This window comes from Mesoplasma lactucae ATCC 49193 (genome assembly GCF_002441935.1).
In the GTDB taxonomy this organism is placed as follows: Bacteria; Bacillota_I; Bacilli_A; order Mycoplasmatales; family Mycoplasmataceae; genus Edwardiiplasma; species Edwardiiplasma lactucae.
On the sequence record NZ_CP023668.1, the window covers coordinates 57672 to 173014 of the forward strand.

Annotated in this window: 93 protein-coding genes, 1 tRNA gene, 2 pseudogenes, 1 riboswitch and 1 other annotated feature (2 of these 98 cut by a window edge); of the genes and pseudogenes, 85 read left to right on the forward strand and 11 right to left on the reverse strand. The window is 29.6% G+C overall.

What is annotated here, in order from left to right; all coding sequences use genetic code 4:
- The 15 genes from CP520_RS00315 to CP520_RS00385 form a co-directional block, all read left to right on the forward strand.
- A protein-coding gene (locus CP520_RS00315) for a PTS fructose transporter subunit IIABC (protein ID WP_096862497.1) crosses the window boundary here: on the forward strand, positions 1-1835 show its 3' portion. Its footprint begins 262 nt before the window's first position; only the last 1835 of its 2097 coding nucleotides appear in the window; its start codon lies off the left edge, out of view; it ends in the stop codon at positions 1833-1835.
- A gap of 172 nt (positions 1836-2007) precedes the next feature.
- On the forward strand, positions 2008-4815 hold the full coding sequence (locus tag CP520_RS00320) for an MOLPALP family lipoprotein (RefSeq protein ID WP_096862498.1): 2808 nt from the start codon (positions 2008-2010) through the stop codon (positions 4813-4815).
- A 44-nt stretch (positions 4816-4859) separates the two neighbouring features.
- Positions 4860-7433, forward strand: a complete 2574-nt coding sequence (locus tag CP520_RS00325; RefSeq protein ID WP_096862499.1) for a lipoprotein — start codon at positions 4860-4862, stop codon at positions 7431-7433.
- A gap of 35 nt (positions 7434-7468) precedes the next feature.
- Complete coding sequence (locus tag CP520_RS00330) at positions 7469-10147, forward strand: MOLPALP family lipoprotein (protein ID WP_096862500.1); 2679 nt, start codon at positions 7469-7471, stop codon at positions 10145-10147.
- Between the two features lie 154 nt (positions 10148-10301).
- On the forward strand, positions 10302-13097 hold the full coding sequence (locus CP520_RS00335; RefSeq protein WP_096862501.1) for an MOLPALP family lipoprotein: 2796 nt from the start codon (positions 10302-10304) through the stop codon (positions 13095-13097).
- Positions 13098-13206: 109 nt separating this feature from the next.
- The gene (locus CP520_RS00340) at positions 13207-15978 is read left to right on the forward strand and encodes an MOLPALP family lipoprotein (protein ID WP_096862502.1); all 2772 of its coding nucleotides are present in this window, start codon (positions 13207-13209) and stop codon (positions 15976-15978) included.
- 87 nt (positions 15979-16065) lie between these two features.
- Positions 16066-16803 (forward strand): SDR family oxidoreductase, encoded by a 738-nt coding sequence (locus tag CP520_RS00345; RefSeq protein WP_096862503.1) that lies wholly within the window; start codon positions 16066-16068, stop codon positions 16801-16803.
- A 110-nt stretch (positions 16804-16913) separates the two neighbouring features.
- Complete coding sequence (locus CP520_RS00350; RefSeq protein WP_096862504.1) at positions 16914-18245, forward strand: phosphatase PAP2 family protein; 1332 nt, start codon at positions 16914-16916, stop codon at positions 18243-18245.
- A gap of 984 nt (positions 18246-19229) precedes the next feature.
- Entirely contained in the window at positions 19230-20618 is a 1389-nt protein-coding gene (locus CP520_RS00355) for a TSUP family transporter (protein WP_096862505.1), read from the forward strand.
- Between the two features lie 165 nt (positions 20619-20783).
- Positions 20784-22730, forward strand: a complete 1947-nt coding sequence (locus tag CP520_RS00360) for a TSUP family transporter (protein WP_096862506.1) — start codon at positions 20784-20786, stop codon at positions 22728-22730.
- Between the two features lie 58 nt (positions 22731-22788).
- Positions 22789-24003 carry a sulfite exporter TauE/SafE family protein gene (locus tag CP520_RS00365; protein ID WP_096862507.1) on the forward strand — a complete coding sequence of 405 codons (1215 nt, stop codon included), beginning with the start codon at positions 22789-22791 and terminating at the stop codon, positions 24001-24003.
- Between the two features lie 120 nt (positions 24004-24123).
- Positions 24124-24200: transfer RNA gene (locus CP520_RS00370), tRNA-Ile, on the forward strand.
- A 107-nt stretch (positions 24201-24307) separates the two neighbouring features.
- Positions 24308-26725, forward strand: coding sequence for a leucine--tRNA ligase (gene leuS, locus CP520_RS00375; protein ID WP_096862508.1), 2418 nt, complete (start codon positions 24308-24310; stop codon positions 26723-26725).
- A 155-nt stretch (positions 26726-26880) separates the two neighbouring features.
- Complete coding sequence (locus CP520_RS00380) at positions 26881-28581, forward strand: hypothetical protein (protein WP_096862509.1); 1701 nt, start codon at positions 26881-26883, stop codon at positions 28579-28581.
- Positions 28582-28657: 76 nt separating this feature from the next.
- Positions 28658-29317 carry a Fic family protein gene (locus tag CP520_RS00385; protein ID WP_096862510.1) on the forward strand — a complete coding sequence of 220 codons (660 nt, stop codon included), beginning with the start codon at positions 28658-28660 and terminating at the stop codon, positions 29315-29317.
- A 50-nt stretch (positions 29318-29367) separates the two neighbouring features.
- On the opposite strand, the gene CP520_RS00390 is transcribed toward CP520_RS00385, so the two are convergent.
- Entirely contained in the window at positions 29368-31053 is a 1686-nt protein-coding gene (locus CP520_RS00390) for a phospho-sugar mutase (protein WP_096862511.1), read from the reverse strand.
- 160 nt (positions 31054-31213) lie between these two features.
- Here CP520_RS00390 and deoD point away from each other — a divergent pair, with 160 nt between their 5' ends.
- The 7 genes from deoD (at position 31214) to pyk (ending at position 38669) form a co-directional block, all read left to right on the forward strand.
- Positions 31214-31936 carry a purine-nucleoside phosphorylase gene (gene deoD, locus CP520_RS00395; protein WP_096862512.1) on the forward strand — a complete coding sequence of 241 codons (723 nt, stop codon included), beginning with the start codon at positions 31214-31216 and terminating at the stop codon, positions 31934-31936.
- Between the two features lie 127 nt (positions 31937-32063).
- Positions 32064-33041: a nicotinamide riboside transporter PnuC gene (gene pnuC, locus CP520_RS00400; RefSeq protein ID WP_096862513.1), complete on the forward strand. Its 978-nt coding sequence runs from the start codon at positions 32064-32066 to the stop codon at positions 33039-33041.
- Positions 33041-33955, forward strand: coding sequence for a nicotinamide riboside transporter PnuC (gene pnuC / locus CP520_RS00405; RefSeq protein WP_096862514.1), 915 nt, complete (start codon positions 33041-33043; stop codon positions 33953-33955). Before pnuC (CP520_RS00400) ends, pnuC (CP520_RS00405) begins: the two co-directional genes overlap by 1 nt.
- Before the next feature lie 135 nt (positions 33956-34090).
- Positions 34091-35071: a nicotinamide riboside transporter PnuC gene (pnuC, locus tag CP520_RS00410; protein WP_096862515.1), complete on the forward strand. Its 981-nt coding sequence runs from the start codon at positions 34091-34093 to the stop codon at positions 35069-35071.
- Between the two features lie 85 nt (positions 35072-35156).
- Entirely contained in the window at positions 35157-36059 is a 903-nt protein-coding gene (pnuC, locus tag CP520_RS00415) for a nicotinamide riboside transporter PnuC (protein ID WP_096862516.1), read from the forward strand.
- A gap of 122 nt (positions 36060-36181) precedes the next feature.
- Complete coding sequence (gene pfkA, locus CP520_RS00420) at positions 36182-37156, forward strand: 6-phosphofructokinase (protein ID WP_096862517.1); 975 nt, start codon at positions 36182-36184, stop codon at positions 37154-37156.
- Positions 37157-37238: 82 nt separating this feature from the next.
- Positions 37239-38669, forward strand: coding sequence for a pyruvate kinase (pyk, locus tag CP520_RS00425; protein WP_096863116.1), 1431 nt, complete (start codon positions 37239-37241; stop codon positions 38667-38669).
- 100 nt (positions 38670-38769) lie between these two features.
- Here the strand turns inward: pyk and CP520_RS00430 are convergent, their stop codons facing one another.
- A complete protein-coding gene (locus CP520_RS00430) occupies positions 38770-39585 on the reverse strand; it encodes an SDR family oxidoreductase (RefSeq protein WP_096862518.1) in 816 nt (271 codons plus the stop codon).
- Between the two features lie 376 nt (positions 39586-39961).
- On the opposite strand from CP520_RS00430, the gene thrS reads away from it, so the two are divergent.
- Entirely contained in the window at positions 39962-41890 is a 1929-nt protein-coding gene (thrS, locus tag CP520_RS00435) for a threonine--tRNA ligase (protein ID WP_096862519.1), read from the forward strand.
- Positions 41891-41926: 36 nt separating this feature from the next.
- Here the strand turns inward: thrS and CP520_RS00440 are convergent, their stop codons facing one another.
- Positions 41927-42865 carry a hypothetical protein gene (locus CP520_RS00440; RefSeq protein WP_096862520.1) on the reverse strand — a complete coding sequence of 313 codons (939 nt, stop codon included), beginning with the start codon at positions 42863-42865 and terminating at the stop codon, positions 41927-41929.
- Positions 42866-42996: 131 nt separating this feature from the next.
- Here CP520_RS00440 and ptsP point away from each other — a divergent pair, with 131 nt between their 5' ends.
- The 5 genes from ptsP to CP520_RS00465 all read left to right on the forward strand — a co-directional run bounded on the left by ptsP (position 42997) and on the right by CP520_RS00465 (position 46584).
- Positions 42997-44724: a phosphoenolpyruvate--protein phosphotransferase gene (gene ptsP, locus CP520_RS00445; protein WP_096862521.1), complete on the forward strand. Its 1728-nt coding sequence runs from the start codon at positions 42997-42999 to the stop codon at positions 44722-44724.
- A gap of 173 nt (positions 44725-44897) precedes the next feature.
- Positions 44898-45443: a translation initiation factor IF-3 gene (gene infC, locus CP520_RS00450; RefSeq protein WP_096862522.1), complete on the forward strand. Its 546-nt coding sequence runs from the start codon at positions 44898-44900 to the stop codon at positions 45441-45443.
- A 33-nt stretch (positions 45444-45476) separates the two neighbouring features.
- On the forward strand, positions 45477-45671 hold the full coding sequence (rpmI, locus tag CP520_RS00455; protein WP_096862523.1) for a 50S ribosomal protein L35: 195 nt from the start codon (positions 45477-45479) through the stop codon (positions 45669-45671).
- Positions 45672-45704: 33 nt separating this feature from the next.
- On the forward strand, positions 45705-46064 hold the full coding sequence (gene rplT, locus CP520_RS00460; RefSeq protein ID WP_096862524.1) for a 50S ribosomal protein L20: 360 nt from the start codon (positions 45705-45707) through the stop codon (positions 46062-46064).
- 157 nt (positions 46065-46221) lie between these two features.
- Positions 46222-46584 (forward strand): hypothetical protein, encoded by a 363-nt coding sequence (locus CP520_RS00465; protein WP_096862525.1) that lies wholly within the window; start codon positions 46222-46224, stop codon positions 46582-46584.
- Between the two features lie 54 nt (positions 46585-46638).
- Here CP520_RS00465 and CP520_RS03690 read toward each other — a convergent pair whose 3' ends face one another.
- From CP520_RS03690 to trpS, 3 genes are all read right to left on the reverse strand, one after another.
- The gene (locus tag CP520_RS03690; RefSeq protein ID WP_157755761.1) at positions 46639-46803 is read right to left on the reverse strand and encodes a hypothetical protein; all 165 of its coding nucleotides are present in this window, start codon (positions 46801-46803) and stop codon (positions 46639-46641) included.
- A 57-nt stretch (positions 46804-46860) separates the two neighbouring features.
- Positions 46861-47061, reverse strand: coding sequence for a hypothetical protein (locus CP520_RS00470; protein ID WP_096862526.1), 201 nt, complete (start codon positions 47059-47061; stop codon positions 46861-46863).
- Between the two features lie 78 nt (positions 47062-47139).
- Positions 47140-48159: a tryptophan--tRNA ligase gene (gene trpS / locus CP520_RS00475; protein ID WP_211276337.1), complete on the reverse strand. Its 1020-nt coding sequence runs from the start codon at positions 48157-48159 to the stop codon at positions 47140-47142.
- A gap of 124 nt (positions 48160-48283) precedes the next feature.
- Here trpS and CP520_RS00480 point away from each other — a divergent pair, with 124 nt between their 5' ends.
- From CP520_RS00480 to CP520_RS00500, 5 genes are all read left to right on the forward strand, one after another.
- A complete protein-coding gene (locus tag CP520_RS00480) occupies positions 48284-49144 on the forward strand; it encodes a diacylglycerol kinase catalytic domain-containing protein (RefSeq protein WP_211276338.1) in 861 nt (286 codons plus the stop codon).
- Between the two features lie 73 nt (positions 49145-49217).
- Positions 49218-49439, forward strand: a complete 222-nt coding sequence (locus CP520_RS00485) for a hypothetical protein (RefSeq protein ID WP_096862528.1) — start codon at positions 49218-49220, stop codon at positions 49437-49439.
- A 94-nt stretch (positions 49440-49533) separates the two neighbouring features.
- Entirely contained in the window at positions 49534-49812 is a 279-nt protein-coding gene (locus CP520_RS00490) for a metal-sensitive transcriptional regulator (RefSeq protein WP_096862529.1), read from the forward strand.
- Positions 49813-49828: 16 nt separating this feature from the next.
- Positions 49829-50053 (forward strand): heavy-metal-associated domain-containing protein, encoded by a 225-nt coding sequence (locus CP520_RS00495; protein WP_096862530.1) that lies wholly within the window; start codon positions 49829-49831, stop codon positions 50051-50053.
- Between the two features lie 5 nt (positions 50054-50058).
- Positions 50059-52461, forward strand: coding sequence for a heavy metal translocating P-type ATPase (locus tag CP520_RS00500; protein ID WP_096862531.1), 2403 nt, complete (start codon positions 50059-50061; stop codon positions 52459-52461).
- Between the two features lie 75 nt (positions 52462-52536).
- On the opposite strand, the gene CP520_RS00505 is transcribed toward CP520_RS00500, so the two are convergent.
- Positions 52537-53685, reverse strand: coding sequence for a hypothetical protein (locus CP520_RS00505; RefSeq protein WP_096862532.1), 1149 nt, complete (start codon positions 53683-53685; stop codon positions 52537-52539).
- A 452-nt stretch (positions 53686-54137) separates the two neighbouring features.
- On the opposite strand from CP520_RS00505, the gene CP520_RS00510 reads away from it, so the two are divergent.
- Complete coding sequence (locus tag CP520_RS00510) at positions 54138-56009, forward strand: ribonuclease J (RefSeq protein WP_169835695.1); 1872 nt, start codon at positions 54138-54140, stop codon at positions 56007-56009.
- 13 nt (positions 56010-56022) lie between these two features.
- On the opposite strand, the gene CP520_RS00515 is transcribed toward CP520_RS00510, so the two are convergent.
- Positions 56023-56547 (reverse strand): hypothetical protein, encoded by a 525-nt coding sequence (locus CP520_RS00515; protein ID WP_096862533.1) that lies wholly within the window; start codon positions 56545-56547, stop codon positions 56023-56025.
- Positions 56548-56730: 183 nt separating this feature from the next.
- Between CP520_RS00515 and CP520_RS00520 the strand changes: the two genes are divergently transcribed.
- From CP520_RS00520 to rpmA, 16 genes and pseudogenes are all read left to right on the forward strand, one after another.
- Positions 56731-59055 carry an ABC transporter substrate-binding protein gene (locus CP520_RS00520; protein WP_096862534.1) on the forward strand — a complete coding sequence of 775 codons (2325 nt, stop codon included), beginning with the start codon at positions 56731-56733 and terminating at the stop codon, positions 59053-59055.
- A 395-nt stretch (positions 59056-59450) separates the two neighbouring features.
- Positions 59451-60716, forward strand: coding sequence for an oligopeptide ABC transporter permease OppB (gene oppB, locus CP520_RS00525; protein ID WP_096862535.1), 1266 nt, complete (start codon positions 59451-59453; stop codon positions 60714-60716).
- A gap of 37 nt (positions 60717-60753) precedes the next feature.
- Complete coding sequence (gene oppC, locus CP520_RS00530) at positions 60754-61746, forward strand: oligopeptide ABC transporter permease OppC (RefSeq protein WP_096862536.1); 993 nt, start codon at positions 60754-60756, stop codon at positions 61744-61746.
- Between the two features lie 18 nt (positions 61747-61764).
- Positions 61765-63492: an oligopeptide ABC transporter ATP-binding protein OppD gene (gene oppD, locus CP520_RS00535; RefSeq protein WP_096862537.1), complete on the forward strand. Its 1728-nt coding sequence runs from the start codon at positions 61765-61767 to the stop codon at positions 63490-63492.
- A 100-nt stretch (positions 63493-63592) separates the two neighbouring features.
- Positions 63593-65476 (forward strand): ATP-binding cassette domain-containing protein, encoded by a 1884-nt coding sequence (locus CP520_RS03750; RefSeq protein ID WP_096863118.1) that lies wholly within the window; start codon positions 63593-63595, stop codon positions 65474-65476.
- A gap of 28 nt (positions 65477-65504) precedes the next feature.
- On the forward strand, positions 65505-67865 hold the full coding sequence (gene oppA, locus CP520_RS00545; RefSeq protein WP_096862538.1) for an oligopeptide ABC transporter substrate-binding protein OppA: 2361 nt from the start codon (positions 65505-65507) through the stop codon (positions 67863-67865).
- Positions 67866-68275: 410 nt separating this feature from the next.
- On the forward strand, positions 68276-70984 hold the full coding sequence (locus CP520_RS00550; protein ID WP_096862539.1) for a DNA translocase FtsK: 2709 nt from the start codon (positions 68276-68278) through the stop codon (positions 70982-70984).
- A 111-nt stretch (positions 70985-71095) separates the two neighbouring features.
- Positions 71096-71689, forward strand: coding sequence for a hypothetical protein (locus CP520_RS00555; RefSeq protein ID WP_096862540.1), 594 nt, complete (start codon positions 71096-71098; stop codon positions 71687-71689).
- Positions 71690-71727: 38 nt separating this feature from the next.
- Positions 71728-73125, forward strand: a complete 1398-nt coding sequence (locus CP520_RS00560) for a hypothetical protein (protein WP_096862541.1) — start codon at positions 71728-71730, stop codon at positions 73123-73125.
- Positions 73126-73145: 20 nt separating this feature from the next.
- Positions 73146-74954 carry an excinuclease ABC subunit UvrC gene (gene uvrC, locus CP520_RS00565; RefSeq protein WP_245832622.1) on the forward strand — a complete coding sequence of 603 codons (1809 nt, stop codon included), beginning with the start codon at positions 73146-73148 and terminating at the stop codon, positions 74952-74954.
- Positions 74955-75024: 70 nt separating this feature from the next.
- Positions 75025-75495, forward strand: a complete 471-nt coding sequence (gene greA, locus CP520_RS00570; RefSeq protein ID WP_096862542.1) for a transcription elongation factor GreA — start codon at positions 75025-75027, stop codon at positions 75493-75495.
- A gap of 65 nt (positions 75496-75560) precedes the next feature.
- Positions 75561-76439, forward strand: coding sequence for a 16S rRNA (cytidine(1402)-2'-O)-methyltransferase (gene rsmI, locus CP520_RS00575; RefSeq protein WP_096862543.1), 879 nt, complete (start codon positions 75561-75563; stop codon positions 76437-76439).
- Positions 76440-76488: 49 nt separating this feature from the next.
- A complete protein-coding gene (locus tag CP520_RS00580; RefSeq protein WP_096862544.1) occupies positions 76489-76944 on the forward strand; it encodes a hypothetical protein in 456 nt (151 codons plus the stop codon).
- Positions 76945-77041: 97 nt separating this feature from the next.
- Positions 77042-77153, forward strand: a sequence feature (ribosomal protein L21 leader region).
- Positions 77154-77163: 10 nt separating this feature from the next.
- Positions 77164-77457: pseudogene (rplU, locus tag CP520_RS03735) on the forward strand (50S ribosomal protein L21); the annotation flags it as partial.
- A gap of 255 nt (positions 77458-77712) precedes the next feature.
- Complete coding sequence (locus tag CP520_RS00590; protein WP_096862546.1) at positions 77713-78027, forward strand: ribosomal-processing cysteine protease Prp; 315 nt, start codon at positions 77713-77715, stop codon at positions 78025-78027.
- A 1-nt stretch (position 78028) separates the two neighbouring features.
- Positions 78029-78319 carry a 50S ribosomal protein L27 gene (gene rpmA / locus CP520_RS00595; RefSeq protein WP_096862547.1) on the forward strand — a complete coding sequence of 97 codons (291 nt, stop codon included), beginning with the start codon at positions 78029-78031 and terminating at the stop codon, positions 78317-78319.
- 82 nt (positions 78320-78401) lie between these two features.
- Here the strand turns inward: rpmA and CP520_RS00600 are convergent, their stop codons facing one another.
- Positions 78402-79109 carry an HAD family hydrolase gene (locus tag CP520_RS00600; RefSeq protein ID WP_096862548.1) on the reverse strand — a complete coding sequence of 236 codons (708 nt, stop codon included), beginning with the start codon at positions 79107-79109 and terminating at the stop codon, positions 78402-78404.
- A gap of 974 nt (positions 79110-80083) precedes the next feature.
- Between CP520_RS00600 and CP520_RS03765 the strand changes: the two are divergent.
- From CP520_RS03765 to CP520_RS00725, 25 genes and pseudogenes are all read left to right on the forward strand, one after another.
- A pseudogene (locus CP520_RS03765) lies at positions 80084-80263 on the forward strand (DnaJ domain-containing protein); the annotation flags it as partial.
- 21 nt (positions 80264-80284) lie between these two features.
- Complete coding sequence (locus tag CP520_RS00610) at positions 80285-81127, forward strand: aldo/keto reductase (RefSeq protein ID WP_096862549.1); 843 nt, start codon at positions 80285-80287, stop codon at positions 81125-81127.
- Between the two features lie 19 nt (positions 81128-81146).
- Positions 81147-82508, forward strand: a complete 1362-nt coding sequence (locus CP520_RS00615) for a Sapep family Mn(2+)-dependent dipeptidase (protein WP_096862550.1) — start codon at positions 81147-81149, stop codon at positions 82506-82508.
- A 235-nt stretch (positions 82509-82743) separates the two neighbouring features.
- Positions 82744-83661, forward strand: coding sequence for a 30S ribosomal protein S2 (gene rpsB / locus CP520_RS00620; RefSeq protein ID WP_096862551.1), 918 nt, complete (start codon positions 82744-82746; stop codon positions 83659-83661).
- Positions 83662-83705: 44 nt separating this feature from the next.
- The gene (tsf, locus tag CP520_RS00625) at positions 83706-84593 is read left to right on the forward strand and encodes a translation elongation factor Ts (protein WP_096862552.1); all 888 of its coding nucleotides are present in this window, start codon (positions 83706-83708) and stop codon (positions 84591-84593) included.
- Between the two features lie 21 nt (positions 84594-84614).
- A complete protein-coding gene (locus tag CP520_RS00630) occupies positions 84615-85349 on the forward strand; it encodes a hypothetical protein (RefSeq protein ID WP_169835696.1) in 735 nt (244 codons plus the stop codon).
- A gap of 55 nt (positions 85350-85404) precedes the next feature.
- Positions 85405-85995 (forward strand): exonuclease domain-containing protein, encoded by a 591-nt coding sequence (locus tag CP520_RS00635; RefSeq protein WP_096862554.1) that lies wholly within the window; start codon positions 85405-85407, stop codon positions 85993-85995.
- Between the two features lie 27 nt (positions 85996-86022).
- Positions 86023-86128, forward strand: a riboswitch (TPP riboswitch).
- A gap of 75 nt (positions 86129-86203) precedes the next feature.
- Positions 86204-87151 carry an energy-coupled thiamine transporter ThiT gene (locus CP520_RS00640; RefSeq protein WP_096862555.1) on the forward strand — a complete coding sequence of 316 codons (948 nt, stop codon included), beginning with the start codon at positions 86204-86206 and terminating at the stop codon, positions 87149-87151.
- Between the two features lie 74 nt (positions 87152-87225).
- On the forward strand, positions 87226-87942 hold the full coding sequence (gene pyrH, locus CP520_RS00645) for a UMP kinase (RefSeq protein ID WP_096862556.1): 717 nt from the start codon (positions 87226-87228) through the stop codon (positions 87940-87942).
- A gap of 14 nt (positions 87943-87956) precedes the next feature.
- Positions 87957-88508, forward strand: a complete 552-nt coding sequence (gene frr / locus CP520_RS00650) for a ribosome recycling factor (protein WP_096862557.1) — start codon at positions 87957-87959, stop codon at positions 88506-88508.
- Between the two features lie 78 nt (positions 88509-88586).
- Positions 88587-91541: a hypothetical protein gene (locus tag CP520_RS03695; RefSeq protein WP_157755762.1), complete on the forward strand. Its 2955-nt coding sequence runs from the start codon at positions 88587-88589 to the stop codon at positions 91539-91541.
- A 108-nt stretch (positions 91542-91649) separates the two neighbouring features.
- Positions 91650-93320 carry an arginine--tRNA ligase gene (gene argS / locus CP520_RS00660; protein ID WP_096862558.1) on the forward strand — a complete coding sequence of 557 codons (1671 nt, stop codon included), beginning with the start codon at positions 91650-91652 and terminating at the stop codon, positions 93318-93320.
- A 75-nt stretch (positions 93321-93395) separates the two neighbouring features.
- The gene (locus CP520_RS00665) at positions 93396-94907 is read left to right on the forward strand and encodes an MFS cation transporter (protein ID WP_096862559.1); all 1512 of its coding nucleotides are present in this window, start codon (positions 93396-93398) and stop codon (positions 94905-94907) included.
- Between the two features lie 2 nt (positions 94908-94909).
- The gene (locus CP520_RS00670; protein WP_096862560.1) at positions 94910-95569 is read left to right on the forward strand and encodes a hypothetical protein; all 660 of its coding nucleotides are present in this window, start codon (positions 94910-94912) and stop codon (positions 95567-95569) included.
- Between the two features lie 113 nt (positions 95570-95682).
- Positions 95683-96129, forward strand: coding sequence for a hypothetical protein (locus CP520_RS00675; RefSeq protein ID WP_096862561.1), 447 nt, complete (start codon positions 95683-95685; stop codon positions 96127-96129).
- A 219-nt stretch (positions 96130-96348) separates the two neighbouring features.
- Positions 96349-97890, forward strand: coding sequence for a glutamine-hydrolyzing GMP synthase (guaA, locus tag CP520_RS00680; protein ID WP_096862562.1), 1542 nt, complete (start codon positions 96349-96351; stop codon positions 97888-97890).
- Positions 97891-97896: 6 nt separating this feature from the next.
- Positions 97897-99030 (forward strand): IMP dehydrogenase, encoded by a 1134-nt coding sequence (gene guaB, locus CP520_RS00685; RefSeq protein ID WP_096862563.1) that lies wholly within the window; start codon positions 97897-97899, stop codon positions 99028-99030.
- A gap of 189 nt (positions 99031-99219) precedes the next feature.
- Positions 99220-100059 (forward strand): segregation and condensation protein A, encoded by an 840-nt coding sequence (locus CP520_RS00690; RefSeq protein WP_096862564.1) that lies wholly within the window; start codon positions 99220-99222, stop codon positions 100057-100059.
- On the forward strand, positions 100052-100651 hold the full coding sequence (gene scpB / locus CP520_RS00695) for an SMC-Scp complex subunit ScpB (RefSeq protein WP_096862565.1): 600 nt from the start codon (positions 100052-100054) through the stop codon (positions 100649-100651). Before CP520_RS00690 ends, scpB begins: the two co-directional genes overlap by 8 nt.
- Complete coding sequence (locus tag CP520_RS00700) at positions 100641-101408, forward strand: pseudouridine synthase (protein ID WP_096862566.1); 768 nt, start codon at positions 100641-100643, stop codon at positions 101406-101408. The genes scpB and CP520_RS00700 overlap by 11 nt, the downstream gene beginning before the upstream one ends.
- 56 nt (positions 101409-101464) lie before the next feature.
- Positions 101465-102094 carry a deoxynucleoside kinase gene (locus CP520_RS00705; RefSeq protein WP_096862567.1) on the forward strand — a complete coding sequence of 210 codons (630 nt, stop codon included), beginning with the start codon at positions 101465-101467 and terminating at the stop codon, positions 102092-102094.
- A 107-nt stretch (positions 102095-102201) separates the two neighbouring features.
- Entirely contained in the window at positions 102202-102918 is a 717-nt protein-coding gene (locus CP520_RS00710) for a YebC/PmpR family DNA-binding transcriptional regulator (RefSeq protein WP_096862568.1), read from the forward strand.
- 80 nt (positions 102919-102998) lie between these two features.
- Positions 102999-103790 carry a hypothetical protein gene (locus CP520_RS00715; protein WP_096862569.1) on the forward strand — a complete coding sequence of 264 codons (792 nt, stop codon included), beginning with the start codon at positions 102999-103001 and terminating at the stop codon, positions 103788-103790.
- A 70-nt stretch (positions 103791-103860) separates the two neighbouring features.
- Positions 103861-104310, forward strand: a complete 450-nt coding sequence (locus CP520_RS00720) for a MarR family winged helix-turn-helix transcriptional regulator (RefSeq protein ID WP_096862570.1) — start codon at positions 103861-103863, stop codon at positions 104308-104310.
- A gap of 7 nt (positions 104311-104317) precedes the next feature.
- The gene (locus CP520_RS00725) at positions 104318-106783 is read left to right on the forward strand and encodes an ABC transporter permease (RefSeq protein ID WP_096862571.1); all 2466 of its coding nucleotides are present in this window, start codon (positions 104318-104320) and stop codon (positions 106781-106783) included.
- A gap of 65 nt (positions 106784-106848) precedes the next feature.
- Here the strand turns inward: CP520_RS00725 and CP520_RS00730 are convergent, their stop codons facing one another.
- Positions 106849-107415: an inorganic diphosphatase gene (locus CP520_RS00730; protein ID WP_096862572.1), complete on the reverse strand. Its 567-nt coding sequence runs from the start codon at positions 107413-107415 to the stop codon at positions 106849-106851.
- 93 nt (positions 107416-107508) lie between these two features.
- Here CP520_RS00730 and CP520_RS00735 point away from each other — a divergent pair, with 93 nt between their 5' ends.
- From CP520_RS00735 to CP520_RS00770, 8 genes are all read left to right on the forward strand, one after another.
- A complete protein-coding gene (locus CP520_RS00735) occupies positions 107509-108234 on the forward strand; it encodes a hypothetical protein (protein WP_096862573.1) in 726 nt (241 codons plus the stop codon).
- Positions 108235-108305: 71 nt separating this feature from the next.
- A complete protein-coding gene (locus tag CP520_RS00740; protein WP_096862574.1) occupies positions 108306-109220 on the forward strand; it encodes an ECF transporter S component in 915 nt (304 codons plus the stop codon).
- A 129-nt stretch (positions 109221-109349) separates the two neighbouring features.
- Entirely contained in the window at positions 109350-110027 is a 678-nt protein-coding gene (locus CP520_RS00745; protein ID WP_096862575.1) for a hypothetical protein, read from the forward strand.
- A gap of 22 nt (positions 110028-110049) precedes the next feature.
- Positions 110050-110721: a (d)CMP kinase gene (gene cmk / locus CP520_RS00750; RefSeq protein ID WP_096862576.1), complete on the forward strand. Its 672-nt coding sequence runs from the start codon at positions 110050-110052 to the stop codon at positions 110719-110721.
- A 3-nt stretch (positions 110722-110724) separates the two neighbouring features.
- Positions 110725-112038, forward strand: a complete 1314-nt coding sequence (der, locus tag CP520_RS00755) for a ribosome biogenesis GTPase Der (RefSeq protein WP_096862577.1) — start codon at positions 110725-110727, stop codon at positions 112036-112038.
- A gap of 14 nt (positions 112039-112052) precedes the next feature.
- A complete protein-coding gene (locus tag CP520_RS00760) occupies positions 112053-113042 on the forward strand; it encodes an NAD(P)H-dependent glycerol-3-phosphate dehydrogenase (RefSeq protein WP_096862578.1) in 990 nt (329 codons plus the stop codon).
- Between the two features lie 68 nt (positions 113043-113110).
- Positions 113111-113386 carry an HU family DNA-binding protein gene (locus CP520_RS00765; protein ID WP_096862579.1) on the forward strand — a complete coding sequence of 92 codons (276 nt, stop codon included), beginning with the start codon at positions 113111-113113 and terminating at the stop codon, positions 113384-113386.
- A 108-nt stretch (positions 113387-113494) separates the two neighbouring features.
- Positions 113495-114037 (forward strand): DnaD family protein, encoded by a 543-nt coding sequence (locus CP520_RS00770; protein WP_157755763.1) that lies wholly within the window; start codon positions 113495-113497, stop codon positions 114035-114037.
- Here CP520_RS00770 and CP520_RS00775 read toward each other — a convergent pair.
- The gene (locus CP520_RS00775) at positions 114012-114518 is read right to left on the reverse strand and encodes a Holliday junction resolvase RecU (RefSeq protein WP_096862581.1); all 507 of its coding nucleotides are present in this window, start codon (positions 114516-114518) and stop codon (positions 114012-114014) included. The genes CP520_RS00770 and CP520_RS00775 overlap by 26 nt on opposite strands.
- 96 nt (positions 114519-114614) lie before the next feature.
- Between CP520_RS00775 and CP520_RS00780 the strand changes: the two genes are divergently transcribed.
- The gene (locus CP520_RS00780) at positions 114615-115007 is read left to right on the forward strand and encodes a DivIVA domain-containing protein (protein ID WP_157755764.1); all 393 of its coding nucleotides are present in this window, start codon (positions 114615-114617) and stop codon (positions 115005-115007) included.
- Positions 115008-115207: 200 nt separating this feature from the next.
- Positions 115208-115343, forward strand: partial view of a hypothetical protein gene (locus CP520_RS00785; protein WP_096862583.1) — the 5' portion only. Its footprint extends 248 nt past the window's final position; only the first 136 of its 384 coding nucleotides appear in the window; the start codon lies at positions 115208-115210; its stop codon lies off the right edge, out of view.

The window sequence follows — 115343 nt, forward strand, 5'->3', positions numbered from 1 at the left end:
ACTGACAAAGTTTAGATGGTTCATTAGTTGATTTAGTGTTTTTAATCGCTACTAATGGTAGTGATGGAAATGAACACTTAACTGCTTTAAGCGGACTTTCTCAAGTCTTAGTTAAACCAGAAAACCAAGAAAAACTAAGACAAGTTAATTCTTTTGAAGAATTACAAGAAATCTTTTCTGAAAAACCAGAAGAAGAAAAACCAAGACAAGAAGCTAAACCTGAACATTATGAATTGGTCGGGGTTACTGCTTGTCCAACTGGGATTGCACATACCTATTTAGCACAAGAAAAGCTTTTAGAAATTGCAAAACAACTTGGAGTTAGTGCTAAAATTGAAACCCAAGGTCGTAGGGGAGTTGAAGACAGATTAACTCCTGATGATATTAATAATGCAAAATACATTATTTTAGCACATGATAAAGATTTAGAAGGAATGGATCGTTTTAACGGCAAAGAAGTTATTGATACTTCAACTCAAAATGCGATTTATCATACTAAAGATTTAATTGCAGATTATGATAAACAACCTAAAAAGAAAATTAAAGCTAAAAAAACAGATGACAGTGTTGGAGAATTAGATTTAAAGAAATTCAAAGACTTTAAAGGAGTTTTATTAGCTGGAGTTTCTAAAATGTTACCTTTTGTTGTTGCTGGGGGAATTTTATTAGGATTAGCTTTCTTAATTGATTTCATTGCTTTAAAAGGTGACGTTCCAGTCAACGATGTAAACGCTTTTGGAACCGTTAATAAAGGAGCTGGCTGATTTGCTGGTTTAGGGAAAGTTTCTATGTCAATGATGGTACCAATCCTAGCAGCTTATGTTGCTTATGCATTGGTTGGAACTCAAGGTTTAATGCCAGGATTAGTAGCTGGAATCATTGCCAATCAAGACACTTTACTTTATGTAAAGAATGGTCCGACTCCTGACGCTCCTTGAACTAACCTTTGAGGAAGATTGCTACCAAGTAATCTAGAAACAAATTCTGGATTCTTAGGTGGAATTGCTGGAGCATATCTAGCTGGAATTCTAGTCTTTGGTTTAACAATGGCTTTTAGAAACTTTTCAAAAAGCTGAACTGGTGTGAGGGATATTGTTTTAATCCCTGTTCTTTCATTACTTGGAGTTGGAGTTGGAATGTTTGCTTTAAACATTCCACTTGGATATGCAATGTATGGAATTGAATGATTATTAAAACAATTAGCCTTACACAACTTACTAATCTTAGCTGCCTTAATACTTGGTATTATGGTCTGTGTTGATATGGGAGGTCCAATTAATAAGATTGCTTATGTAATTGGGGTTCTATCTGTAACAACTGGTGATGGTGGAATTGGTGTTATAACTGATGGTGCTAACCAAACAAACGTTTTAATGGCTGCTGTAATGTTAGCTGGAATGATGCCACCATTAGCCATTGCTTTCTCAACTCAAGTCTTTAGAAAGGCTTGAACTAACAAACAACGTGATGCTGCAAAAGCTAACTGAGTTATGGGATTATCATTTGTAACTGAAGGAGCAATTCCATTTATGATTGATGACTACAAACGTGTAGCTGTTTCATCAATGGTTGGTGGAGCTTGTGTTGGTTTATTAGCTGGTGGATTAAAAATCGGAATGCCAGCTCCACACGGAGGAATCTTTGTTTCTCCTTTAGCAAAATCATATCTATTTTCAGAAAATGGAATTGCTGGAAATGGTGGAGCTGCTGTTGGATTTGGAATTGCTATGTATATCTTAATTCCGTTTATTGGAATGGTGATTGCTGGAAGTATGATGGGTGCTTGAAGAAGTCATGATATTAAAAAAGGTAAATTACAATTAACAGAAGCTTAATTACTAAACTAAGTTATTCTTAATAATTAAAATAGTTACTAAAACTAGTAACTATTTTTTGTTTTTAAGAGAAGATAAAAACACTTATTATAAACTTATAAATGTATAGGGCTATGGTATAATGCTATTATAAAAACACGTTATAAATTATAAAAAAATGAGAGGTTAACAAATGAGAAAGCTATTAGCAATCTTGGGTTCTGTGTCACTTATAGCTTCATCTAGTTCTGCAGTTGTTGCTTGTACATCAACTAAAGAAACTAACAAAGTTAATGATGAGACATATTTTAATAATAATCTTGCTAACATGATGGGAGCTGGTTTTGATAAAGCCAAAGCTCTAATCTTAGATGATCAATTTGGGATTTCACAAACACAAACTTTAAAAGGGTTAAGCAATATTAAAGCTAGCAAAACTAATCCTGATTTTAATCCTAATGATGGTAATTTAAACAACCATTCAATGAGTGGTGATGTGATTTCAAAATACTTTGGTAACCAAGTGATTGGTGATAAAGCTATAACTGGTAAAAATATCTCTTATGGAAATCAAAATGGAGAAATGGATGGAATTTCAGCATTAATTCCAGATCAAATTCGTCCAATTTATGAACGTGTAATTTCTGTTTTTAAAGGTTCTGAAACCTTTATTGAACCTTTTATGAATGCTAACTCATTAAACCAAAACTTAGATGGAATTTATAATTTAGCTTCTGGATTTGGAACAACTGTAAATGATTTAATCAATAAATTATTACAAGCCTTAAAAGTTGATGTTTCTGGTTTTAATAAATCAATTAGTGGTGCTATTACTAGTGTTAATGGGGTATTTGGATCTGAAGTTGTTAACCAAATCAGAAATGTTTTAACCCACGTTGGAAATGATTATGATACCTTAGTTAATAATGCTCATAAAGATATTACAGATAATGTCCATAAATTTAGTGACATTAGAGGATATGTTGATACTCAAATTGAATCAATTCTTGATCACATTGTTGATTTTGATAGTGATGATGGCTTAGAAATTCCTTTTATGATTTCTAGTTTACAAACAACAGGAACATTAACTAGTTTAGAAGCTAAGATTATTACTTTAGTTGATACTTTAATTAAAAAACAAAATGTACCAATTAATCCAGCTTTAAAAGGAATTGATGCTAAAAGTGCTGAAACAGCACTTATGCCTTTACTTCAACCAATTGTTTCTTTAATTATGGTTTCAAATGTTGCTTTTCAAAAATTAGATCAATATAAAGATTACGAACCAATTGATAAAGAACATTTATTTGACGCCAAAATTAAGAATTATGATTGATTAAACACATTTAGTGATACTGCTATTAATGACCAAACTTCACCAGTTTTAGCTGATAAAGCTTTAAATATTAACTACTTTGTATCTAATTTAAATTACTATTTTGGAAAAATCCAAGATGCTGATGATCAAGCAACTTATCGTTTACAACAACTTTTATTCTTATTATTTAATGATAAAAGTGATAAACAAGAAAACAAAAACATTAATTATGGAGTTCAAAATTCTACTTTATTAAGCCACATTTACAATATTGGTTTTGGAATTGGATATCTTGAAACTTTACCACCAGATGATGCTGGAGAAGATTATGATTCAACTTTGAACCTAGCTCTTATGACTTGTTTAAGTTCACCACAAATTAAAACTCAAATTATGGATGGTTTAGTAAAACCTATAATTCTTGGATTAATTAATGGTGATGATTGAAACTATGTTGTTGTGATTGTAAATGATATATTAAATACCATTTTAAAAGGTAATTTAATTCCAGCTTTAAATAATTATCCAACAAGTGAAATTATTAAAGCAGTTCAAAGAATCTTACAAAACTCAGTTAATAACCCTGATTTCTTAGCTTTCCCATTTAGAAGTTTGATGATGGGAGATTTAAGTAAATTAATTAAAGGAGTTAATATTCCTGACAATATTAAAAGTACAATTGATATTATTTTTGGACAAGGAAATAAGAATCTTTTTGGTTTATTAAATAAACCATTATGACAAATTCTATCTTTATTTGGAATGAGTGTTGGTTTACCTGGGATTAAAGGAACTATTATTCCTAATTTCGGAGATCAATTCACTTTATTATCAATTCCAGAATTAATTTCATTATTAAACTCATACATGAATAATGTTTTTCCAAATGAAAAGAACTTGTCTAAATATGTAACTTATAAAAAAGATAAAGATGGAAAAGACACAACTGAAATTGATTTAACTCATTCATTAGAAATCTTTAATTTAAAACCCAAACTAGTTATTGATTTAATTATGCAAGTGATTGGTACAAAAACCGATGGAACAGATAACTTAATTTCTAAATTCTTAAGTGCTTTATTTGGAATTACAGCTGATGGAGGTCAAACTCCACCAAGCCCAACTTCAAAAACAATCACAGTTCAATTAGCTGATGATAGTGGAGACAAACCAAGTGATGGAGGAGATACACCAACTCCACCAACTGTCAAAATTACAATTGATGTTCAAGGAGCTTTAAATGTCTTAGGTTTTGAAGGGTCAGATACTTATAAAAATCCTTCATTATTAGGAGATATCATGCAACTATCTTTACCTTTATTAAAGGTAACTGGTGATACATTTACTTTAGCTGATGAAAGTGTTTTCAAAATCGACTTAATGAATAGAGAATATAAAAACTTTATTTCCTTATTTGATATGTTTACATCACCAGCTGACTATCAAGACATGATTAGAACTTTTGTCACAGATGATAGTATTTATAACTATCAATATGACCCAAGTAGTGTGAAATACTTTGCTGATACTAATAAGAAATTAGTAAAAAGTTATGATTTCACAATTACTTTTAAAAATCCAATTGATGGGACAAACACTAAATATTGATTTAGTGTCAAAAGAAATTCGAATGCAGAAGTCTTTGAATTCTATAACGTTGTAAATAATACAATTATTTAAAAATTAGAAAAATCTAAATTAAAACAGAAAGGAGCAATTAAATAATGAAAAAATTCTTATCACTTCTAGGTGCGATTACAATTACAGCTTCAAGCGTATCAACAGTTGTTGCTTGTGGTTCAAAAGACAACACAACAAAAGTTGAAGATAATAAAATACCTGAAACTCAACAAGTAAAAGATATTCGTCAACAATCAGTTGAAGAAGCTAAAGGCTATATTTTAGCTGATGCTTATGGATTAAACCTAAAGAAAACCGTTGAACAAGCTTTTGCAGCATCAAGTAGTGACTCACCATTAGTTAATGGAGATACTTTAAGCAGTGCTAATCTAAAAGGCTTAAATATTAACGGAACTAAAGGAACTGACTCACAAGCTTTAGTTGATTTAATTAATAACTCAAATATTAATATCCCAATTATTAACAAGCAATTTAAAGACATTATTATTCCTGGAGTTAATGAAACTCTTGGTGATTTAATTGCTCAAAACGGTAGTGCAGTTGCAAATATTACTAAACTATTACAAAAAATGCCAATTACCCAATTACTTTCTGCTTTTGGAGCCGCTTCTGGTCCTCTACTTGGAGTGATTGCACCAAAAATTGCTGATGCGATTAAAGGATTAAATCTACCTGGAGTGATTGGAGATAACTTAGATATCTTCTTAAACGGAGTTGCTAGTGGATTATTAACAACTGCAAATGGTTTTTATAGTAAATATTCAGTTGATGCTTCTTTAGAAGAAATTGATAGTTACTTAACTTTAGATCCAGCAATCATGAACCAAACAGTTAATGAACTACAAAAAAGTTTATATGCATCAATCTTTGCTTTAGTTGGTTATGCTAAATTCCCAGATACTTACCAAACATATGGACTTAATACCTTATTATCTAATAAAACAGTTGACTTATGATGAAATTTGACAGGCGCTGGTACATTCACTATGCCTGATATTACAATTCAAAACACATTATCATTGTTAATGAATAAACCTGAAAATGCAGCTTGAAATAATTCAAAAGCTAAACCAGGATTAGTGAAAGAAAAAAATGGGGTTTTAAAATATGCTTTACAAACCTTAAAAATTCTTGAAGTTTTAATAGCAACTTATGATTCTACTTTAAATGATAATTTTGTTATCAATGATGCAAATCATTTGTTTGATGCAAATCAAGATAACAATTCTTATTTAAAAAACTTTACAAACAAAAAAATTCCTTATGAAGTAAAAGCCATGGGCTCTAATGGTATTCATCTAGATTATTTACTGAATAAAATTGGATACTTCTTTTCTAATAATGAAGAAAACGGATTTCGAATTTTAAAACTTATGAATATTATTTTCTGAAGTATATCTTCAAACGGTAATACTAATCTTGAAAATATTTATGAGTTAATTAGAAGTGCTTATTATTCATCACAAGGATTTGGAGCAGGAGCAAAATTAGGATGAGGAGGTGCTTCACTTGTTCTTGGAGGAGCTTTAACTAATGTGTTGTTACCAATTCTAAACGACACAAAAATTGAAGCTAGTTCTATTTCTGCATTACTTTCTTTAGTAGGGACTTTTATATCAGACGAAAAAGCCAAAAAAATAATTTCTAACATTGGCAACTTCATTAATAGTGATTTTGCTAAAAATGAATTCTTCCCACATCCATTCTCATATCTATACTATGGAGATATTAATAAGATAACTGTTCCTTGTGGTGATTATGATATTAGTTGATTAGCAAAAGCTTTGAATATTGATGAAGTAAACTTACACAATATGCTAAATCAAGCAAAAATTAATGACTTTATCAAAACTTTTGCTAAGAAAGACATCAACTTAGGGCTATTAAATAATATGACTATTGATGGAGCAATTACTGATATTACTAGTCAATTAAACAATGACAATCCATTAACAAAAGAAGCACAAAGAGTAATTACAATTACTCCAATCAGAAATATGATTAAACTTTTAATCGTTGATAATACTCCTTTTGCTAATGAACCAGATGCTACAAGTAATGGTGCTTATTCAAAATCATTATTATATCAATTAATAACTGGAGCTTTAGATGTTACTGGCTATCCAAAATTATTAGGATATCTAAATATGAAAAGTGATAGTGACAAAGCTTTGATTCCAGCTGATGCTGATAGAGGACATACCTTTGTTTTTGCTAACTCATTTATTGGGCAATTAACAACTTGATTAGTTCCTAACTTAGCAAAAGTCAATGACCCAACTGCTAATAATGGAAGAGGAAGTTTGATTGATCTTAATAGTGCAGCAAACGATCCTTCTTCATCACAAGACTTATTTGGGGCTGTTTGACAAGTTGGTTGAGATTTATTAAAAGGAGCAAACTACCAAGCAATGGTAAATGAGTTTGTTTCTAACAATTCTATTTGAACTGTTTCAAATGTGATTTCAAATTATGATCCAAACAATAAAAATGTTTTATTAAGTCAAACATATGATTTAAATCTAAAAACAGATAGTTATTCTGATTCTACTAATGGGATTTATGAACCAGGAGTTGACTTAAACTATCGAATTACAATCGCTAGAGTTAATGTTAATGAAACATTTAGTTTCAAGGCCTTAACTAGATTGAAATAAACTATAATAAATTAAAAGAAAATAGGTGAATTAAAATGCGTAAAATTTTATCTTTACTAGCAGCAATTACTTTGACAGCAACATCAGCTACAACTGTTGTTGCTTGTGGAGCTTCTGCTTATAATGGTCTTGGTAAAAACGATACATATAAAGATATCGTTTTCCCATCAAGACAAGTTTCTGAAAAAGAAATTACTGGTGCTGCTATGGCTAGATTACGCACTGTAATTCTTGATAATGAATATGGTTTAAGTGATGCTAAAAACAAAACTTTTTCAATGAAACAAAGTGCTGATGCTTTAACAACTCTTGATAATAGTGAACCAATTAGTAATGTTTATAATCGTTATTTTAATGAAGGTTCACTTCATACTGCCACATATTCAGACAATATTAAATTACAAGGAACTTTGGGAGAAGATGGAGAAATCTTCAAACAAATCTTTGATAAGTTAACAGACTTTATTCCAGCTCCTTTGAAAACTATTATTTTCCAATTATTTAATATTGATGTTAATAAAATTGCTGATAAATCAGTTGAATCAGCAAGAACTTTAATCTCAATCTTAACAACTATTAATGCTCAAGTTGTTGGGACTGGAATTCCAATTGGAATTGATAAATTATACAGCTTAAACAAGGTTGGAAAATTCACTCCAGTTGATGTCTTAAATAATCTACTTAATGATTTAGTAAAAAAACTAACTCAAGAAAAGGTTAATAGTTTTTTTGATAGTTTAACTTTTGGAGTTAACTTTGATTTATCTGATTATAAAGTTGAAGACTTAAACTCCATCTTTATGATTGAAGTTGCTAATGCAGCTAAACTGTTTGGCAGTGAAAAAGTTGATGGTCCTTTATTTGGATATGATAATGACAACAAAGTTTTAACTAGTGATTCCACTGAATTAAATAAAGCCTTAATCGCTAGTGGACAATTTTTAGGAACAACTTTTTTAACACCACCAAAACAATCATCAAATAACATTATGATGGGTGTGATGCATATCTTTAGAGCACTTTCTGCCTTATCAATTAAGATGCAAATCTTTAATGATGATAATAAGAGAATTGATAATACTGATTTTAATAATAAAGATCACATCTTTGATAAAGACAAAACTAACGTTCAATTTATTAGTGAACGTTTAACTGGTAAGAAATTAAGTGAAGTTGCTAGTGAACATTCAACTTGAGTAAATCAAGAAGATTTAAAATATTTAAACTTTGGAGAATTAATTTCTAACTTAGTTTATTTCTTAGCACCAAATGATGAAGGAATTCAACAAGGACGTTTATTTAAATTATTAAACATTATGTTTGCAGATAAAGTTGTTGATAATAAAATTAGTTCTAATGTTTCAAGTTTATTAGCTGGAGTCTTTAGTTCAACTAATAAAGATGTTGTTACAAGTGATAATCTTTCAACCGTTGCTAAAACATTAGATGATACCTTTACTAATGCTTTTTTAACTAATACACAAATTCCTGACCCAGGAACAGGTAATAAATTTGCTTCTAATTTAAAAGATTGATTAGATACAAATGAAGAATTTAAGAAAAATCCTTTCACAGTTGCTTATCATGGAGATTTAACTAACATGGTTACAGCTAACTCTTTAGATGGTGTAATTGGAGCTCCTTTCAAAGCTCAAGTTCAAAAAGTTTTAATGTCTATGTTTACTTTCTATGAAACTGCTGAAAGACCATCAGCTGATAAAAGCCAAATTAACTTATTAAACTTATTTAATTTAAAACTAAGAACTATCTTTTCTGCTAGTGGAGTTAAGGACTTTTCAGTAGAAGATTTAACTAAGAATAACGCCTTATTTCCAAATGTAGCTGACTTCTTTGTTAATAAATCAATTATTAGCTTAGCTAAAGATTTAAGTGAAATCTTTGCTTTAAGTGGAATGGAAACAAGCAAAGTTCAAGGAGTTGGTGTTGATAAAATCCCTGGTTTGAAATATCGTTATGCAATTATTCCTGAATTTAAAGAAGTAATTAATGAAATTCTTTATGGAACAGAATTAACAGCTGACAATAAAAGTATCTTATGAACAATTATTAATAATCTAAATGATCCAAGTAAGAACTTAAGCTTTATTGGATATGATGATCAAATGAATTATAAAGTTGATTCACCAATCGGAAGATTATTAATCTTCTTTGTCCCAGAATTTGCAAACAAAGAAAAACAAACTCCTATTGATAAAGATATTAATGGAAAAGATGTAACTCCATATCAAGTAATCTCAAGAGATACTTTAAAAAATAGTGCTGGTTATACTGATAACTTCGGATGAATATTATCTGGAATTGCTAACTTCTTAAAAGACATTATTCCAGGAACTAATTATGAATATTGATTAAAACCCGTTTTAGGTGGAAGAAGAAATATTAATGGTAATTATGGTGATAATAGTCCAGCCTTTACTATCATTGAAGGAAACGATGTTAGAAAACCAAAATTTACTTACTTTAAAGGTAAATATAGAAAATTAGATTTCTCTCAAGTGATTAAATCTGGAGATATGTATATCCAATTTGATCCAACTGGACTTGAAATCCTAAATGATAATGGTCAACCAATCCAATTGGGTTCAGGACATAAAGCAGTTTATCATATAACATTTGAAAGACTTGGTGTAAATGGAGCAGCAGGTACACCAACTGATACTTTAAAATTCACTAAAATAGAAAAACTTAAATAAGATTGAAAAGTAATTAATTTATAAAAATTAATTACTTTTTCTTTTCTTTGTTAAAAAGGCTTTAATTTGTTTTTTAAAGCATTATAGTATAATAAGTATATGAAAAAGTAAACTTATAAGGTTTAAGATTTTAGGGAAATAAGGGAAGATTATTATGAAGAAATTACTAGCATTACTAGCCTCAATTACGATTGTTGGTTCTAGTGCTTCAACTGTTGTTGCATGCGGAATTAATGCATATGCTGATCTTAACGACAATGGTGATGATAGACCAAGTGGAAACAATAAAGACAACGGTGGAAACAATGAAAAACCAGAATCAGGTTGAAGTGGTGATCCAGGAAAACGTAATCCTGATAATAATAATCCTGATAATGGAAATAGTGGAAACGACAATAATGGTGGAAACGATAATGGAAATAATCCTGATGACCCAAACAAAAACCCTGATAACAAACCAGAAACCCCAACAGTAATGACAAATAGAAACAATATCTTAGCTTCATTTGAACAAATGATTCAAAAAACAATTTATCAAGACCAATATGGTTTTGATGGAAACTACTTAAACCAACAATTATTCAGTGATTCAATGAGTAATTGAATTAATGTGAATCAAAATAACAATATTAAAAGTAATTTAATGGGTGATGAAGGTGATGCTAAATTTAAGGAAGGTAGTTCATCTGACTTTATTAATCATTATTTAAATTCTCCAACAGAAAATGTTAATTTGAATGGTGATAAAGGAAATATGAATGCTAAACCATTCAATGATTTCTTGCCAGAAAAAGCTAATAAAGTAATTAATGGAATCAACACATATGACGAAAAATTTGGGGTTTATTCTCCAACTGCAATTTTAAATGCAATAGCATTTGTATTGAATGGTTTAGGGATTCAAAAAGCGGCTGATAAAGTACTTTCTTTTAAAGAACAAGTTCTTGGAATAACTAATCCTATTTTGAATGATCCTGAAACTAGAAAAATCATAAAAGACATTGAGCCTACAACAGAATTAAATAACTTATTTGGAGAAATGACTATAGGCGATAGTCAAAAAAGCATTATAAATGGTGTGGCGTGACTTTTAGCTATTGGAGTAGGAGACACTGCTCAAATTAATCAATTCTTACATATAAATGACTTATCACTATATACTTCTAACGCCTCATTGGAATATTTAGTTAACTTAATTGGAGATTTAAATAAAACAGATGATAAAGGAAATCCTGTTAAAAAAATTGATGCTAACAATTACAAAGAATACATTCTTCCAAAAGGGATAATCAATAAGGATAATTTAAAAAATTTAGTACAAAATTCTTATTCTATTTTTGCTTTATTCACAGGGTATCTACAAGCTTTTAGTGACTATAAAGTCGCTGCTCCAAAAGATGCAAATCACATTTTTTCAGATAATAAAACGAACTGAGATGTTTTAAGTGAAGTCCGTAATACAAAGATTAAGAACGCAACAGTTGGAACAGGAATTAATGTATATTCTCTTGTTGCTGATTTAGATTATTATTTAAGTGATTTTAAAACTGATATCGGTATGTATAGAATCCAAGCTATTTTTGCTATTTTTTGTCAAGATAAAGATTACAATGGAAGTTGAAAAAATGTTCAAGGTGGAAAAACATTACTTCTTGATTGAGATGACAAAAAGAACAATCAATTGAACACTAGCGTAAATACTCCAATTATAAGTCTTGCTACAAAAGTCTTATCTCAATTGATAAATGTTGAAAAAGTCTTAAAAGACGCAAAAGTAGATTGATTAGTTACCTTATTAGGTTATCCAATTACTAATGCAACATTACAACAAGTTTTCTATCAATTATTTATGAACTTTAGTACACAAACTCAAGTGCAATTATCTAAAGGAATGTACCATCAAATTTGTGAAAAAGGTGGATTTTTCTCACTTCTTCCATATATTGATGAAAATTGAGTTAATACCCTTTTAAACAATCCATTAAAATTCCTTTACAAGGGAGATTTAATTTCTTGGTTATCTAATTTTACAGATAATGTTAAAGGTACAGGACCCAAAAGCTGACTTGCAGCAGCGGGCGTATCCGCGGCAGCGAAACCCGGTATCGAAAAAGTAGTTAATTCATTAAAACCAATGGCTAATTCCAATGGTCAATTTAATCTTCAAGAGCTATTAATTCGCCCATTAGGGGAATTGCTAAATATGTTTAATGCTGGACTTTTTGACAAAAATAAATATCGTTTCAATCCAGCATTTGCAAGTTTTTACACAAATAAGGACATTTCAGAATTAGCTGATTATTTAGCTATAGAGATGTTCAATGTTAACAAAATGGCTAAACGGGCTGTATATAAAAACAAGGCTTTCGATATTGAAAAAATTAAACCCGTTTTAGAGTGTCTATGAGACAAAAACGGAAATAATATTATTGATGAATTTTTCAATATTCTTGAAAAATATACTGGTGTTAATCGAATTAATAAATTAAATAATTTGTTTGGATATGTTGGTATTAATAAATTTGATACAGATAAATTATTTGGTCAATTATTACTATTATTCTTGCCACAATTAAGAGATAAAATTCGTGTTGAAAAAGGCAAAAATGTTGTTGCAGGAGATGACAAACAAACTTCACCAATCATTGATACAGTTGTGAAAATTTATAAACAATTTATGGAAGAAATTAACATTCCTACAAATTACAATTCAGCATTAAAACTAGCTTATGATAATAGAAGAAATGAAATTGTTTATACAAAAAACATAGAATTAAATGAAAATAATTTAAAAGGAAGTGCTAAAGTAACTTATACTTGAACAAATCCAAATGGAACTAAATTTGCAACAATCTATACATTTGAATTTTCTAGAGAAAAAGATACAGAAAAATTTAAAACAGCCGTTACCAAAGAACCCGTTAAATCAGATGATACTGATAAGAAATAATAATTATTTACAATTTATTTAAAAGAACTTACATATGTAAGTTCTTTTTTGTTACAATCATTTTAACTTAAAAACTTAACTTATAAGTTTACAAGGGAGATGAAAAGAAATGAAAAAAATGTTATCAATTTTAGCAGCTATTGGGATAGTTGGTTCTAGTGCATCAACTGTTGTTGCTTGTGGGATGAAGGCAAATTATAAAGTTGAAAGTACTAAACCAGAAACTCCAAATTCTGATAAAGATAATAGTTCAACTAAACCATCACAACAACCAAGTGGAGTTGATTTTGGTGATAGTACAAGAGGTGAACTTCCAAAACCAACAAATCCAGATGAACCAGATAAAACTATTCCTCCAGTTAAACCAGTAACTCCAAACAAAGAAGAATTTGATTATCAAAACCAAGATAATATCATGGTTGCTTTACAACAAGTCGTGCAAAAAACTATTTATCAAGATCAATATGGTTTTGATGGTTCTTATTTAAATAAATTAATCTATAATGATTCAACTCTTGATTGAACTAAAGATAATACAAATGCTGATCTTGATAAAGTAAAAAGTGAACATGATGCTTTAACAACTGATAGTATTAGTGCTTTTACTAGTCATTATCTTGGCAAAGTTGAAGGAAATATTAATTTAAATGGTGATAAAGGATTAGATAATGCTAAACCTTTTAATGATGCGTTACCAAAACAAGCAAGTGATGCTTTAAATACAGCTGATGATTATATTAATAAAGTTGGAATTTATTCACCATCAGGATTGTTTGGTTTACTATCAACAGGTTTAACTGCTGTTGGTTTAGATTCAGTTGCCACTCAATTATTAAGTTATCGTCAAACTATTGAAGAAAAAGTTGACCCAATCTTAAATAATCTTGATGTTAAAAACGTCATTGATTCATTTTCATCACCAGATTTAATTAAAAAACGTTTTGGTGAATTAAGCGTTTTTGACTCACAAAAATCAATGATGATTGGGATTGCTTGAATCTTAGCAGTTGGTGCTGGTGATGAAAAACAAATTGATGCTTTCTATAACATGGAAGACATTTCCATTTATCAAAAAGCTATGGATTATTTAGTTGATTTGGTTGGAAACGTTAATAAAAACGGACAAACTTCTTCAATTAAAAAAGAAAACTATACTAAATACCTTTTCAATGAAGACAAAACAATGAATAACGACCATTTACAAAAACTATTAAATAATGGTTATTCAACAGTTGATATCTTTGCTGGATATATTCAAGCTTTTAGCAATTATAAAGTAGCAGAACCAACAGATAGTGATCATATCTTTTCTGTTAAGGAAAGTAACTGAACTGTTATTAATCGAATTAGACAAACTAAAATTAAGGATTCTAATTTAGACTTAACTTTAAATATTCATTCCTTTGTAGCAGACTTAGATTATTATTTAGGAGATTTTGATAGTGATAAAGGAATGTATCGTATTCAAGCCTTACTTGCAATCTTTTGTCAAGATCGTGACTATAAGGGCAATTGAACAAATGCTCAAAAAGGTAAAGCTTTATTATTAGATTGAAATGATAATTTAAATCATCAAATTGATATTAATGTTAATACGCCAGCAGTAACCTTTGCTACAAAAGTTATTGCCAAACAAGTTGATGTTGAAAAGGTTTTAAAAGACGCTGGAGTTGATTGGTTAGTCTCTCTACTAGGTTATCCAATTACTAATGAAACTCTACAACAAATTACTTACCAACTATTTATGAGTTTATCAACTCAAGTTCAAGTTCAACTTTCAAATGGGATGTATAACAAGATTTGTAAAAAGGGTGGTTGATTATCAGTTCTTCCTTATATTGATGAAAGTTGATTCAATCAGTTGTTAAACAACCCTTTACAATTCTTATATAAAGGTGATTTAATTGCTTGATTAAATAACTTTACAAATGCAATTCATGGAACTAGTGTAGCCTCAAGAGCTGTTGCTAATAAAATTATTAATGAAGCTAAACCTGGAATAGATAAAGTTGTTCAAAGTTTAAAACCATTAGCAGATAAAACTGGTAGAATGAATCTTCAAATTCTATTTACACGTCCCTTAAGTGATTTACTTTCATCATTTAACCTTGGATTATTTAATGAAAATAAATATCGTTTTGCACCAGAATTTGCTAGTTTCTATACAGATAAGACATTATCTGAATTAGTTAACTATTTAGCAAGTGATATGTTAAAAGTTAATAAAATGGATAATCGTGATACCTTAAAAAAATATAGTCTTGATCCTTCAAGATTAAAACCGATCTTTGATGCTTGTTATTTAATAGATGAAAATGGAAATGAACATAACATTGTTGATTTATTCTTTGAAGCTTTAAAAGAACCTAATGGAGTTAAAAGAGTTAATAATCTTTCTAATCTCTTAGGAATTATTGGAATTAATAAATATGATGAAAATAAAATCTTAGGAAAATTTTTAATCTTCTTCTTACCAGAAGTTAAAACAAATAATCTTCTTCATGGTGTTGATAAAAAAACCGGAATTCATTATGTAAAAGGTGATGATAAATTACAATCAGAATTAATTACAACTGTTTTAGGTTTTTATCAACAATTTATTAAAGAAGTAAATATTAAAACTGACTATGATAAAGCTTTAAAAGCTGTTTATAGTGAAAGAAAAGAAGAATTTAAACAAGAAGAACCACTTAATTTAAGTGATGATTTATTAAGTGGTAGTCAAACTATTTCATATAGTTGAATAGCTCCTGATAAAACTATTTATCAAACAACCTATAGTTTTACTTTCCACAGAGATTCTTTAAAACAAAAATTTACAACTGAAGTTAACCGTAGTGAAACTACAATCACTCCAGCTAACTCTCCAGAACAAAAATAAATTAAAATTAAGAACCTATAGCAAGATTGCTAAAAGTTCTTAATTTTGTTTTATAATCTAAAACAATAAGAAAAGGGGATTTTTATTATGACAACAAAAACAAATAAACCATTAGTAGCGATTACTGGTGCTAGTGCTGGAATCGGAAAATGTTTAGCCTATACTTTTGCTGATGCAGGTTATCCAGTTTTATTAATGGCTAGAAGAAAAGAAATTTTAGATAGTTATACTGATATTGAAGAAAAGATAACAGCAAAAGTGGATGTACGTGAAATTGAAGAAATTAAACAAGCTATTAAATTAGCCGAAAGTAAATATGGTAAGGTTGATTTATTTATTAATAATGCAGGAATTATGCCATTAGGAAGTTATTTAACTCAACCATTAAGTGAAAAATATGACACTATTGATATTGATGTTAAAGGAGTAATTAATGGAATGGATAGTGTTCTTTCAGATATGGTTGAAAGAAAGCATGGAACTATTGTTAACATTTCTTCTATAGCTGGAAGATATACTTCTATTGATCATGCAATTTATAACGGAGCTAAAGCAGCTGTTAATTATATTACTGAAGAAGCTAGAAAAGAAAACGCTAAAAACAACGTTCGTTTTACTTTAATTGAACCTGGAATTGTGCAAACTGATTTAGCCAAACATTCAACTGATATGGATGCTTTAAAAGAATATAGTGAAAAAATTGAAGCTGTAAATGGTGGATTAGATCCTAACTTTATTGCTGAAATGATTTTAAAAATTTATGAATTACCACAAGAAGTTTCAATTAAAGAAGTGCTTTTAACAAGTACTAAACAAGTTGGATAAGCTTTTAAAAACACTTATATAGAACTAATAAAGGAGAAATCCTTTATTTTTCTTTATAATAAAATTATTAATAAACATTTATTTTAAAAGAATTGGGAAAATATTAAGTTTTGAGTTTTGAACTAGTTAAATTAAAAAATGAAAATCACCATAAAGACAAAATTATCTTTACTAGTGTAATTGGAATCTTTATTGTTTTAGGAATTGGTAGTTTTATTGCTACTTCTTTTTATAGTGTTGATTATAAATTTGCAGATACTATGTATAAAAGTATGAAATATAAGATTTTTAGAGGATGAGAAGCTTATACGATTATGGATGGTAATGTTGGTGTAATTACTTGTTTAATATTGATGTTCTTAGTTTTATTTGAATCTTATGTTTTATTTATAGCAAGACATCATCCGGGTCATTGATTTGCGCAATGAAGAAATCACAGAATTTGATTCTATGTTGTTGGATTTGTTGTCATTGTTGCTATTGAAGTTCCAGTAATGATGAAAGTTTGTTTTGCTAACTATGGATTTGGAAAAAAATTTGATTGAATTTTATTAATTGGAAGCGATTATCAAATTCCAATCTTTATTGTTTCATTAGTTTTACAATGAAGTTTTTACTGATTCATGGCTTATATGATGCTAACAAAAATTGCTAAAACAGATTTATTTTTAGACGATCATTATTGAAGAAGAGCTTTAATTTTAGTTGTCATGTTAGCTTTTAACTATATTATTATTTTGATTTTTAAACCAGGATTTGGAAGAGTTTATTACTTTAATATCAACTGACAAACTATTTTTGACTCTGATTTCAATTTGAATGCTCCAGAAAACATTGCGAGAAAAGCTTTTTATTTAAATCAAACTCAATTCCAATACGGATATACATTTTTAGATGGAAATTCAGATTTACTAACGTCAACTCCTAATAAAGCGATTTATAATATTCCACCTGAAATCACTCAACCTTGATATAAGGCAAGAGGATTCTTTGGTTCAAGATATGTTGGAACGCGTGGAACTACTATTGATGGTGCTTATATTCCCGGTGATTATGGAATGTTACCAAAATCAGATGCCTTCCCATCAGGTCATACTGCTGCAACCATTTTTATAGGTTCAACAATTTGAGTTTTTGCCAAACCTAATTTAAAAATTAAAAAGAATCGTAAATATATTTATATTGCTTTTGTTATAGCAATTATCTATTTATTAGATATGATGTTTGCTTTGGTTTCTTCATCAGGGCACTGATGAAGTGATATGGCATTCCAATTATTTATGATGCCTGTTTGATTTATCTTAGCTTATTTACTATGTGATAAAGTCTTATTTAAACTATGTTCTTGATTTGGTTATAACTATGTTAAAAAAATAAGTTATAAAGATGAAAGAGATACTGTTAATAAAGAAAATAAAAAAGCTAAAAAAATTTCAAAATAAAAAAGAAAGATTAATTTTTAAAATCCTCTATAATGAGAAATGGAAATCAACTTTTAAATAAGTTAAAGGTTATTTCTTAACTGATAAAAGAATTTAATCAACCCAAAACAAAACGTTATGTGTATCTAGCATCGTTTAAAGATTGTGTTCTTAGAAAAATTTTTCGATTCTTTTTATCATCTTGAATTACAATTCTACTCAAATCTGTAATTCAAACTTTTTTAAAAATTAATTACTTGAACTTTTAATATGAAGTTCAAGTTTTTTTATGTCAGAAAATGGCTCGATTTTTGATATTCACTTTAATTTGTTAGAATAATAAAGATATTAAAAAGTTAACAAATTATAAAGGAGAGAATAATTATCGAAACAGACAAGAATAAAAACATCGAAAACAGTGCTGAAGATTTAAATATCTATTCAGAACACTGAGATCGCCTATTAGCTTTAGAAAGTGATATTGATGAAGACAACATCTCTATTCAAAATAACTTTAAAGCTTTAAAAGCCATCGATAGATTAAAAAAAGTTCAATTAAAAGAACTTAAAACTTTATATCATGACCAACATCTTTCAAAAGATGAATATGATAAACAAAAAACATTAATTAACGATAAAGCTTTAGAATCTAAAAACGAAGTTTTAGATGAATTAAGCTACAATACATCTTTTATTGTCGCTAAGTATAAAGAGCTTACCGACTTACAATCTCATAAGAGAATTAAAGAAATTAATAAAAGACTTTCAACAGAACAAAAGAAAGTTAATCGCAAAGTTAAACAAGATAAAAAACTAGCAAAACAAGAACTTAATAAGGTTGTTAAAACTTATAAAGAAAATGGTGTTTCAAAAGAAAAGATCAATGAATTAAAAGAACAATATGAAATTCGTTTCTTAAAAAAACATGAAAAAACTTTAGCAAAACAAGAACAAATTAACGACGGATTTATTAAATCTAGTCGTTCAACTTCTTATCAAGCAATTATGATTGCTTTATTAGTAGCAGTTCCAACCTTATTATTAATTGGATTATTAGTAAATTATCTTTACTACATTCCACAAACTAATAAACAACACATAGCAGCAGGTAAAGATGCTTTATGAAATAATGGTGGCTATGGCTTTGAATTTTCAAGTGTCACAACCCCAGGATTTATTATCAGTATGATTCTAGTAGTGATGATTCTTGTGTTTACAGCATTCTTAATTAAGCACTCTGCAAAAAGAATCGTAATCGATCGTGAAACTAATACTGCCAAAGTTGCAAGTATTGGATTTATTGCCGCTTTCTTTGACATGATGGGGGTTGGAAGTTTTGCTTCTGGTCTTGCTATGTTTAAAGCTGGAAATGTTATTAAAGATGACAAAATGACACCAGGAACTTTAAATATGTCATTTTGTGCACCAATTATGATGGAAGCATCATTCTTGGTTGGAGCAATTAGTGTTGATATTTTAACACTAGTAGTTCTAGTAGTTGCTGCTGTAATTGGTAGTTATATTGGAGCTAGTTTAGTTGATAAATTTAATGCTCAAACTATTAAATTAGTAATGGGAAGTGCTTTATTTATTGCTGGAATCGTAATGATTTTAACAACACCACAAGTAGCTTTAATTGGAGCTGCTGGTGGAGCTAACGGAATTGTTGGTTGAAAATGAGCCGTTGCTGTTCCAGGGTTCTTATTAATTGGAGTCTTAATGAGTTTTGGAGTTGGTAGTTATGCTCCAAGTATTCTATTATTAAGTTTATTAGGAATGGGATTAATTTATATTGCTCCAATCATGACTTGTACTTCAGCATTCTTAATGCCAGTAACTTCATATAAATTCTATAAAGATAATAACTACTTACCAAAAACCTCATTAACAACCATGTTAGGAGCAATTTTTGGTTCAACCATAGCCTTTTTATTCTTCTATGCAGGATTACAAGGATCTGGAGTAATGTCTGCTGATGGAGTTGCTTATAAATCAATTGTTAAATGATTAACAATTGCTGTAATGTTCTATTCATCAATTACAATGTTTATTCAATATTTCCAAAACCGTAAAACTGCTGGTGAAAAAGCTGAAGCTATGAAAAAACGTAATAAACGTAAATCATTAACCAAAGTTAATAAACAAGATTTAACTCCAACTATTAATCAACAATATGAAAAAACTCTAGATCGTTATAGTAATGATTTAGATACTAAATCAATTGTTGAACAAGAAAATATTCCAATGGACGAATGAGTTAAAAACCCGAACTCAGAAGAAGATTTAGTTTCAGATTCAGTTGATAAAGTCTTAAAAGATATTGATACTTCAAAACCAAATCCTAAAAGAAAAACTAAGGTTGAAAAACCAGAAGAAAAGAAGAAAACTAACTAAAAAACTTTAATTTAAGAGTATTATTATAAATAATAAATATTTTAAAACACGCAATGATTTTTATCATAGTGTGTTTTTTAGTATAATTAATTAATATTTTAAGGAAATAAAATTAACATTTATAAAAAGGGAGAGATTTTTATAGAACAACCTGAAAAGAAACGGGTGTCAGTTCAGCATGAAAAACCAATCACTAGTTTAAGTATTGAATCTGAACACTGAAACAAACTTTTAGAGTTAGAACGCGATATTGATGAAGATAATATCAACATTCAAAATAACTTTAAAGCTTTAAATGCGATTGATCATTTACAATCAGTCCAATTAAAAGAACTTCGTTCTTTATATCGTCAAAATGTTATTTCAAAAGATGAATTTAAAGAACAAAAAGAAGTAATCTCAAAAAACGCTGAAGATTCAAAAAACGAAATCTTAGATGAATTGAGTTACAATACCTCTTTTATTGTTGCTAAGTATCAAGAATTAACTGACTTACAACAACACGATAAAATCAAAGAAATTAATAAAAAATTCTCAAGAGCAAATCGTAAGATTAATCACAAGATTAAACATGAAAAACGCCAAGCTAAAAGAGAAATGAATAAAGTTGTTAAGACATATGAAAAAAATAATATGCCTGAAGCAAAAATTGATGAATTGAGAAATACTTATCAAACCAAACAACTTGAAAAACAAGAAAAATTAATGCAAAAACAAGAAGTAATCAACCAAGGATTTATTAAATCTTCAAGATCTGCTTCTTATCAAGCAATTATGATTACCTTAGTAATCTCAGTACCAGTTTTATTATTAATTGGATTATTAGTAAACTACTTTTACTATGTTCCACAAACTAATAAATTTGGTAATGATTCATTATGAACAGGAGGGTATGGGTTCCAATTTACAAGCCATACAATTCCAGGATTTATTATTTGTATGCTTTCAGTAGCATTAGTAATTGGATTTACTTGATTCTTAATCAAGAAATCAACAAAAAGAATTGTAATTGATAGAAATGCTCCAACCGGAACATTAATGTCAATTGGATTCTTAGCTTCATTCTTTGACATGATGGGGATTGGATCATTTGCTTCAAGTTTAGCAATGTTCAAAACTACAAAATCAATTAAAGATGATTCAATGATTCCAGGAACAACAAATGTTGCTTTCTGTGTGCCTAATACAATGGAAGCTGCATTCTTAACAGCAGCAGTTGATACAAATATTGTGTCATTAGTTGTTTTAGTATTATGCGCTATGGTTGGTTCTTATTTCGGAGCAACTATTGTTAAATACTTTGATGCACAAAGAGTGAAACTTGTAATGGGTTCAATCTTAATCATTGCAGCAATTGTAATGATTTTAACAACTCCTCAAGTCGCTTTAATTGGAGCTGCAAAAGAAGGAGCAAAAGGAATTATTGGATGAAGATGAGCTGTAGCTGTACCAGCATTCTTATTAATCGGAGTCTTAATGGCTTTTGGAATTGGTAGTTATGCTCCAAGTTTACTAGTTTTATCATTATTAGGAATGAGTACAATTTACTGTACTCCAATCATGACTTGTTCATCAGCATTCGTAATGCCTGTAACTTCATACAAATTCTATAAGGATAATAACTACTTGCCAAAAACTTCACTTGCAGTAATGCTTGGGGGAATCTTTGGTTCAACCATTTCCTTCTTATTCTTCTACTGTGGATTAATTGGATCTGGAACTATGAAATCTGATGGAGTTGCTTATACTTCAATCATGAAATGATTAACAGTTGCTGTTATGTTCTATTCATCATTCACAATGTTATTTGGATACTTTAAAAACCGTAAAGCGGCCAACGAACAAAAAGAAAATGAGAAAAAAACAAACAAACGTCAACCGTTAGGAAAAATTAGAAACAAAGCTAATTTAACAAACGAAATTCGTCAACAATATCTAGATACCTTAAATAAATATAAAAACTCTTTAGATACTAAAGAAATTGTTGAAAAAGAAAACTTACCAAAAGAGGAATGAGTTAAAAACCCAAACTCTGATAAAAGAGAACCGGTAGTTGAAGTTCAAAAAACTAAGAAACTACCTCGCGTTAAGAAAAAACAAGTTAAAAAATAACTGGTCAACAGCATGCCTATGCTAATTGATCTCTTAATGCTAGAAAAAAGGAGAAATTATGAAAGACAAAAAAAGCGCGAAGCAAGATTTAACAACCGATGCTTCCAAAACAGCGTTACAAACTTCATCGACTGATTTAGTGACTTTAAAAGCACCAAATGATAAGATGAAACACTTAAAATCGTTTCTACTAGTAGGAACTTTAATAGCTGCTTTAACCACAACTTTAATTGGGTTAATTGTCAGTTTACTTTACTATGTACCAGGTACATCAGAACCGAAGTGAGAAAAATATAATATAGCAGATCACGTAGGACCATTTGTTATAGCCATGATTTTTGTAGGGGTAATTATCGCCTTTACTATAGCTTTGGTTTTAACAGCTAAAAAACATCTAATTTTAGATACAAAAACTGGTTTAGCTTCTGCTGGATCAATTGGATTTATTGCATCATTTACTGATGTAATTTCAGTTGGTTCTTATGGAGTGACAATGGGATTAAACAAACCATTGAAAATGAATTTAAAACCAAAACTAATGCCAGGAACTTTAACTGTTGGTTATGCAGTTCCACAAATGCTAGAATCAACTTTATTCTTAGTTGCTTTTGATGTTGAAATTGTAACTTTAATTACCATGATGGCAATTTGTATTGTTGGGGGAATTGTTGGTTCATTTATCGCTAAATATGTAAACTCACAAGTCTTTAGATTAATTGCTGGAGTAATGTTATTTGTCTTTGCGATTTTAATGATCTTAGTTCACCCACAAGTTGGAGTTATTAAAGCTGCAGCTGATGGAATTGGAACATCTGGATTAAGAGGATGAAGATTAGCAGTTGGATTAATTGCTTACTTCTTCTTAGGAATTTGTTCTTCATTAGGATTAGGAATTTTTGCTCCTTCTTTAGCAATCTTAGCTTTATTAGGATTATCACAAACTGCTATTTTAGCAATCATGTCAGCCAGTGCTTCAGGAATGATGCCACCAGCTGCCATTAAATATATGAAAGATAAAAACTACAACTTAAAGGATGCCTTAATGATGACATTTGGTGGAGTCTTTGGAACTCTTGCAGCCTTCTTAATTATCTTTGTTGGAATTCAAGTTGGTGGAGATGTTGAAATGAAAACATTCTACAACGTCTTAAAATGAATTGCTGTTGCAGTTATCTTCTACTGTTCATTCATGATGCTTTTTGACTTTGGAAAAGACTTCAAAAAATATGGATGAAATGATGACACAGACGATGTCATTCCAGATATGAAATAGGGTATAAAAACATTTAGTTTTAGCCACTTAACAACAAATTACTGAAAATTTATAAAAAACTTTTGAAAAGTATTGATTTATTAAAAACCTTTCATTAGAATAGTAATTGTTGTTGTTAATCGGAATATAGCTCAGCTGGTTAGAGCACTCCGCTGATAACGGAGAGGTCGTTGGTTCAAGTCCAATTATTCCGACCATTTAAAGAAAAATATTAACAATATTACACAAGACTTTTAAGTCTTGTGTTTTTTTATTTTTTGAGGGTTTTATAGTAAAATAAATAAATACAAAAGGGAGATAAACAATGGATTTTTCACATAGAGCAATAGAAAAAAAATGACGTAAATATTGAGAAGAAAACAATATCTACAAAACAACAGATACTCACGATAAAAAAGCATACATCTTAGATATGTTTCCATATCCATCAGGAGCAGGACTACACGTAGGTCACGTGAAAGGATATACTGCTACAGATATTATCGCAAGATATAAAAGAATGAATGGTTTTGATGTTTTACACCCAATTGGTTATGATGCGTTTGGATTACCAGCTGAACAATACGCTTTAAAAACTGGAAATGATCCGCGTGAATTTACTTTAAAAAATATTGATGTTTTTAGAGAACAATTAAAAAAATTAGGATTTTCATATGACTATGACAAAGAAGTTACTACTTCTGATCCTAACTTTTATAAAATTACTCAATGAATCTTTGAACAATTTTATAAACATGGATTAGCTGAAATTAGATATGCAACTGTAAACTGATGTCCTGGTTTAGGAACAGTTTTAGCAAATGAAGAAGTTGAAATTAAAAATGGACAAATGGTTTCAGAAGTTGGTGGTTTTCCAGTTGAGAAAAAACCAATGAAACAATGAGTACTTTTAATTACTAAATATGCTGAAAAATTACTTGATGGTTTAGATAATACTCAATTCCCAGAATCAGTTAAAGAATTACAAAGAAACTGAATTGGTAAATCTGAAGGAATGGAAGTTGAATTCAAAATTGAAAAAGGTGATGACTTAAAAGTTTTCACAACTCGTCCTGACACTATTTATGGAGTTACTTATTTAGTTTTAGCTCCAGAAAATGGTATTGTTCCAGAAATTACTACAAAAGAACATACCAAAGAAGTTTTAGATTATATTGATGCTACATCTCGTAAATCTGATTTAGAAAGAAAAGATGAATCACAACCTAAAACTGGTGCATTTACTGGAAGTTATGCAATTCACCCATTAACTGGTGAAAAATTACCAATTTGAATTTCTGACTATGTTTTAAATGACTATGGTTCAGGAGCAGTCATGGGAGTTCCAGCTCACGATCCTCGTGATTGAGACTTTGCTACAAAATTTGATTTACCAATCAAATTTGTAATGGAAACAAAAACTCAAGATAAAGTTTTCACTGGAAAATCAAAAATGATTAACTCTGGTGAACTTGATGGTTTAACTCCAAAAGATGCTATGAAAAAAATCAAAGATATCTTAGTTAAAAAAGGTATTGGAGAACCAAAAGTAAACTATCGTTTAAGAGACTGATTATTCTCACGTCAACGTTTTTATGGAGAACCATTCCCAGTTCTATTTGATGAACAAGGAAATATTGTCCTAGTTCCAGAACAAGATTTGCCAGTTAAATTACCTCATGGTGATTATATTAAACCTTCAGGAACTGGAGAATCTCCATTAGCTAACTTTAAAGACTGAGTCAATGTTGATTTAGATGGAGTTAAATACAGAAGAGAAACTAACACTATGCCGCAATGAGCAGCATCAAGTTGATATTTCTTAGCTTATATCTTAACTGACAAACCAAATCAATTAATTGATATTAACTCACCAGAAGCTATGGAACGTTTTAAAAAATGAATGCCAGTTGATTTATATGTTGGGGGACAAGAACACGCTGTCACTCACTTGTTATATTCAAGATTCTGAAACCAATTCTTATTTGATATTGGTATTGTTCCTTACAGCGAACCTTATCAAAAACTAATTAATCAAGGAATGATTTTAGGACCTGATGGAGAAAAAATGTCTAAATCAAAAGGAAACACAATTTCACCAGACGAAATTGTTGAAACCCATGGAGCAGACACTTTGAGACTTTATGAAATGTTTATGGGACCAATTGATGCTTCACTTCCATGAAGTTATGAAGGATTAGATGGTTCAATGAAGTGATTAAACCGTGTTTATCGTTTAATTGACACACAAACTTTCACAGATACTAATAATGGACACTTAGATTACATATATAATGAAGTAGTCAAAAAAGTTACTTCAATGATTGAAGATCTAAAATTCAATACAGCTATTTCTCAACTTATGGTCTTAGTTAACGCTATGTACAAAGAAGAAGAAAATACTATCTATAAGCCTTACGTTGAAGGATTAATTAAAATGTTAAGTTTATTTGCACCTTATATTTCAGAAGAAATGTGAGCAATGCTTGGTAATAAACCTAGTGTCACTCAACAACAATGACCAACATTTGATCCAACAAAACTTGTGTTAACTACAACTACAGTTGTTTTCCAAGTTAACGGTAAAGTTAGAGGTAAAGCTGAAGTTAATAAAGGATTGTCCAAAGAAGAACTCTTGAGCTTAGCCAAAGATGACGACAATGTAAAAGCAAACTTAGAAGGTAAAACAATTGTTAAAGAAATCGTTGTACCTGATAAAATCGTGAATATTGTTGCTAAGTAACACAATGTTGCGAAATAATATTGTGTTAAAATAAGAGTATTAATTCTATCTATACATGTTGTTACCGATTTTTAACGGTTAAATATCTTCTCTCTATAGAAGACATTTTGGGATAGATTAATATATTTTATATTTCAATAGAAAAGGAGAAAAAAATGAGAAAACTAACAAGACAATTAGTTTTATTAGTTGCAGTTTTCATTATCTACTTCGGTTATTCAGCATGAATTGACAGTATGGCTTTATACAAGTTAGCTGGAGTTTATGTCGAAGGTATGGGTCTTTTAAATGCTGCTAATCCACACGGAACTTTATTAACAGAAATTCTTAATGGGTTGTCACTAAATGCCGACGTAACCGCTGGTATGGGTGCTAATGCTAAAAACATAGCATTAGGTATGACCATTAACAATGGTAGCGCTTGATTACTTAACCACCAAAGTGGTCTAAATATTTCAGTTGATGCCACTGGTGGACCTTATACTGTTACTGGATTCCAATTTACTGGATTAATGGCTTCAGACTCATTACTTTACTCAATCCTAACACCATTTAAATTAGTGTTAGTTGGGGGGGTATTTGGGTTACTTGTACCGTTGACAAAACAAGTATTCTTTGGAACTGTGATGGGAATCAAAGATTACATCAAAGCAAGAAGAAACAACGTTTTATTCAACTACCAAAAAACTATTTCTTACGTATACAGCTTGAACTCATACTTACAATTAGGTGATTATGAACAAATCAAATCAGCATACGCAGGATATAGTGGATTAGCCTTTAAACCACAATTCTTAGATACAATGATGGATGATATTGCGAACTCTTTAATTAGAGAACAAGATATGAGCATCTACATCAAACCTTCAGATGTTGTTTTAAATTCAATTAAACAAATGTATGAAAAAGAACGTCGTTTAGCAATTTCTATGAAACCTGATGAAATGTTCTTTGACTTTAAACGTGGTTATGAATATACTTCAAACGGTTCTAAATATGTTATTGCTTACTACAAAGCTTTAGATACAAATGCAAATAGTAAATCTAAATTAGGGTGAAAATTATTTTCACTTGAAATGTATAAATTCCCAATTGCAATGATTTTGGCTATTATTCCAATGATCATTGTAGCGGTAATTGTTTTACCAATCTTAAGTAAAGGTACAAGTTCAGCTGGTAAAGCTGCTCCTGCTGTAATCTTTGGTGTTTGAATGCTATTTGGTATTCTCTTCCACGCTTTATCTGTGTTTACAAAAGCACAGTATCGTGTAAACTGAAAATCATTAGTTGTTCCAGCTATTTGTTACTACGTAGCTTTAGCTTTAGCTGCATCTAGCTTTGTTGTTGGATTAAACGCTGTAATTAACTTAGGTTCAATCGTAGCACCAAATACATCTGCTACAAAAATGTGACCTTGATTCTCAGCTGTTGCTAATATGGTATTAACTACAGCCTTAATGTTATATGTTGTTGCTACTTTGATGGACGGAAACGTTTCACCAATGGGAATGACAAGTAAATTAGCCGTTGATGGTATTGTATTACCAATCATCGCCTGAGCATTAGGTATCTGCTTCAACATGTATGGAAGCTTCTATGATCATGGATCAGAAGCTAACACTTGAAACAGTGTTGCCTTTGGTATCACTGTAGGATTCTGAATTTACTTATCAATTTCTAACGTATTACTAAATAACTTAGTATTACCTTCAAGAAAACGTAGAATTGCTTTAAAAGCAGAACTAGCTCAAGAAGGACAAGACGCAATTGCTAAGCAAGAAGCTGCTGGTCAAATGCCAACACCAACTGCAAAAACAACTGCTAAAAAATCTGATAAAGAATCAAAATCAAAATAAAAACTAATTAGGATGTTCAAGTGATTGAACATCTTTTTTTGTGTAAAAATATAAATTAACGAGAGAAGTGATGAGAATGATTAAACAAAATGAAGCAACCTTTAAAACGATAAGAAAATTAAAAGAACTTATTTATGACTTAGCCCAATTCGAAAATATTAAGACAACCTTTCCAGAAACAGAAGCAATTATTGATGGAGCTAAACTTGAAAATGTTGATGAAGTCGATGTTTATATTATTAATGGATTGAAGAATGCTTGATTAAAACTTATTTCAGAAGAACATCAATATATTGATCCTGAATTTATTAAAGAAATAAATTCAATTGTTGGCAAGAACTTAGTTCTAAATGCTGGTGAATATAGAACAAAGAGCATTGGCGTTGGTGAGGTAGAAGAACTTATTCAGCCAATTAACCAAGAAGAATGAATAGATAATATTCAAAGCCTTAATAATATTGAATACCCTTTAGAAAGAGCAATTAATTTCTTAGTTTTTTCAATCACTTCACAACCTTTTTGAGATGGGAATAAGAGAACTGCTTTCTTAGCTGCTAATTCAGTTTTGATTTCTAATAACATTGGAGTTTTATCAATTGATAAAAATCATCTAATAGAATTTAATGTGAATTTAAACAAATACTATAATAATTGTTCAGATGAGAACTTAAATAACTTATTACAAACATTAAAAAAATCCATTGATTATACTGAAGAGTATTTAAAAAGAAATTAGGCATACGAAAAAAGTAACGCCACAAGACGTTACTTTTAATTTATTAAGTTCTAGATGTTTAACATTTTTCTTAATTCTTTTTCAAACTTGTGACCTTTTTCAACAGCACGAGTATTTGAAGTTGAAACGATGTTAAAGTAAATTTTTAGTTTTGGTTCTGTTCCAGAAGGACGAATTGCAACTCAGCTTTTATCTTCAAAGTAGAATTTTAATAAGTCTTGTCCTGGCATGTTGTATAAACCATGAATGTAATCTTCTGATTTAACACATCTTTCACCAGCTAATTCACCAATTCCGTTTTTTCTTAAATCTTCCATAATTGGTTTAATCTTAGAATCTTTTTCTTCTGGTGAGAAGTTTAAGTTTAAAGTGAAAGTAAAGTAATAACCATAAACATCATAAATATCATTTAAGACATCAACTAAACTTTGATCATGGTTTTTAGCATTTCAAGCCATTTCAGCAGTCATAATTGCTGCTTGAATTCCATCTTTGTCTCTGGTTGAATCATCAATTACATAACCAATTGATTCTTCATAAGCAAAAACAAAGTTTCTTCCTAATTTAGCTTCTTTATTAATTTCATTTCCCATTCATTTAAATCCAGTTAAAGTTTTAACAACTTCAACATTAAATTGTTCATGAGCAATTCTATCTCCTAAATCACTTGTGACAAATGAAGAATACATAGTAGGGTTAGTTGGGATTTTTTTCTTTAAATCTAATTGGTGTAATTTTCAATTAATTAATAAAGCTCCAACTTCGTTCCCATTTAAAATAACCATTTGACCATCGTGTAAAGTAGCAACTCCTAAACGATCAGCATCAGGATCATTTATTAAGATTAAATCAGCATTATGTTTTTTAGCATAAGCTAAAGGAATTTGTCATGCTGGTGGGAACTCTGGATTTGGGTTTCCAACATTTTTAAAAGTTTCATCTTCATTAGCATGTTCTTCAACTTCAATCACATCATAGCCTTGGTGACGTAAGATTTTCGGGGTGTATTCTGTTCCAGTTCCATTAACAGCTGAAAAAATGATTCTTAATCCATGTTTACTAATTTCATGCTTATGGAATTGTAAGTTGTTAATCATTTTTTCATATTCATGAATAATATGATGAGGAACTTCTTCCATTAATTTGTCATTAACTTCATAAGTTCAAGATAAGATATCTTTAATTTCATCCATTTCTTTAGCAATAAAATCAGTGTCTTCTGGCATTAATTGACAACCAGTTTCATCATAAATTTTATAACCATTATATTCTGCTGGATTATGAGAAGCTGTAATCACAACTCCACCAATACAATTCATAGCTCTTGTTGAGAAAGAAACAACAGGAGTTGGTTGCATTTTATTATCAGCATATAAATAAGCTTTAATTCCTTCGCTTGAAAGAATTTCAGCTACAGTTTTTGCAAACTTAGCTGAGTTATGACGGTTATCATGACCAATCACAACTCCACGTTTTCAATCACTTTGGTTTGGATATTTTTTCTTTAATAATTTTGCATAACTTCTAGTAACTTTTTTAATTGTATAAATGTTAAAACGGCCAGGACCAGCGCCAAGCATTCCTCTAATTCCAGCAGTCCCAAATTCTAGTTCAATTCCAAAAGCACTCTCAAGTTCTCCAGAACTATATTTAGATAAAAGGGTTTTTAACTCTTTATCTAAATCTTCTTGTTTCGATCATTGTTGATAATCTTTATTGTTTTTATCAAAACTCATTTTATTTCTCCTTTTTATTTATTTAAAAAAATAAACAAGATAAATCAATATCTTTACACTACAGAAAATAAAACCTTCAAGTCTTATAAATTGTAGTGTTGTATAATACTATTATAATTACTTTTAAGAACAATAAAATTAAAACCAAAAGGAGAGAGAAATGACACCACATATTGAAGCTAAAAAAGGTGAAATTGCTAAAGTTTGTATTTTAGCTGGAGACCCTTTAAGAGCAAAAAGAATTGCTGAAACTTATTTAGAAAATCCAAAATTAGTTAATAGTGTTAGAAACATGTTATTTTACACTGGAGAATATCAAGGAATGACTTTAACTGTTGGATCACATGGAATGGGAGTTCCAAGCATGGGAATTTATTCATACGAACTTTATAAATTCTATGATGTTGATTACATTATTAGAGTTGGTTCTGCTGGAGCTTATAATAAAGATTTAAAACTATTTGATATCTTCCAAGTTGAAGAAACTCATGGAGAAAATGATTTCTTCAAAGAAAGTGGTGGAGCTAATACTAGAGATGTTCGCCCATCAAAAGATTTATATGAACTAATCAATCAAGTTGCAATTGATAATAAAGTTGATTTAAAGCATGGAAAAGCTCACTGTAGTGATATTTTTTACAACCCAGAAAGTTTTGATGCTTTAAAATTTGCAAAAGATAGAAACTTAGATGTTGTTGAAATGGAAACATATGCTTTATTCAGTAATGCTATTTTATTAAATAAGAAAGCTGCTTGTTTATTAACTATTTCAGATTCATTTACAAGTGATGAAATTGCAACTCCCCAACAACGTCAAAATGGTTTTGACAACATGTGTGAGTTAGCTTTAAAAACAGCTTTAAAAATTAACGAAACTTTATAATAATTCTTACAACCACATCTGGTTGTATTTTTTTTGAGAAATTTAAAGTTGATGCTTATTTTTCTATTTTTGTTTGTTATCATTAATCCTAAAAGGGAATTAGTTATTAGTTAAGGAGTTTATAAAAATGACAAAAACACAAACGAAGTCTGTCAAAAATTCTGATGATAATCAGAATGGCAATAGCCAAGTTTTTAAAACAAAAATGAAAAACTTTTTAGGAGTTAGAACAATTGGTTCTGATCTAAAAAGTTTACCAAAGGGGTTTAAATATTTCATTGCTATAGCAATTGTAGTTATCATTGTTTTTAACTTTGTATCAGTTACAAATAATGAAGGTACTGTATTTTTACCTTTACAAAAATACCGTGGGGTATTAGATGGAAATACACCATCTTTATTTGGAGATAGTAAATCAGCTGCAACTGCTGTAGCCATACTTTATTCATTCAATGGGGTTGCTGCTTTCTCAGGAGTATTAATGGTTGCGTTAATTAACTTCAATAAAGCTTCGCAATATTTCTGACAAATGGTTAATGCATTATTCTTCGGAATGTTTGCTTTATCAGTTGGATTTGTTGGAGACTTATTAATGAATGCCATTCTCTTATTATTTGCACCAGTTGGGTGATATTTATTTGAAGTTGCTGGATTTGGAAACAGAAAACAAGATGCGAAAGGTTGAAAATTCAATTTAGCATTTTATTCAATTTTAATTTTATTAGCCTTTATTGTAATCATGTTTTGATATTGAGCTTTACCTGGAGCTACAAAAGATTTATTCCCAAAAGGGGAAGGTTGATATACAAACTGACCTGATGGAAATCATAAAGGTAAAACCATCCAAATTCTTGATGGAATGACAAATGGTTTAAACACTGTTGGATTTGGAATGCAAATGGCTAACTTAAACCAACAATTCTATGTTTGATTCTGTGTAAATATTTTAAAAATATTACAATTCTCTGGATTAGCTGGAAAATCAACATTAAACGTTAACATGTTAATCGAATTTGGAGTTTGATTCGCTTTATCATTAACTGGTTTATGAAACCGTAACTTGAAAAAAGTTATTATGCCTTTGTTTGATAAGAAAACTAAATAATGGTTGTAAATCAAACTAAAGAAAACCAAGTTTTTAAAGCCAAAATGAAAAACTTTTTAGGAGTTAGAACTATTGGAGATGATCTTAAAAGTCTTCCTAAAGGATTTAAATATTTCATTGGTTTTTCAATCATTGTTATTATCGTATTTAACTTTGTTTCAGTGACCAAAGACTTTAATACAGTCTTTTTACCATTACAAAAATATCGTTGAGTTCTAGAAAATGGATCTGTATTTGGTGATAGTAAATCAGCAGCAACCGCTGTAGCCATACTTTATTCATTCAATGGTATAGCCGCATTTACTGGAGTTTTAATGGTTGCTATGATTAACTTCAATAAACCATCACAATATTTTTGACAAATGATAAACTCATTATTCTTTGGAATGTTTGCTTTATCTGTTGGATATGTTGGGGACTTATTTATGAACATCATCCTTTTATTATTTGCCCCGGTTGGTTGATATCTATTTGAAGTTGCTGGTTTTGGTAAAAGAAATCAACAACCAAAAGGATGAAAATATAATTTGGCATCAGCTATCATTATTATTCTTGTAGCCTTTATTGTGATTATGTTTTGATACTGAGCGTTGCCAAATGCAGGAAGTGATTTATTTCATGAAAACACTCCTTATGCTGATAGTGATGGAAGAAATGGAAAAGCAATTCATATTCTTGATGGAATGACAAATGGTTTAAATACAACTGGATTTAGTTTACAAATGATGAACTTAAACCAACAATTCTATGTTTGAACTTTTGTAGATACTTTAAAGATTCTTCAATTCACAGGAGTTGCTGGTAAATCAACTTTAAATATTAATATGTTAATTCAATTTTCAGTTTGATTTACTTTATCATTAACTGGATTATGAAATAGAAGTTTAAAAAAACTTTATCAAGCCTTTATTTAAGAAATAAACTTTAAAACAATCTCTTAATAGATTGTTTTTTTTGTTTTAATAGATAAGAAAAATAATTTCAAAACAAAATTAAGATTGGTACAATTAAAACAATGTGTAAAGCAAAATAGATAAGGTGATTAAACTTTGAAAAAAGAACAACAAACAAAAACACCTGAACAAATTCAAAAACAAAAAGACTTTAAACTAAAAATGAAAAACTTTTTAGGAGTTAAAAATATTTGATCTGATATCAAATCAATTCCTAATGCTTTTAAATGGTTTTTAGTTGTGGCAACAGTTATTATTATTGTTTTTAACTTTGTTTCAGTTAATGCTAAACAAGGACAATCAGTCTTTTTACCAACTCAACAATATGATAATGTTTTAGCTCATGGTTCATTATTTGGGAACTCTAAAAGTGCTGCTACAGCTATTGCTGTTCTATATTCATTAAACGGAATTGCAGCCTTTACTGGTTTATTATCAGTAGCTATGATGACTTTTAACAAAGGTTCACAATACTTCTGAGGATTAATGAATGCGATTTTCTTCGGATTATTCTCACTTTCAATTGGTTATGTTGGGGACTTCTTCATGAACATTATTCTAATTTTAGGAGCACCTTTGGGATGATACCTTTTTGAAGTTGTTGGCTATGGAAATAGAAAACAAGAAACTAAAGGTTGAAGATTTAACTTAGCCTTTTACACAATCTTAATTGTTGTAATGTTTATTGTTGTAATGTTCTGATATTGAGCTTTACCAAATGCTTCAACTGATTTATTTGGTAAAAATAACAATCAATATTTAAACGGGCAACTAAATGCAGATGGAACCCCAATCTTAGGTGGTTTAAACAATCCAAACATCAATGGTAAAAACTTACAAATTCTTGATGGGGTTGCAAACGGAATGCAAACTGTTGGATATGGAATGCAACTTGCTAACTTAAACCAACAATTTTATGTTTGACTAGCAGTTGATGTTGTTAAAGTTCTTAAATTTACAGGATTAGCTGGATCTGATACTTTAAATATCAACATGTTAATTCAATTCGGGGTTTGATTAATCATTGCTTTATATGGATTATATGAACGTAACTTTAAAAGTTTATTTAAAAAATAATAATTAAGAAACAAGCTTGACATGAGCTTGCTTCTTTTCATATATAATTTTTCCAAAAGAGAAAAAAGGAAATAAGATAAAAACAATGAAAAACTTTCTTGGGATAAATAATGTTAAAAAAGATATTATGAATCTTTCTTCATTCTTTAAATGATTATTAGTTCTATCAACAATCGCAATTGTTGTTTTTAATTTTGTTTCTGTCAAAAACGTTTATGAAACTGTCTTTTTACCGCTACAACAATATCATAAGGTATTAGATAAAGGTTCTCAGTTTGGTAAAACGCAAAGTGCTGCTATAACTATAGCTATACTTTATTCACTAAATGGGTTAGCCGCTTTTACTGGGGTAATTGCAATTATTATGATTTCTCAAAATAAGGTTTCACAATACTTTTGAGGAGCAATTAACTTCTTCTTTTTTGGTTTATTTGCTTTATCTGTTGGTTATGTTGGGGATTTTTTTATGAACTTCATTCGTTTCTTTGGAGCTCCAATTGGTTGATATTTATTTGAGAAAAAGGGTTATGGGAAACGCCAAGCCAAAAAAGAAGGGTGAAAATATAATTTAATTTTCTATTCAATTCTTTTAGTACTTTCATTTATTATCACCATGTTTTGATATTGAGCTTTGCCAAATGCTTCAACTGATTTATTTGGTAAAACTAATAACCAATATTTATTAAGAACTCCAGATGTTAATGGAAAGAATTTACAAATTCTTGATGGAGTTGCAAATGGTTTAAATACAGTTGGTTATGTGATGCAATTAATTAACTTATCACAACAATTTTATGTTTGATTATGAATGGATATTGTAAAAGTGCTTAAATTTAGTGGATTAGCTGGAAAAGCTACTTTAAATATTAATATGTTAATTCAGTTTTCAATTTGAGTTTTTATGTGTTTTGTTGGTATCTATAAAAGAAGTTTAGAACCAATTTATAAACCTAAAATTGATTTATGAAAAGCTAGTTTAAAAAAATAAACTTATTTGTAATCTTTTCTTAAAGAAAAAGTGGTAAAGGTTATAATAAAAGTATGTAAAAATACTTATAAGAGTTCTATTATTTAGAAGTTAAAAGTAATGGAAATTAAAAGGAGATAATTATGATTAAAAAAATTGGAATTTTAACATCAGGTGGAGATGCTCCCGGAATGAACGCTGCGATTGCTGCTGTTGTTCGTGAAGCAAAAATTAAAGGTATCGAAACTTATGCTGTTTATGATGGATACAAAGGATTAGTTGAAAACAACATGGAAAAAATTGATCCTGAATTTGCAATTAGTATCATGAACTGTGGAGGAACTGCTATTGGTTCTGCTCGTTTACCAGAATTTAAAGAAGAAAAAGTAAGACAAGTTGCTGTTGATAACCTTAAAAAAGAAGGAATCGAAGCTTTAGTTGTAATTGGTGGGGATGGAAGCTACATGGGAGCTCAAAGACTTACTGAAATGGGAATCAATTGTATTGGTTTACCAGGAACAATTGACAACGATATTGTTTCATCAGATTACACAATCGGATTTGATACAGCTTTAAATACTGTTGTTGAATCAATTGATAAAATTCGTGACACAATGCAATCACATAACCGTGCTGCTGTTGTTGAAATCATGGGAAATGGTTGTGGAGATTTACCATTATATGCTGCTGCTGCAACAGGAGCTGACATTTTCTCAATTCCAGAATCAAAATTAACAAAAGAAGAAATTCTATCACAAGTTAAAAAATTACATGATGAAGGAAAAAGATCAGTAATTGTTTTAGTAAGTGAAAAAATGTATGACTTTACTTCAGAACAATTAGCAAAAGACATTGAAGCTGCATCAGGATATGTAACTCGTGCGACTGTTTTAGGACACGTTCAACGTGGGGGAACTCCTTCTGCAATGGATAGAGTTTTAGCAACTGCATGTGGTGTATTTGCGGTTGAACAACTAGTTGCTGGTAAAGGTGGACTATTTGTTGGATTAGAAAATGGTAAGTTAGTTGCTCGTGATATTGAAGCAACTTTAAACATGCCAAGAAAAGATAAATCACAAGAAATTAAAGTTGTTAGAGATATCAACGAAATCTTTTAAGAGATTAGTCTAATAAAGGTGTATATTTCTTCAAAAAAATATACAATTAACAATGTAAAAAGAAGAGGAGATCTTAAAAATGATTACAAAAGCTGACTTAGCAAAAAGAGTAAAAAGAACTAAGATTGTTACAACAATTGGTCCTGCTACTCACAATACAGAAGATATTCAAAAATTATACGAAAACGGAATGAACACAATTCGTTTAAACTTCTCACACGGTTCATATGATGAACACGGAGCAAGAATTGCATCTGCAAAATCTTTACGTGAATCAAAAAACGAACCAATCTCAATCATGTTAGATACTAAAGGACCTGAAATCCGTGTTGGTAAATTTAAAGACGGAGCACAACAAGTAAGTGCTGGTCAAAAAATTACTATTTACACTGATGCAGATTCATACGCAAACAAAGATTGTGGACAAGGTGAAATGACTGTTGCTTACGACATGTCTCAAGATTTAAAACCTGGAGATGTTGTATTAATTGACGATGGTAAATTAGAAATGACTGTTGACTCAGTTAAACCAGGAGTTGTAATGTGTACTGCATTCAACCCACACGTTGTTAAAACTAACAAACGTGTTAACTTACCAGGTGTTGACTTCTCAATGCCATTCTTAGCAGACAAAGACAAAGCTGACTTAAAATACGGATGTGAACAAAAAGTTGACTACGTAGCAGCATCATTTGTTAACACTGCTGACAACATTAAAGAAATCAGAGACATCTTCAAAGCAAACAACCAAGAAGACATTCAAATCTTTGCAAAAATTGAATCACAAGTTGGAATCAACAACATCGATGCAATTATTGCAGCTGCAGATGGAATCATGGTTGCTCGTGGAGATTTAGGATTAGAAATCCCTTACTGAGAAGTACCTCAATGAGAAAAAATCATCATTGAAAAATGTAGAGTTGCTGGAAAACCAGTAATCGTTGCAACACAAATGTTAGACACAATGACAGATAACCCAGCACCAACTCGTGCAGAAGTTACTGACGTTTATGAAGCTGTAATGTTTGGTGCTGATGCAACTATGTTATCAGGAGAAACTGCAGCAGGAAGCTACCCATTTATCACTGTTAACACAATGGCAACTATTGATAAAAGAGCTGAAATTGATTTCTACGATCAAGCAAACTACAAAGCATTAGTTGAACAATCACGTAAAACTACTACAGGAGCAAACGCTGATATCGCATCAAAAGTTTCAGACTTAGCATTCGATGGAAAATACCAATTCGCAGTAGTATTAGACGAAGATGGAGCATTATTAAAAACTTTATCAAAATTCCGTCCAAACTTAGCAATCTTAGGAGTTTCAACTTCAGAAAGATTATGAACTGCATTTGGAGCATGAGCTTCAGTATACATGAACAAAGTTGCTGACTTAACTAAAGTTGACGACGCTGCAATGTCACAAATTGCTAAAACTTGAGGAGCAAAATCAGGGGACAAAGTATTAGCTATTAAAGCTGGAAATGTTACTGAATTAACTGTTGCTTAATTTTAAGAATTAATAATAATTAAAAGAAAATGAGGTTTTACCTCATTTTTTTGTTATTCAAAAGAAAGATGACACCGAAGTGTCATTTCTAATTTATTAATTATTTACCAAAATTGATTTGTTCTGAAGTTTTAATAACTTCTTCTCAATATTTATCTTTAGCTTTTGCCATATCAATTGCTCCTTGACCTAATAATAGGTTTTTTGGCGGATTTGACATATTTGCTAGTTTGATAACAACGTCCATTGCATCATCAGGATCAATTCCACGATTAGCAGGATCATTAACATAAGCTTTTAATCATTCATCGAATTTATCATAATCAGGAATATGTTCATCTTGTTGAATTAAACTTTGTTTTAAGAAACCAGTTTTAAATGCTCCAGGCATTAATGAAGTTACATCAATCCCAAATTGTTTAACTTCTTCTCCTAAAGCTAGGGTTCATCCATCAACTGCGAATTTAGAAGCATTATAAGTACTTCATCCAGCTTCAGTTGTAAATCCTCAAGTTGAAGAAACATTAATAATTCTTCCTTGTTTTTGTTTTCTCATAATTGGAAGAATGCGTCTTGTTACATTCATCATTCCAAAAAGATTAACATCAAATTCATCTTTGATTCTTTCTGGTGAAACTTCTTCAAAAGCTCCAGCTTGTCCATATCCTGCATTGTTCATTAAAACATCGATACGACCAAATTTATCCATTCCTTTTTCAACAGCATCTTTTACTTGCTTAGCATCAGCTAATTTAGTAATTTCAACTCCTAAAAAATTTGGATTATTAATTTCTTTAAAGTTTTCTAACTTTCTAGAACTGGCAATAACTTTATTATTACTTGCTAGTAATTTTTGTACTAAGATAGCACCAAAACCACTTCCAGCTCCAGTAATAAATCATACTTTTTGTTCCATATTTTTTCACCTCTTGTTGGTAATTATACTCTTATGAAAATTTATGATTTTTGTGATTTGCTAATTAAACTAATTAATTTCAAAAATCTATTTCAACTATTAAAAATAGTGATTATAATTAAATTAACTTAATAAAATATTTATCTTGATGGACACGGTTTTAAGAACCTTTAATCAATGCAGAGAGCTAACGGTTGGTGTGAAGTTAGCGGATTAAAATCTTAAGATTACTACCATTTATAAAACAAGGTAACGTTTAATAGATTATCGATAAATCTTGAGAGATATAGATGAAAATCTATAAGTAGGATGGTACCGCGTTTTATTCGCTCCTAGCTAATTGAAGCTAGGAGCTTTTTTATTGGAGGAAATAGAAATGAAAATTACATTATTAGATGGAAGCGTTAAAGAATTTGATAAAGCTTTAACAGTTAAAGAAATAGCTGAAAACATCGCTGTTTCATTAAAAAAAGCTACAGTTGGAGCCGTTATTGATGGAAACCAAAAAGTAGCTAGTGATTATTTAGTTGATAAAGATTGTACTTTAGAATTAGTAACTAACAAACAAGAAGGAATGTATGATGAATTCATCTCATCAACAGCTGCTGCAATCAGTGCTTATGCAACTGATCAAGTATTTAAAGATGCTCAAATTGCTGAAGTATTTTACAATGCTGATGAATATGAATTTGCTTTTACATTCCACAGAGACGAAAGATTGAAATTAGAACAAGTTTCAAAAATTCAAGACGAAGTTAATAAATTATTAACAACTGATATCAAAATTGAAAACAAAAAAGTAACTGAAACTAATGACTTAGGATTAAATACTTATCAATTACATACTGCTGATGAAGAAATTTATAAAAAAGGGTATGCAATTGTGACAACAATTAATGATACTTATAAAATTGTTTCTTCAGAACCAATTTGTGTTGAAGATAAATTATTAAAAGAAATCCACTTACAACAATTAACTGGTTCTTATTGATTAGATGATTCAAAAAACGTAATGTTACAAAGAATTCACGGATTAGCTGCAACTTCTAAAAAAGAATTAGATAAAAAAGAAGAAATCTTAAAAGATAGACGCTCAAGAGACCACCGTGAAATTAACAAAACTTTAGAAATCTTTGATTTTGATCCATTAATTGGACAAGGATTACCAATCTGATTACCAAACGGAACAATCTTAAAAGATACTATTAAAGATTACTTAAAAGAAAAAGAATGAGAGTATGATTATGTTCAAGTTCAAACTCCAGTAATTGGAACTTTAGATTTATACCGTACTTCAGGACACTTAGATCACTATCGTGATGATATGTTCCAACCATTTAAAGCTGGAAATGAAGAATTTGTTTTAAAACCAATGTCATGTCCACACCACATTGCAATTTATCGTTCAAAACCACGTTCATACCGTGATTTACCATTACGTTATGCAGAACATGCTTTACAACACCGTTATGAATCATCTGGTTCATTAACTGGACTAGAACGTGTTCGTGCGATGGAATTAACTGATTCACACATCTTCGTTCGCCCAGATCAAGTTGAAGAAGAATTTAAATCAATTTACAAATTAATCGAAGAAGTTTTAGCAACTTTCCACATTGATATTGATTATTTAAGTTTCTCAGTTCGTGATCCTGAAGATAAAGAAAAATACTATCAAAATGATGAAATGTGAGACCGTGCTGAAGCTGAATTAGAAGGTGTATTAAAAGACTTAAACTTACCATACAAAAAAATGGTTGGAGAAGCTGCTTTCTATGGACCTAAATTAGACATTCAAGCTAAAACTGCTCAAAACCACGAAATCACAATCTCAACAATTCAATTAGACTTCTTATTACCAGAAAAATTTGATTTAACCTATGTTGATGAAAAAGGGCAATTAACTCGCCCAATTATGATTCACCGTGGATTAATCGGAACTTATGAAAGATTCGTAGCTACTTTATTAGAACAAACTAAAGGTGTTTTACCAGTTTGATTAGCTCCAAACCAAATTGAAATTATTCCTGTTGGTGGAACTGATGCTGAAAAATATGCAGAACAAATACGTCAAGAATTTAAAAAACGTCACTTACGTTCACACATCGATTTAAGAGATGAAAGATTAAGCTACAAGATTCGTGATGCTCAAGTTCATAAAATTCCTTATCAATTAGTTTTAGGTAAAAACGAAATTGATAACAATACACTTACATACAGAAAATATGGAAGTGAAGAACAAACAACCATTCCAGCAAACGAATTCTATGATTTAGTTTCAAAACAAGTTGCTGAAAAACAATAATTTATTAAAGCATTCCTAAAAAATAGGAATGCTTTTTTATGCTAGTCTAATAGTTCCTTGATAAGAACTATTGATATCAAATTTTTGCATTCCTTTTTTAACTCTTTTGTTTGGTGAAACTTTATAAGTTACGGTTTTATTCTTTAAATCTCATTTAATGTCTTTATCTAAGATGAATTCAGAAGTACTTAACTTAGCTTGCTTTGCTAATTCAATTCTTAATTCTTTATAATTATTTTCTTTTAATTTAACAGTACTAATTCGTTCAAAAGGTTCTTTAATTGGGCCTTGAACATCAACAATTGATCTTGTTAAATCATAACTTCCTTCTTTAGAACTTGAACGCATTCTAATTGATGCTGTTGTTATATCAATTTTTAAATTAGGTAATTCTAAATTATAGTAATAATCATAACCACGTTTAAATAAGTGTTCATAATATCTTTGTTTAAGTAATTCTTGTTTTTCACTTAAAGTTAAATTCATATTTTCATAACGACTTAAGGGATTTGAATCTAAAAATTCTGTTGGTGTATGCATAGCATCTTTATCATAAGTAATATAACTTATTCCAGTATTTTCATCACTAAAAACTGGGTGGTTATTATAAGGAACGTATTCTAACATTATAGAATTGCGATAAACACTGAGTTCTCCATTATCACCAATTCCAGGAATCCTATCATTATCCATTCATCGTAAAAATTTTCAACCACCATTTACTAGCCTTGGGTTACGAAATTCAATAAAACGAAACATTTCTTTTTGATATGAAGTGTGTTTTGCACTTTGATAATATTCATAAAAACCAATACTCTCAACATAAGGTTTTTGTCTTTGTAATAATAATTTGTTTGGGTATTTATCTGACTTTCTTTCTGGTGTGACATAAATGCTTGGTCTTCAAGCTGAAACTTGAGTAAATCCAGTCCCAAAAATCGTAAATGTTGTTAATAAAGTCAATCATTTTCTCATAGTTTTACCTACCTTTTTTCTATTTTATTTTCCAATATAGAATAAGAGAAAAATTATCAAATAATCCCACCTAATTGTAATTTTTCAACTTTTATTTAGTATAAAATCTTCTTGAATAGGAGATGGTTTACATGGGAAAAACCTTAAAAGGAATTGGGGCTAGTGACGGAATTGCATTAGCAAAAGCCTTAATTTTGACAGAAGAAAAACTAAATATAACTAATCAAAAAACCACAGATACTACAGCTGAAATTAAGAAATATCATGAGGCAGTTGAAAAAACAGTTAGTGATATAAAGAAATTGATTACAACTAGTGAAAAGAAATTTGGACCAGAAAAAGCAGCTATTTTTGAAGCTCATCAAGAAATAGCAACAGATCCAGAAATTAAAAATGATGTTGAAAAATTAATCAACGATGATAAAAAAACTGCAACAATGGCAGTTAATGAAGTTATGCAAAAATACTTTGAAATCTTTAAAAATATGGATGATGATTATTTTAAAGAAAGAGCTAGTGATGTTGAAGATGTTAAGACAAGAATGTTAAAACACTTACTAGGGATTAAGATTGTTGATTTATCAACAATTGATGAAGAAGTTATCATTGTTGCTGATGATTTAACTCCATCACAAACAGCCCAACTTGATAAGAAATATATTAAAGGTTTTGCAACTAATATTGGGGGAAGAACTTCACATGCAGCCATTATGGCAAGAAGTTTAGAAATACCGGCCGTATTAGGTTTAAAAACAATTACTACAATGGCTAAAAATGGAGAAATGATTGGGTTAAACGGTCAAAGCGGAGAAGTTATGGTAGATTTATCAGCTGATGATATTAAAGCCTTTAAACAAGCTGAAATTAACTTTGCAGATGAACAAGAAAAACTAAAAACTTATATTAATAAAGAATCAGTTACTTTAGATAATCATAAAGTTTTAGTTGAAGCAAACATTGGAAAACCAAAAGATTGTGTTAATGCTAATAAATATGGTGCTGAAGGAATCGGATTATTCCGTTCAGAATTCTTATATATGGAAAATGATCATTTCCCAACAGAAGAAGAGCAATTTAAAGCTTATAAAGAAGCTGTTGAAGCTATGAAACCCCACATGGTTGTTATTAGAACTTTAGACATTGGAGGAGATAAGAAGTTATCATACTTCACTTTCCCAACAGAAATGAACCCATTTTTAGGATATCGTGCGATTCGTTTTTGTTTAGATAATCCTGAAATCTTTAAAACTCAACTTAGAGCTTTATTAAGAGCCTCTGCTTTTGGAAAACTTGGAATTATGTTCCCAATGATTGCAACAATTGATGAATTTAAACAAGCAAAACAAATGGTTGAAGAATGTAAAAAAGAATTAAAAACCAAAAGCATTGCTTTTGATGAAGACATTCAAGTTGGAATGATGGTTGAAATTCCAGCAGCAGCAATTAATGCTGAAAACTTTGCTAAATATGCTGACTTTTTCTCAATTGGAACAAATGATTTAATCCAATATTCAATGGCAGCAGATCGTATGAACCAACAAGTTTCATATTTATATCAACCAACTAATCCATCAATTCTAAACTTAATTAATATGACAATTCAAGGTGGTCACAAATATAATCGTTGAGTTGGAATGTGTGGAGAAATGGCTGGAGACAAAACTGCTATTCCCTTACTTTTAGGAATGGGATTAGATGCCTTTTCAATGAGTGCACCATCAATTCCAAAAGCAAGAATGGTTATTGATAACCTTAAATATAGTGATGCAAAAGTTTTGGCAACTGAAGCTTTAAAACAAGAAACATCACAACAAGTTCAACAATTAGTAAATGAGTTTTTAAATAAAAATAATCTTTAATAAAAAAACTTTGTAATTGTAACGATTTGTTATACAATCTTATTGTTAAAAAGAAGCACACAGCTCACCACAAGTATTTATAAATGAAGTGGTACAAATACTTTAAGAAAAATAAATGTATTTTAAATGTGCTGACTAATTTTAACGGCACATTTTTTATTATGGAGGTCTGGATGAGTCAAGAAAATAGATTTCAACCAAGAAAACAACAAGAAGACGCAGTTGATAAAGCAATTAGAGCTCGCGAAATCTTAATTATTACAGATGATGGGAACAAAATTGGACCTATCTCAAAAAGAGAAGCATTACAAATGGCAGAAGATGCTGGATTGAACTTGCTTCAAGTTGGTCAACAAGGACCAGTAGCAATCGCCAAAATTGTTGATTACGGAAAATACAAATACGAACAACAAAAAAAAGCAAAAGAAAACAAAAAACACCAAACAGAAACTCAAAACAAAGAAATTCGTTTGACAGTTAAAATTGGTGAACACGATTTAGATACCAAAGCTCGTAAAGCTAGAGAATTTATCGAAGCTGGAGATCGCGTTAAAGTCTCACTTAAATTTAAAGGAAGAGAAATCGTGTATATGGATTTAGGTCAACAAACTTTAGATCGTTTTTATGATAAAGTTTCAGACGTTGCTACAATTGAAAAAGCTCCAAAATTAAACACACGTTTCTTAGACATGTACATTGTGCCTAAAAAGAAAAATTAGTTTTATTTAAAATTAAGAAGGGAAATTAGAATTATGCCAAAAATGAAGACAAAAAGAGCATTAAAAAAACGTGTTCACACAAATGCAAATGGTGACATGAAAAGAGCTCACGCTTACCGTTCACACCGTGCAACTGGTAAAACAACTAAAGAAAAAAGACATTTAGAAAAAGCTACTTACATTAAAAGAGTAGACAAAAAACGTCTAGAAAGTTTATTACAAGATTAATTTCTTGATTATGTAAGGAAAGAGGTATTTTAAATGGCAAGAGTAAAATATGGTAAAGTAACAAGAAGAAGAAGAAAACGTTGAATTAAACGTGCTAAAGGTTACTACGGAACAAAAAAATCAAACTACAAAAAAGCACATGAACAAGTAATTCGTTCTATGGCTTATGCGTTCATTGGACGTAAACAAAAGAAACGTGATTTCAGAAAATTATGAATCGTTCGTATTAATGCAGCAGTTAGACCTTATGGTTTAAGCTACTCACAATTCATGAATGGAATCAAAAAATCTGGTTTAGATTTAAACCGTAAAATGCTTTCAGAATTAGCAATTAATCAACCAGAAGAATTTGCTAAAATTGTTGAAACAGCTAAAACTTCATTAGCTAAATAAGAATTCTAAAACTAGGCAAATGTTAATAAAAGCCTAGTTTTCTTATTTTTTAATGATGAGAAAAAAATAGAAAAAATTTCCAAAATAACATTTCTTTTTGGAAATTAGTTAAGATTGTTTTATAATAAACATTAAAATTGAAAAAAGGAGATTTTGTATGGCTTTTTTAGACGAAAAAACTAATAATATTGTTTTTAATGACAAGGACAAAATGAGCGCTTGAGATAATGCACCAGAAATCAGTGATGCTGATCCTAAGAAATATCGTGTTTGTATGTATTGTCAATTTCCAATGGATTATAGTGACTATGTTATGAACGTAAAAACAAAACACAGTAAGGATGCTTGAACAATTGATTTAATCAACATCAAAAAACCAAAACTAGTTCCCAAAAACTTTTTAGCAATTCACGCTAATTGTTTTGGTAATCGTCAAAACGAAAACGAAAAAAGACGCTTAAGAAAATATCGTCGTACAAAATGAATGATGCCAAAAGAAGGATATAAAAAATCTAAATAAGGTATTAAAAAACCCAAGTTGAATTAGTCAACTTGGGTTTTTCTTTTAATTATTTTATTCACAGTCTTTTAATGGATCATCACAAGTAGCATTAGCCATTTCTTGTCATTCTTCATCAGTAAGTTCATCTAGATATTTCCCAAATCCAGGAACTCAAACTCTTTTTTTGTCTTTTTCTTCTGTCTTGGTAGAATCTTTTTTGTTTTCTGTTGTTGCCATGATAATTAGCTCCTTTTTATAATAATAGTTAATTATTTCTGTTTGTTATAAGAGAGATTAACATCCTGTAGGATCGTCTTTACAATCCTTTTTCTTGTCTTTTTTAGTTTCATAACCAGTACGGTTAATGTCTCCACAAGATGAATTTGCCATTGCATTTCATTCATCAATAGTAAGTTCATCTAAATACTTATTAAATTGTTTTACTCAAATACGTTCATGTTCTGAAGCGGTTTTTTGATTTTTGTTATCTGCCATTTTAAATCATCTCCTATTGACTACATTATACCTAAAAAAAGTACTTACTAAAAGTAAGTACGGATTTATTTTCTAAAATTATTTACGTTTATAATTCAATCCCATACGGTTTTGAACTTTCATTAATTTTTTATAAGCGATTTTACGAGCTTTATTAGCTCCTTCATCTAATCATTCATCAACTTGTGGTGAATTTCATAGTTCTTTAAATTTAATTTGAATTGGTTCTAGTTCAGAAATTAAAGCTTCAGCAACTGCATCTTTAAAATCTTTGTAGTTTTTGTTTTCAAATTCTTTTTGAATTTGATCATAATCTTTATTTGTGATAGCTGAATAAATGGTCATTAAGTTACTAATTCCAGGTTTTTTTTCTGCATCGAAATAAACTTTATCTTCACTGTCAGTTAAAGCTGAACCAATTTTTCTTTTGATAACTTCTGGTTCATCTAAAATACGAATAAAGGTTTTTTCATTAGTATTAGACTTAGACATTTTTTTACTTGGTTCTTGTAGGTCCATAATTTTTGGTGTTTTTTTTGGAACTAAATGTTCTGGAATAGTAAATAAATCTTCACCATAAGTATGATTCATACGTTCAGCTAAGTTTCTTGTTAATTCTACGTGTTGAATTTGATCAACACCAACAGGAACATAATTAGCATCATATAAAAGAATGTCTGCAGCCATTAAAGTAGGGTAAGTAAATAATCCAGCAGGAATATAACTAGTTCCATTATTAGCTTTGACTTTTTGTGACTTATCTTTAAATTGAGTCATTCTTTCTAATTCACCCATTGTTGCTTGAGTATTTAAAATTCAGCCTAATTGAGCATGTTCTAAGACATCTGATTGAACAAAGATTGTCGCTTTTTGTGGATCTAATCCACAAGCAAAGTATAAAGTTGCCATTGTTTTAATGTTTTGTTTTAATTTTGTCTTATCTTGAGGCATTGTAATTGCATGAAGATTGGCAATAAATAAATATAAATCATATTCATTTTGGTATTGAATAACTTGTTTAATAACTCCAAAGTAGTTTCCAATTGTCATAGTTCCACTTGAAGCAACAGCAGTTACCATTTTTTTCATATCGCTCATTTTATAAGTTCTTCTTTCTACTCTTTTTTAAATAAAAGACATAAAACTTTAATATCTATAATTTTACCTAACTTATTTAAAAGAAACAAAGTTAATAGAAGTAATAAAACTATTTTTAAGGGCTATGACTAAAATTAATTTAATTTCCGATTATAATGTTAATAACCAAATGGAGGTATTTAAGAAAATGAAATACAGCATTATAGCAAACGATTATCCTGAGAGTTTAGAGTTAGTAAAGACTTTAAACAACGAACTTAAAAACGATAATGACTTAACTTTAGATGATAAAAACCCTGAATTAGTTTTTGTAATTGGAGGAGATGGAACTTTTTTAAAAGCCATTAATAAATATAACAACCAATTAGAAAAGATTAGATTTTATCCAATTAAAAAAGGCGGAATTGGTTTTTATACTAACCACAATATTGTTGAAGATGATAATGATGTTAAAAAAATTCTTGCTATAGATAAATGTAAACATACTTATGAATACCCATTATTAGAAGTTAAAATTGATGATAAAACCATCTATACAATCAATGAGGCCAAAATCTTAAATGATATTTCTCCTCAACAATTAGATATTTATATTAATGATGAAAAGCTAGAAAGCTTTAAAGGATCTGGTTTGGTTTTTTCAACTCCGAGTGGAACCACTGGTTTTATGAAATCTGTTGGTGGAGCAATTATTTATCCAAACCTTGATTTATTTGAAATGCAAGAAATATCACCAGTTTCAACTGTAATTTTTAAAACTATTAATTCACCAATTATCTTTTCAAAAGAGCAAGTTATTAAAATTAAAAATAGTGAAAATTTAAAAGATAAAGACAATTTAAAAGTAATTAGTGATGCTAAACAAATTGCTACAGACTTCAAGGAAGCTAAGATTAGCTTAAGTAATAAAAAGGTTAGAATCATTGCTACAAAAATGGTCGATAGAACTACACTTTTAAAAGATATTTTCGTAATAAACAAGTAAAATAACTATATAGAGGATATACTCTTATAAAAGTTGTAAATTCAACTTAACCTAAAATAAGGAGAAAACAAAAATGAAAAAAATCACATTCAATGTTATCCCATTAACAACTGAAAAAGCTGCTAAAAAAATCGGATGCAAATTAAAATGAGGAACATGTTTCGCAATTAAAAACTTCAAAGTTGACTTACCAGCTAGAAACATTTCATTCGAATACAACGAAAAACGTACCACACCAGCTAAATTAAAAGCTAAAATCGAAAAAATGAAATACACTGTTAACCAAGTTAAATAATTTTTTAAGAAATGGATTAAACCATTTTTTCTTTTCTTTTAAAATATACCCCATATGGTATATAATAGAAGCAACATAGAAAGAAGGTTTTTACATGAGCATGAAAAAAACTCATCGTGATGAAGAGACAATTAAACTTTATACTAATCATTTAAATCGCATCAAAGGACAGATTGATGGAATTATTAAAATGGTTAATGATGATGTATATTGTTTAGATATTGTAAATCAGATTAATGCGATTCGTGGTTCTTTACTATCTATGGATAAAAAACTAGTAAACGAACACATTGATCATTGTGTTCGTCACTCTAGTGATTTAGATGAATCACTAGATGAAATCAAAACCTTAATTGATAAAATCGCAAAATAAAAGGAGACATATTATTATGCAAACAATTAAATTAAATAGTAAATCTATTTCTTGTGAAGGATGTAGAAAGACAATTACTAAAACTTTAGAAAGAATGATTGGAGTTAAAGATGTTCAAGTTGATTTAAATACTAAAGACATCACAGTAACCTTCAATCCCAAATGAACCAATGAAAATAAAATCATGAAAAAATTAACAAAGATTAATTATCCAGCAACAATTGTTAAAGGATCTAAGTAGATTAAATGGACATGATGAATATGGACATGGGTGGAAATGATAAGAAAAAAGATTCCACTAGTGACCAAGATTATAAAATTCAAGGAATGTCTTGCGCTAGTTGTGCTAAAGCAATCACAAAAAGCGTTAAGAAAGTTCCTGGTGTAAAGAAAGTAAAAGTAAATGTTTCAACAGATTCTATGAATGTTCAAATGGATAGTAATGTTCAAGATGATGCTATTTTAAATGCTGTTAAATCTGCTGGATATAAAGCCCAAAAAATAGGAAACAATGTTACTTTTTCTAAAAAACCTTCAAAATATTTAATTGAACAAATTGTTAAATTTTCAATTTCATTAATTTTAACTATTCCTTTATGAGTAGGAATGGGATTAATGCTTGGAAATGTTGATACGACTGGTGCAAAAGTTATTTGTGGCCCAACATTTCAAATTGTTCTAGCTTCAATCATTTTATTTGGAGTTGGTTATAGTTTCTTTGTTGATGTTTGAGCTGGAATTAAAACTCTAACAACAAATATGTATTTCTTAATTGTATTAGGTGCTTTAGCAGCGTACGGATTAAGTATTTATAATGGAGTTCAAGATGGGTGAAAATATGTTCCGATGAATGAAGGTGGTCATGAACTATACTTTGAAACCATCGGAACAATTGTCACTTTAGCCTTATTAGGAAACATTTTTGAAAACTTAGCTAAAGTAAATACTACAAACTCATTACAAAAAATTTCAGATTTAATTCCGTCAAAAGCTATATTAGTTTTAAATGGAAAAACTCAAGAAATTGATACAATCTCATTAAAATTAAACGACATTGTTCAAGTTAAACCAGGAGATAAAGTCCCAACCGACGGAATTATTACTTCTGGGAATGGTTATGTAAATGAATCTCTTGTTTCTGGTGAATCAAAACCAATTAAAAAAGCAATCGGTGACAAGATTGTAGCTGGAAGTGTAGTTGACCAAGGCTCAATGCAATTCAAAGTTACTAAAGTTGCTAGTGATAATACAGTTTCACAAATCTTAACCTTAGTTCAACAAGCTCAAGGTGGAGATTTAAAAATTGGTAAATTAGCTGATAAAATTTCAGCTTGATTTGTACCGATTGTTATTTTTGCAGCCTTAATGACTTTCATGGGTTGATCAATTCATGATCACGCCGTTAGTCAAAGAGCAATTATTAACGCAATATCTGCATTAATTGCAGCTTGTCCCTGTGCTTTAGGTTTAGCAACGCCAACTGCAATTATGGTTGGAACTGGAAAAGCTAGTGAAATTGGAATCGTGTTTAAAAATGGAAACCAATTAGAAAACTTAGCAAACTTAAGAGCGGTTGTGTTTGATAAAACAGGAACATTAACTCAAGGAAAAATGACTTTAGACCAAATTCAAACTCTTTCAAAAACTTATAGTGATGAAGAAATTAAAGAATATTTAAAAGCTGTTGAATCAAATTCTCAACACCCATTAGCAACTTCTTTAGTAGCTTCATTGCCAAATGTCAAAACTTTAAAAACAACAAATTTTACAAATTATACTTCAAAAGGAGTAAGCGCAGTTGTAAATAACAAAACTATTAAAGTTGGAAACGTAAACTGACTAACAACTGATAAAGACATTGTTAATAAAGTTAATGCCTTACAACAAGAAGGAAAATCAGTTTTTATGATGACTATAAACGATGAACCTGTAGCCATTGTTTCTTTATCAGATAAAATTAAACCAGATGCAAAACAACTAATTACTGCTTTAAATGATTTAGGTATTAGAACTGTAATGGTAACTGGAGATAACTTATTAACTGCTAATTATGTTGCAAAACAATTAGGAATTAAAGAAGTTCATGCTGATATTCCAGTTAGTCAAAAAGCAGATTTTGTAGCTAGTTTACAAAATGGAATAAATAAAAAAGGTAAACCGGTTCATAATGTTGTTGCTATGGTTGGGGACGGAATTAATGATACAGTTGCTTTAACAAAAGCTGACATTGGGATTACCATGTCAACTTCATTAGATGTAGCAATTGCTTCAAGTGATATTATTCTAGTTAATAATGATTTAATGGATATCTATAGATCTGTTGTTGTAGCTAAAAGAACTTATAGAAAGATTATTGGAAACATTTTCTGAGCATTTATCTATAACATTATTATGATTCCACTAGCTGCAACAGGAGTATTAAGACCTGAATTCTCAGCTATTGCTATGGCATTAAGTTCTGTTTCAGTTGTACTTAACTCATTATTATTAAGTGTTAAAAACATCAAGATGCCAAAGAAAAAACATCCTGATAAATTAGACAGTGAAACCTTAAAACCTGCTAGTTATTACATTAATCAAGACATGAAAAATATGGATATGTCTAATATGAAAATGGATAGTAAGAAATCAAAACAAGATAATAAATAGTAAAAGAGAACCAAAAGCGGTTCTCTTTTTTTCTTGCTATAAAAAACTAGAAGCTTTTAACTTCTAGTAATTTTTCTATCTATAAATGATGTTTTCTTTAAAGTTAATTCCTCTTAAGTTTGTTGAGTAATCGATATGTCATCCATATCCATAAACGTTCATCATTGATTCAATACCTGGGTATTTAAAGTTAATAATGAATTCTAAGTTTCCTTCATTTCCAACAACTTGATAAGAAGGGGTAATTTTTTCTTCTTTATATTTAGTGTTATATGTGAATTTTACTTTAATTCCCATATCATCAGTACCTTCTGGTGTATATTCACCGAAAATATCATTTCAATCTAATGTTCTATGTGATCAAATGTTGTTAAAAGTAATTTGTTTTACATCTGAGAACTTAGTATCAGGTCTGATTTTGCTAAATTCTTTTTGAGTATCAATTGTCATGTCTTGTTCATTAACAAATTCGTTTCTGATAACTGCTCCAAGTACTCCATCTTTTGGAACGGCAGTTCCAACTAATCCACCAGCAAAGATCGCTAAGAAGATTGTTACGCAAATAAGAATTGCTTTTTTGCTCATGCGTTTTCCAAAATCAATGAAACTGTAATGTTCAATTCTTTCTGGAACTGTTGTTTGCGGGTTGTAAGTTCTTGCTGAAACTTTAATTCAGTATAGAACACCTTCTCATAGAACCGCAAAGATTCAGAAGAAGATGAACATTAAAATAGGCACTGCTCCTAAACATAGGAAGAAAATTGCGAATGCTGATCCAACTGGATAAATCGCAAAGGCGAATGCTCCATAAACTGGTAAGAATAACATAGCAATTCCAGCGATTGCTACAATTGCTGCAGCAGCTAAGATAACTGCGCCAATGATTCATCAAGGAATCATCACAATCGTTGCTCAAATTCCTCTAAAGAATCTTTTCGCGAACGGAACTTTTTGTCTATTTAAAGGTTCGACTTCAATGAATAACTCTGGTAGTTCGTTATTTTGTTTTTTTGTAATAATGTAATTAGTAATTTGTCTTTTAATTTTAACAACATTAAGATTTGCTAAAGCTTCATTGAAAGACATTCCCTTAGCCATTTCATCATAAATGGCTTGTTTCATATAACCCATGGCTTCAACTCGTAAAGAGTCTTCATAAATATCAGTGGTGTTATCTTCTAAATATTCCAATAAAACTTGTTCTTGTGCTTTATTTAATTGCATTTTTATAACCTTTCTCTTAAGGAAATAATTATGTGAAATAAATTAAAAAGCCTCAAAAGCTTCATAAATAAGCTATTTTCCTCTTACTTGTTAATTTATTTCCCTGTCTATTTTCCTTATTATTATATCAAAAACCATTTATTAGCAACGATTTATAGGGTTTTTAATAATATTTAACAAAAAAGACAACCGGTTGCTAAAAACCTAAATAACTAGTAAAATCAGATTAATAATTACTTCTTTTAGAAGTTTTACTTTTTAATTAAAATTAATCTTATTTTTAAAATGAATAATAAAAGAGACTTCATTTTAAAAACACAAAACCGTTTTTCTGGGTATAACTAATTGAAAGCTACCCTTTAAAAACTTTAAAAAATAAATTCTAAAAGATAAATATTTTTTTAAATACTTTATTTTAATAATAAAAAAAACAAGGAGAATAACAAAACAAAATGGCAGACATTAAATTTATGGCCTTAGGTGGTCAAGATGAACGTGGAAAAAACCTGTTCATCATTGAAGTTGATGAAGACTTATTCGTTTTTGATTGTGGATTAAAATACCCAGAAAAAGGGATTTTAGGAGTTGATGTGGTAATTCCAAACTTCGAATACCTAATCAATAACGCTTCAAGAATTAAAGGAATTTTCTTATCAAATTCATCAGCATATAACTCTGGTGCAATTTCATATCTATTAAAAGATATTGATGTGCCGGTTTATTGTAATGACATTACAGAAACTGTCTTACAAATTAAATTAGAAAGATCATTTCTAAAAAACAAATCTCAAAACTTTAAAATCATAAAAGATAAAGACGTAGTTGATTTTGGGAAAAACAAAATCGAAGCATTTAGATTAACTGCTTCATCACCAAACTCATTAGGATTTGCATTACATACTGAAGATGGAATTATTGTTTATGCTGGAGACTTTATTATTGATGGACAAGAAACTTCAGATTTCTCAACTGATTATTCTCACATCAATAAACTAGCAGAAGAAGGAGTTTTAGCTTTATTGGCTGACTCTGAATATGCTTCAAAAATGTCTTATGCAGTACCAAATCATAAAATTGAAAAATACATTGCAGCGCCTTTTAAAGAAAAGAAAACAAGAATCGCTGTTGGTATTTTTGAAGAAGATATCTTTAAATTAGGAGAAATTGTTGCTCAAGCAAAAGCTAATAATCGTAAGATTGCAGTTTACGGGAGAACTATGCAAACCATCTTAAAAAACGATATGATTCACTCAAACTTAAACTTAAATGATGATGATTTAATTTCAGTTGATGAATACATGAAATCAGATAACGGGGTTTTAATCATTTCTGGAAACGGAGATGTACTTTACTCAAAACTTGCCAAAATTGCTACAGGCAACGATGATGTGATTGAATTTGGACCTAAAGATGTTGTTATTTTAGCAACACCACCAGCACCAGGAGTTGAAAAACGTCATGCTCAAATCTTAGATGAACTAGCAAGAACTGATGCAAAATTAATTGCTTTAAGTGATAAAAACATTTGACCAATGCGTGCTTGTCATGAAGATATCAAAATGTTAACTAGCTTATTAAAACCAAAATACTTTGTGCCAATTAAAGGTCTATACAAAGAATTCTTATCAGCCGAAAAAGCTGCTATGGATGCTGGAATTAAAGAAGGAAATGTTTGTTTGGTTGATAATGGGCAAGTTGCAAGAATCACTGATAAATTCATTTCTATTACAGATAAAACTTTACCTAATGGTGATACTTATGTTGATGGTAGCGGAGTTGGAGATATCGGAAACGTTGTTTTAAATGAACGTAAATTATTAGCAAACGATGGTGTGATTATTGTTGGTGCAACAATTGATAGTCGTACAAAAGAATCTATTTCTTTAATTGATATTCAAATGCGTGGAGTTATTTATATTTCAGAAGACCAAGCAGTTTTCAAAATCATGCAAAAAGAAGTTAACCAAATCTTAGATAACTCAACTGAATTGTTTAAAAAAGATCCTAAAAAATATGATTTAAACGATGTTAAACGTGAAATTGTTTCCAAAGTTAAATCATTAATTAAACAAGAATCAGGAAAACAACCAATGATTCTATGTATCATTAATGAAATTGATGGCAACTTTAACTTAAAATCAGTTCTAGCTCGTAGTCAAAAATCACGTAATTATGTTCACAAAGCTACTTCAAACATTAATCAAAAAAGAAGAAGCAATAAAAATAATAACCAAAACAAAACCAATAAACCAAATGATAAAAAACGTACTAGCAGACCAGCTACTATGAAAAAACCAAATCAAAATAATAAAAAAGAGGACTAAAAATCCTCTTTTTTTATGGTTGAAATTCAATGTTTGTAACAATAGTTACAATTGTCATTAATAAAACGGCTAAGAAAATAATTTTAATTGCTAAGATTTGTTTAGCTTCAAGTGTAGTTAAAGTTCTTTGATATCTTCTTCTTTTATCTTGAAAGAATTTTTGTGAGTTTCTATTTTTAGTTCAGTTAATAAACATTGCTATGACTATTAAAAGCACAGTAAAACCTAAACTAGCTCAACCGGCTGCTTGATAGTCTGGAGCTTTATCACTGTTTCTAGCAAGATAACCAATTAAGAAACTTAATCCAGTTAAAACAAATGCAATTGCAGATGAAGTTAAATAACTTCATCATTTCATTTTCTTAGTTTGGTTATAAACTTTAATTCGATGTTCAGCTTCATTTAAATAATAAGTATCTTCAACAATTGCATCAACTTCTTCATTGAAATATTCTCGTTTTGCATTATCTAAATCTTTTAACTGAGTTCTTCAATTTGGATCATCTGGATGTTTTCTTCTTCTTTTCTTCTTAGCCATTTTAATAACTCTTCTCTAATTCTTTTTATTATAAATTAACTTTAAAACTTCACAAACTAATTGCGTAGTATAAAAAAGTTAGTAAGATATAGTTATAGACTTAATTTTACTTGTAGGCAGAAAACTTATAAGTTAAAATCTTTTAAAATAGTTACCAAAATTAATGAAAGGAGTTTTTAAATTATGTTAAAGAAATTAACAAGCATTTTCCTTGGTACAGCCATTGTTGTCTCAACAACAACAGGTGTTGTAGCCTGTGGTCCGATTACAAATCAAAAATTAATGAATCGTCAAGTAAATCCAAATATCTTTAAAACAGTTTATTCAGCTCCTCCTCAAACTTGGAACATGCCAAGTACGATGCAAGGAAATGATATTATTTTGCTTGCTAACTTGAATGACACTTTATTACAAAATGATGCTAAGGGAAACTTGGTTTCTAACTTAGTATATGGACAAGAAAACAAAGAACATGGATGAACTGTAAATGACGACAATACTGAATTCACATTCGAATTTAGACAAGGTGCGTCATTTTTTAATCCGGATGGAAGTGTTCATCGCCAAATTGTTGCTAAAGATATTTTGAATACGGCTATGTTTTCATTAAACCCAATGAACATGTCTCAACTACGTTCAACTTGAACTTCAATTATTAAAAATGCAGTTCAAGTTAATCAAATTTATACTGATTTAAACAAAGCTCATCCAGAAAAGAGTGCTTTTGAAGTGAGCCAAGATCCACAAGCTGTAGCACTATTAAAAGAAGCAATTAAGTTTGACGATACAGATCCAAACACAACAAAATTTACTTTAGTTTTGTCAAAACCAGCTCCATACTTTCCATCATTTTTAACAAGTGCTGGTTTTTCACCATTGCCAGAACAAGCTTTATTGCAAGGATATCATTATGGAGATACGTGAAAAAATGTCTATACAACTGGACCTTATAAAGTTAAAGAATACCAAACTTCATATATTTTAAAACTTGAAAAAAATCAAAATTATATTGATAAAGATAATGTTTATATTAATGAACTTTGATTCCAATTTAATTCATCACCAGATGTTTCAAGACCAAGATTCTTATTTGAAACTGGCGATGATAGTGAAGTTGTACTTCAACCAAGTGATAATTATGGCTGAAAAAAATATGTTGGTTCTGATTTTGAACATCCAAAATTTGAAGGGATTACTCAAATTCCTAACCCAAGTTTAGGAACAAGATACTTATCTTTTAGTTACTTTAATACTTCAAAAGATAAAGATGATAAGTACTATAAATCTAAAAACGATGAATACTATACAATTGCTAATCAAGCAAATGTTGCTTTAAGTTTAGATTCTGTAAGAACTTTAATTCAATATAGCTTAGATAGAAGTAAATTTGTTAAGTACTTTTCTGGACCATTTGATACTAATAAAAATCGTTCAAGCTTTTTAAGAAACACATTTTCACCACCAGATTATCCTAATGTTTATCCTGGAGAAGGTGGAAAAGAAGAAGTTTCATATCAAAAGATGATGGAAAAAGCTTATGATGATATGTTTATGAAAAAAGATGGAAACTTCTTAGCTGATGGTCAAGATATTTATTTTCATAATCAAGATTTATTTGCACCAAAGGATGCTAAAACTGGTGAAGTAAAACCAGTTATCACTGATAGTAAAGCTAAAGAATATTTAAATAATAATGATCCATACAAAGCAATCATGAGACAAGTTGAAGCTGATTTAAAATCATTTAATTATGATGAAGGAGTCACAATTCCATTAATGACTAGTGGAGTTTATAAAACTACTTGAAACCCCTTAATCAGAGATATGATTGATATCTTTACTAATGAGCAAAAAACTAACTACGGAAAATCATTAGTTAGAATTACAGAACAAGAAACAATGAATGATTCTGAGTATCAATCAAAACAATTGGACGGGGCATTTTCGATGTTCTTAACTGGATGAAGTCCATCATTTATAGACCCTTTAGCTTTCTTAAAAGCTTATACAATTAAGGGTGATATGGAAAACTACTTTGGATTATCAAGAATTATTACAAGTTCAAATTTTGATAACAAAAACAATCTAACACCAGATTCAATCAAAGTCTCAAACGAATATAAAAAACAATTTAAATATGGAAATACAAATCAATGACAAAATATTACTGACAAGTTTTTAAACTATACAAATCAGGTTTTTGACGCTGATAAATTAAATAAATTGAGTGAAAAAGAAACTCGCTATGAAAGTTTTGCCAAAGCAGAAGCTACAGCAATTTATGACTATAAACTATTAATGCCTTTTTATATTCCAAATGGAACTACAAAGACATTAATCACTTATGTTGATGAACCAACAAGAACTCATGTTGGTTATGGAAACAGTGATCAACGTTTTGTTGGCGTACAGATGTTTTCTAGCTTAAAAGAACAAGAAGAAAAGAAAAATAGCATTAAGAACAAAGAAGTTGTCTTAATCAAACAAAGAAAAGACCAATTAGTTTAAAAAACTTTAAAATAATATTAGGAAAACTAATTTTTCTTTGGTATAGTAATAACTAATAAAAACAGATTAAGAAAAATCTGTTTTACAAACAATAGGGAGGGAATTTACATGTTTTTACAAAAGAATAATCACTTCTGCAATTTAAATAAACGAAATATGATGTGTAGCAACATGAATTCTACCTATTGTTGAAATAATTAAAACTGATAATTAATTTATTAATTTGAAACTGAAATTCAATTACTTTTTACATAAACAAAAGTGTTAACAAGCTTTTGTTTTAACTAACAATAAATAAAATTAACAATCAATATAAAACCAAATAAACTAACACAAAACTAAAAAATAATAGTTTCAATTTGAAACTATTAAAAGGGAAAGGAAAACTACATATTATGGCTCTCAAAGAAACTCAAAGTGAATCCAACAAACCTCTTTTTGTAGAACAAGACACAAAACCAGTCACAGTTGAAGATCTAAATTCAATGGATTTTGATTTAAGCGATGAAATGGTTTTTGCTAAAGACGATTGACTAACAACAATGCGTCATAAATGAGAAGATTTCTCAGCAAATGTCTATAAATTTTACATAGCACATCCATTGTTAAACTATTCAATTAGAAGAATATTTTACGGTTTAATAACTTTACTTGTAGCAATCATTGTTGTGTTCTTACTAGTTAGAGTTGTAACAAATGATGATCAATATTTACCAAGTAATATTGCCCAATTACACTTAAATGAAGAACAAACTGCTCAATTACTTGAGAATAGGATGAAAGCATTTGGAGTTTATGGAAGTTTAGGACATCAGTTAGGAAATTATCTTAAGAATATTTTCCCATTAATACCAAAAACGGTTGTAACTGATCAAGTTTGAGAGAATCAAAATGGTCAAGCTGTCTTAATGCATGAAACTACTAAAAAAGTTTGAGTTTACTTAGGAGTTGTTACTTCTGAATCAATTGCTTCACCAGGAACTCCTGTTATGGAAATCTTTAACAAAGCAATTCCATATTCATTTGCTTTTGGAGCTGTAGCCGTTGTAATTTCTTACTTAATTGGATTACCTTTAGGAATCCATGCAGCTAAGAAAAAAGATAAAGCTTCTGATGACATTATCAACGGAACTAGTGTCTTTTTAACAGCTGTACCAGCAGCAGTTGTAGTAATTGGAATCTATTTACTGGCTATAGCTGGATTTGGAACTTCAGGATTATTTAGTTCTGGTTCATTCTGGACTAAGTTCTGACCTGTAGTCACATTAATTATTTTAATCATGCCAGCAAACGTGATTATGACTAGACGTTATGTTGTTGATGAAATGACTAACGACTATACAAGATTTGCTTATTCACAAGGTTTGAGTACTAATAGAGTTTTCTACATTCAAATCTTTAGAAATGCAGGAATCAGAATTTTAAAACAATTCCCAATTGATTTAGCTGCAACTTTATTTGGTTCATCAATCTTAGTTGAACAACAATGATCAATTCCAGGTATGAGTAGATATATCGTATCTGCAATTGGAGGGCAAAAAGATAGTTTTGTTATCTTAGGATTCATCTCATTTGCAGCCTTTATTCAAATCTTTGCCTCATTAATTTCAGACTTATTAGTAGTTTGATGAGACCCAAGAGTTAGCTTAGGGAAAAAATAATATCTAACAACATTAATTTAAAAAGGAGAAAAGTTAAATGGCTAAATTAAACGAAGAGCAAATATATAAATTTGACGAAGCCAATGGCGTTAATTATGAAAAATTGAACCCTGACCTTTTTGATGTTGTTGGGGAGAAAAAATCAGAAAACGAACATTTAGCTTCAAAACCTTATAGCTACTGAAAAGCTGTAGGAAAACTATTATTAAAATCTAAAACATTCATTATTTGTTTAGTTTTATTAATCACATTCATTGTTTTAATGTTTGTGGTCCCACATGGTAAAGTGGTTTACCCAACTTCAGACCAATTAACAATTCATGGTCCATCAACTCCAAGTTGAGATCATGTTTTTGGAACTGGTTTATATGGACAAGATTATTGAGTAGAAATTTGAGCCGGAATGCAAACAACATTATTATTTGCCTTCTTGATTACAATTATTCAATTAATTATCGGAATTACTCTTGGTTCAATTTGAGGATATTTCCGTAAATCAGATATCTTCTTTGTTCAGTTAACAAACTTCTTACAAATCGTTCCTTCACTGATTATGATTTTATTCATCATCTTCTTATTAGGACCTGGTTATTGACCAGTTGTCTTAGGAATTACTTTACAATCATGAATTACAATGGCGGCAACCATTCGTATTCAAATTATGTTAGTTAAAAATACCGACTATAATACTGCATCTGAAACTTTAGGTTCAAGTTCAGGAAAAATTATTACTAAAAATATTCTTCCAAGAATCTTACCTGTAATTGTACAAACTGGAACTTTTGCAATTCCAACTGCTATCAGTTTAGATGCCACATTATCATTCTTAGGATTTGGTTATGTAAACGCTGCTGACCGTACTAAGACTTCACTTGGAACCATCATTAACAACGTTATGGCTGGTTCAGAATGACAAGAATATCCATACTTAATTATTATTCCTGTTGTTTTAATTACTGCTGTTTCAGTAATCTTCTTCCTAGCTGGGAAAGTATTTGCTGACTCACTAGACCCTAAAAACCACCGTTAGAAAGAGAGAAACATTTTTATGGCACAACAAAGAACAATTCTTTCAATTAATGACTTAGTTGTAAAATTCCGTGTTCGTTCAAAAACTTTAACTGCTATACGTAATATCTCTTTCGATATTTATGATGGAGAAACAGTCGCAATTGTTGGAGAATCTGGATCTGGAAAATCTGTTTTAACAAAAACTTTAACCAACATGATTGATAGCAATGGTTATATTGCTAAAGGTTCAATTGACTATTTCCCATCAGACTTAACTAAGGTTGATCCTTTTGCTGATATCAAAACTGATGTTGATTTAGTTCAATATCACCGTAACGCTTTAGAAACTAGTACAAAGGATATTGTTAGACGCTCTAATAAAAAAACAATTAGAGAACTTAAAAAACAAATCAAAACAATTGATGATAACAACCCTAAAAAACTAGAAAACAAAATTAATAGATTAGAAGAAAAGCTATCTAAAAATGATGATGACGGCAACTTTTCTGGAAACAATCGTAAGTTAGTTAAAGAAGCTGAACTTAAACAAAAATTAGCTTCTGAAAAACATTTATATTCACTTTCTAATGATGAAAAAGCAAGAGAACACGAAATTAAAGAAATCAATCGTAAGATTAAAGACTTAAAACAAGAAAACTATAACTTTTCAAGAATTAGTGCTGCTAAAAAACGTTTTATTCATAACGGAATTTGAAACTTAATCAGTTATAAAGAAATGACTGATGAAGATAAAAAAGATAAATATATGTATAAGGTTTTAAAACCTTATTACAAGAAGTTAGAAAAACTAACTTTATTAAAAACAATCGAATTTCATTTAAGAGATACTTATAGTCATGTTGTACATGAAAAAGATTATGAAATCACTAATGATGAAATCGAATTTTTACAAGAAACTTGAAAACTAGAAAAACGTAATTACTTTAGTAAAAAACATAATGCTGAAAGAGATTTAAGAGATTTACGTGGGGGGACAATTGCAACAATTTTCCAAGACCCAATGACTAGCTTAAACCCATTATTAACAGTTGGATACCAATTAATTGAAGCGATTAGAGAACACCAAGATATTTCTCATAAAGCGGCAAAAGATGAAGCAATTGATTTATTAAGAAAAGTTGGGATTACTAATCCAGAAAAAAGAATGAAAGATATTCCTGGAAGATATTCTGGAGGGATGAGACAACGTGTTGTTATTGCTATTGCTTTAGCATGTAAGCCAAAAATTCTTATCTGTGATGAACCAACAACCGCTTTAGACGTAACAATTCAAGCACAAATCTTAAAACTTATTAAAGACTTGAAAAAAGAATATGGATTCACAGTTATCTTTATTACTCACGACTTAGGAGTTGTTGCTAACATTGCTGATCGTGTAGCTGTAGTTTATGCTGGACAAATTATTGAGTTTGGAACAACTGCTGAAATCTTTGAAGATCCAAAACACCCATATACTTGGGCTTTGCTTTCTTCTTTACCTCAATTAGGAAAGGAAGGAGAAAAACTATTTGCTATTGATGGGACACCACCTTCATTATTTAACAAAATTCAAGGTGATGCTTTTGCTCCTCGTAACAAATATGCTTTAGATATTGACTATCTATATGAACCACCTTTATTTAAAGTAACTGATACTCACTTTGCTAAAACTTGATTATTAGACCCACGTGCTCCAAAGGTTGAAAAACCAGTTGAACTTTCAAGATTGAAACAAGCTATTGAAGAACAAAAGGTAGGTGATTAATATGAGTAAAAAAACTAAAAAGAAAAAAACTTCTAATGAATCAGTTGAACCTATATTAACACCTGAACAAGAAGCAAAAGAAGCTAGACACATAGCTTCAATGCTTGAACCAAAACTACATGAGAAGAGGGTTTTAAAAGAACCATTAGTAAGATTAAGAGAAGTTGATATTACTTTTGGAACTGGAAGAAAAGCCAACAAAGCTGTTAAGGATGTAACTTTTGATGTTTTCAAAGGTGAAACTTTTGGATTGGTAGGAGAATCTGGTTCTGGAAAAACTACTATTGGTCGTGCTGTAATGGGAATTCAACCAATTTCTGATGGAACTATTTATTTTAAAGATCGTGTAGCAAGAGGACATGCTCCTGATTTAGAAGATTTAACAAGTAAAATTGAAAGAAACTTCGAAATCATGATGGATAACCAAAATGCTGCTACGGTTAAAATTAATAATTATTTAGAAGAATACAAACGTGTTTATTACAAATACTTATATTCAAAATTCTATGATTTTAAAACTAAAGAATTAAAAGATTATCCTGATGGAAGAGATAGAAGAATTCCTGAAGGAGTTAATATTAAAGATACTAAGTTAGTAAATATTAAAAAAGAAGCTAACTTAAAATTCATTTCAATAACTATTAAAGACAACTTAAAACGTTTAATCAAAGCCATTCGTTTATTACAAAAAACAATTCAATTTACTGATGGATTAAATGATTTTATTGATATTGATAAATCAACAGTTGATGCTGTTACCAGAGGTTTAAAAGATGCTGAAACTGATGTTTTCAACATCAAAGACTTAGAAAACCAAGTTTATAAACATCTTGAAGACATGAATAAAATTCGTGAAGATGCTGTAAATGGTGACTATACAAGTATTTCTAAATTCTTAGATGATTTAGGAAATGAATTAAAGAAAATGATTTCAATTCATAAATCAATCTCAACTTATATTGCGATTTCACAAAAGAAATTTAAAACTGTTGTAGCTTTAACTTCAAGAAATAAACATCGTCAAAAATGAATTAAATGAGTTGATGAAAAAATCAAAAAAGCTCAAGACAGAAATAATAAATTAACAGAACAAAACTATGAAGAAGTAAAAGCCATTTTACAAAAAGAATCAATTACTGATGCTGTTGAAAAATCAAAAATCTTTAAAGATCCTACTAAAAAAGAAACTAAGGATTTAAAAATGAAGATGCAAATGATTTTCCAAGATCCAGCTTCAAGTTTAAATGATCACTTACCTGTTGAACAAATTATTGGAGAAGGTTTATCAAACTTCCCAGAAATTTATAAAAACAAAGAAACTGTTGATGCATATGTTAACTGATACAACAAGGATAAAGAACCTAATCGTCAAATCGATGCATCACAAGTTAAATATCGTGATGTTAAACATTACTTAATTGCTGAAATGGTTAAAGCGGTTGGAATGTTACCAGAACACTTAAGTCGTTATCCACATGAATTTTCTGGGGGACAACGTCAAAGAATTGGGATTGCTAGAGCTTTAGTTATGAGACCAGAATTCATTGTAGCTGATGAACCAATCTCAGCTTTAGATGCATCAATTCGTGCACAAGTTATTAACTTATTAACTAAGTTTCAAAAAGAATATGACTTAACATATATCTTTATTGCTCACGACCTAAGTATCGTGCACTTTATTGCCGATAGAATTGCTGTTCTATACCATGGAGACATTGTGGAATTAGCTGATGCTGATGAATTATTTAATCATCCACTACACCCATATACAAAATCATTATTAAGTGCAGTGCCACTTCCAGATCCAGAACAAGAAAAGAACAAAGTTCATTTTGTTTATGAACCTGAAAAAGAACATTATGATTACTTAGTAGATTTCCCAGTTTGAAGAGAAATTTCTCCAAACCACTTTGTTTATGCAAACAATAGGGAATATGCAGAAATGCAAAAAGCTTTAAAAAAACAAAAAGAACAATCAAAATAACAACAACTTAAAAGGGAGGGAAAAAAATATGTTTAAAAAACTATTAACAAGTTTAAGTGCTATAGCAGTTGTGCCAATTGTTGGTAGCAACGTTGTTTCTTGTGGGCCTATGACTTTAAGTAAAATGGCTGACAGAACAGTTGATACAACTACATATCGTGGTTATTATGCAAAACCAATTTCAAGTTGATCTTCTGGAATTACAATGCAATCTGAAGACTTTAAGGTTTTAAGTAACCTTGTTGACCCTCTATTAATTACCGATCAATATAATGTCATAAAACCAGGAACTGCAAAACCAATTGGTAATGGTTATAACGCTGATAAAACAGAATGAACATTTGGGATTAATGATAATAATGGTAAAAAACCAGAATGATTTGATTACAATGGTAATTCTATGGGAACTGTTAAGGCAATGGATGTTGCTAATGCCTTTAGATATGTTTTTAATCCTTCAACCACTTCTCAAACGGGCGGTTTATGATCAATGATGGTTAAAAATGGAGCCCAACTTGATGATGCGATTTCAGAATTACCTGATTTAGATGAAATCAAAGGTAACTCACTTGAAGCAAAACAAGTTATGAAGAATTGAATGACAGATGTTTTAATAAAACATTACATTCAAGTTATTAACCCTAAAAACCCTGATGATTTAGTTGATAAAAACACACATCAAAATGAATATTTCGATAGCTCAAAAGTTGGAACTGCTGGTTATCCAGATGGACCTTCATTAACTATTGATGAAACCGCTGATACTTTTACATTCCATCTCGAACAAACAGCTCCATATTTTGATAGTTTATTAACATATGTAGCTTTTGCTCCGCTTCCAGATATGGCAATAGATTGAAATAGTCCAACTGTTTCTGGCTATAGCTATGGAAGAGATTATAAGAGTGCTTTATATTCTGGGGCTTATTTACCAGATAAAGTTAACCCTTCTACTTCAATTAGTTTAAAGAAAAATAATAACTACTTTAAAGCCGATGAAACTTACATTAAAAAAATAATCTTAAACTATCCAAAAAACCAGACACCTTCAAACTTAGCTTTTTTATTTGAAACTAACGATTTATCATTAGCACCAATTTCTTCAACTGATACTCACTCTTGATACAAATACATTGGTAAAGGAAATAATACTGAAACTGCTAAATTTGGTGGAGTTCACGATTCATTCTTAGGAACTCCGTCGACTTCATTCTTACTTTACAATTATGGATATAAAACAAATCCTGATTCTAAAGACCAAAAACCAGAAGACGTATTACAAAATCAAGTTTTAGCTCAACAATCAACAAGAGCTTTAATCTCATATGGAATGGATAGAAGTAAGGCTGCTAAATTCTTCTCACAAGAACTAGATTCTTCTAAACCATCATCCGCACCATCATCATTATTAAGAAACGTTTATACTACACCAAACTTAGTAAGTGATAATGGAAAAGATTATGTTGAATATATTCAAGATGAATATTCAAAAGAATTTGGACAAAGTAAACCTTCAACTTCAGGATTTAACCCTAAAGGAGATGGAGTAATCTTACAAGATGGTAGTGACGCTTATAAAGAAAATGACGAGTTCGCTTTAAAAACAATTACAGATCCTCAACTTAAACAACAATTCATTGATGCTAAAGAGAACTACGAAGCTAAAATGCAAATCTTAATGAAACAAGTTAGAAAAGATTCTAAACTTGGTGAAAACCAAACTGTTTCATTCAACTTCTTAGCAAATGGTTCTGATAAAACCACTTTAAACCCAAGATTAAGAGACATGTTTGACTCATTTAGTAATCTTAAAAATAACCCGATTAAAATTAATGTTATGGAATCACAAGACAGTGGAGATTATTCTACTATTCAACGTACTCCAACTTGAAACATGATGATTGCTGGATGATCACCAGACTATGCCGATCCTTCAACATACTTAAATACAATCGGATATGGTGGAGATTATGGAAGTTACAATAACTTAACAAAAATTATTTCAAAAGATAAAACAACTGGTAAATTAAAAGGAAACAATAAGGCTTTTGATGCTTTAGCAACTGATTTACAAAGTTATGGCGATGCTTTAAATTTTGCAAATAAAGAATTTGATATCAACACCCGTTTAACAAGTTATTCAAAAGCTGAAACCCTAGCTTTATATCAAAAACAATTTATTCTACCAATGTTTATTAAAACACCGGTAGAAGCGCCAGCACTTTCATACTTAGATCAATTCACAAGACCAAGTGTTGCTTATGGAACTTGCTTTACTAGAATGTCTGGAGTAAAAATGACTCCAAAACTTTGAACCAAAGAACAATATAACCAACATAAGGCCGAATGAGAACAAGGCGTAACTGATGCCAATAAACCAAAACAATAATTAATAAAATGGAAATTATTCCAAAAAAGTTCAAAAAAAATGGAACTTTTTATTGGAATGATTTTTATTTGTAACTATTTCAAAATAAGAATATTATAAAAGTGTGGTTGTTAATCACATGTTAATTTATTTCATAATTTTATACTTTAATGTTAGGCGATAAAAATAATAATATTTTTGTCTTTGTGATATAAAACTCATTTTATAACTTGTTAACTATTTCCCTTAAAATTAAACGATTAAATCGTTCTTATCCGATGCCTAACATCTAGTACTTCGAAGAACAGCTCTTTCCCGGCTGTTCTTTTTTTTGCGTTTTTTTGAAAAATAGTTTCAGATAGAAACAATTAAGAAAATGGCGTAAAATCTAGTAAAATAGTTATTAAAGACTATGTAGGTGAAAGATAAATATGCGAAAAAAGAAAATTAAAGAAATTTCTGGGTCAAATACTGATGGGAGCATTTTGACTAGCAAGAATTATAACGATGATCGAACAATCATCTTTCAAACAGAGAAAAAACCTCACAAAAAAGATTCAATAGCCTGGTTAGTAGGCTCAATTACCTTCTTTTTACTTTTAGTATTATCAGTTGGTAGGTTTTTAACAATAGGAGCATTTTTAGATGATATTTTCTTCAACTTCTTATTTGGTTGATTAAAATATCCTGTTTATCTCTTATTATTTGCTTTTGATATCTCGATTTTGGTTGGAATTAAATTCAGAATGAAGAAAAGTTTTGTATTCATGATTCTAGCCATTACCTTTTCAATAGCATGAATTATTTCAACTTCATTATTATTGAACTTAGATGTTCATAAAGAAGATGGAATAAAGCTTTGAAATAAAGATATTTTTCCAAAATCAGTTAGTGTCTACTCACAGAATTGATATGATAACTCAATTTTAGGTACAACCTTCCGAGACGAACCTGGACACAAAAAATATCTGATTTATCCAAGTTATGGATATGTGAACTTATATCAAGGTGGAGGATTCATTGGAACTTTCTTAAGTGGAATCTTTGGATATTTAAGTTTACCCGGAAGCTTAGTTTTGGCTTTCTTCTGTTTATTCTTATCACTTGTTTGATTTTTAACAGGAACACCATTTTTCCTATTCTATTCAAAAGAAAAAAGAAAAGGAAAAAGAGTTCGTGTTTTACCTTTAGCTTATAAAAATAATCCTCATGTTAATGGACAAGAAGCTGATAAAACTCCAAAACCATTTATTGAAGATGATGTTGAAAGAACAGATAGACCAAGACAAATTGGTCCAAAGAAATCGTTAGCTGATAGTATTGCTTGAAATGAACCAGATGATGATGACTTAGAAACATTTTCAGTTTTAAGAGATAGTGATGAAACTGATTATGAAAATGTTGGTAAAAAAATGTTAGAAGAACATGTTCCAGAAAAACCAGCACAACCAACAGTTAGTTTAGATACTAAAACTGATGAACCAATTATTGATGATACTTTAGAAACATTTGATTCTTATACTCAAGATTCGATTCATGTTGATAATCTTGATGATTCAATCTTTTATGATGAAATTATGAAAGATGAAGAACCAGAACAAAACGATAAAACTGAATATGATTCATTTACTTTCGATGATTTAGATAGTGAGACTCTTGCTACAATTCAACAATTAGAAGAAGATGAAACTATTTCAAAAACAGTTGGTAATGACGCTTATCAATTACCAAGTTTAGATCTTTTAAATGATGTGAGAACTGATCCAAGAGTTATTAAACTAAATGAAGATAATGCCAGACAAAAAGCAGAAGCAATTAATCAAACTTTTGCTGAATTTAAAGTTAATGCTAAAGTTGTTAATACAATAATTGGTCCTGCTGTTACTAAATTTGAAATTAAACCTGATAAAGGAACTAAAGCAAACTCAATTGCTAACTTAGAAGCTGATTTAAAACTTGCTTTAGCAACTCAAAATATTCGTATTGAATCACCAATTCCTGGTAAAAGTTTAGTTGGAATTGAGATTCCAAACGTTAAACCAACAATGGTTGGTTTAAAAGAAATCTTAAGAGATTTACCATCGAGTGATGCTGATGACAAACTAATCTTTGGATTAGGAAAAGACGTTGTTAATAAATCTATTTTTGGTGATATTCAAAAAATGCCTCACTTACTGGTAGCTGGAAGTACAGGTTCTGGTAAATCTGTTATGACTAATACTTTAATTACTTCAATTCTTTTAAGAGCAAAACCAAGTGAAGTTAAATTATTATTAATCGATCCAAAACAAGTTGAATTAGCGATTTATAGTGATGTTCCTCATATGTTAGCTCCTGTTATTTCAGATATGTCTAAAGCTACAAGAGCTTTAAATGTTGTTGTAGCTGAAATGGATCGTCGTTATAAATTATTTGCTGAAGGTCGTGCTAGAAACCTTGAAGGATATAATGCTAAACAAAAGGATCCAAAAGATAAAGTCCCATACTATGTTGTTGTAATTGATGAACTTGCAGATTTAATGATTACTGGCGACAGAAAAGAAGTTGAAGATGCCATTCAAAGAATTACTCAGATGGGAAGGGCTGCTGGAATTCACTTAATAGTAGCAACTCAAAGACCTTCAGTTGATGTTATTACTGGAGTTATTAAAGCAAATATTCCAACCAGAATTGCTTTTAGAGTTTCTTCTGGAATTGATAGTCGAACAATTCTTGATGCATCTGGAGCTGAAAACTTAACTGGTAAAGGAGATATGTTATATCGTGCTCCAAATACTACTGATTTATTACGTGCTCAAGGAGCTTATCTAAGTGATGAAGAAATTGATCGTGTTGTTGATTGAGTATGTCAACAACAAGATAAGAACTATAATAAAGCTTTTACAGAACTAAATAGCAAAGTTGCTAATAACAACGCTAATAATGGTAAAGAACATGATGAATTATTTGAAGAAGTTAAACAATTTGCTATTAATGAAGGAGCGATTTCAACTTCATTAATTCAAAGAAAATTTAACATTGGTTATAATCGTGCTGCAAATATTGTTGATGATTTAGAAGCAAACCAAATTATTGGTCCACAAAACGGTTCTAAACCAAGAGAAGTCTACTTAAAACCAGACCAAGAACGAAGCTTATAGTAATGGTGCTATAATAAAAACAATAATCAAACCTTTAATTAAGAATAAGGTTTGATTTTTTTATTTCAAAAGCATATATTGTTAAAGATTAAAAAAAGGAAATCAAAAATAATGAAACAACAAAAACCAATTACATTAACTTATAGTACTATTCCAGATGAAAAAGATGCTTTAGATCTTTTTAAACATTTAGATAAGGTAGAAAAAGATATGAATAAAGACTTCAATAAAGAAGAAGGTTTTGAAGCAATCTTTAGAGAAAAATACCAACCCTTTAAAGAAGATAAAGACTTACAATGAAGTGAAGAACAACCATTAGTAATTCGTTGATCTTTAAGAATGAGTTTAGAAAAACCAATCAAAGATATTATGATTGATAAAACTGATTCAATTAATCAAAGTTATGAAGAATATATGAAAACTGAAGATCACTTTGATTACACTTTAATTGATGAAATTGTTAACCGTTTAAAAGATTTAGTAATTGATGTTTATGAAAAACATATTCCCTTTTCTTTTAATGAATTATTTGAAGCATTTAGAGAAGACCAAAGTTCATTTGGTTTTGATTTATATCAACTAAATGCTGTGAAAACTAGTGAAGGACATATCTTTATTATTGATACTAAATCTGCTGAAGATAACGGAATATTACAACAAATTTGTGAAGAAGTTCCAAATAGAATCAAATTACGCAGAAGATAATTTAATAGATTATAATTTAATAAAAAGGACTTTTATTTATGCGCGAATCAACTTCTGATAACTTAATTAAATATTTAAACACCCAAAGAAAAAAGTTCTTAAATACAGTTTATATTAACCTTGTTTTACTTACAGGGTTATTTATTTTTTTAACATTAAATATTTATTCATCTGTGAAAGATGTTAATAATAGTGCTCCTGACCGTATTTTAATTTATGTAACTTTAGGCTTTTTAATACTTTGAAGTAATTGATTCTTTTTAAAGAATTTAATTGGTTCAATTGTAATTAAGAAGTTAGAAAAACTTCTTTCTTCAGATAAAGTAACTGCTTTAGATTTATCAAGATTTCCATTATTTTGAATTTTTTCTGGAACTTATTATCATTTAATTGAAGAAGAATTAGATAAACTTATTGATAAGTTTGATTTACATCAGAAAAAAGAAAAGGCAAACTTAATTTTCTTAAACTTTAAATTAGGTTTTGTTTCTTTCTTCATTTTGTTATGAGGAATTTCATATTATGTTTCAATGGTGATTTATTTTAAAAATTCAGATTTTTCATCTCATTGAGAATTAATCTTCGGATTAGTAATGATGATTGCAGCTTTTTTAATTGTTTTTATTTTTACAATTCCAAGACAAATTATTATTAATAAAAAATTAAATGATTTAGAAAAACAAAATCTTGATGACTATGATTATTATGAAAATAAACGTTTCTTTGCTATGAGAACTACTTTAGAAAAACTTCATAAAACTAAAGAAGTAGTTAAAGAAACAAAAGCTGTTGTTAAAGATGGTAAAGATTTAATTAACGATAATAAAAAACTTGTTGAGGATTTAACAAAACAAGGAGCTAATAAAGTTGAAATTACAAAAGCTTTATTAGATAAATATAAACCATTTGTTAAAAACTTATTAGAAGATTTTATTACTCAAAGAAAAGCTGAAATTGCTATAGCTGTTATTCAAAAGAAAAACGAAATTGAAACTAAAAAAGATCTTGCTATAAACACTATTAAAAATAACGTTCAAGATGCAAAATTAAAAAAAGAATTAATTAAAACTACGAAGAATGATGCAAAATTAGCTTTAAAAGAAGTTAAAGAAAACAAAGAAGAATACCTAAAATTAATTAAGGAAAATCTTCCAATATTTGAGAAATTATTGGAAGATTTCCTAAAAAACCATGAAGATGAACTTTATGATTTTGTTGTTGAACAAATTATTGCCACAGAAAAAGTTGATGAAGAACGCTTCTTAAAGATTGCAAACAAAGCAAAACCATATGTTCAAGATGCTATTAAGCAATTTGTTTCTGAAAACAAAGAAGAAATTCTAACAACTTTAATTAATGGAAAAAATAAAGCTAAAAACACTAAACAAAATGTAAAAACAAAGATTACTGATAAAAAGGATAGCAAGAAAAAATAGACTAGAAAGGATTTGATATTATGAGTGGAAACATGAAAACCAGCTATAACTCTCCAGAGTTAGAAGCTAAAGTTAAAAACTTGCCACATAAACCTGGTTGTTATATCTACTATAACAAAGAAGGAAAAGTTATTTATGTTGGTAAAGCAAAAGACTTAAGAAAACGTGTAACTTCATATTTTAACCGTGTTCAAAATATCAAAACCACAAGATTAGTTCGTGATATTGCTGATTTAAGATTCTTTGTTGTTAACAATGAAGCAGAATCATTTCTTTTAGAATCAAACTTAATTAAAAAATATCGTCCAAGATATAACATTCTTTTAAATGACGATAAATCTTATCCATATATCACGATTACAAATGAAAAAGATACCCAATATCGTTATGTGAGAAAGTATGATAAACGTGCTTTAAGAAACTATGGACCATTTCCCCAAGGAAGTAATGCTAGAAGTATTTTAAGAATTCTTGAACGTTTATTTCCTTTAAGAAGATGTAAAGGGAATTTAGGAAAACCATGTATTCATTATCATATTGACCAATGTTCTGGTGCTTGTTTTAAAGATGTTCCAAGAGAATATTACATGGAACAAATTAAACATATTGATAAATTCTTTAAAGGAAATACTAAAGAAGTTGAAGAAAATTTAAAGAAAAAAATGTATAACGCTTCTGATAATCAACAATATGAAGAAGCTGGCAGAATTAAAGAACTTTTATTAAGTTTAGATTATGCTTTATCAAAACAAGAAGTAACGATTGATGATGATAAAAACCGCGATGCAATTGCTTATAAACTTGATGATGAAAAGATTGTGTTTGTAACTTTATTCTATCGTTCAGGACACTTATTATATAAAGATGAATCTGTTCACAATTACTATGGTCAAGATGTTGAAGAATTGGTTGGAAACTATATTAACCAAATTTATCAAAAGAACGTTTTACCAGATCAAATTATTGTTCCAGATTCAATTGATTTATATCAACTAGAAGATAAATTGAAACCAATTGCTACACACCCGATTACTAATAAAGAAATTTCTTTATACCATTTAGCAGAAGAAAATGCTGAAGAAGGTTTACATCAAGCACATTTAAAAGCACAAACTGTTAATAATAATGAAGAAAAAGTTTTACAAGACTTACAAAACCTTTTACATTTGCCAACCTTCCCACAAGACATTGAAATGTTTGATATTTCCAATTTAGGAAATGATTTTGTGACTGGAAGTTGTGTTGTTTATAAAGGTGGAAAACCAGATCGTAATTCATTTAGAAAATATAATATTGAAATTGATGAACAAGATGATGCTTCAAGATTAAAAAATATGTTGTATCGTCGTTATCAAAAAGCTTTGGTTGAAGAACGCGAACTTCCAGATTTAATTATTATGGATGGTGGAATGAACCAAGTTCATGCGGCAAAAGAAATCTTATCTAGTTTAGATTTAGATATTCCGGTAATTGGTTTAGTTAAAAATAATCACCATAATACAGAAAAAATCTTAGACTTAAATGAACAAGAAGTTAGTTTAGACAAACGTTCACCAATCTATAACTTATTAGCAAACATTCAAACAAGAGTTGATACTTATGCTAAATCTGGCTTTAGACAAAAACAAAACCGTAGTTTTTTAACTAATGAATTAGAACACATTAAAGGGTTAGGAAAAAAGAAAATCCAAGACCTAAACAAAACTTATCAAACCATCGGTGATATGAAAAAAGCATCATATGAAGAATTAAATCAAGTTGTAAAGAACAAAGAAACAACTAAAAACTTATATAATCACTTACATAATGAAGATTTAGAAAATAAATAACCCTATATTTTGATTTAACAAATTATAGTAGGTATAATTTAAAAAGTTGAAAATTGGAGGTACTTTTAAAATGGCAGATAACAATATCATTTTGACAAAAGAAGGATTAGAAGAAAAACGTAAAGAACTACGTCGTTTAATTGACGTAGTTCGTCCACAAGTTATTGAAGAACTTGTTGAAGCACGTAACCAAGGGGACTTATCAGAAAACGCTGATTATGATGCAGCGCGTAACAAACAAGCTGAAGTTGAAGCAAAAATTAAAAGCTTAGAAGCGATGATTTCAAAAGCCCAAGTTATTGAAAACAATGGTAAAAAAGGTGAAATCAAAGTTGGGAGTCAAGTAACTTATACTAACGTAAAAACAAAACAAGAACACACAGTTAAAATTGTTGGAGGAGTTGAAGCTGATCCTTTCAAAGGATTGATTTCAAATGAATCTCCATTGGCAAAAGCAATGCTTGGTCATAAAGTTGATGAAACTGTTGAAGTTCGTGATGTAACTAATCCTTACAAAATTAAAATTACACAAGTTAAATAATAATATTGCCCAAAAAGAATCATTTACTTCTTTTTGGGTTTTTTAAAAGAAAGAAGAATTAGAAGATGTTTATTCAAAAAACCTTTAAAAACCATTTACCAACTATTTATTTAATTGGAACTCCAATTGGTAATCTTGAAGATATTAGTTTTCGCGCCATCGATACTTTTAAAAGTGTTGATGCGATTTTATGTGAAGATACTAGAACTAGTAGTGTCTTTTTAAAACACTACGAAATTAATAAACCCTTAATTTCTTTACATAAATTTAATGAAGCTGAACGCGTTGATTTAATTATTGAACATTTAAATAAACATGAAAACCTAGCACAAATTTCAGATGCAGGAGTACCAGCAATTTCAGATCCAGGCGCAAAACTAATTAATATTTTAAGATATGAAAGAAACTATGATTTTAACGTCAGTGCGATTAATGTTGGTCCTGCTTATATTCATGCGATTTGTATGAGCGGGTTTACTTTAAAAGAAAACTTCTTTTATGGTTTTATTGAAAACAAAAATGATGCTTCAAAGAAAAAAGAATTAAGAGAAGTTTTTAAAAGCCATGAAAACGAAATTATTTCTTTCTATGAATCAGTACACAGAATTAAGCAAACTATTAATACGATGAATGAAATTTTAGCTTCAGACACTAGAATTACCTTGAACCGCGAATTAACTAAACTAAATGAAGAAGTCATTTATGGAACTATAAAAGAAGTAAATGATTTTATTAATAGTGATGACTTTATACAAAAAGGAGAATTTGTCATTGTTATTGAAAATTTAAAAACTAAAAAAGAAGTTTCAGAACAAGAACTAATTGAATTAATGAATGAAGAAATCAATAAAGGCTTAAAAGTTAAACAAGCAGCAAGTGTTGTTGCAAATGAATATGATTTAACAAAAAACTATCTTTACGATTTATATTTAAAAAATAAATAGGACAATTTTTAAAATAATTTCTTATACCTATATGGAAAGGAAATTATTTATGCGCAAACTTAATAACCATGAAAAGAAAAAAATAAAAGCTGGTAAAGGAGCTAGCGGTGCTTTATTTGGCGGAATCGCTAATATGATTAAAGCTGCTGGTAGTTTTATTACTGACTTTGTTGGAACAATTGCTACAACTGTTTTTATGTTTACTGATAAAGGACATCACGACAAAGCCAGTTATAAAATGGGTTCTAACCAAATAACTATTGACGATCAAAAGAGTAATGAATTAAGAGAAAAAGCATTAAGTGACCAACAAAAAGAGATTTTAAAACACGATTTAAAAGACAGAGACGAATTAATTAAACAACAACAAGAACCAGAATATAAACTCCCCCACACCCAACATGAAATAAAAACATATGATTATGACTTACTAGAGCACAACGATGCAGTTTTATCACATACTGAAAATGATTATCAATCTCATGATTTATACGATTTCTCCTAATGAGAATCTGATAAATCCAACAACATTGTTTTTATAAAATAAATGTTTTTTATTTCCTTGTAATCGTTAAATAGGTTTTATATAATCTATACGTTGAAAAAAGTTTCAACCGCTCTTTTTTATGTTAACAAGCAATTTTTAAGACTAAAGACAATTCAATTTGTTGAATGCTTTTAAATTCACATAACAAGGCGAGTCTAGACTGGAGGAAATAGATAGATGTTCGCAATTATCAAAACTGGTGGGAAACAAGTTAAAGTTGAAAAAGGAACAGAAATTTTCATTGAAAAAATCGTTGGAGAAGAAAACGATCAAGTAACTTTCGATGAAGTTTTAATGATCGATGGGACTGTAGGGACACCAACTGTTAAAGATGGTGTTGTTACTGGAACAATCGTAAAACAAGGGAAAGGTAAAAAACTACGTGTAGTTAGATACCACCCAAAGAAAAATATTCGTAAGGTATATGGTCACAGACAACCATACACTAAAGTAAGAATTGAAGAAATTTCAATTGGAGCACCAAAAGCAACTAAAGCTGCTACTAAACCTGCAGCTGCTAAAACAGCCGCTCCAAAAGCAGCAAAAACTACTGATACTGCTTCTAAAACAACTACTGCAGCTAAAAAACCTGCTGCAAAAAAAGCAACTACTGCTAAAGCAACTACTGATGCAAAACCTGCTGCAAAAAAACCTGCAGCTAAAAAAGCAACTACTACTGCTAAAGCAACTACTGCTAAAAAAACCACTAAAGAAACTAAATAGTTCATGGTTAAAATTGAATTAACCAAAAATTCTGGAAGTTTTCAAAAACTTAAAATGACAGGACATGCTGAAAGTGGTGACTTTGGTCAAGACTTGGTATGTGCAGCATTAACCGGAATTATTAGTGGAGCTTTGAATGCGTATGACTTAGAGTTTAAAAACCAAACAAATTTATTTGTTGGTGATAATGAAATCGTGATTGAAGTCTTAGACTTAACCAATCATGATCTTCAAGAAACTTTTAACTTTTTAGTTATTCAACTAAAAACAATCGCAATTCAATATCCAAAAAATGTTATTTTGAAGGAGGTAAAGTAAAATGCGCTTTTTATTAGGATTACAATTTTTCGCTTCTAAAAAAGGAGTTGGGTCAACTAAAAACGGACGTGACTCAGAATCAAAACGTTTAGGAGCTAAAAAAGCAGATGGTCAATTTGCAAACGCTGGTTCAATTATTTTCAGACAAAGAGGAACTAAAATTCACCCAGGACAAAACGTTGGACGTGGTGGAGATGATACTCTATATGCTGAAGTTTCAGGAATTGTTAAATACGAATCATTTGGAAAAGGACGTACAAGAGTTAAAATTGTCGTTCAAGAACAAAACTAAAATTAATAATAAAAACACTTACATTGCTGTAAGTGTTTTTTTGTTGTTCTAAGAATAAAAAAATGAGGTAAAACCTCATTAATTAATCGTCTAACCCTTGAGTTGAAACGTTTTTGTTTAGATAATCACTAATTCCTTTATTGTTATCTGAAGTAACTTCGTTACATAAGTTTAATAATTCATCAATGGCATTATTAACAGCAACACAGTGAATTTTTTCGTTTTTGAAGACAGGAATATCATTTTTGTTATCTCCAAAGTAGATTACTTCCTCTTGTTTAATATTAACTTTGTCATATTTTTTCATAATTGAAAGAAGGTTAATTAATCCAGTGTTTTTATCATTTCCAACAGCAACACTATCATAGATAACTAAGAATAATTGATATCAAACGTTGAAATCGTTAACAATAAATCTAGCATAGTCAACTTTATTGATTTCAACGATTTCATATCTTTTGAAGTCTAATTTTTTAAATGTTTTTTCAACTGTTTTAACATTATTATTTTGTAAAGCTACAAAGCTTTCATTTGTTATGAAGTTGAAAATAACAGATCCATTAGAACCAATGAATCATTTAGTATATTCAGTTACTCCAATTCCACCTTCAGTTAAGATTTGATATCCAGCTTGTGGTAAACCACCAGTATCCATAACAAAATAAACTTGATCAGCGACTAATTCAGTGATTGCCATTTGGTTTTGATCGCTTAGGTTGTAGTCATTTGTAAGTAGGGTACCATCAATATCTGTAGCAATCATTTTAATGTTTTCTAGTTCTTTTCGCATAAAAAACCTCCTAGTTTTGTGAATGTTTATCTTGATTTTAGCATTATAATTTCTTATTAGAATGTTTTAATTGTTATTCAGAAGATTTTTCTTAAAGCTATTTGATAATGTTATTATTATATAAATACAAAATAGTTTTGAGGAGAGAAAAAATGGTACCAGTAATCATTGTTGTTGTAATTATAACCGCTGTACTTTTAGCAGGAATTTGAATTTCAAAAATGCGTAGTAAAAAACATAAAAACAACACTAGAAATAATAATGGCAATTTCTCTTCTCGCCAACGCGCTGAAAAAGAGAGAATGAACCGTGGAGCTAATCGCCAAACTACTTTTTTTGAGACTCAATCACAAATCTGGTTTTCAAATAGTCAAAAAGTAATTCCGATTAAAAAATATAATTATTCTGAAATTGCTACAGACTTTCCCTTCTTTACAAACTTTAATGAAAGTGAAAAGTTTTTACATGATAAGAAAATTTCAGCTCAAAGACAAGTTGAAGCTAAAAGAGCTTTAAATAAAATTCAAAAAGAATTTAATAAAAGTTTTAATAATGCTTTAGCAGGATTATTTAATTACTTTAATCGTACTTCAGCTAGAATGGATGATAATGTTTTAAGATATTTCAACCAATATTATGGTTATTTCTTAAATGTTAACCATGAATTGTTAGAAAGATATTTATACAACACAACAGTTTCGCATGTTATTGAACAAGCTTTAGGGAAAGGCTTGATTGGTGATGATGGTTATATTAGAGCTGCTTTAAATTCTTATACACAAAGTATTAATGGTGCGGTTAATGAAATTGCTCAACGTATTCAACAAGACCAAGCTGAACAAAATCAACAGTTCTTTGATGATTTATTCAGACAATTTAGAGAGGCTTTTGAACAATCGACAAATGGTAGCTATAGCTATAGAAGTTCTGAAAGTCACGGATACTACGAAGAGAAAGTTAATGGGAAAACCGTTTTGCAAGCTGCATACACAACTTTACAAGTTGAAGAGAGTGCAACTGATGATGAAGTTAAAAAAGCATATAGAAAACTAGCAAAAGAATATCACCCAGATAGAAATCCTTCAAAAGAAGCTAAGGATAAAATGGCTGCAGTTAATAATGCTTATGATACTGTTAAAAAATCAAGAAATATGAAATAAAAGGATATGAAAATTATGGAAGATTTATTAAGAAAAAACGTCAAATTAAATAATGGGATTGACATGCCAATGGTTGGATTAGGGACTTATAAGATGACTGATCCGGTCGAAGGCGCTAATGCGATTGCTGCTGCAATCAACATGGGTTATCGAATGATTGATACTGCTGATTATTACAACAATCAAAAAATTGTTGCTAAGGGAATTGAAAAATCATCTAAAACTAGAGAAGACTTATTTATCACATCAAAAATTTGATTTACTGACCAAGCTCATGACGATACTATTAAAGCTTTTAATCGTATTTTAAAAGAATTAAAAACTGATTATTTAGATTTAGTTTTAGTTCACTGACCAAGTGATAAAGGAACTGAATGCTATAAAGCTTTAGAAGAACTTTATAATGATAAAAAAATTAGAGCAATTGGAGTTTCTAACTATCTTGAAGATGATTTAAAGAAACTAATTTCTGAAGTTGATATTGTTCCAATGGTTGATCAAGTTGAACTTCACCCGTTATTACCAATGGTTGAATTACAAAAATTTGCTACTAAAAATAAAGTGCATTTGGAAAGTTGAAGAACAATGCTAAATGGTGAAGTTGCTAAAATTCCTTATATTGAAGAATTAGCAGCAAAATATGAAACAACACCTCAAGCTATTTCTTTAAAATGAGCATTACAAAGAGGAATTATTATTATTCCAAAATCAGTTCATGAAGACAGAATCAAAGCTAATGCAACTGAAATCAATAAATTTGATTTAACAAAAGAAGAAATTCAAAAGATTAATGAACTTGGACCTGAAACTAGATTAGGACCAGATCCTTTAACTTATGGAAAAGAAGAAACTAAATAAGAATGGAGAATAATTTCTTATGAAAATAGATGAAAAAGTTTTAATAGATAAATATTTTAAAGAAGCCTATGAACAAACTAAAAAGATTTTATCAATCCCTTCTTATGCTCAACCAAAAGAAGCTAATAAACCTTTTGGACCTGGAGTTTATGATGTTTTAAACTATGTAATGGATTTAGCAAAATCTTTAGGATTTGAAACTCATAAAGATGAACAAAATCGTTATGGATTCTTAGATTTTGGTAAGGGTGATGAAATCTTTGTGATTTTAGGTCACTTAGATGTTGTTCCCCCTGGAAATATTAAAGAATGAGTTACACCACCATTTACTCCTATTGAACAAGATGGAAAATTAATTGGTCGTGGTGCTTTTGATGATAAAGGGCCAACTATGATGAACCTTTATGCTTTAAAATATTTACTTGATAATGGGTTTGAACCTGACTATAAAATTAGAATGATTTTTGGTTTAACTGAAGAAACAACTTGAGAATCAATTCATGCTTATATTGATGACTATGGGTATGGAAATGTTGCTATGGGTTATACTCCTGATGCAGAATTTCCAGTTGTTTATGCTGAAAAATGAGTTGTTGATTTAGATGTTGTTGGTAACTTAGAAACTGATTTTTCTATTAAAGGAGGGGAAGCTTATAATGTGGTTGATGATCTTGTCACTTACAAAGGACCAAAAACCGATGATATTGCTACCTACTTAAAAGAAAACAATATTCCAACCTCTTTTAATGATAAAAATGAATTAGTTGTACAAGGAAAAGCTGGACATGGAAGTTTACCTTGATTAGGAATTAATGCTGCAACTTGACTAGGAAGAGCTATGAAAAATGTTGGTATTAAAAATGAAGTTGTTGATTCCTTAAACAACATGCATGAAGATTATTATGCTAAAAACTTCGTTAAACCAATTGATGACGAAACCGGCCCTTTAACGCAAAACTTAGGAATTATTAATGTTGAAAACGGAAAACAAAAATTCAGTTTAAACTTTAGGGTTCCAGCGTTAGCAAATCCACAAACTGATTTTATTAAACCTTATACAGACAAAATGAAAGAATATGGATTTGATGTTGAAAACATTAGCATTGAAGATCATGTTTATGTTGATAAGAATTCAGAATTAATTAAAAAGATTATGAAAGCATATCAAGAAGTAACTGGTGATTATAAATCAGAACCATTAGCTATTGGTGGAGGTACTTATGCTAAAGCTATGCCAAATGTTGTAGCATTTGGAGCTGAGTTTGATATGGACCATTCAACAATGCATGCTTACAACGAATTTGTTTATGTTGATGATCTAAAAAAGATGTTAGAAATTTATACTAAAGCTTTAGTTTTATTAACTAAAAAAGACAAATAATAAATATATGATTAGACCAGTTTTTTAGCTGGTCTTTTTAATTGTTTTTATTAAGGTTTTATTGTTGAATTAAGAGCGGTTTTTTTATAAAATGATTATGTTGTTTATCGTTTAAATGTAGATAATCAATACACAAGAGGGAATGACAAGCCGTGTGCTCAAGCTTTTAATATTTGAGTGGTCGTTGTTTAGAACCTTTTGGAAGCTTAACAAACAAAGGAAGGTATATATAATTATGTCAAAAGAATTAACTAGAGAAGAATTATGAGACGCTGGTGTTCAATACGGACACCAAACAAAAAGATGAAACCCAAAAATGAAACCATACATTTATGGAGTTAAAAATAAAAACCACATCATTGATTTACAACAAACAATGGATGCTTTAACAGAAGTCAAAAAAGTAGTTGCTGACATGGCAACTAAAGGTGGAAAAATCTTATTCGTAGGAACAAAAAGAAGTGCTAAACCAGCAATGAAAGAAGCTGCTTTAAGATCACAAAACTTCTACGTAAACTCACGTTGATTAGGGGGAACTCTAACTAACATGAAAACTATTTCACACAGAATTAAAACTCTTTGAAATATTGAACAAGAAGAAAAATCAGGACAATTAGCTTTAAGACCTAAAAAAGAACAAGTTTTAATCTTAAAAGAAAAAGCTAAATTAGAAAAAAACTTAGGTGGAATTAAACAAATGCACAAATTGCCAGCAGCATTATTTGTAGCAGATCCTAAAACTGATGAAATCGCAGTTAAAGAAGCACGTAAATTAGGAATCCCAGTTATCGCAATTTGTGATACTAACGCAGATCCTGACTTAGTAGATTACGTAATTCCAGGAAACGATGATTTAATGGAATCAATCAACATCTTAACTAACGATATCGTTGATGCTTACGCAGAAGCAGCTAACATTAAAATGGCTCCATCTGTATTAAGAACAAAAATCGTAAAAAGAGAACGTACTGAAGGCGACAACAGAAGACCTTACAACAATAACCGTGGAGATAGAAAACCTTTCAACCGTGATAACAATGGTGAAAAAAGAACTTTCAACCGCGATAACAATGGTGAAAAAAGAACTTATGTAAAAAGAACAGATAGAACTGATGCACCAAAAACTGAAAACAAAACAGAAGAAACTAAATAATTAATTTAATTTCTAAACACTAAATTAACAGGAGGAAAAACAAAATGGCAATTGATGCAAAACAAGTTAAACAATTAAGAGAAATGACATCAGCTGGTATGATGGATTGTAAAAAAGCATTAGAAGCAACAAACGGAAATATTGATGACGCTGTTATCTGATTACGTGAAAACGGATTAGCAAAAGCAGCTAAAAAATCTGATCGTGTTGCTGCTGAAGGTGTTGCTGTAGCTAAACAAGATGATATTAGTGCAGTAATTATGGAAGTTAACTCAGAAACTGATTTTGTTGCTAAAAACAAAGAATTTATGCAATTAATCGATGATTTAGCTGATGCTTTCTTAGGACAAGAAGCAGTTAGTGCTGAAGAAGCAAAAGGAATCACTTTAAAATCAGGTGAAACTGTTGCTGAAGCTTTAACTAATGCAACTGCAAAAATTGGAGAAAAAATCGATTTACGTCGTTTAAATATCCATACTAAAAAACCTGGAGAAGTTGTATCTGTTTACAACCACGCAAATAACCGTGTTTCAGTAATGTTAGTATTTGATGGAACTATTTCAGAAGATGATGCTTATAACGTAGCAATGCACGTAGCTGCTATGAACCCAGCATACATGACAAGAGATGAAATTCCAGCAGACTTCATTGAACAAGAAAAACACGTTATCTCAGAAAACACTGATTTAACTGGAAAACCTGAAAACATTAAAGAAAACATCTTAAAAGGTAAATTAAACAAGCGTTTAGCTGAAGTTAACTTACTAGACCAAAACTTTGTTTTAGATGAAAACTTCAAAGTTGGAGACTTTATCAAAGCAAAAGGTGGTATTCTAAAAGAAATGATCCGTTACGAAGTTGGAGAAGGAATCGAAAAAGTCGAAACTGACTTCGCTTCAGAAGTAGCTGCTCAAGTTAAAGGTGGAAACTAGAAAATGTTATCAAATATTCTAATGTCAGATAAGGGCTTTGCAAAAGGTCGCTTAACTGTAAATGGTACTGAAAACACACAATTCTTAATTTTAGGAGTTGTGTTAGCAGTAGTCTGAGCCTTACTAACAGGTATGGTTCTATTCTACTTATACAAATTTAAAAAAGTTCAAGCAAAAGAAAAATTATATGGAAAACCAATGCTATTCACAACCTTAGGGTTAGGTTTAGTGGTTCTATTAATGTGAATTCTAATCTTGGCTTTCTGATCAAAACCAGAATCAATTTTTAAAAATGCAGATAAAGCGTACAGTGCTTTAATCGCAGTAACTGTCATTGGATTCGTTGCTCTTGCTGTAGCTGTTGTCTTATTATGAGTTAAATTACCCGACTATGGTATTGCTTTTACAGATGATGAAATTTTATTCTTAGGAGAATCAATTCCTTACAACAAAATTACAAAAATCGTTAAAGATACAAAAACTGGAAATGTTTATGTAAACTACCTACAAGGTAAAAGAGCTCACAAAAAACAAAAATTTAGTTCAACTTCTGTCTTTGGACAATTCGTTTTAGCTAACGCTGAAATAACTGGTCACAAAGTTTCAGAAGAAGATGAATTAAAATACTTTAAATCATTAGCTAATGCTGATGCTAAAGCAGAAAAAGAACACGATGCAGAAGTAAGTAGAAAAGTTCAAGAACAAAGTTCTAAACCAAAAACTACTAAAGACGAAAATAAAAAAGATAATAAATAGTATTAAAATATAGTTCTACGGAACTATATTTTTTTATTTGAAAGGGGAATAAAGAATGAAAGACAATAATTCAAACGCTTATCTAAATTGAGAGCGTTTTATGTTTTTAGATTTTGAAACTGCAAACTATGACAATGCGAGTGCTTGTCAGTTAGCTTTCGAAGTTTATGAACATGGAAAAGTTATTTTTAGTTACAACCAATTAATCAAACCAAGCCCTTATTATTTCCATCCGTTTCATGTTAGTGTCCATGGAATTAAACCAGAAGATGTTATTGATGCACCTGAATTTGATGAAGTATGAGAAGAAATTAAGCCTTGATTTAATCAAGATACCTTAGTAATCGCTCATAATGCTAGTTTTGATATGGGTGTTTTATCAAAAACTTTAGATAAATATGAAATTGAAAAACCACAATTCTACTATGGATGCTCAGTTTTTATGTTAAGAAAAATGACTGATTATCGCTATCCTAGTTATTCTTTAGGAAAACTTGCTAACCAACTAGATATTAGTTTTAATCATCATGATGCTATGGCAGATGCTCATGCAATCAAACAAATCATCGATAAGTTTGATAATGATTTACCTCACTTTACTAAGAGTGCTTATGAAAAAGGTTATCGTTATAAAAAGTTTAATTAAAAATAAAGATAGTATAATAAAAGTGAAAAGAATAAATAAGGGAGCTAGTAAACTGGCTGAGAGTTAGATGTGATCTAAGACCTATAACCTGATTTGGATAATGCCAACGTAGGAAAATTTATTAAAAGATAAATTTTTTTAAATGGCGCATTCTAATTTTGAATGCGTTTTTATTCGAACTGTTTAATTCTTCAAAAGGAATGAAAAAATGGTTTTAACAGATATTAAAAAAGAAAGTCTAATTAAAAAAACAAACTTAGGTTGAAAGTACTTTTTAAACATGAGCTGAAGTATTGTTGTTTATGCCTTAATTTTGGCTTTAACAATTGTTTTAAATATTGTCTATAATGATTCTTTAAAGACAAATTCTGGTGCTTTATATTATGTTTGAATTGTTGTAGAAAGTTTTGCTTTAATTGTCTTTTTAGCCTTTATTGTAGTTGGTTTGAACACCATCAACTATAGCTGGTATGAATGAAAAGAAAAGTTAATTTATGCTTTTATTAGTTTAAATTTAATTAGAATAATTTATGTTATTAACTTTGCTGTTAAAAAAGATTATTGAACTTTTAAAATTGAAAAATGAACCACAATGGATTACACCTTAATTGCTATGAGTTATGCAATTTATATGATCTTAACTTTTATTTGTAAACAATTAATACCAACTATTCCTATTTTATTTGTGAGTTTGAGCTTTGAATATATTGCTTTGTTCTTTATAGCTTTTATTACTGGTTCATTTTTAAAAACCTTTGTAACTGGAATGTTATGTGGATTATCATTGTTATTTTTTCCATCAACTTACTTTATTAATTTTCCACAATTTCTTTTAGATTATTTAATCCCTAACCTTTGTGTTTCCTTAGCTTGTTTAGTGAACTTTACAAACGATAAACAAAAGAAAATTAGTAAGATGTTTACTTTTATGACTATTCCTTATTTAGGAATTTATCTTTCAAGAGTTTTAGCTGGGGTTGTTTTTTATATAACTATGGCTTATCCTGGTTTTCCAGTTTTACTGTATTCTGCTATCATAAATGGAATAAATTCCATGTTTGATTATTTAACCTTAAGTTTAATCACTCCAATTATCCTTTGAAGATTATTTTCTTTACAAAAACGATATAAAAACAAAATAAGAACCATTAAATAGCTTAGTTTAGGCAATTCAATTTACAATGGTTCTTATTTTTTTTATAATTTTAGAAAGAACATCGGAGGAATATGATGGATTTAAAATACAAACGCGTACTATTGAAACTTAGTGGTGAAGCATTAAAAGGTGAAAACGAAATTTATGATAAAGAAAAACTTGATGAAATCGTTGATCAATTAATTACTTTAGCTAATAACAACCTACAATTAGGAATCGTAATTGGAGGAGGAAATATTTGAAGAGGTAAACTTGCTTCTGATCTAGGAATTCCTCAACTTAACGGTGATTATATGGGAATGATGGCTACATTAATGAATGTGCTTGCGTTACAAGCAAGATTAAATGAAAAAGGGTATAACAAAGTTATTGTTTATTCAGCTTTAGATGTTAGAACCATTTCAAGTGCTTATAACTTTATTGAAGCTAGACAAAAATTAGAAGAAGGATATATTGTTCTTTTTGCAACAGGAACTGGTTATGGATATTTCACAACTGATACTACTGCTACAATTAGAGGAATTGAAATTGATGCTGATGCAATTTTAATGGCTAAAAATGGAGTTAAAGGTGTTTATGATAGCGACCCCAAAGTTAATCCAAATGCTAAATTCTTCGAAAAATTAACATATAATGATATTGTTGAAAAAGATTTACAAGTCATGGATCAAACAGCTGCAATTTTAGCTAAAAATGGAAATATGAAAATTGAAGTTTTTGACATGAGTGGTAAAGATAATTTAGTAAAAATGGCTGAAGGAAAATTACCTTCAACTACAATTTCAAAATAAGGAGAGAAAATAATATGACAACACAAGACATTATTAAACAAACAGAACAACAAATGGATAAAACCATTGATGCGTTTTTAACACACGTATCACAAATCAGAACAGGAAGAGCTAACCCACAAATGTTAAATGGAGTTTTAGTTGATGCTTATGGTACACCAACTCCATTAAATCAAGTAGCACAAATCAGTGCACCTGAACCACAAACAATCGTTGTTAAACCATATGATAAAGGACAAATTAACACAATCGTTTCTGGAATTAACAAAGCTGGATTAGGAATGAATCCAATTCCTGATGCTGAAGTTATTAGAATTAATATTCCACCTTTAACTGAAGAAATCAGAAAAGATGTAGTTAAAAAAATGAGAAAAGATTTAGAAGAATATAAAGTACAAATCCGTAACGAACGTCGTAAAGCAATCGGTAATGTTATCAAATCTGATGACTTCTCAAATGATGTTGAAACTCAATTTGAAAAAGACATGGATGTAGTTACTAGAAAATACATCGAAAAACTAGATGATGCTGCTAAAGCTAAAGAACAACAATTAATGACTGTTTAATTTTTATTGTTGTAAATTGAAACTAAACACTAAAAAGGGTTATAATTATAACTAAATTAAAGAAGAAGAGGTAATCATATGAAATATGAGATTGGGCAAATCGTTTTAATTAACGATAAGAACTATATTGTTTTGGATTTTGAATTTGATAAAAGTGGAGATAAAAAAGCTCCAAAAATTGCTTTAGTTCAAAACTTAAACGATGCAAAAGATATTCAAAAAGTTAATGTTGAAAATCTTAAATCAGTTGATGGAGTTGGTAAAGTAGTTTCAAGAACTACTACTAAAACAGCTAAACCATCATCTTCAAAAAAAGCTGACGTCAAAAAACCAGCTACAAAGAAAACAACAAATTCTAAAACCAAAACAAAAGTTAGCCAAGAAGAAAAAGATCGTTCAATTGCTGAATATTATTCAGATGAACAATTTAACAATTTCGGAAAAGATTCAGAAAAAAAAGATACCTCAAAATCTTCTTCAACTAAAAAAGTTGAAAAACCTGAAGCAAAAAAAGCAACTAAAAAAGTTGCTTCATCCGATAAAAAAGTAGTTGAAAAAAAAGTTGAAGTAAAAAAACCAGCTACAAAGAAAACAACTACCAAAACAACAACAACTAAAAAAGTTGAACCTAAAAAAACAGAAGTTAAAAAAGAAACTGTTAAAAAACCAGCGACCGTAAATGGAGATAGCAGTGAAATTTTATTTAACCCAGAAGCTGCTAAGAAAACTAACTTCCATGAAGAACGTGTAATTAAAGAAGAACAAAAAGCAGCCAAAAAAGATTTAGCTAAACAAGATGAAAAACTTAAAGCTGAAGCAAAAGCAATTGATAAAAGAACTGCTGAACTTGAAAAGAAAGCAGATAAAAAAGTAGTTGAAAAAAAACCTGCTAAAGCTAAAAAAGAAAAAGTTAAAAAAGCTAAAACCAAAAAAGCTGAAAAAGTAGAATCAAAAGAAACTAAAAAACCAGCTAAAAAAGAAAAGGCTGCTAAACCCGCTAAAGCTAAGAAGGCTAAAAAAGAAAAACCAATTAAAAAGGTTAAATTAGCTAATACTAGAAAACCTGTAGTTAAAGCAAAAGACGCTAACAAAGTTGATCCTAAAAAAGTAGATGCTGCAATAGCGGAATTCTATAATGCTATGGATATGGAAAAAGTTGCTCCAAAAACTAATAAGAGTGAAAAATTAAAACCAACCGATCAAAAAGTCGAAGCAATTAAAAAACCAAAACCCGAAGAATTGAAACAAAAACCAGTTGAAAAATCTGCAAAAGATTATGACAAAATGGTTAAAGAACAACAAAAAGCAATTGATGAATTCTATAGTAATGATTTATTCAATGAACCAGTTCAAGCAAGAACACCTAAAAAAGGTGGGGACTTATTAATTCAAGTTAATAACCAAGTTGATATTCAAACTTTATCTTCAAATAATAAAAAGCCAGAAGCTAATTTAAAAAAAGAAGCTAATGAGCCAAAACTAAAAGAAGTTAAATCTACAACAACTTATGTTGCTCCGATTAATGTTACTGATGAAGATAACACTATTACTAAAAGCGATATTAAAAAAGAAAACCGTGAAATTGAAAAAATCGATCGTAAAACAAAAAGAGCTAATAGTAAATTAATTAGAGAAAATAAAAAGGCTGCAAAAAAAGCAGAACGTGTTGCTAAAGAACAAGCAAAACACATTAAAAAAGAATACAACGAACAACTAAAAGCTGAAACTAAAGAAATCAAAAAAGATGACCACGAAATCAAAAAAGACGTTAAAGAAATCAAAAAAGATGTCAAAAGCTTCGAAGTTGTAATTGAAAAAGCTGATAAGAAAATTACAAAAGCTCAAAAGAAAAATGATGAAGAAGTTAAGAAAGAAGTTAAAAAAGATAACGAACTTTCAAAACGTCAAACTCGTAAAGCTGTAAAAGAAGCTAAGAAACACGAAAAACAATTAGCTAAAGAAAACAAAAGATTTGATGATCATTTAAAAATGCATGATGGTGATGAAATTTGTTCTGAAACTACTCATGGAAATAAAAAAGCGAAAAAAGATTTACATAAAGCTGTAAAAGAAAATCGTGAAGTTAACCATGACTTAGAAACTGAATCTAAAAAAGGTCAAAAAGAATTAGCAAAAGATGCTAAGAAAACTAATAAAGCCTTTGAAGAAAAAGCTAAGAAGCAAGAAGAACAAAAAATTAAAGCTGAAAAATTTGCAGATAAACAATTAGCACAAGCTGATGAAGTCAATGCAAAAGATAAAGCTAAAGAAAATAAAGAAGCTGCTAAATTAGCCAAAGCTCAAGCTAAAATTGATGCTAAGAAAGCAAAAAAAGAAGCCAAAAAAGCAAAAAAAGAAACTAGAGAAGCTAAAAAAGAAGCTGATGCAAGAGAATATCGTGAACACCAAGCAAAAGTTAAAAAACAACACAATGAAACTATCAATCCTACTAAGAAATCAGTAGACAAACAAAATGATGTTAAACCAGCTGTTGAAAAAACTATCGCTGAAACTAAAAAAGAAATGCCAATCGTTGATGAAACACCAATTGTTGAAGTTAAACAAATTAACATTAACAAAGAAATGAAAACTCAACCATGATTTACTAGTGAAAATCCAGGTCTTTCACCACAACCAGGTAAACGTAAAGCTGCTAAAAGAGTTAGAAAAGAAGATATCGCTAACTACTATAGTGCTCCAAAAATGGAAGTTGCTAAAGTATTACCGTATAATGAAAAACAAAGAATTAAGAAAACTGAATTCTTACGCCATTATCCTTTAAAACTTAAAGCACCATATCCATATTCAAAACACCCAAAATTAAAAACATTTAATAAAATTGGGTCTTTAGATGGATGGAAACCAATGGATCTATCTTCAATTAAACCTTCAGATAGACATTGAAAAAAACCTGAACCTGTTAAAAAAGAAGAAGCTAAAGTAATTAAAGCTGATAGTAAAATAACAGATGTTAAACCAAAAGGTGGAGATACTTGATATGATGAAATCTCTAACTTTAAAGCTAAAAAATAATTAAAACTTGCTTATAAATCACCCACCTTAAACGTTGGGTGATTTTTTTTACGTTATGAGTTAAAATTGAGTAATGAAACAACTTATAAAAGAGAAATGAGAAAACGTATGAACAAAACTATTTATCAAGCCTTTAAAGAACTTTTAATTAATGCTTTAAAAGCTGTTGGTGTAGATGATCAAAATCCACAAATTGAATTAAATAAAAAAGATATTGATGGTCACTATGCAACAAGTGCTGCTTTAGCTAATGCTAAAAAATCAAACCGTAAACCAATGGATTTAGCAATTCAAATTAGAGATGAACTATTAAAACATAATGATGTCATTGAAACTATTGATATTGCAGGACCTGGATTTATTAATGTAACCTTAACTTCTGCTTTTATTTCTAAAGTAATGGGGAATATTGATGAAGCAAAAGATAGATATGGTGCTGGAAGTAAAAAAGATTACATCGTTAACATTGAAGAAGTTTCAGCTAACCCAACAGGATATTTACATGTTGGACATGCAAGAAATGCTGTAATTGGTGATTCACTTGCAAGAATGTTTAAATTTGGCGGGTATGAAGTTCAAACTGAATATTATGTAAATGATGCTGGTAACCAAATTGATATTCTTGCTGTTACAGTTCTTGTTTACTATTTAAACAAATTAGGACAAAAAGTAGCTTTACCTGAACAATGTTATAAAGGTGAAGGTTATGAAATTGTAGCTGACAGAATCGTTCATGAATATGGAGAAAAATTTAAAGATGCAACTTGAACTGATAATAAAATTGATGATGAAGAAACAAACAGAATTTTTAGAGAAAAATCAACTGAATATTTCTTAGATATTATCAAAGCTCAATTAAAAGATTTAGGTGTACAAATTGATTACTATAATAGTGAAAAAGAATTATACAAAAATGATGATATTAATAAAGTCTTAACTCGTTTCAAAGAAGCTGGGGCAACTTATGAACAAGATGGAGCTTTATTCTTAAACACTACTAAGTATGGCGATGATAAAGACCGTGTGTTAATTAAATCAGATGGTTCATATACTTACTTAACTCCAGATTTAGCTTCACATGAAATTCGTATTCAAAGAACTAAAGCAAATAAATTAATTAATGTTTGAGGTGGAGATCACCATGGATATATTGCTAGAGTTCGCGCTGGGTTAGAATGATTAGGTTCTCCTTCTGACATTTTAGAAATTGAAATGATTCAAATTGTTCGTGTTATTAAAGATGGTGCTGAATTCAAAATGTCTAAACGTGCTGGAACAGCTGTTTGATTAATTGATTTATTAGATATTGTTGGAAAAGATGCTTTACGTTACATGTTAGCTTCAAAAGCTTCAGATTCTCATATGGATTTAGACTTAGATGTTATTAAACAAAAGAATGCATCTAACCCAGTTTATTATGCACAATACGCAACTGCTAGATTAAATTCAGTTCTAGAACAAGGTTCAGAACGTGGGTTAAAACCAAAATTTGACCAAACTGCTTTATTAAAAGAAAAGAAAGAACAAGATTTATTAATTACTTTAGATAGTTTCCAAGAAACTGTTGAAACTGCAATTAGAAACCGTGCTCCACAAATGATTACAGAGTACATTCAAACAATCGCTCGTCAATTCCATTCTTACTATGCTGACTTTAAAATTGTTGATGTTGATAATCTTGATTTAACTCAAGCAAGACTTGGGTTAGCTGCTTCAACATTACAAGTATTAAAAAACGCGTTTGGATTAATTGGGATTACTCCAAAAGAAGAAATGTAAGTTCATTCAAACTTTTTATAATCGAAAAAGTATATTATTAATAATAAGATATATCGAAAATAAGGAGGAAAAGAAATGTTAAATCAAAGTTGAGATTTATACATTCTTTCCCCCTTATTTTTATTTTTTGGAATAATTTCTGTAGGCTATGTCATCTTAAAAGAACGTTTAAGTTTAAAATGAATTGCCTTTACTTTAGAAATTATTTTCTTTTGAGTTGCTGCTGGAATAACTTTAACTTGAAATTCCGCACAAATGGGCTGATCTACTTTTTCAAATCCAGTTTCAGTTATGTTGTTGTTTTTTGGAACTAGCACTTTGTTTGCTGTATTCTTTAAACCATTAGCAACTTGGTTAACTGGTAAATTACATCATAGACGATGATTTATGTATTTAGGAATAGCAACTTTAATTCTTGCTATAATCACAACCTTCGCAAATACTGATGGAACAATTGTTGGTTTCATTTTTACAGCTTTATTTTTAGGAATTGCTGTTGCTAATAATTCTTTATATTTCTTATTTGAAAATGAACAATTCTACTATAGAATTGCACCAACTATGTCAGCAACAATTGTTTCTATCTTTATTTTGTTTGGAACTTTCTTAGGAAGTTATATTGCACAATTAGAAATCTTTTTATCAAGAAATAATAGTAATAACAATCATGTAATTCTATTTACTTTAGGTTTATTGTTCTTAACTATAAGTTGTATTTTCTTAACAGTTAATAAGGAAAACCCGACTTGAGTAAGAGGGTTTAATGAAGCCATTTTGGATGAATTACCTAAATATAATTGAAAAGTTTTAGTAGGATTAGTTGGAGTTACTTTTGCAACAACAGTTATTTTTACAATCACTCAATCATCAATTGTTGTTGATTTCTTAACTGCAAAACTATTACCAAAACATCATTTCGATATGGATTTAGTCAGACCATGATTAAATACTTATAGTACTTTTTATTCTGTGCCTCAATTCTTATTTGGATATTTAATCTATAAGAAGGTTACTGATAAAGTTGGCTATCGTTCAATTATCATAGTTTCTATGTCATTGATTTTCGCAAGTTTAGTTGTTGAAACATTTACAACTAATGCTTATGTCTTCATTTTCTTTAACTTAATAATTGCCTTAGCGGCTTCACAAGTTTTCTATGCTTTCTTTGCTATGGCTATTATGTGAAACTATAGATCTCATGGATTACCAATCACTGGTTTTGTAGCTGGAAGTCAATCCTTAGGACAATTCTTGGTTACTATGATTGTTGGGTCTATAAAAATCAACGATAGAGGCATATTTAAGGACTTTAACGCGATTGATTTAACTAATGCTGCTAATAACACAGAAGCTATTAATAACTTCGCTAATAACGCTGGAAACGTAATTATGGTTTTATATGCAATCTTAGCTTTATTTATTGTTTTATTAGCAGTAATTATGTTCTTTACAATGAAGATATACTTTGCTGATGCTATGGATTTAAATAACGCCAGAATAAATATGAAGAGAATATTAAAAAACGAAATTAAAACAAGTATTAATACTAGAACAACTAGTTCATTGCTTGAAAATAAGGGAGAATAACAATGATTAAAGAATTAGATAAAAGTGGATTAGAGAAATTATTTAAAGACGATTTTGTCTTTAAAAGAGTAGAACCAAGTTTTCAAAAAGAGATGTTAGCTCAAATTCCTACCAATAAAGAACTCAACCTAGATAGTGTCAATGATCGTAGGGTAGCTATTGAATTTTTAAGATATGTTGAGAAAAAAGATTTTGCTGAGTTAGTGAAATATGAAGATGAGTTACAACTATTCTTAGTAATAATTGCAGCTATAAATAATCGCCGTAATGTAACTCAATCAGATTTATTAACTTTAACAAAAATTGATATGCCTTTTGACAATTGAAACGAAACCATTTTAAAAGATATTAAACAAACTATGTTTTACGAGCTATACATTTATATGGATAAAAACGGTGATATCAAAGATGAAATGACTAATAAGTTAGAAAATAAAACCTTAACTAATGAAGATAAAAAACAAGCTAAATCAATTGCTGATTGATGTAATAAGGAAGTTGAATTCTTAGATACTACCCGTAATCAAGTACTTGCTGGAACTCAATTTAAGAACATTTTTATGAAAAATGAAATTATTAATTTCTATGATCAATGTCTAGATACAATCAAAAGAAGATTAAAATCCCAAGCTTTAGGATTCAGTGTAGCTAGTCAAAGTTAAAGATTTATACTGAAACAATCACAAAATAAAACAATCGTGCTATAATGAAGTTATCAAACTTTATGACTATAGCATTTTTTATTTGCGTAGTTATAGAATGAAGGAGATATATAATGAAAAACTTAAATGTTAAAACAAGAAGATTTTTAGCTTCATTTATCAACTGAGTATGTATCGTTCCAATTTTTATTAACATCATTCTATGATGCTTTAACAAAGAACCTATTGGTCAACGCTTATTCAATACTGAAGGATTCCAAAAAGGATCACGTTTAGAAAGATTTGTCTTTGGTCTATTATCATTAATTGTATTTGCTACAATTATTGGATTTATCGTAAACATCTTTTTCTGAGCAAAAGATGAAGATTCAATCCCAGTTAGATGAACAAAAGCAATTTTTAAAAATTGAGTAAAATCATCTACTAAACCAACTGCTAAAGCTGATGCTAAAACCACTGAAGCACCTAAAGCTGATGCTAAAAAAGCCGATGCAAAACCAGCTTCAGCTAAAAAACCAGCTGCTAAAAAAGCTGATTCTAAAACATCAGCAAGCAAATAAGCAAGCTTAAAAATCTACTATATAAACACTCTACAAAAGAAACGATAGAATTCGTTTCTTTTTTTCTTTTTCTTTCTGGGTTTATAATTTGAATAAGATTTTTTATTAATATACAATTAATAGAAATAAATATTTAAAAAAGATAAATAAGTAATCAAAGCTTATCGAGAGAATAAGCTTTTTTTATTTAAATAAAAAAATTAAACAAGAGGGAGAAAAATGAAACAAACACAAATTATTATTCTAGACTATGGTAGTCAATATACTCAATTACTTGCTAGAAGAGTTCGTGATTTACATGTCTTAGCTGAAGTTGTTCCTCATAACTTATCAGCTGAAGAAATTAAAAAAGAATATCCGAACCTAAAAGGAATTATTTTAAGTGGAGGACCTGCGTCAGTTTATGATGATGACGCTTACACTGTTGATACTAAAATCTTTGATATGAACCTTCCAATTTTAGGAGTTTGTTATGGATTGCAATTAATTACTCACTTAAATGGTGGGAAAGTTGAAAAAGCTGACAAACAAGAATTTGGTAAAGCACATTTAATCATTGATGAACCAAGCGATTTATTCTTAGATGTTCCAAAAGATAGTTTAGTTTGAATGAGCCATGCAGATCACATTACTAAAATGCCTACAGACTATATTCAATTAGCACATTCAGATAATTCAATTTCTGCAATTAAACATCAAGATAAAGATATCTATGGAATTCAATTCCATGGAGAAGTTACTCACTCAGAATACGGAGTACAAATGATTAAAAACTTTGTCTTTAATATTTGTCAAGCCAAAGAAGATTGATTCATGGCTGAGTTTATTAAAGATTCAGTTAAATCAATCAAAGAAACAGTTGGTGATGATCAAGTTATTTTAGGATTAAGTGGTGGAGTTGATTCTTCAGTGACTGCTGCTTTAATCAACCAAGCAATTGGAAAACAATTAACTTGTATCTTTGTTGACACTGGATTGTTACGTTTAAATGAAGGTGATAAAGTTATGAAACTATATCACGATAACTTTGATATGAATGTTATTAGAGTTAATGCCGAAGATGAATTCTTAGATGCCTTAAAAGGTGTTGAAGAACCAGAAGCTAAAAGAAAAATTATTGGTAAATTATTTACAGATATCTTCGCAAGAGAAGCTAAGAAATTTAAAAATGCGAAGTTCTTAGCTCAAGGAACTATTTATCCTGATGTGATTGAATCATCACGTCAAGGTTCAACTTCTAAAGTAATTAAATCTCACCATAACGTTGGGGGATTACCAGAAGACTTAAACTTCACTTTATTAGAACCATTAAGAGAACTATTTAAAGATGAAGTTAGAAGAGTTGGATTAGAATTAGGAATTCCTAAGAATATGATTTATCGTCATCCATTCCCAGGACCTGGATTAGGAATTAGAGTAATTGGTGAAGTTACAAAAGAAAAATGTGATATCTTAAGACAAGCTGATGATATCTTTATTTCAATGCTAGAAGAAAGAGACCTATATGACAAAGTTTCTCAAGCTTTTGTAACTCTATTACCAGTGAAAACTGTTGGAGTTATGGGAGACAACCGTACTTATGAATATGTTTGTGCTTTAAGAAGTGTAAACACAATTGACTTTATGACTGCTACAATTTCTCACTTCGAATGAAGTTTCTTAGAAGAAGTTGTTAACAGAATTATTAATGAAGTTTCAGGAATTAATCGTGTGACATATGACATTACATCAAAACCACCTGGAACAATAGAATGGGAGTAAGAAAAAATGGATGCTTTTAAAAACAAAATTATCGCTGATGGAATTACCTTTGATGATGTCTTATTAATTCCTGCTAAAAGTGATGTCTTACCAAATCAAGTTGATTTAAAAACTAGATTAACAAAGAATATTAATTTAAATATTCCAATTTTATCTGCTGCTATGGATACTGTAACAGCTAGTGAAATGGCTACAGAAATGGCTATTTTAGGAGGAGCTGGAGTAATTCACAAAAACTTAACAATTGAACAACAAGCTGAAGAAGTTAAAAAAGTTAAAAAAATTAGAGTTCGTAAAGTTGATGGGCAAACAGCTTCAATGGATGAAAACAATACTTTAATTGTTGGAGCTGCTGTAAGTACTGGAGCTGATACTTTAGATAGAGTTCATGCTTTAGTTGCTGCTGGAGTTAACTTTATTGTTGTTGACTCAGCTCATGGTCACTCAAAAGGAATTATGGATACTGTAGCTATGATTAGAGAAGCATATCCAAAACTTGATATTATAGCTGGAAATATTGCTACAAAAGAAGCTGCAGAAGACCTAGTTAAAGCTGGAGCTAACTGTGTAAAGGTTGGAATCGGTCCTGGAAGTATTTGTACTACTAGAGTTGTAGCAGGAGTTGGAGTACCTCAAATTTCTGCAATTATGGATGTTTATGATTATTGTAATACCCATGATATTCCGTTTATTGCTGATGGAGGAATCAAATACTCTGGTGATGTTGTTAAAGCACTTGGTGCTGGAGCAAACGTTGTGATGCTTGGAAGTATGTTAGCCGGAACTGCTGAAGCTCCAGGTGAAGAAATTGAACTTGATGGCAAAATTTATAAAACTTATGTTGGAATGGGTTCTTTAGCTGCTATGAATCGTGGTTCAAGTGATCGTTACTTCCAAAAAGGAAATAAAAAATTAGTTCCAGAAGGAATTGAATCAATTGTTGAATTCAAAGGACCTGTTAGTGATGTTATCTTCCAAATCATGGGAGGATTACGTTCTGGAATGGGTTACACTGGTTCACATAATATTGATGAATTAAGAACTAATGCTAAATTTACAAGAATTTCTGGAGCAAGCTTAGTTGAATCACATCCACATGACGTGAGAATGTTTAAACAAGCACCAAACTACCGTCGATAATTTGAATAATAATGAAAATACCTGCAAAGGTATTTTTCTTTTGTCAAAATCCTTGCTTAATTATTTCATAATGATACTTTAAGGCTTTTCTTTGCGTTAAAATATTATAAATAGTGGCTATTCTACACTGATAAACTTATACTTAATCTATAGGGAGAAAAGCTAAATTAAAGGAGATTGTTTAAAAAAATGGAAAGATGATCAGAAATTAAAATATCAGACTTCGATGGGCCGTTTGATTTATTTTATGAAATGATTCGTGAAAAGAAAATCGATATCTTTGATGTCGATTTACTACAGGTGATTGATCAATATTTGGATTACATTCACCATCAACAATTATTAGATATCGAAGTTGCTGCTGAATACTTTTTGATGGCAGCAACTTTATTGGAAATGAAATCACGCTGATTACTTCCAAGACAAAAAGAAGTAGCTGAAGATGAGGAAGAATTAAGTTATGAACAATTCGTTCAACAACTTTCAGAAATGCAACAAATTAGAAGTGTTAGTGAATTTTTAAATAAGAAACAAGAAGAATATTTTGAAACACGTTCACCACAAAAATCAAAACGTAAGTTTGCATACGAACCAGTTGAATTAGAAGAACCTGAATTTTCCGATATGGGTCTTGATATGAACAAGTTTGCTGAAATCTACAAACGTGCTTTAAAGAAACACCAACAAGATTTAATTGATAGTGATGATTATGATGATTTTGTTTCAATGGATGATTTCAATACCATTGAAACAAACGTGTTATCACCAAATGAAGTTGCTGGAATTGTGTTAGATAAAATGAGAACTGATAGATTAAATGAATTTTCAATTTTTGATATCTTACCAGCTGAAATGTTTAACTTAACAAACTTAATTTCTGTTTTCTTAGCAGCTTTAGATTTAGTGAAGTATCAAATCATCACTGTTCGTCAAGATGAAGAACGAGATGATTTATTATTCCGATTTACAAAATATGCTTTAGAAAATCCTGAAGCTGTAAACGGTTTGGAGGTAGAGAGTTATGAATAAAAAAGAATTAGAAGCAATCATTGAGGGAATGCTATTTGTTAATGGAGATGATGGGATCAGTTTAGCAACTTTATTAGAAGTTTTAAATGAAGAAAAACCATCTGATATTAAAAAAGCAATTGATGCTTTAGAAGAAAAATATGAAAAAGATGAAGCATCAGCTTTATCAATCCAAAGATTTGATAAAAATAAATATCGTTTACAAACAAAAACAAGATATAATGAATATCTAGCAAAACTTAGTTATGTTGATCAACCAAGAAAACTTTCACCAAGTATGGTTGAAGTTTTAAGCATCATTGCTTATCAACAACCAATTACCAAATCAAAAGTCGATAAATTACGTAATGCTGATTCAGCTTACCAAATTCAAAGATTAAAAGAAAAAAAATTAATTAAATCAATTGGTAAAAGCGAAAATAATAATGCTAATCTATATGTGGTTACTGAAAGTTTCTATAAAGTTTTCAATTTAGAAAACGGACAAGATGACTTACCAGCTATAGATCTTAGTGATTTAGATTTATCATCAAATCAAAATCAACTAAAAGATAAAAATATATTTAATGAGGAAAGAGTAAATGAAGAATAATATTGAACGTGTTCAAAAAATCATTGCTAACCGTGGAGCTGTTTCTCGTCGTAGAGCAGAAAAACTTATCGAAGAGGGAAGAGTTAAAGTCAACGGAGAAACAGTTAAAGATTTAGGAACAAAAGCATCTACTGATGCATTGATTACAATTGATAATCAACCAATCATCTCTGATGATAAAAAATACTACTTCTTGTTTTATAAACCAAGAAATGTAGTTTCAACTATGTATGATCCAAAGCACAGAAAAACAATTGCTGACTATTTTAAAAACGTACCAGCCAGAGTTTATCCTGTTGGGAGATTGGATTATGACGTATCTGGTTTAATTCTTGTCACAAATGACGGAGAATTAGCCAATTTCGTAATGCACCCAAGATACGAATTTATTAAAACTTACCAAGCTTTAGCAAATGGGAGAGTTTCAAAAGGACAAGTTAAACAGTTAACTCAAGGAGTAACTATTGATGAAGATAATTACTTTACTAAAGCAATCACTGCTAACTTAGCTAACTATAATCAAGAAAAAGACGAATCTATTGTTGAAATGTCGATTGCTGAAGGTCGTAAACACCACGTTAAAAAAATGTTAGAAGCTGTTGGAATTGATTTGAAAAAATTAATGAGAACAAAAATTGAAGACATTGAAATTGGTGATTTACGTCCCGGAGAATACCGTAGTTTAACACCCCATGAAATTAAAACTTTCTATGGAACTTACAACTCTGTAAAACGTAAGGAAGACGAAAACAAATAGAACATTAAGTCGTGTATAATAAAAATTGAATGTTATAAAAGGGGTTGAAATATAAGATGCGTATCGCAATCTTTGGAACAGTTGGGGCTGGAAAATCTACAGTTTCAACTGAAATTAGTAAACGATTAGGTTATGAGATTTTCCCAGAACCAATCGATGACAATCCGTATTTTGATGATTATTACAAGGACTTAAAAGGGACTGTATTCAAAATGCAGATTTATATGCTTGCTGCAAGAAGCAAACAATTAAGACAAGCTGTTAGCTTAAAAAACATTATCTTTGATAGAACAATTTTAGAAGATCCAATTTTCATGCAAGTTAATCATGATTTAGGAAACGTTAATGATGTTGATTATCAAACATATAATGATTTCTATGAAAATGTTATTATGGAAAACTTAAAACTTCCTGATGAAAGAGTTAAGTTTGACGTTGTTATTTATTTAAAGTTGCCAACTAAAAAGGCAGAAGAAAGAATTGCAAAAAGAGGTCGTCCTTCAGAACAAATTGTGGACTCAGAATACTGAGAAATCCTAAATAAACGTTATGAAGACTTCTACAAAAAACACCAAAACGACTTTAACTTTGCAGTAATTGATGCTGAAACTGATGACTTTGATAAAGAAATGGATCAAGTTATGGAAGCTATCTATAAAACAGATCCAAGCTTAAGAAAAGCTTAAGATATCAAAAACACAAATTAAGTTTTGTGTTTTTTTATTGTTTTGTTTAGAATATTAATGTTATACAAACTTTAAAAAATTGAATTTTAAAACAAGGAGGAATAAAAATGGGAAGAGCACACGAAGTCCGCGCTGCTTCAATGGCAAAAACTGCTGCTAAAAAATCAGCAGCAAACGGTAGAGCTGCTAAAGAAATTTATATGGTAGCTAAAAACGGGGGAACTGATCCAAATGCTAACTTAGCTTTAAGAGCTGCAATGGACAGAGCTAAATCTAACCAAGTACCAGTTGATGTTATCAACCGTGCGATTAAAAGAGCAGAAGGTGGAGATGCTGAAAACTTTGTTCAAAACCGTTATGAAGGGTATGGACCTGGAAGTGTTGCAATCATTGTTGATTCATTAACAAGTAACGTTAACCGTGCGATTGCAGAAATCCGTGATACTTTTAATAAAAACCATGGAAAATTAGGATCAGCTGGTTCAGTTGCCTTCTTATTCCAAAACTTATCATTATTTGAATTTGAAGGATTTGATGCTGATGAAGTATTAATGTACTTAATGGAACATGAAGTCGATGTTAATGATGTTGAACAAGATGATGATGTCGTGATTGTTAAAGCACCATTTACTTCATTTGCCTCAGCTAAAGCTGCTTTAGATGAAATGGGAGTTAAAGATTATTTAACTGCTGATATTAAAATGGTTCCAGATGATAATGTAGAAATTTCTGATGCTGAAGCAAAAGAACAATTAACTAAATTATTAGATAAACTTGATGAACTTGAAGACGTTCAAGCAATTTATCACAACGCAAACTTATAATAATTACTTAACCCATCATTAATCTGATGGGTTTTTAATTTAAAATTAATTTAAATACAAAAGAAAGGAATAAAAGCATTATGAATTTACAAACAACTTTAAACTTAGTGCTTTTATTAATTCTTTTTTTAGCAATGGTTGTTTTTCTAATTATTAAAATGGTTTATACCAAGAACTTTCAACAACTAGTAACCCCAAGAATCAATTCTAGAAACATTGTTGTTTCAAACCATGATTTAGATATGATGATTGAATATTATAAAAATCGTTTTGAATTAGATGATTATGAAATAACAAGACCAGATAAGTTTTTAAACTTTGGAAGAAACTTAAATAAGCATAAAAAACAAATTGCTATTTCAAAAAGATACTTTGATTCTGTTGGCTATGAAATAGATTACTTTATTTCGAGATTATGATTTTCTTCAAGACAATTAAAAAAAGATAATCAAGTTAAAGTTTATAGTTTGGTTGCTAACTTCTTAATTGGTTTTACAATTTGATGTTATGTAGCAATCATTGTTCTTCAAATTATTCTTTTTATTATCATTGTTGCTAAAGGTGGTAGTGATATTCAAAACCCATTTTTAAAATTTATTTGAAAAGTTCCTGTTTTTGATATCATAGCCTTTTGTTTAATTGCTTTACTGTTAGCCTTTTTTCTTTTCTTAAATGAAATGAAAATTGTGATTCAAGATAAATATACAAAAGATGTTTTAATGGATTTTAAAGAAAACTTTTTAAACTATTATGATGATTTAAAAGCTGCTATGACTTATGATAGTGAAATTCATTTAAGTTATAACTTTGCTTTTAAAAATAGAAATGATATTGAAGGAATTAAATGATTAGGTCCTTTTGTTAAATATTAATCATTAAAACTTAATAAGACTAGATACTTTCAAATGAAAATGTTATACTTTCATTTGAAAGGTTTTTTATATGGAAAAGAAAATTACAAAAAACGATGTTATTTTAACAGTCATTCAATCAAGAGCAGTTCTAACTAACCTTAGAGATTATCTTGTCGAACATGCTAAAACAATCAATGTAAATATTAAACCAGAGCAAATCTTTTTATTACTTGCTTTAGGTTATTTTGATGACTTAACACAAGAAAAAATTGCTTCTTATTATGGTTATGATAGAGCAACTACTTCAAGAGTTTTAACAAGATTAAGTGATGTTGGTGCGATTGAAATTACAATCGATCAACATGACAAAAGAAAAAAGCATCTTGACTTAACAAAAAAAGGAAAAGCCGCTTATGAAGAATTAAAAAACTTACTTTACAAATGATATGAAGGTTTTGATACTAATAATGAATTAGATGAATCTTTAAAAGAAGGAGTTAAAAATCTTCACGATAAATTAAATATAGAAGGGAAGTAGATATTCAGTGAAAAAAGAAGATAAAAATAAGAAATCAAAATCATTCTTTAAAAAGCAAAAAGAATGATGAACTAATCTTTTTAAAGGTTATGTAATTGGGATTGAAGATTTATTCTTAGCAAGTTGAAAGAAAATTGTTGCTTTGGCTTTACTAATTATTCTTCCAGTAGTTTATGCTTGTGTGATGTCTGTAGCTTTTTGAAATCCTTCTGATAATTTAGGAAGAGTTCCAAGTGCAATCTTTAATGCTGATTATAGTTTCGTTGAAGTTATACAAGCAGAAAAAACAACTGATAATAAATACACCTATAGAATTGGTGCTTTGATGAGTGAAAATAAAGATCATGTTCTTGGCGAAAAAGAAGATGATGATCTTGATAAAGTGATTGATGGAATTAAAAATAATGACCGATTATTTTTAAACACAAAAACAAAAGATGGAAATATGCAAGTTACATATAATCCAGAAAATACTTTTATGTTTAAAACAAATTCTTGAGATTTATTTAAGAACTCATTAATTAAAACTTCTTCTCAACCAGAAAATAATGGTGCAAAATTCAAAATGAGATTTTCTCCAAACAAACAATTAACCTTTAAAGATATTACTTACTTTAATAATCAAAGTGATATTCAAAAACATTGAGAAACTGGTAAATACAGTGCTCAAATGAAAATTGATAGGGGTTATGGAGCTAGTCAAGCTGCAAAAATTGGTCAATTATTAAATGATAATGGTGCAAAAATTGATAATAGAAACCAACCAATCATTAATGGTTTTACAACTTTTGAAAATAATTTTCTAGCTGGATATTTCTTACATACAATTACAGAATTTAGTTCAACAATTTTTGAACAACTAACACCAATTGTAAGAGGATTTAATTCAAATGAAATCGCTATGAAATTATTTGGTACAAAAGGTTCAGTTTTAAATAATCCAGAAAATATGTCACCAAATGATACAAAAGATAAATTTGATAATAATAAATATTATTTAGTGAATGATAGCAATGCTTTAGATACAACTGGTAAGCTAAAACTTAATAATGAAGATACTTTATTTGGTGATGGTACTGGTCAAAATGGAAAGATACATAATTGATTAAATGCTTTATTAAATTTAGATAAAGACAATATGAGTCGTTTGCAAGAAGCAATGGCAACATCATTTAACTTCACAAACTTTATGCAAGTAGTATTTACAACTGGAGCTAAAAATAAAGGCGAACAAGATGTTGCAATGTTTGGAACAAAGGCTTTAGAAGAAATGATGAATAAAGGTAAAAAAGATAATTCAGATGCGTTAATTAAGGCGTATCAAGAAGTTATGCATAACGAATTTAAAATTAAAATTAATCCCTTCTTTAAAAATAATAATATTATTGAACAAACTTCAACGATTAACTTAAATAGTTGGTTTACTAATCAAATGGTAAATAACCCAGAAGCATTCTTTAATCTGAAAATGCCTTATGTTTTAGGTTCTGCTTTTGAAAATGTTCAACGCACAATTAACTTAAAAGGATGGGATCCTTCAAAAGACTTAAATATTAATAATAACGACACTAAAAAAGATGGAACCTATGCGACAGTGTATGGAATTGGTTTAGGTGGAATGTTCTTAATGATTGGTTTATTTGTTGGAACCACAATGTTAAGAGGGGTTATTAAAAGAAATAAACAATATTCAAAATTAAACTTTGCTAATTGATATATTTCTAAAGCAATGATCTTTTCAACTATTGGTTTCTTCCAAGTAACCTTTGCTGTTTGAATTGCTTATGGAACAGTTTGACATAACGTTATGTCACCATCAACTGCTGGATATGTTTATCTTTGAACCTTAGCATGCGATTTAGCAATCATTGCAATTTTACAAGGAATGCAATATATCTTTAGTTCTCCTTTATTAGGAGGAATTATTGGTGTTCTTTATCTAATGTTTAACATTGCTTGTGGAGGTGGAAGTTATCCTGCAGTCATGGAATATGGATTCTTTAGAGTAATTCAATATGTAATGATCTTTAAATATGTTTTCCAAGGCTTAGACCAGCTTAACTTTGGGTTCAACATTGTTGGTCCAACAAGTTATGGTTCTAATTACATGTTACAAATGTGAGGAATAATCATAATATTCTTCTTCTTATTCCATGCTTTAGGAGTTTTAGCTTCTAAATGAAGAATTAATCAAGCAACTTATGGTTCATATCTTGGACAATATGTTTATCTTGCTTTAATGCAAATGAAACAAACAAAGCAAGCAAACAACTTTAGAATAACTAAAGGTGTTAAGAAAGATGGTCAAGAAAAATACAAATATGATTGAAATGCTTTAGATGGTAAATTTGATTTACAACGTTATCTATTAACTCAAGAAATCGTTCGCCAAGATAAAGGCTTTAAATGATATCTTGATAAGCGTAAAAAACTTCATCTTGAGGAACAATCAGAAGTTAACAACGATGATTAAATATTAAAAAAGATTCAGAAAATTAATTCTGAATCTTTTTTCATTTTTATTTTATGGTGTAAGGATTATTTTCCTAAACCTAATCCTTGTTTATGTCATTCTTCAACGATTTGGTCTTTTTCACCAGCTTCAATACGGTCTTTGTATTCTTCAAAGCGATCGTAGCATTCTTGTAATTCTTTCATAGCTTGATCTTCATCACTTCAGCTATCAATTTTTACAGTTTTACCTTGTAATTGTTTGTATTGTAAGAAGAAGTTTTCAATTTCGTCTTTTCAGTGTTGAGGAACTTCATCTAATTTAGTAAAAGTACTGAAACGAGGATCGTCTGCAAATACTCCAAATAATTTAGTATCAATTTCTCCATCATCAATCATGTCAATTGTTCCTAAAATACGAACATTAACTTGAACTCCTGGCATTGTTGGGTAAGTTGCTAAAGCAATTACATCTAATGGGTCTCCATCTCAATCAAGAGTGTTTTCAACCATTCCATATTCTCCTGGATAGAAGTTAGCACCATATAAAACACGGTCTAAAACGATTCTTCCAGTTGTTGCATCAACTTCGTATTTGTTTGAACTTCCCATTGGAATTTCAACGATCATTGGTATTACGTTTGTTTGTTTCATTAATATCTCATTCCTTTCTTATTAATCTTATAACAGTGAAAAACAAAAATATACACAAATTGTTATAATATAAGTCATAAAAAGAGGGCTAGTATGAATTCAACAAACCAAGAGAACATAAAACCAAAATACAAAGTTTGAACTAATCATTATGATCTTTCAGAAATTAATCATTCGAACTGAAAAGACTTAATTAAACAAGAATTTAAGATTAATACAAAAACAATTACCTTTTTAGCAATGATGTTAACTTTGAACATAATTTTTGAAGTAATTTCTCGTTTTGTTTTAGGCTTATTTCCAGTTGGAGGCTTCTTAACTTTTAACATCAACTTTTGAATTTATATTATAACTTTTATGGGAGCTGGAGTTTTTTATACCATTCTAATGATAGAAGTCGGAAGTTGATTTAGAATGGCTTTAGGAAATGATGCTGTTTCTTGTTTAGCAATTAATTTAAGCGACTTGACAATGTTTTTATTTTTCTTTGTAATCATTTTCTTGATTAACTTTACAAGAGTTAAATTAATGAAAATCGAAACCAATAAGCAAAAACAAGTTGGTTATTTAATTTCGTTAATTATTGCTTATGTTTTAGCAACTTTAATAACCTCTGGAATGGATGTTGTTTATAATAAATATTTCTTAATTGATTTATATTATTCATCTGGTGGAAAGCCAACTGATCTTAAGCCAATTTTAATTACTGTTTTATGGTTCAACATCGTTCAATATTTAATTTCTTTAGTTATCTTTATACCAACCTATAAAGTTGATTATCTTCTGGTTAATAAATACTTTGGACAATCTAAATTATAATTTTTATAAATAACCTTGTATTAACGCAAGACTTAATTTATAATTTTTATAAATAAACAAGGAGATAAAAAATGAAAGAAAAAGACTCGTTAAAAGAGGCCAAAACACAACTAAATGATTTGTTAAATGAAGACCTTGAGTGTGAAGAGTTAGACACAGTTAATCATGAGCATGATAAAGAAGAAAAAATTCTAGATTCTGAACACCATGCTGATAAAGACCACTATCATGGTGTTCACCACTTTGACCGCTATGGGAACCATGATGATGTTAAAAAACAAGATTTCTCTTTAAAAAATCAATTTAAAACAAGTAAAAGAAGTGAAATCTTTAGAATCTGTGTTGCTGCTGTAATCTTAGCTTTATCAGTTGGATTAAGTGCAATTGATGGATTATTAGAAAAACTAACAATTAATATTGGTGGGGTAACCATTGATATGCGTATTTTAGATATCCTTGTAATTATCTTAGGAATTCCATTAGCTGGATTATGATACTCATTAGGAATTGCTATTATTGAACCATGATTCCACTTCTTAATTGATGGAGACCATTCTCCAATCCAAATTGCTTTTGATTCAGTTGGATATGCAATTGCTGTATTAGCATTCTTCTTTATCTTTTATGGACTATTTAGAAATTCACCAGTCCATGAAGATCCAAATAAAAAGAAAAGAATTTTTAAAGAATGAACACCAGGAGCTATTATCGTTCCCTTACTTGCTGTTATCTTTACTACTATTTTTATCCTTTCTCTATACTTAACTTTTAAATCTGGAGAATCACATGAACATCATCACGCTGAAACTGCTCATGCAGATCATGACCATGGTGAAGCCGTAACCCAATGAGATGACTTTACTAATGATAAAGCAGCCGTTATTTTTGGAACTTTTGGATTACAATTAGCAAGATTCTTAGTGTTCTATATCTTGTTTGTAGTTGTACAAAAGAAAATGAAACCAATTAACCATAGATATCAATAAAATTGATATCTTTTTTATTGTCTAAGTTTAATTAAACCTAATTGGTTAATAAGTCTTACTTATTACTTTATAATATATAGTGTAAAAGAATAGAATGATTTTAATTTAGATTGGAGATATTTCTAAAAGATGAGCGATAAACAATCAAGAACATCTAGAAACGCTGTTTTATATAAACAGTTAGATGATCACCAATCAAAAATGTCTAATGAATGAACTGATGCTGCTAATAACTTACAACAAAAGTTATTGAGCTTAAGTAATTCTTTTTTTAATATCGTTTATCAAAATATTGATGTTGATATGCATCAAGATGATTTATATAATATTCAATCAACTTCTTATGACGAGAAGTTAACTTCAATTAGAAATGATTTACAAAACATAATGATGGAATTAAATGACATCACTGATAATCAAATCAGTGGTGATCTTTTAAAAGAAAATAGTTATGCTTTAAAACCTAATGAATATTCAATTGCGATTGAAACTAGACTAAATGAAATCGAAAGAGATTTAGAAAGTATAACTTCATTAAGACAAGCTAAAAAAGAATTTGTAAATGCATTTGAACAAACTTCTGGTGAGATTAAAAATAAAGTTATTTTAAATGACAAAATTCTTAAAAATAATGAACTTAGTTTTCGTGTTAAAGTTGAAGAGCAAAAGAAAGAAAACAAAAACAACATTACTAGGATTAAAAAGAATTTAAATTCTTATAAAACAAAATGGATTTGATATGTAGTGGTTGTCGGTCTTTGTGTGATTGGAGCAATTCTTGCTATCGTTATTCCATCTGTAATTTAAAAAGGAAGGGAATTTGAGAGATATGAGAAAAATTTGTGTAGCAGTTGATGGAACTGCTGGAAGCGGAAAAACTTTTATTTTTAAACAAGTAGCTGAAAAGGTTAACTATGAACTATTTGATACTGGTTTGCTTTACCGTGCTTTTACTTATTATTGTTATTTAAATAAAATTGATTTTAATAACAAACAAGCTGTGATTGATTCAATTAAAAATTTTAAATTTGATATTAAAGATAAAAAAGTTTTAATTGGGGATAATTTAGATATCACTGATAAACTTTCAACTGATGCAGTCACTGATAACATTAATAAGATAACAATCATTCCTCAAGTTAGAGATCACATGAATGTGATTGAGAGAGAAATCGGATATCATCCAGGAATGATTGAACTTGGAAGAGACATTACAACTGTTGTTTTACCTGATGCTGATTTAAAGATTTATTTAGATGCGCCTTTAGAAGTGAGAGCTAAACGCCGTTATGAACAAAACTTATCAGAAGGTATTAATGAAAGTTATGAAGAAGTTGAAAGAAAAATAGAACAACGAGATCATACTGATAAAACTAGAGAATTTGGGCCTTTAAAAGTAGCAAGCGATGCTTGATACTTGGATAGTGCTGATTATGATTCTCCAGAAATATTAGTCGATAAGATTGTTGAAAGAATTAAGAAAATAGAAAAAGAGGTGTAGACAATGGCAAAAAGAAAGGGAATTGTTGCGATTGTTGGACGTCCTAATACTGGTAAATCATCATTGTTTAACCGTATTATTAGAGAGAAAAAATCAATTGTAGAAGATAAAAACGGAGTTACAAGAGACAGAATTTATGGAAATGCTGAATGATTAACTCGTCAATTTATCGTTATTGATACTGGAGGGATTACTTTACAAGATGAACCCTTCGCAAAAGAAATTAAAGCGCAAGCTGAAATTGCGATGCAAGAAGCTGATGAAATCATCTTCTTATTAGATTACAAACAAGGAATCACACCAGATGATGAAGCGGTTGCAAGATTACTTTATAAATCTGATAAACCTGTTGTTTTAGCGGTTAATAAATATGACCGTCAAGATCCAAATGCATCTCCTTACGAATACATGAGTTTAGGTTTTGGCGAACCTGTGATGATTTCATCAACTCATGGGATTGGTGTTGGAGATTTATTAGATAAAGTTATTCATGAAATGCCTCCAATTGAAGAAGATGCTGATGAAAATAACACTAGAGTTGCTATTATTGGGAAACCAAATGTTGGTAAATCTTCATTAGTAAACTCAATTTTAGGTGAGGACAGAATGATTGTTTCTGATATTGCTGGAACAACTCGTGATTCAGTTGATACAAAAATTAAACGTGACGGTAAAGACTACACTTTAATTGATACTGCTGGGTTAAGAAAAAAAGGAAAAATCTACGAAAACGTTGAAAAATATAGTTACCTTAGAACTGTTAGTGCTGTTAACAGTGCTGATGTAGTTGTTTTAGTTTTAGATATGACTAAAAAAATTACAGATCAAGATACTAATATTGGTGGAATTGCTTTTGAAGAAAGAAAACCAATTATCATTGTTGGAAATAAATGAGATTTAGTTCCTGATAAAGAAAAAGCAATCGGAGAAAAAACAGAAGAAATTAGAGCCTATTTCAAATACTTACAATATGCACAAATCTTATTTACTTCAGCTCACGATAAAACTCGTGTTTACAAGTTATTTGATGATATTGATAACATTAAAGCTGCTTTAAACAGAAAAATTAAAACAAGTGTTCTAAATGAAGTTTTAAACCGTGCACAATTATTAAATCCTGCTCCAAAACACAACGGAGGAAGATTAAAAATTTATTATGCTTCACAAGTTCAAGCTTACTTACCAACTTTTGTTTTCTTCGTAAATAATCCTGACTATGTACACTTCTCATACAAACGTTATTTAGAAAACCAAATTCGTCAACAATTTGGTTTTGAAGGTGTACCAATGAATCTGATTTTCAGAGAAAGGAAATAATTAAATTGAATAATATGCAAAAAAACATCACTATTATTGGAACTGGAGCTTACGGAACAGCTTTGGCGAATGTCTTAGCTGATAAAGGAAATAATGTTGTAATGTATGGTGTTGTTGAACAACAAGTTGATGACATTAGCATCAATCATATGAATCAATCATTTTTTAGAGATTTAAAATTAAATGAAAATATTCAGGCAACAATGGATTTTGTTGCAAGCTTAGAAAAAGCTGAATATATCGTTTTAGGAGTGCCAACAAAGGCATTACCTTCAGTTTTAAAAGACTTATCTAAATATCTAAAAAAAGAAGTTGTGATTATCAATACTGCTAAAGGGATTGATGAACAAGACGTTGATTTATTATCAAAATACATTATTAATACTCTACAACCAACCAGATATCTAAAAGGATATTGCGGATTATATGGTCCAAGTATTGCTTCAGAAGTTGCAAGTCGTGAACCAACATATGTTAATATCGCATCTAATGACATTGAATTAGCAAAAGAGGTTTGTGATGTTTTCACAAACGAATACTTCTTTGCTAAACCTTCAAACGATCTTCCTGCTTGTGAAATTTCAGCTGCGTTAAAAAACGTCATTGCAATTGCGGCTGGAATGATTGATGAATCAGGATTAGGTGATAATGCACATGCTTCATTATTAACTTATGGATTAAACGAAATCTATAAAATTGCTAAAGTATTTGGCGCTAAACACGATTCATTTACTAACTATGCAACAATGGGGGATTTGGTTTTAACAGCCTCATCTAAGAAATCAAGAAATTATACTTTTGGTCGTATGATTGTCCAAGAAAACTCAGCTAAAAAAGCTAGAGAAGACTGTGATTTCACAGTTGAAGGAGTTGGAACTTGTGAAGTTGCGAACAAAATTTTAGACAAATATCACGTAGAATCTAAGCTTTTTAAAGTAATGTACGAGATAATTTATCAAAATAAAGCACCAAAAGCCCTATTACAAGCCCTTTTTACACTATAAGCCACACATTCACTAAATGATAATGTTATAATTTGAAAGAATCAAATACATAGAAAGTGGTATATATTATGACAAAAAAAGAATTAGCAGTTAAAGTTGCTGAAGCAAACGACTTAAGTCAAGCAGCTGCAGACAAAATTATTACATCTGTATTCGCAACTATCTCTACATCTTTAGTTAAAGGGGACGAAATTATGATCCCTGGATTTGGAAAATTCAGCATCTCACACAGAGCTGCTCGTACTGGACTAAACCCAAGAACTAAAGAAAAATTAACTATCCCTGCTTCTAAATCAGTTAAATTTAAAGCCGGAAAACAATTAAAAGAATCAGTAAACAAATAGTTTATCGATAAGTTTATTAGTTAATCATATTTTTATTAAGGAAGCTATAAAAAGCTTCTTTTTTTGTGTGATAATTTTTATATTAGGGAAAACGGGGTTATATTTAACGTGCTTATTGAATTATTACACAATGGTGTCATAAATAAAGAAACTTTTTTATTACAAAACTATAAGAAAATTGGTTTGAATGAAAACCAAGTAATTATTATTCTCTCAGTTTTAAAAAGATGTGAAAATAACGATAAAACCTATATTACTCCAGAACTTTTTGCTCCATACATGACTATTCCTTTAGATGCTATCAGTGATGAAATTGATGATTTAGTTGAAAAAGGATTAGTTAAAGTAACTTCAAAAAACTTAATCTTTGATGGTGTTTATGAAGCTATTGCCATTAAGTTAGAAATTGAAAGAGAACAACAAGAAGGCGAAGAATTTATCGCGAAATTAAATGCTAATCTTCAAGAAAATATCTCTTATGAAGATTTAGCTTATCTAAAGACTCTTTTAGCAACTGGTTATTCTCGTGAAAAGATTTTAAAAACTTCAAAAGAAGGCCAAGTTAAAACTTTTAAAGATTTAAAAAACAAAATTCTTAACAAGAATGCAAAAAAGCCATCAATCATTATGTATGATTGGTTAAACGATTAAACTCTTTTAAATAATCTAATTCTAGATGACTATTTATAAACAGTTCCGCCGTATTTTCAATGAACCATTCTAAAGGAATGGTTTTTTTAAACTTTATAAAGTAGTTTTTCATTAGTAATCAGTCGCAGATAAAGAATCTCTCTTCACTTGAAAAATAAACAATGATAAAAGCAATTCCATGATTATCAACAATCCGATTAAGTTCAGTGATCTGATTCTTTCTTAGGTTTTGATATGAGAAACTATCTTTAATGGTTTCTTTGGCTTCAAATTCAAAATAACAACCTTTGTAACAACCAACATAATCGCAGTTGCTTCCTTCTTTAAAAATAGCTTTATTGATTAAATTATCGTTTGCTTTAATTAATTTAATGTTAGTTGGTATTTTATTCACGATTGCTTTATTACTATCAATATATTTTTGGTTAGTTATGTTTAAGACTTCTTCTAAGAAAAGTCCTTTGTTTTTAATTGGGTTCATAAATTTCTCCTTTCTCTCTATATAGGTATAAGAGAAAAATTTAAAAGTGTATCATTAAAATAACAAAAAAATAAAAAAGGAATGAAAAATTTAGTTATGGTAAAAATTTTAAACTTTGATGAAGATGCAATTCGTACAAAGGACTTTCAAATCGTTGATCGTGGGTATAACCCAAAAGAAGTCGATGCTTTCTTAGATCAAGTTAGTGAAGATTATGAATGATATGATAATGAAGTTTCACTTTTAAAAACTTCATTAGAAGAACAATATAAAGAAAATCAATCTTTAAGAGACCAACTAGTTGAACTTAAAAAACAATTAACAGATAAAGTTCAAACAGAAGGTAAGCAAACCAAAGAAACCTTTTCTAATCCAGATATGGTGAAAAGAATGGCAAACATGGAAAAAGATATCTATGATTTAAAACAAGATATTGGTTTAATTGCTTCTTCTTTAAGTACTTTGGTTAATAACAACAAACAAAATTAAAAACTCTATCAAACCCTTTGTAATATTGAAAACAAAGGGTTTTTATTTTTATTCTAAATTAGTTAAAAAAACTTGTATGTTTTATTTTGTGACTTTCTCAAAATAAAGTTATAAGATTTAGAAACAACAAACAAATTTAACTCTTGAGAGTTTAAATATGATTTTATAGAAAAATAGCTAATAAAAGAGAGGAAAGAAATATGACAAAAAGGCTTTTATCGACCCTTACAGCTTTAATAGTAGCTCCAGTTTTAACAACTAGTGTTGTTAGTTGTTCAAGAGAAAACCACAATGAATTAAGGCTTAATTTTGAAGGAGAAACCAGAACTAAACTAA